Source organism: Rhizobium sp. S152 (assembly GCF_030380735.1).
GTDB lineage: Bacteria > Pseudomonadota > Alphaproteobacteria > Rhizobiales > Rhizobiaceae > Rhizobium.
The window spans coordinates 57,672-169,921 of record NZ_JAUDRZ010000004.1 but is presented as its reverse complement, the minus strand read 5'-3'; the positions used below and the strand labels follow the sequence as shown (position 1 = coordinate 169,921).

General features: G+C 62.8%; 111 protein-coding genes (2 of these 111 cut by a window edge). 49 read left to right on the top strand and 62 right to left on the bottom strand.

All coding sequences use genetic code 11. The annotated features are described in order from the left end of the window. The 4 genes from QTL95_RS07530 to QTL95_RS07515 form a co-directional block, all read right to left on the bottom strand. A protein-coding gene (locus QTL95_RS07530; RefSeq protein WP_289719363.1) for a Re/Si-specific NAD(P)(+) transhydrogenase subunit alpha crosses the window boundary here: on the bottom strand, positions 1–153 show its beginning. It extends 996 nt beyond the left edge of the window; only the first 153 of its 1,149 coding nucleotides appear in the window; the start codon lies at positions 151–153; its stop codon lies beyond the left edge, outside the window. Positions 154–258: 105 nt separating this feature from the next. Beyond that, the gene (locus QTL95_RS07525; protein ID WP_289719362.1) at positions 259–483 is read right to left on the bottom strand and encodes an aa3-type cytochrome c oxidase subunit IV; all 225 of its coding nucleotides are present in this window, start codon (positions 481–483) and stop codon (positions 259–261) included. Positions 484–652: 169 nt separating this feature from the next. Further along, the gene (locus QTL95_RS07520) at positions 653–1,405 is read right to left on the bottom strand and encodes an N-acyl amino acid synthase FeeM domain-containing protein (protein ID WP_037183070.1); all 753 of its coding nucleotides are present in this window, start codon (positions 1,403–1,405) and stop codon (positions 653–655) included. Positions 1,406–1,560: 155 nt separating this feature from the next. Then, positions 1,561–3,867 carry a putative bifunctional diguanylate cyclase/phosphodiesterase gene (locus QTL95_RS07515; RefSeq protein WP_289719361.1) on the bottom strand — a complete coding sequence of 769 codons (2,307 nt, stop codon included), beginning with the start codon at positions 3,865–3,867 and terminating at the stop codon, positions 1,561–1,563. A gap of 364 nt (positions 3,868–4,231) precedes the next feature. Here QTL95_RS07515 and QTL95_RS07510 point away from each other — a divergent pair, with 364 nt between their 5' ends. Together QTL95_RS07510 and QTL95_RS07505 are read left to right on the top strand one after the other, a co-directional pair. Continuing rightward, complete coding sequence (locus QTL95_RS07510; RefSeq protein ID WP_289719360.1) at positions 4,232–4,771, top strand: TRAP transporter small permease subunit; 540 nt, start codon at positions 4,232–4,234, stop codon at positions 4,769–4,771. A 20-nt stretch (positions 4,772–4,791) separates the two neighbouring features. Further along, the gene (locus tag QTL95_RS07505) at positions 4,792–6,327 is read left to right on the top strand and encodes a TRAP transporter large permease (RefSeq protein ID WP_289719359.1); all 1,536 of its coding nucleotides are present in this window, start codon (positions 4,792–4,794) and stop codon (positions 6,325–6,327) included. 79 nt (positions 6,328–6,406) lie between these two features. Here QTL95_RS07505 and QTL95_RS07500 read toward each other — a convergent pair whose 3' ends face one another. Then, positions 6,407–7,321, bottom strand: a complete 915-nt coding sequence (locus QTL95_RS07500) for an AraC family transcriptional regulator (RefSeq protein WP_289719358.1) — start codon at positions 7,319–7,321, stop codon at positions 6,407–6,409. A 100-nt stretch (positions 7,322–7,421) separates the two neighbouring features. On the opposite strand from QTL95_RS07500, the gene QTL95_RS07495 reads away from it, so the two are divergent. Beyond that, complete coding sequence (locus tag QTL95_RS07495; RefSeq protein ID WP_289719357.1) at positions 7,422–8,180, top strand: SDR family oxidoreductase; 759 nt, start codon at positions 7,422–7,424, stop codon at positions 8,178–8,180. 209 nt (positions 8,181–8,389) lie between these two features. Here QTL95_RS07495 and QTL95_RS07490 read toward each other — a convergent pair whose 3' ends face one another. The 3 genes from QTL95_RS07490 to QTL95_RS07480 form a co-directional block, all read right to left on the bottom strand. Beyond that, complete coding sequence (locus QTL95_RS07490) at positions 8,390–8,878, bottom strand: type II toxin-antitoxin system PemK/MazF family toxin (protein WP_289719356.1); 489 nt, start codon at positions 8,876–8,878, stop codon at positions 8,390–8,392. Beyond that, positions 8,835–10,457, bottom strand: coding sequence for an ABC-F family ATP-binding cassette domain-containing protein (locus QTL95_RS07485; protein WP_289719355.1), 1,623 nt, complete (start codon positions 10,455–10,457; stop codon positions 8,835–8,837). The genes QTL95_RS07490 and QTL95_RS07485 overlap by 44 nt, the downstream gene beginning before the upstream one ends. 89 nt (positions 10,458–10,546) lie before the next feature. Further along, positions 10,547–11,329 carry a gamma-glutamyl-gamma-aminobutyrate hydrolase family protein gene (locus tag QTL95_RS07480; RefSeq protein WP_289719354.1) on the bottom strand — a complete coding sequence of 261 codons (783 nt, stop codon included), beginning with the start codon at positions 11,327–11,329 and terminating at the stop codon, positions 10,547–10,549. Positions 11,330–11,614: 285 nt separating this feature from the next. Between QTL95_RS07480 and QTL95_RS07475 the strand changes: the two genes are divergently transcribed. Beyond that, positions 11,615–12,721: a TRAP transporter substrate-binding protein gene (locus tag QTL95_RS07475; RefSeq protein WP_289719353.1), complete on the top strand. Its 1,107-nt coding sequence runs from the start codon at positions 11,615–11,617 to the stop codon at positions 12,719–12,721. A gap of 162 nt (positions 12,722–12,883) precedes the next feature. Next, a complete protein-coding gene (locus QTL95_RS07470; RefSeq protein ID WP_289719352.1) occupies positions 12,884–14,137 on the top strand; it encodes a D-arabinono-1,4-lactone oxidase in 1,254 nt (417 codons plus the stop codon). Here QTL95_RS07470 and QTL95_RS07465 read toward each other — a convergent pair. The 4 genes from QTL95_RS07465 to QTL95_RS07450 all read right to left on the bottom strand — a co-directional run bounded on the left by QTL95_RS07465 (position 14,134) and on the right by QTL95_RS07450 (position 17,797). Beyond that, on the bottom strand, positions 14,134–15,039 hold the full coding sequence (locus QTL95_RS07465; RefSeq protein WP_289719582.1) for an adenylate/guanylate cyclase domain-containing protein: 906 nt from the start codon (positions 15,037–15,039) through the stop codon (positions 14,134–14,136). The two genes, QTL95_RS07470 and QTL95_RS07465, sit on opposite strands and share 4 nt — an antisense overlap. Before the next feature lie 96 nt (positions 15,040–15,135). Next, positions 15,136–16,083, bottom strand: coding sequence for a 2-hydroxyacid dehydrogenase (locus QTL95_RS07460; protein ID WP_289719351.1), 948 nt, complete (start codon positions 16,081–16,083; stop codon positions 15,136–15,138). A gap of 55 nt (positions 16,084–16,138) precedes the next feature. Further along, positions 16,139–17,161: a LacI family DNA-binding transcriptional regulator gene (locus QTL95_RS07455; RefSeq protein WP_289719350.1), complete on the bottom strand. Its 1,023-nt coding sequence runs from the start codon at positions 17,159–17,161 to the stop codon at positions 16,139–16,141. Between the two features lie 123 nt (positions 17,162–17,284). Then, the gene (locus QTL95_RS07450) at positions 17,285–17,797 is read right to left on the bottom strand and encodes a MarR family winged helix-turn-helix transcriptional regulator (protein WP_289719349.1); all 513 of its coding nucleotides are present in this window, start codon (positions 17,795–17,797) and stop codon (positions 17,285–17,287) included. Between the two features lie 182 nt (positions 17,798–17,979). On the opposite strand from QTL95_RS07450, the gene QTL95_RS07445 reads away from it, so the two are divergent. From QTL95_RS07445 to cysE, 6 genes are all read left to right on the top strand, one after another. Next, complete coding sequence (locus tag QTL95_RS07445) at positions 17,980–18,771, top strand: creatininase family protein (RefSeq protein ID WP_289719348.1); 792 nt, start codon at positions 17,980–17,982, stop codon at positions 18,769–18,771. A 71-nt stretch (positions 18,772–18,842) separates the two neighbouring features. After that, the gene (locus QTL95_RS07440) at positions 18,843–19,169 is read left to right on the top strand and encodes a type II toxin-antitoxin system Phd/YefM family antitoxin (protein WP_289719346.1); all 327 of its coding nucleotides are present in this window, start codon (positions 18,843–18,845) and stop codon (positions 19,167–19,169) included. Then, complete coding sequence (locus QTL95_RS07435) at positions 19,166–19,564, top strand: type II toxin-antitoxin system VapC family toxin (protein WP_289719345.1); 399 nt, start codon at positions 19,166–19,168, stop codon at positions 19,562–19,564. Before QTL95_RS07440 ends, QTL95_RS07435 begins: the two co-directional genes overlap by 4 nt. Positions 19,565–19,682: 118 nt before the next feature. Continuing rightward, positions 19,683–20,816 (top strand): CobW family GTP-binding protein, encoded by a 1,134-nt coding sequence (locus QTL95_RS07430; RefSeq protein ID WP_289719344.1) that lies wholly within the window; start codon positions 19,683–19,685, stop codon positions 20,814–20,816. After that, positions 20,816–21,805: a WD40 repeat domain-containing protein gene (locus QTL95_RS07425; protein ID WP_289719343.1), complete on the top strand. Its 990-nt coding sequence runs from the start codon at positions 20,816–20,818 to the stop codon at positions 21,803–21,805. The genes QTL95_RS07430 and QTL95_RS07425 overlap by 1 nt, the downstream gene beginning before the upstream one ends. 43 nt (positions 21,806–21,848) lie before the next feature. Continuing rightward, complete coding sequence (cysE, locus tag QTL95_RS07420) at positions 21,849–22,658, top strand: serine O-acetyltransferase (RefSeq protein WP_289719342.1); 810 nt, start codon at positions 21,849–21,851, stop codon at positions 22,656–22,658. A gap of 8 nt (positions 22,659–22,666) precedes the next feature. On the opposite strand, the gene QTL95_RS07415 is transcribed toward cysE, so the two are convergent. From QTL95_RS07415 to QTL95_RS28550, 3 genes are all read right to left on the bottom strand, one after another. Continuing rightward, a complete protein-coding gene (locus QTL95_RS07415) occupies positions 22,667–23,824 on the bottom strand; it encodes a GGDEF domain-containing protein (RefSeq protein WP_289719341.1) in 1,158 nt (385 codons plus the stop codon). 101 nt (positions 23,825–23,925) lie between these two features. After that, positions 23,926–24,936 (bottom strand): serine hydrolase domain-containing protein, encoded by a 1,011-nt coding sequence (locus tag QTL95_RS07410; protein ID WP_289719340.1) that lies wholly within the window; start codon positions 24,934–24,936, stop codon positions 23,926–23,928. A gap of 93 nt (positions 24,937–25,029) precedes the next feature. Further along, complete coding sequence (locus QTL95_RS28550; RefSeq protein WP_336622277.1) at positions 25,030–25,221, bottom strand: DUF6719 family protein; 192 nt, start codon at positions 25,219–25,221, stop codon at positions 25,030–25,032. Here QTL95_RS28550 and QTL95_RS07405 point away from each other — a divergent pair. Then, positions 25,220–25,528 (top strand): hypothetical protein, encoded by a 309-nt coding sequence (locus tag QTL95_RS07405; protein ID WP_289719339.1) that lies wholly within the window; start codon positions 25,220–25,222, stop codon positions 25,526–25,528. The two genes, QTL95_RS28550 and QTL95_RS07405, sit on opposite strands and share 2 nt — an antisense overlap. A 596-nt stretch (positions 25,529–26,124) precedes the next feature. Here QTL95_RS07405 and QTL95_RS07400 read toward each other — a convergent pair. After that, positions 26,125–26,715: a GNAT family N-acetyltransferase gene (locus QTL95_RS07400; RefSeq protein WP_289719338.1), complete on the bottom strand. Its 591-nt coding sequence runs from the start codon at positions 26,713–26,715 to the stop codon at positions 26,125–26,127. 88 nt (positions 26,716–26,803) lie between these two features. Further along, positions 26,804–27,937 (bottom strand): ornithine/lysine decarboxylase, encoded by a 1,134-nt coding sequence (gene odc2, locus QTL95_RS07395; protein ID WP_289719336.1) that lies wholly within the window; start codon positions 27,935–27,937, stop codon positions 26,804–26,806. A gap of 541 nt (positions 27,938–28,478) precedes the next feature. On the opposite strand from odc2, the gene QTL95_RS07390 reads away from it, so the two are divergent. The 5 genes from QTL95_RS07390 (at position 28,479) to QTL95_RS07370 (ending at position 31,775) form a co-directional block, all read left to right on the top strand. Next, the gene (locus QTL95_RS07390; RefSeq protein ID WP_289719335.1) at positions 28,479–28,700 is read left to right on the top strand and encodes a hypothetical protein; all 222 of its coding nucleotides are present in this window, start codon (positions 28,479–28,481) and stop codon (positions 28,698–28,700) included. Next, positions 28,697–29,026 (top strand): type II toxin-antitoxin system PemK/MazF family toxin, encoded by a 330-nt coding sequence (locus QTL95_RS07385; RefSeq protein WP_289719334.1) that lies wholly within the window; start codon positions 28,697–28,699, stop codon positions 29,024–29,026. The genes QTL95_RS07390 and QTL95_RS07385 overlap by 4 nt, the downstream gene beginning before the upstream one ends. A gap of 22 nt (positions 29,027–29,048) precedes the next feature. Further along, positions 29,049–29,942, top strand: coding sequence for a LysR family transcriptional regulator (locus QTL95_RS07380; protein WP_289719333.1), 894 nt, complete (start codon positions 29,049–29,051; stop codon positions 29,940–29,942). 106 nt (positions 29,943–30,048) lie between these two features. Next, positions 30,049–30,690 carry a DUF1007 family protein gene (locus QTL95_RS07375; protein WP_289719332.1) on the top strand — a complete coding sequence of 214 codons (642 nt, stop codon included), beginning with the start codon at positions 30,049–30,051 and terminating at the stop codon, positions 30,688–30,690. Next, on the top strand, positions 30,684–31,775 hold the full coding sequence (locus QTL95_RS07370; protein WP_289719331.1) for a nickel/cobalt transporter: 1,092 nt from the start codon (positions 30,684–30,686) through the stop codon (positions 31,773–31,775). Before QTL95_RS07375 ends, QTL95_RS07370 begins: the two co-directional genes overlap by 7 nt. Before the next feature lie 5 nt (positions 31,776–31,780). Here the strand turns inward: QTL95_RS07370 and QTL95_RS07365 are convergent, their stop codons facing one another. The 3 genes from QTL95_RS07365 to QTL95_RS07355 form a co-directional block, all read right to left on the bottom strand. Next, positions 31,781–31,996 carry a hypothetical protein gene (locus QTL95_RS07365; protein WP_289719330.1) on the bottom strand — a complete coding sequence of 72 codons (216 nt, stop codon included), beginning with the start codon at positions 31,994–31,996 and terminating at the stop codon, positions 31,781–31,783. A 109-nt stretch (positions 31,997–32,105) separates the two neighbouring features. Next, entirely contained in the window at positions 32,106–32,819 is a 714-nt protein-coding gene (locus QTL95_RS07360) for a tellurite resistance TerB family protein (protein WP_289719329.1), read from the bottom strand. A gap of 231 nt (positions 32,820–33,050) precedes the next feature. Beyond that, a complete protein-coding gene (locus QTL95_RS07355; RefSeq protein WP_289719328.1) occupies positions 33,051–33,689 on the bottom strand; it encodes a 2-dehydro-3-deoxy-phosphogluconate aldolase in 639 nt (212 codons plus the stop codon). Between the two features lie 153 nt (positions 33,690–33,842). Between QTL95_RS07355 and QTL95_RS07350 the strand changes: the two genes are divergently transcribed. The 3 genes from QTL95_RS07350 to trhO all read left to right on the top strand — a co-directional run bounded on the left by QTL95_RS07350 (position 33,843) and on the right by trhO (position 36,252). After that, positions 33,843–34,331, top strand: a complete 489-nt coding sequence (locus QTL95_RS07350; RefSeq protein ID WP_289719327.1) for a CYTH domain-containing protein — start codon at positions 33,843–33,845, stop codon at positions 34,329–34,331. After that, positions 34,309–35,220 carry a CHAD domain-containing protein gene (locus QTL95_RS07345; RefSeq protein WP_289719326.1) on the top strand — a complete coding sequence of 304 codons (912 nt, stop codon included), beginning with the start codon at positions 34,309–34,311 and terminating at the stop codon, positions 35,218–35,220. Before QTL95_RS07350 ends, QTL95_RS07345 begins: the two co-directional genes overlap by 23 nt. Before the next feature lie 90 nt (positions 35,221–35,310). After that, the gene (trhO, locus tag QTL95_RS07340) at positions 35,311–36,252 is read left to right on the top strand and encodes an oxygen-dependent tRNA uridine(34) hydroxylase TrhO (protein ID WP_289719325.1); all 942 of its coding nucleotides are present in this window, start codon (positions 35,311–35,313) and stop codon (positions 36,250–36,252) included. An 18-nt stretch (positions 36,253–36,270) separates the two neighbouring features. Here trhO and QTL95_RS07335 read toward each other — a convergent pair whose 3' ends face one another. The 6 genes from QTL95_RS07335 to QTL95_RS07310 all read right to left on the bottom strand — a co-directional run bounded on the left by QTL95_RS07335 (position 36,271) and on the right by QTL95_RS07310 (position 43,562). Continuing rightward, positions 36,271–38,484 (bottom strand): bifunctional diguanylate cyclase/phosphodiesterase, encoded by a 2,214-nt coding sequence (locus QTL95_RS07335; RefSeq protein WP_289719324.1) that lies wholly within the window; start codon positions 38,482–38,484, stop codon positions 36,271–36,273. A gap of 155 nt (positions 38,485–38,639) precedes the next feature. After that, positions 38,640–39,203 (bottom strand): NADPH-dependent FMN reductase, encoded by a 564-nt coding sequence (locus tag QTL95_RS07330; RefSeq protein ID WP_289719323.1) that lies wholly within the window; start codon positions 39,201–39,203, stop codon positions 38,640–38,642. A gap of 94 nt (positions 39,204–39,297) precedes the next feature. After that, entirely contained in the window at positions 39,298–40,074 is a 777-nt protein-coding gene (locus QTL95_RS07325; protein WP_289719322.1) for a MetQ/NlpA family ABC transporter substrate-binding protein, read from the bottom strand. A gap of 43 nt (positions 40,075–40,117) precedes the next feature. Next, positions 40,118–40,786, bottom strand: coding sequence for a methionine ABC transporter permease (locus tag QTL95_RS07320; RefSeq protein WP_289719321.1), 669 nt, complete (start codon positions 40,784–40,786; stop codon positions 40,118–40,120). Next, positions 40,776–41,807, bottom strand: coding sequence for a methionine ABC transporter ATP-binding protein (locus tag QTL95_RS07315; RefSeq protein ID WP_289719581.1), 1,032 nt, complete (start codon positions 41,805–41,807; stop codon positions 40,776–40,778). The genes QTL95_RS07320 and QTL95_RS07315 overlap by 11 nt, the downstream gene beginning before the upstream one ends. 366 nt (positions 41,808–42,173) lie before the next feature. After that, a complete protein-coding gene (locus tag QTL95_RS07310) occupies positions 42,174–43,562 on the bottom strand; it encodes a GH1 family beta-glucosidase (protein ID WP_289719320.1) in 1,389 nt (462 codons plus the stop codon). Between the two features lie 370 nt (positions 43,563–43,932). Here QTL95_RS07310 and QTL95_RS07305 point away from each other — a divergent pair, with 370 nt between their 5' ends. Both QTL95_RS07305 and QTL95_RS07300 read left to right on the top strand, forming a co-directional pair. Then, a complete protein-coding gene (locus tag QTL95_RS07305; protein ID WP_289719319.1) occupies positions 43,933–44,904 on the top strand; it encodes an acetylxylan esterase in 972 nt (323 codons plus the stop codon). Positions 44,905–45,003: 99 nt separating this feature from the next. Beyond that, the gene (locus QTL95_RS07300; RefSeq protein ID WP_289719318.1) at positions 45,004–45,411 is read left to right on the top strand and encodes a DoxX family protein; all 408 of its coding nucleotides are present in this window, start codon (positions 45,004–45,006) and stop codon (positions 45,409–45,411) included. 161 nt (positions 45,412–45,572) lie between these two features. On the opposite strand, the gene QTL95_RS07295 is transcribed toward QTL95_RS07300, so the two are convergent. Further along, positions 45,573–46,760, bottom strand: coding sequence for a Gfo/Idh/MocA family protein (locus QTL95_RS07295; RefSeq protein WP_289719317.1), 1,188 nt, complete (start codon positions 46,758–46,760; stop codon positions 45,573–45,575). Between the two features lie 228 nt (positions 46,761–46,988). Beyond that, complete coding sequence (locus tag QTL95_RS07290) at positions 46,989–48,041, bottom strand: sugar phosphate isomerase/epimerase family protein (RefSeq protein ID WP_289719316.1); 1,053 nt, start codon at positions 48,039–48,041, stop codon at positions 46,989–46,991. A 265-nt stretch (positions 48,042–48,306) separates the two neighbouring features. Here QTL95_RS07290 and QTL95_RS07285 point away from each other — a divergent pair, with 265 nt between their 5' ends. Next, complete coding sequence (locus QTL95_RS07285; protein WP_289719315.1) at positions 48,307–50,097, top strand: adenylate/guanylate cyclase domain-containing protein; 1,791 nt, start codon at positions 48,307–48,309, stop codon at positions 50,095–50,097. A gap of 45 nt (positions 50,098–50,142) precedes the next feature. On the opposite strand, the gene QTL95_RS07280 is transcribed toward QTL95_RS07285, so the two are convergent. From QTL95_RS07280 to QTL95_RS07270, 3 genes are all read right to left on the bottom strand, one after another. After that, positions 50,143–51,078, bottom strand: a complete 936-nt coding sequence (locus QTL95_RS07280; protein WP_442981272.1) for a substrate-binding domain-containing protein — start codon at positions 51,076–51,078, stop codon at positions 50,143–50,145. A gap of 87 nt (positions 51,079–51,165) precedes the next feature. Continuing rightward, positions 51,166–52,167, bottom strand: coding sequence for an ABC transporter permease (locus QTL95_RS07275; protein WP_289719313.1), 1,002 nt, complete (start codon positions 52,165–52,167; stop codon positions 51,166–51,168). 91 nt (positions 52,168–52,258) lie between these two features. Further along, complete coding sequence (locus QTL95_RS07270) at positions 52,259–53,782, bottom strand: sugar ABC transporter ATP-binding protein (RefSeq protein ID WP_289719312.1); 1,524 nt, start codon at positions 53,780–53,782, stop codon at positions 52,259–52,261. Positions 53,783–53,950: 168 nt separating this feature from the next. Here QTL95_RS07270 and QTL95_RS07265 point away from each other — a divergent pair, with 168 nt between their 5' ends. After that, on the top strand, positions 53,951–54,982 hold the full coding sequence (locus tag QTL95_RS07265) for a LacI family DNA-binding transcriptional regulator (protein WP_289719311.1): 1,032 nt from the start codon (positions 53,951–53,953) through the stop codon (positions 54,980–54,982). 9 nt (positions 54,983–54,991) lie between these two features. Next, positions 54,992–55,189: an addiction module antidote protein gene (locus QTL95_RS07260; RefSeq protein WP_289719310.1), complete on the top strand. Its 198-nt coding sequence runs from the start codon at positions 54,992–54,994 to the stop codon at positions 55,187–55,189. Here QTL95_RS07260 and QTL95_RS07255 read toward each other — a convergent pair. Continuing rightward, positions 55,179–55,961, bottom strand: coding sequence for a TIM barrel protein (locus QTL95_RS07255; protein WP_289719309.1), 783 nt, complete (start codon positions 55,959–55,961; stop codon positions 55,179–55,181). The two genes, QTL95_RS07260 and QTL95_RS07255, sit on opposite strands and share 11 nt — an antisense overlap. A 169-nt stretch (positions 55,962–56,130) precedes the next feature. Between QTL95_RS07255 and QTL95_RS07250 the strand changes: the two genes are divergently transcribed. Further along, positions 56,131–57,732, top strand: coding sequence for an inorganic phosphate transporter (locus QTL95_RS07250; protein ID WP_289719308.1), 1,602 nt, complete (start codon positions 56,131–56,133; stop codon positions 57,730–57,732). 78 nt (positions 57,733–57,810) lie between these two features. Here QTL95_RS07250 and xylA read toward each other — a convergent pair whose 3' ends face one another. The 6 genes from xylA to QTL95_RS07220 all read right to left on the bottom strand — a co-directional run bounded on the left by xylA (position 57,811) and on the right by QTL95_RS07220 (position 65,823). After that, complete coding sequence (xylA, locus tag QTL95_RS07245) at positions 57,811–59,121, bottom strand: xylose isomerase (RefSeq protein WP_289719307.1); 1,311 nt, start codon at positions 59,119–59,121, stop codon at positions 57,811–57,813. A gap of 214 nt (positions 59,122–59,335) precedes the next feature. After that, positions 59,336–60,790, bottom strand: a complete 1,455-nt coding sequence (gene xylB, locus QTL95_RS07240; protein ID WP_289719306.1) for a xylulokinase — start codon at positions 60,788–60,790, stop codon at positions 59,336–59,338. An 18-nt stretch (positions 60,791–60,808) separates the two neighbouring features. Then, positions 60,809–61,834: a LacI family DNA-binding transcriptional regulator gene (locus QTL95_RS07235; RefSeq protein ID WP_289719305.1), complete on the bottom strand. Its 1,026-nt coding sequence runs from the start codon at positions 61,832–61,834 to the stop codon at positions 60,809–60,811. 88 nt (positions 61,835–61,922) lie between these two features. Then, positions 61,923–62,918: an alpha/beta fold hydrolase gene (locus QTL95_RS07230; protein WP_289719304.1), complete on the bottom strand. Its 996-nt coding sequence runs from the start codon at positions 62,916–62,918 to the stop codon at positions 61,923–61,925. Positions 62,919–63,012: 94 nt separating this feature from the next. Next, positions 63,013–64,605, bottom strand: a complete 1,593-nt coding sequence (locus tag QTL95_RS07225) for a DHA2 family efflux MFS transporter permease subunit (protein ID WP_289719303.1) — start codon at positions 64,603–64,605, stop codon at positions 63,013–63,015. Positions 64,606–64,629: 24 nt separating this feature from the next. Next, positions 64,630–65,823, bottom strand: coding sequence for an HlyD family secretion protein (locus QTL95_RS07220; RefSeq protein WP_289719302.1), 1,194 nt, complete (start codon positions 65,821–65,823; stop codon positions 64,630–64,632). A gap of 154 nt (positions 65,824–65,977) precedes the next feature. Here QTL95_RS07220 and QTL95_RS07215 point away from each other — a divergent pair, with 154 nt between their 5' ends. Continuing rightward, positions 65,978–66,646 (top strand): TetR/AcrR family transcriptional regulator, encoded by a 669-nt coding sequence (locus QTL95_RS07215; protein ID WP_289719301.1) that lies wholly within the window; start codon positions 65,978–65,980, stop codon positions 66,644–66,646. A gap of 119 nt (positions 66,647–66,765) precedes the next feature. Next, complete coding sequence (locus QTL95_RS07210) at positions 66,766–67,527, top strand: TerC family protein (protein ID WP_289719300.1); 762 nt, start codon at positions 66,766–66,768, stop codon at positions 67,525–67,527. A 56-nt stretch (positions 67,528–67,583) separates the two neighbouring features. Here the strand turns inward: QTL95_RS07210 and QTL95_RS07205 are convergent, their stop codons facing one another. Then, complete coding sequence (locus tag QTL95_RS07205; RefSeq protein WP_289719299.1) at positions 67,584–68,510, bottom strand: phytanoyl-CoA dioxygenase family protein; 927 nt, start codon at positions 68,508–68,510, stop codon at positions 67,584–67,586. Positions 68,511–68,602: 92 nt separating this feature from the next. Between QTL95_RS07205 and QTL95_RS07200 the strand changes: the two genes are divergently transcribed. Then, positions 68,603–69,433, top strand: a complete 831-nt coding sequence (locus QTL95_RS07200; RefSeq protein WP_289719298.1) for an AraC family transcriptional regulator — start codon at positions 68,603–68,605, stop codon at positions 69,431–69,433. 5 nt (positions 69,434–69,438) lie between these two features. On the opposite strand, the gene QTL95_RS07195 is transcribed toward QTL95_RS07200, so the two are convergent. Continuing rightward, positions 69,439–69,984, bottom strand: a complete 546-nt coding sequence (locus QTL95_RS07195; protein WP_289719297.1) for a glutathione peroxidase — start codon at positions 69,982–69,984, stop codon at positions 69,439–69,441. 137 nt (positions 69,985–70,121) lie between these two features. Between QTL95_RS07195 and QTL95_RS07190 the strand changes: the two genes are divergently transcribed. Beyond that, a complete protein-coding gene (locus QTL95_RS07190; protein ID WP_289719296.1) occupies positions 70,122–70,880 on the top strand; it encodes a bestrophin-like domain in 759 nt (252 codons plus the stop codon). Between the two features lie 21 nt (positions 70,881–70,901). Here QTL95_RS07190 and QTL95_RS07185 read toward each other — a convergent pair whose 3' ends face one another. Beyond that, positions 70,902–71,231, bottom strand: a complete 330-nt coding sequence (locus QTL95_RS07185) for a helix-turn-helix domain-containing protein (protein WP_289719295.1) — start codon at positions 71,229–71,231, stop codon at positions 70,902–70,904. Next, complete coding sequence (locus tag QTL95_RS07180; protein WP_289719294.1) at positions 71,221–71,580, bottom strand: type II toxin-antitoxin system RelE/ParE family toxin; 360 nt, start codon at positions 71,578–71,580, stop codon at positions 71,221–71,223. The genes QTL95_RS07185 and QTL95_RS07180 overlap by 11 nt, the downstream gene beginning before the upstream one ends. Before the next feature lie 201 nt (positions 71,581–71,781). Between QTL95_RS07180 and ppk2 the strand changes: the two genes are divergently transcribed. Next, complete coding sequence (ppk2, locus tag QTL95_RS07175; protein WP_289719293.1) at positions 71,782–72,699, top strand: polyphosphate kinase 2; 918 nt, start codon at positions 71,782–71,784, stop codon at positions 72,697–72,699. A 51-nt stretch (positions 72,700–72,750) separates the two neighbouring features. Here ppk2 and QTL95_RS07170 read toward each other — a convergent pair whose 3' ends face one another. After that, on the bottom strand, positions 72,751–72,972 hold the full coding sequence (locus QTL95_RS07170) for a hypothetical protein (protein WP_289719292.1): 222 nt from the start codon (positions 72,970–72,972) through the stop codon (positions 72,751–72,753). A gap of 203 nt (positions 72,973–73,175) precedes the next feature. Here QTL95_RS07170 and QTL95_RS07165 point away from each other — a divergent pair, with 203 nt between their 5' ends. From QTL95_RS07165 to lysS, 4 genes are all read left to right on the top strand, one after another. Continuing rightward, positions 73,176–74,945 carry an SLC13 family permease gene (locus QTL95_RS07165; protein ID WP_289719291.1) on the top strand — a complete coding sequence of 590 codons (1,770 nt, stop codon included), beginning with the start codon at positions 73,176–73,178 and terminating at the stop codon, positions 74,943–74,945. Positions 74,946–75,005: 60 nt separating this feature from the next. Next, positions 75,006–75,167, top strand: coding sequence for a hypothetical protein (locus QTL95_RS07160; protein ID WP_289719290.1), 162 nt, complete (start codon positions 75,006–75,008; stop codon positions 75,165–75,167). A gap of 12 nt (positions 75,168–75,179) precedes the next feature. Then, positions 75,180–76,634: a glutamate--tRNA ligase gene (gene gltX / locus QTL95_RS07155; RefSeq protein ID WP_289719289.1), complete on the top strand. Its 1,455-nt coding sequence runs from the start codon at positions 75,180–75,182 to the stop codon at positions 76,632–76,634. A 173-nt stretch (positions 76,635–76,807) separates the two neighbouring features. Continuing rightward, positions 76,808–78,304: a lysine--tRNA ligase gene (gene lysS / locus QTL95_RS07150; RefSeq protein ID WP_289719288.1), complete on the top strand. Its 1,497-nt coding sequence runs from the start codon at positions 76,808–76,810 to the stop codon at positions 78,302–78,304. 94 nt (positions 78,305–78,398) lie between these two features. Here the strand turns inward: lysS and QTL95_RS07145 are convergent, their stop codons facing one another. Further along, positions 78,399–79,103: a hypothetical protein gene (locus QTL95_RS07145; RefSeq protein ID WP_289719287.1), complete on the bottom strand. Its 705-nt coding sequence runs from the start codon at positions 79,101–79,103 to the stop codon at positions 78,399–78,401. 180 nt (positions 79,104–79,283) lie between these two features. Here QTL95_RS07145 and QTL95_RS07140 point away from each other — a divergent pair, with 180 nt between their 5' ends. From QTL95_RS07140 to QTL95_RS07110, 7 genes are all read left to right on the top strand, one after another. Continuing rightward, positions 79,284–80,192: a LysR family transcriptional regulator gene (locus tag QTL95_RS07140; protein ID WP_289719286.1), complete on the top strand. Its 909-nt coding sequence runs from the start codon at positions 79,284–79,286 to the stop codon at positions 80,190–80,192. A gap of 129 nt (positions 80,193–80,321) precedes the next feature. Beyond that, on the top strand, positions 80,322–81,479 hold the full coding sequence (locus tag QTL95_RS07135) for an ABC transporter substrate-binding protein (RefSeq protein ID WP_289719285.1): 1,158 nt from the start codon (positions 80,322–80,324) through the stop codon (positions 81,477–81,479). Between the two features lie 217 nt (positions 81,480–81,696). Next, positions 81,697–82,683, top strand: coding sequence for an ABC transporter ATP-binding protein (locus tag QTL95_RS07130; protein WP_289719284.1), 987 nt, complete (start codon positions 81,697–81,699; stop codon positions 82,681–82,683). Then, positions 82,680–83,648, top strand: a complete 969-nt coding sequence (locus QTL95_RS07125) for an ABC transporter permease (RefSeq protein WP_289719283.1) — start codon at positions 82,680–82,682, stop codon at positions 83,646–83,648. The genes QTL95_RS07130 and QTL95_RS07125 overlap by 4 nt, the downstream gene beginning before the upstream one ends. Continuing rightward, on the top strand, positions 83,638–84,453 hold the full coding sequence (locus QTL95_RS07120) for an ABC transporter permease (protein WP_289719282.1): 816 nt from the start codon (positions 83,638–83,640) through the stop codon (positions 84,451–84,453). The genes QTL95_RS07125 and QTL95_RS07120 overlap by 11 nt, the downstream gene beginning before the upstream one ends. A gap of 50 nt (positions 84,454–84,503) precedes the next feature. Further along, on the top strand, positions 84,504–85,931 hold the full coding sequence (locus QTL95_RS07115) for a gamma-aminobutyraldehyde dehydrogenase (protein WP_289719281.1): 1,428 nt from the start codon (positions 84,504–84,506) through the stop codon (positions 85,929–85,931). A 152-nt stretch (positions 85,932–86,083) separates the two neighbouring features. Beyond that, positions 86,084–86,257, top strand: coding sequence for a DUF1328 domain-containing protein (locus QTL95_RS07110; RefSeq protein ID WP_037179551.1), 174 nt, complete (start codon positions 86,084–86,086; stop codon positions 86,255–86,257). An 8-nt stretch (positions 86,258–86,265) separates the two neighbouring features. Here QTL95_RS07110 and QTL95_RS07105 read toward each other — a convergent pair whose 3' ends face one another. The 3 genes from QTL95_RS07105 to QTL95_RS07095 all read right to left on the bottom strand — a co-directional run bounded on the left by QTL95_RS07105 (position 86,266) and on the right by QTL95_RS07095 (position 89,027). After that, a complete protein-coding gene (locus tag QTL95_RS07105) occupies positions 86,266–87,477 on the bottom strand; it encodes an adenylate/guanylate cyclase domain-containing protein (protein ID WP_289719280.1) in 1,212 nt (403 codons plus the stop codon). Positions 87,478–87,540: 63 nt separating this feature from the next. Continuing rightward, positions 87,541–88,230 (bottom strand): DUF1345 domain-containing protein, encoded by a 690-nt coding sequence (locus QTL95_RS07100; protein WP_289719279.1) that lies wholly within the window; start codon positions 88,228–88,230, stop codon positions 87,541–87,543. 65 nt (positions 88,231–88,295) lie between these two features. Further along, a complete protein-coding gene (locus tag QTL95_RS07095) occupies positions 88,296–89,027 on the bottom strand; it encodes an SDR family oxidoreductase (RefSeq protein WP_289719278.1) in 732 nt (243 codons plus the stop codon). A gap of 195 nt (positions 89,028–89,222) precedes the next feature. Here QTL95_RS07095 and QTL95_RS07090 point away from each other — a divergent pair, with 195 nt between their 5' ends. Then, positions 89,223–90,059 carry an amidohydrolase family protein gene (locus QTL95_RS07090; RefSeq protein ID WP_289719277.1) on the top strand — a complete coding sequence of 279 codons (837 nt, stop codon included), beginning with the start codon at positions 89,223–89,225 and terminating at the stop codon, positions 90,057–90,059. A 60-nt stretch (positions 90,060–90,119) separates the two neighbouring features. On the opposite strand, the gene QTL95_RS07085 is transcribed toward QTL95_RS07090, so the two are convergent. Then, positions 90,120–90,326, bottom strand: a complete 207-nt coding sequence (locus QTL95_RS07085) for a hypothetical protein (protein ID WP_289719276.1) — start codon at positions 90,324–90,326, stop codon at positions 90,120–90,122. A gap of 171 nt (positions 90,327–90,497) precedes the next feature. Further along, on the bottom strand, positions 90,498–91,463 hold the full coding sequence (gene tal / locus QTL95_RS07080) for a transaldolase (protein WP_289719275.1): 966 nt from the start codon (positions 91,461–91,463) through the stop codon (positions 90,498–90,500). A 379-nt stretch (positions 91,464–91,842) separates the two neighbouring features. On the opposite strand from tal, the gene QTL95_RS07075 reads away from it, so the two are divergent. Next, positions 91,843–92,826, top strand: a complete 984-nt coding sequence (locus QTL95_RS07075; RefSeq protein ID WP_289719274.1) for a sugar-binding transcriptional regulator — start codon at positions 91,843–91,845, stop codon at positions 92,824–92,826. On the opposite strand, the gene QTL95_RS07070 is transcribed toward QTL95_RS07075, so the two are convergent. The 3 genes from QTL95_RS07070 to QTL95_RS07060 form a co-directional block, all read right to left on the bottom strand. Beyond that, positions 92,823–93,308 (bottom strand): hypothetical protein, encoded by a 486-nt coding sequence (locus tag QTL95_RS07070; RefSeq protein WP_289719273.1) that lies wholly within the window; start codon positions 93,306–93,308, stop codon positions 92,823–92,825. The genes QTL95_RS07075 and QTL95_RS07070 overlap by 4 nt on opposite strands. Positions 93,309–93,398: 90 nt before the next feature. Continuing rightward, complete coding sequence (locus tag QTL95_RS07065; protein WP_289719272.1) at positions 93,399–94,271, bottom strand: bifunctional helix-turn-helix domain-containing protein/methylated-DNA--[protein]-cysteine S-methyltransferase; 873 nt, start codon at positions 94,269–94,271, stop codon at positions 93,399–93,401. An 80-nt stretch (positions 94,272–94,351) separates the two neighbouring features. Next, positions 94,352–94,849 carry a DUF2244 domain-containing protein gene (locus QTL95_RS07060; protein WP_289719580.1) on the bottom strand — a complete coding sequence of 166 codons (498 nt, stop codon included), beginning with the start codon at positions 94,847–94,849 and terminating at the stop codon, positions 94,352–94,354. Here QTL95_RS07060 and nth point away from each other — a divergent pair. Further along, complete coding sequence (gene nth / locus QTL95_RS07055) at positions 94,848–95,654, top strand: endonuclease III (RefSeq protein WP_289719271.1); 807 nt, start codon at positions 94,848–94,850, stop codon at positions 95,652–95,654. The genes QTL95_RS07060 and nth overlap by 2 nt on opposite strands. A gap of 2 nt (positions 95,655–95,656) precedes the next feature. Here nth and QTL95_RS07050 read toward each other — a convergent pair whose 3' ends face one another. Continuing rightward, positions 95,657–96,370 carry a sulfate transporter family protein gene (locus tag QTL95_RS07050; RefSeq protein ID WP_289719270.1) on the bottom strand — a complete coding sequence of 238 codons (714 nt, stop codon included), beginning with the start codon at positions 96,368–96,370 and terminating at the stop codon, positions 95,657–95,659. A 232-nt stretch (positions 96,371–96,602) separates the two neighbouring features. On the opposite strand from QTL95_RS07050, the gene QTL95_RS07045 reads away from it, so the two are divergent. Next, complete coding sequence (locus tag QTL95_RS07045) at positions 96,603–97,457, top strand: MurR/RpiR family transcriptional regulator (RefSeq protein ID WP_289719269.1); 855 nt, start codon at positions 96,603–96,605, stop codon at positions 97,455–97,457. Positions 97,458–97,488: 31 nt separating this feature from the next. Here the strand turns inward: QTL95_RS07045 and QTL95_RS07040 are convergent, their stop codons facing one another. From QTL95_RS07040 to QTL95_RS07005, 8 genes are all read right to left on the bottom strand, one after another. Next, positions 97,489–99,072 carry an FGGY-family carbohydrate kinase gene (locus QTL95_RS07040; RefSeq protein ID WP_289719268.1) on the bottom strand — a complete coding sequence of 528 codons (1,584 nt, stop codon included), beginning with the start codon at positions 99,070–99,072 and terminating at the stop codon, positions 97,489–97,491. Continuing rightward, positions 99,072–99,761, bottom strand: a complete 690-nt coding sequence (locus QTL95_RS07035; RefSeq protein WP_289719267.1) for an HAD family hydrolase — start codon at positions 99,759–99,761, stop codon at positions 99,072–99,074. Before QTL95_RS07035 ends, QTL95_RS07040 begins: the two co-directional genes overlap by 1 nt. Before the next feature lie 77 nt (positions 99,762–99,838). After that, on the bottom strand, positions 99,839–101,320 hold the full coding sequence (locus tag QTL95_RS07030) for a mannitol dehydrogenase family protein (protein ID WP_289719266.1): 1,482 nt from the start codon (positions 101,318–101,320) through the stop codon (positions 99,839–99,841). Between the two features lie 102 nt (positions 101,321–101,422). Then, positions 101,423–102,403, bottom strand: a complete 981-nt coding sequence (locus QTL95_RS07025; RefSeq protein ID WP_289719265.1) for an ABC transporter ATP-binding protein — start codon at positions 102,401–102,403, stop codon at positions 101,423–101,425. 18 nt (positions 102,404–102,421) lie between these two features. Further along, positions 102,422–103,252 carry a carbohydrate ABC transporter permease gene (locus tag QTL95_RS07020; RefSeq protein WP_037179537.1) on the bottom strand — a complete coding sequence of 277 codons (831 nt, stop codon included), beginning with the start codon at positions 103,250–103,252 and terminating at the stop codon, positions 102,422–102,424. Between the two features lies 1 nt (position 103,253). Beyond that, positions 103,254–104,126 (bottom strand): carbohydrate ABC transporter permease, encoded by an 873-nt coding sequence (locus QTL95_RS07015; RefSeq protein ID WP_289719264.1) that lies wholly within the window; start codon positions 104,124–104,126, stop codon positions 103,254–103,256. Between the two features lie 128 nt (positions 104,127–104,254). Beyond that, positions 104,255–105,568, bottom strand: a complete 1,314-nt coding sequence (locus tag QTL95_RS07010; RefSeq protein WP_289719263.1) for an ABC transporter substrate-binding protein — start codon at positions 105,566–105,568, stop codon at positions 104,255–104,257. Between the two features lie 146 nt (positions 105,569–105,714). After that, complete coding sequence (locus tag QTL95_RS07005; RefSeq protein ID WP_289719262.1) at positions 105,715–106,668, bottom strand: sugar-binding transcriptional regulator; 954 nt, start codon at positions 106,666–106,668, stop codon at positions 105,715–105,717. 242 nt (positions 106,669–106,910) lie between these two features. Here QTL95_RS07005 and QTL95_RS07000 point away from each other — a divergent pair, with 242 nt between their 5' ends. From QTL95_RS07000 to QTL95_RS06990, 3 genes are all read left to right on the top strand, one after another. Then, a complete protein-coding gene (locus QTL95_RS07000; protein WP_289719261.1) occupies positions 106,911–107,564 on the top strand; it encodes a response regulator in 654 nt (217 codons plus the stop codon). Positions 107,565–107,566: 2 nt separating this feature from the next. Continuing rightward, complete coding sequence (locus QTL95_RS06995) at positions 107,567–108,901, top strand: sensor histidine kinase (RefSeq protein WP_289719260.1); 1,335 nt, start codon at positions 107,567–107,569, stop codon at positions 108,899–108,901. Between the two features lie 74 nt (positions 108,902–108,975). Beyond that, complete coding sequence (locus tag QTL95_RS06990; RefSeq protein WP_289719259.1) at positions 108,976–109,896, top strand: ROK family protein; 921 nt, start codon at positions 108,976–108,978, stop codon at positions 109,894–109,896. 288 nt (positions 109,897–110,184) lie between these two features. On the opposite strand, the gene QTL95_RS06985 is transcribed toward QTL95_RS06990, so the two are convergent. Beyond that, positions 110,185–112,250 carry the 3' portion of an efflux RND transporter permease subunit gene (locus tag QTL95_RS06985; RefSeq protein WP_289719258.1) on the bottom strand. Its footprint extends 1,078 nt past the window's final position, so only the last 2,066 of its 3,144 coding nucleotides appear in the window; its start codon lies off the right edge, out of view; it ends in the stop codon at positions 110,185–110,187.

The following is a 112,250-nucleotide window of genomic DNA, read 5'->3' as shown; positions in this document are numbered from 1 at the left end:
CTCGCCGTCGGGAATGCGCGACGACTTTCCCGCTCCCGCCTCGACCACGATGTCGAGGCCGAGCGCCTTCATCTTCTTGACGGTTTCAGGCGAGGCGGCAACGCGCGTCTCGTCCCCGGCAAGTTCCCTCGCCACGAATACAATATTGCCCAACCGCCCCCTCCTCTGGGTCAGCGAGGCCGCAGCAGGTCGCCCTGCTCAGCTCAAGCATGCCTGCACAAACTCACGATCTTTGAGAAACGCCCTGGCGCCGCCGCGTTAGCGCAGCAGCACGATACCGGCGATGAAGACGATCAGCAGTACCACGAAGCCGCCGAGCAGGCCGGCGCCGGTAAAGAAGCCGGCGGTCATGCCGAGAAGCAGTGCCACCAGGAACAGCGTGCCGTACTTCGCGGCGCCCAAGAACGCCGAGTAGGTGCGCTCGTGTTCCTTGTAGTCCATCGCGGCGCCGACTTCAGCGGGTCCGGTGTGGTGTTCGGCCATGCTTCTCTCCCTCAACGACGCGGCCGACATATGGATGCCGCCGCTCTCCTGCCTCTTTTCCTCGGTCCTACGAGGACAATCCCTATTGAGGGGATACACAAACCTGGCGCCAAGCGCAATCCGCGACAATGCCGCAGCGACAGGCTCCGGCATCGCTTTGTCCTGTCGCTTACAATGGCAGATCGGTGCCGAACTGCCCCTCGGGCACGAAGCGCGCCGTCGGAACGATCGTCAGCGGCGGCAGCGTGTCGTTCGGGTTGCGCGAGAACATCATGCGCTGCTCGCTGGCGCTGGAGATGAAGAACGGATAGCGCGTCAAAAGCTTGCGCCCGACCTCGATCACGTTGGTCGCCATCAGCGTCATGTCGATGCCGTAGTTCTTCGCGAGCCGGCCGGGCACGATGGTGTCGGCGTAGAAGACCCGCTTGTAGAAGGCGGCATGCGGCGGGCGGCAGAACTGCAGCACGCGGCTGGCCCGGAAATAGGCGGCGGCGACAATGGTCGGCCGCAGCGTCAGGTAGGGGATCCACGACAGATCGGCGGTGACCTCCGGGTCGGCGGCGAAGCGCGCCGGGTCGATCAGCGTCAGGCCGGCATCGAGCAGTTCGTCCATCGCCTCGGGAAAGGCGCCGCCCGACTGGCTCAGCCGGTGGTCGGGTGTCACATAATGAACCCTGACGGTGCTGACCATTTCCCCATAATAGTACAGTCCGAAGACATAGGCGTGGCTATCGAAATCACTATCGTCGAGAAGGCCCTTCGGCGCCAGCGCCAGCACGTCATGCGCCTTGTAAGCCTTGTAGCGCAGGCGTTCTACCTGGGCCAGATCCTCGTTGCTCTCAACGCGGCGGTACTCGACATTATCCAAAACTTCCAGAATTTTACGACTGAAATCACTTACGCTGGACTGCGAACTCGACATGGAACCCATCCGTTCGTTAACGGTACATTAATCATATCATTCCGGGCGTGATGGCAAGGATGTAAGAGATTTTTAATCGTATTTAAGTTGTTAAGGTTAACGGTCGCAATCAAGGCGAACAATGGATCGCCTGCCCTTCCGGCAGGTCGTCGACCTTACGCGACGTTGTTGCGGCGGCGCTGGACGGGGGGACGGCGGCCAATGGCCTCCTGCAGAAGAACGATGTTCTGCGAGGGCACCGGCGGTGAGAAGACGTAGCCCTGGATGAGATCGGTCGCCCGGTATTTGTTGAGAAGCTCCAGTTGCTCGGCCGTCTCGACACCTTCGGTGACGATCTTCAGTCCGAGTTCGCGGGCAAGGTTGACCGTACCGCGCAGAAGCTTCAGGCGACGGCCGTCCTCGACGATGTTGCGCAGGAACGAGCGGTCGATCTTGACGATGTCGAGCGGCAGCGTGTCGAGATAGCTGAGACTGGAGAAGCCGGTGCCGAAATCGTCGATGGCGATGGTGATGCCGCTGTTGCGCAGTTCCGCCAGGATCGCGCGCACCGCGGCCGGCTCGTCGATCAGGCAGCTTTCGGTAATCTCCAGATGCAGCCGCTCCGGCTTCAGGCCGGAGTTCTTCAGCGCGTCCGAGACGACCGACAGGATATCATTGTCGCGCAGGTCGCGCGCCGAGAGATTGACCGACACAGCGATATGCTCCGGCCAGGTCATGCAATCCATGCAGGCCTTCATCAGGATGAAGCGGGTGATCTCGGAGATGATGCCCATGTCCTCGGCAAGCCGGATGAAGACATCAGGCGGGATGGCGCCCTTTTCCGGATGCACCCAGCGGGCCAGTGCCTCCGCGCACTCGATGCGCGAGCCATCCGCCTTGAACATTGGCTGGTAGGCGATGTTGAGGCCCTGCGAGGCCACCGCCTCGCGCAGATCGGCCTTCAGCTTCTGCTTCTCGATATAGCGGCCGTCCATCTCGCGCTCGAAGCCGGAAATGCCGCCGCGCTCCTTGGACTTGCTTTCGAACAGCGCCAGATCCGCCTTGATGCTCCATTCGTCCATCGCGAAGGCATCGCTTTCAAGGATCGCGAAGCCGGCTGAGAGCGACACCAGGAAGGTGACGTCGTCGGCGTCGTAATTGCCCTGGATTTCGGCATGCACGCGGCGGATTTCGGCGTCCATCGCCTCGGCATCCTTGGCGTGCGGAAAAAACAGAATGAACTGGTCGCCCATCAGGCGTCCGATGATCGCCTTGCGCGCCTTTTCCTCGATGCGGCTGGCGATCGCGCAGAGCAGCCGGTCGCCGGTGATGTGACCGCGCATGTCGTTGACATGCTTGAACTCGTCGATGTCGAGAACCATGAAGCCGAGCGGACCGCGCTTCTTCGGATGCTTGTTCAGGTAGTCCTGCACCAGATGGCTGAAATATTCTCGGTTCGGCAAGCCGGTCAGCGCGTCGAAGCGGACCATGTGCAGGATCTTCTGCTCGGCCTTCACGCGGCTCGACACGTCCTCGAAGATCAGCACGGCGCCGCCGTCGGCGCGGCGGCTGGCGGAAAACTCGAGCGACAGCTCCTCCGGGAAATGAATGAGGGTGCGCGACAGCTTGCCGTCGGCGACATGCGTGAGCTGCCTGAGGATCAGCTCCGGTTGGGATGCATCCATGAAATTGTAGCGTGCGCCGTAGCGCAGCACCGCGCCGAGATCGCGATCCTTCAGGCGCTCCGGCGCGCCGATCTTCAGGAGCTCGCAGGCCTTGCGGTTGATGACCTGAATCCGGCTATCGGCATCGACCATGACGAGGCCGTGCGGCATGTTGTTGAGCGCGGTGTCGAAGCGATCGGCGATCGACGTGATCTCGCGCCGCGCGATGACGTTCTCGTAGAGGAACTCGCGAACGCCGTTGGCCATCGCCCGCGTCGTCAGCCAGAAGGGAATGAGGAAGATCGACAGGATGCCGCGATAGAAATCCATCGCCATCAGACTGCAGATGATCATCGGCAGGCAGCAGGTAAATGTCTGCAGGTCGACCGCCATGCGCGAGCCATAGTTGCGGCCGACGACAGATACCATGGTCGCCATCGTCACCGAGATGCAGGCGAGCTCGGAGAAGCTGTCGTGCAGGGTGAAGATCGCGTACCCGCTGCAGATGCCGAGCAGCGTCGTGGTGCAGGCGGCGCCGGCGACAAGGATCCGCTCCCAGTGCTCGATATCGGCGCGCGACATGGTTTCCTTGTCGACGCGGTCGAACTGCCGGAAGGTGACCATGCGGGCGCAGAAGACGACGAGGAAGGCCGCAGCCAGCCAGACATACATGGTGGATTGGGTCTTGAAGACGATCGCCAGGCAGGTGGCGACATGCACGATCACGCCAGCAAGCAGCGTCATCCGGTTCCCGGAGAGGGAACTCACGAACGACAGATATACATCCGTAGGGACCCTGCTCGGGCTATCTGGCTTCATCCAATATTTTTCCCTGTACCCCAGCACCCTACCGCTAACCCTTTAAAAATTGATTTCTGGCGTCGAACACATTCGTTCTCATTTATACAATCATCACGCGAATGAGCTGCAAAAACCGCTGTTTATGCAGCTTGGCAGAGAGGTTTCCAACTAAGGCATTCCACCCGGAGGTTGTCTGACGCGCTCTGCAAGCGTCGCAGGCGAGTAGCGCCCGGGACGGAAAATCGAACGCTCGTTCTGGCTGGCTCCCGCATAAGACTTTAATCCAACACGGGCCCTTCCGGCTTTCATTTTAGAACCCCCTGGTCTACCAATTTAGCTGGGAGAACGCGGCGCAAAGCCGTGAATAAGAGGGGGGAGAAGCATGCCGGTGTTTCTGGCCGTCAGCAGGCTGATCGATGCGATCAGCCAGTTCATGGGCAAGCTGTCCGAATACATGGTGCTGTTCTGCTGTCTGATCAGCGCCGCCAACGCTCTTATCCGCTACACCTTCAACTACAGCTCCAACGGCTGGCTCGAGATCCAGTGGTATCTCTTCGCCTTCGTCGTGGTGCTGGGGGCCGCCCATACGCTCCGGATGAACGAGCATGTCCGCGTCGACCTGATCTATGGCTCGGTCTCCGAGAGAGCCAAGCTCTGGATCGATGTGGTCGGGCTGATCGTCTTCCTGCTTCCCGCCTGTCTGTTTCTCACCTGGCTCTGCTGGCCCTTTTTCTGGCTGGCCTTCAAGCAGCACGAGATCTCCGCCAATGCCGGCGGCCTGATCCGCTGGCCGGTGAAGCTGATCATGCTCGCCGGCTTCGGCCTGCTGACGCTGCAGGGGATCTCCGAGCTGATCAAGCGCATCGCCGCGCTCACCGGCCACCTTAGCATCGACACCAAATACGAAAAACCGCTGCAGTAAGCGGACCGGGAGGAGCGCCTTTGTTCGATTTCGGCATCATTCCGCCGGCCATGTTCGTGGGCATGGTCCTGTTCATGCTCTACGGTTTCCCGGTGGCCTTTTCGCTGGCCGCCGTCGGCCTTTTCTTCGGCCTGATCGGCATCGCCACCGATCACTTCAGCGAAGCCTTCCTGCAGGCCCTGCCGCTGCGAATCTTCGGCATCGTCTCCAACGACCTTTTGCTCGCCATCCCCTTCTTCACCTTCATGGGTGCGATCCTCGAGCGCTGCGGCCTGGCGGAAGATCTGCTCGAGGGCATGGGCAAGCTCTTCGGACGCGTCCCCGGCGGCCTCGCCTATGCCGTCATCCTCGTCGGAGCCGTGCTCGGCGCCATCACCGGAACGGTCGCAGCCTCGGTCATCACCATGGGCGTCATCTCGCTGCCCATCATGCTGCGCTACGGCTACAGCCCGAGGCTCGCCACCGGCGTCATCGCCGCGTCGGGCACCATCACCCAGGTCATCCCGCCCTCGCTCGTGCTTGTCGTGCTGGCCGACCAGCTCGGCAAGTCGGTGGGCGACATGTATCTCGGCGCCATCGGCCCCTCGATCCTGCAGGTGGCGATCTTCATGGGCTATATCCTGGTCCTGTCGATCCTGAAGCCGGCCAGCGTGCCGCCGCTGCCCAAGGAAGTGCGCGGCGATCTCAGCTGGGCGCTGCTTCTGAAGGTGCTGGCCGGCATGGTGCCGTCGATCGTGCTGATCTTCCTCGTACTCGGCACCATCTTCATGGGGCTCGCGACACCGACGGAGGCCGGCGCGCTCGGCGTCGTCGGCGCCATGGTGCTTGCCGCCATGCACCGCCGCCTGACCTGGCCGCTGATCCGCGAGGCCATGCGCTCCACCACCATCATCACCTCGATGGTGGTGATGATCCTGATCGGCTCCACCTGCTTCAGTCTCGTCTTCCAGGGCATGGACGGCTCGCGCTGGATCGAGCACATGCTATCGGGCATCCCCGGCGGCCCGGTGGGCTTCCTGATCTTCGTCAACATCTTCATCTTCGTGCTCGCCTTCTTCCTCGATTTCTTCGAGATTGCCTTCATCGTCATCCCGATGCTGGCCCCGGTGGCCTCGGCGCTCGGCATCGACCTGATCTGGTTCGGCGTGCTGATCTGCGTCAACATGCAGACGAGCTTCATGCACCCGCCCTTCGGCTTCGCGCTCTTCTACCTGCGCTCCATCGCCGACCGCAGCGTCAAGACCTCGGATATCTACATGGGTGCGCTTCCCTGGGTGGGCATGCAGCTCATCCTCGTCGCCATCGTGATCTTCTGGCCGCAATCGGTGACCTACTGGCTGAACAAAGGCCCGCAGGTGGATCTGAACACGATCAAGATCGAGGTGCCCGGCTTCAACGGCAATGGCCTCGGCCTGCCCCCGATGGGCGCACCCGGTGGCTCGCCGCCCGGCATGCCCGGCCTCGCTTTGCCCCCGATGAACGGGTTGCCGGGCCAGCCCCCGGCGCAGCCCAAGCCCGCGCAGCCGGACCTGAGCCAGCCGCCGGAGATCAAGTAGTTAGAAGGGCACCCTGAGCTTTCAGCAAATCCCCTCGCCACAAGGGAGAGGGGTGGAGCGGTCTTCTTTGCTCGTTGCCCTATCCATCTACCTCGCCCGCCTCCGCCCGCGCATAATGCCTTGGCGCCATCCCGACGAAGCGGGTGAAGGCGGTGCTGAAGGTGCTGGCGGAGCCGTAGCCGACATGGTCGGCGACCTCGGCGATGGCAATCTCTTTCCCGCGCAGGAGATTTTTCGCCAGCGCCATCCGCCAGGAGAGCAGGTATTCCATCGGCGCGACGCCCATGGCGCGGGTGAAGCGTTCGAAGAAGGCCGAGCGGGAAAGCGATGCCTCCCTGGCCAGTTGCGCGACGGTCCAGGCCTGCCTCGGCTTTTCGTGCATCAGGCGGATGGCGGCGGCGAGCCTGTTGTCGGAGAGACCGCGCAGCAGACCGGGCGAGGCGCCGGTGTCGGCCGAGGAACGCAACGCCTCGATCATCAGCACCTCCAGCAGGCGTTCCAGCAGCACCTCGCGCGCCGGCCTGTCGCCGCGCGCCTCCTCGGTGACGAGTTGCACCAGCGTCGACAGCCGTTTCTCACCGTGGATATGGATAAGATCGGGCAGCAGCGACACCAGCAGGCTGGCGTCGGGGGAGCCGAAGACGAAGTGGCCGACAAGCATGCGGACATCGGCCGGTGCCTCGGGATCGCCGAGCCGGGCGCCGCCCTCGACCATGGCGTGCCGTTCGAGGTCGACGCCTTCAGCCGTGTCGGCGTCATGGCTCGACAGATCGAAGTCATAGGCCGCGGGAATGAGCACGAAATCGCCCGCCACCAGCGTTACCGGCGGCAGACCGTTGACGGCGAGCCGGCACGATCCCTCGAGGATGACGTTGTAGAAGGGCTTGCCGGTTTCGGAGCGCCGGACTCGCCATGCGCCGGCGGCGCCCACCGTCTTGGAAAACGGCGCCCTCGGCTGCAGCAAGGTCACCACCTCGGCCAGCGGATCGATCATGTCAGGACGCTCGCAAATGTTTTACGGATTTTCTGATGTAGTTCGTCCTGTCAGCGCTGTCTATATCTGGGAGGTCAGCAAACAACGAAAGAGCAAGCCCATGAAAACGGTTCTCATCACCGGATGCTCGTCCGGCTTCGGCCTGGAGACCGCCCGATATTTCATCGAGCGCGACTGGAACGTCATCGCCACGATGCGCGCGCCACGGCCCGACGTGCTGCCGCAATCCGACCGGCTGCGGATGATCGCGCTGGATGTCACCGATGCCGACAGCATCCGCAACGCAGTGGAACTGGCGGGGCCAATTGACGTGCTGGTCAACAATGCCGGCATCGGCTGGCTGAACGCGCTTGAGGGAACGCCGATGGAGACGGTGCGCGATATCTTCGAGACAAACACGATCGGCACGATGGCCATGACGCAGGCGGTGCTGCCGCAGTTTCGCGCGCGGCGCGAGGGTGTGATCGTCAACGTCACCTCGACGGTCACCCTGAAGCCGCTGCATCTCCTCTCGGCCTATACGGCGAGCAAGGCTGCCGTGAACGCCTTTACCGAGGTGCTGGCGCTGGAACTCGAGCCGTTCAACATCCGCGCCCGTCTCGTCCTGCCCGGCCGCGCGCCGGACACGCGGTTCGGCGAGAACGCGCAGGGACGCATGCGCGAGGCCGGCGCCGGCTTCCCGGAGCCCTATGCCGACCTGGTCCAAAGCGTCTTCGCGCATTGGGCTGAACAGCCGGCCGATCAGATAACGCGCGCGGTCGATGTCGCCGAGGCCATATGGCGCGCCGCAACCGACCCCTCCTGCCCCATGCGCCTGCCGGCCGGGACTGACGCGGTGGCGCTGGCGGCGCAGGTGTAGGGCGCTTGTTGTGTACGGAGAAGCAGGGCTAACGCGACCGTGGCCCCAAAACGACCAAAGCCACCCGAAGGGTGGCTTTGGCACATGAGTCTCCTTGCGGAGAGACGGCGACCTTACGGCCCCGCAGATATGTTGCTTATACCGGCACACTCCTAATCAGTCAACGTCTGCGGCCTGCGCTCGATGCGTCCCGGCATACTTCACGTTGGTCACGTGGAACGCTTGTGCTCTATCTCGATCGTCAACGTGTCCTCCACTTCCGTGAGGGTTAAGGATCGAGTTTCTACAACAAAAGTCGTTTCGGCGTCCTTCATGGCAGGGAGCCAGCCTGCGATGAAGGAGTGTGCCTTTTGGAGGATGGCTGTTAGTTCATCGCCCCTCACTCTCGGTGGACTTCTGGCCATGTTGTCCAGACGTGATGTTGCCACCGTTGTCAGGTGATCGCAGATCACCCATGTGCGCTTATGATCGATCTTTGCCTGTATTTCAGCACTTAGCTCTACAGCCGCAGGATTTCTGGCGTTATCCTCATCCGTTGTGCAGGGAAGAACGGTGACCTTGCCGCGTAGCGGCGCGTTGCGGCTAACCACTATGACCGGCCGCTTTTTCCAGGGAGCGCCGGGCGGCGCAAGATAGTGCCGCCCGGTTCTCTCATCAACTGCGCAGGCCGGGCGCTTCCTGGCCGGTGCGCTCGACATATTCGGTATAGCCGCCGCCGTACTGGTGGATGCCGTCGGGGGTCAGTTCCAGCACACGGTTGGAAAGCGCCGCCAGGAAGTGGCGGTCGTGGCTGACGAAGAGCATGGTGCCTTCATACTGCGACAGCGCCTTGATTAGCATTTCCTTGGTGTCGAGATCGAGGTGGTTGGTCGGCTCGTCGAGGACGAGCAGGTTGGGCGGGTCGAAGAGCATGTGGGCCATGACCAGGCGGGCCTTTTCGCCGCCCGAGAGCACCCGGCACCTCTTCTCGACATCGTCGCCGGAAAAGCCGAAGCAGCCGGCAAGCGCACGTAGCGGCGCCTGACCGGCGCGCGGGAAGGAGCTTTCCAGCCATTCCAGCACGGTCGCCTCGCCATCCAGCAGGTCCATGGCGTGCTGGGCGAAATAGCCGAGCTTGACGCTGGCGCCGAGCGCGACGCTGCCCTCGTCCGGGTCGGTCGACCCTGTGACCAGCTTCAGGAGCGTCGACTTGCCGGCGCCGTTGATGCCCATGATGCACCAGCGTTCCTTGCGGCGAACCATGAAGTCGAGGCCCTCATAGATCGTCCGGCTGCCGTACTTCTTGTGCACGTTCTTGATGTTGATGACATCTTCCCCCGAGCGCGGCGCCGGCTGGAATTCGAAGGCGACGGTCTGGCGGCGCTTGGGCGGCTCGACGCGGTCGATCTTCTCCAGCTTCTTGACGCGGCTCTGCACCTGCGAGGCATGGCTGGCGCGCGCCTTGAAGCGCTCGATGAACTTGATTTCCTTGGCGAGCATCGCCTGCTGGCGCTCGAACTGCGCCTGCTGCTGCTTTTCGTTCTGGGCGCGCTGCTGTTCGTAGAAGCCGTAATCGCCGGAATAGCTGTTGAGCGAGCCGCCATCGATCTCGATGATCTTGGTGACGATGCGGTTCATGAACTCACGGTCGTGCGAGGTCATCAGCAGGGCGCCGTCATAGCCCTTCAGGAACTCCTCGAGCCAGATCAGGCTTTCCAGATCCAGGTGGTTGCTCGGCTCGTCGAGCAGCATGACGTCGGGGCGCATCAGAAGGATGCGGGCGAGCGCCACGCGCATCTTCCACCCGCCCGAGAGGCCGCCGACATCGCCGTCCATCATTTCCTGGCTGAAGCTCAGGCCGGCAAGCACTTCGCGGGCGCGGCCCTCCAGTGCGTAGCCGTCGAGTTCCTCGTAGCGGGCCTGCACCTCGCCGTAGCGCTCGATGATGCGGTCCATCTCGTCGAGCTTGTCGGGATCGACCATCTCGGCCTCGAGCTCGCGCAACTCGGCCGCGACGATGCTGACGGGGCCAGCGCCTTCCATGACTTCGGCCACTGCGCTGCGGCCGGACATTTCGCCGACATCCTGGTTGAAGTAGCCGATGGTAATGCCTTTGTCGGGGGAGACCTGGCCTTCATCCGGCTCTTCTTGGCCTGTTATCATGCGGAAAAGGGTGGTCTTGCCGGCGCCGTTAGGCCCGACCAAGCCGACCTTCTCGCCCCGATTCAGCGCAGCCGATGCCTCGATGAAGAGGAGACGGTGGCTGTTCTGCTTGCTGATGTTTTCGATGCGTATCATGTCACGTCTGGTCCAAACTGTTGCGGGCGCCCTTGTGCCTTGGGATCACGGGGCGCGGTCTAGATTGTCTTGTCTGATTGGCCTTGGTGTCAGGCGGGCACTTTCGCCTGGGAGGCCGCGGGCTGGCGCGTCGCGGCGTACTGCCGAACGGCGTCGCCGAAGGCCGTGAAGATCTGGTTCGAGGGCTTGTCGGTCTCGGCCCAGTATTCGGGATGCCACTGGACGCCGACGGCAAAGGCCTTGGCGTCGATCACGGAGACGGCCTCGACGGTGCCGTCCTCGGCCACCGCCTCGACAGCCAGACGCGGTGCGGTCTTCGCGATCGCCTGGCGGTGCAGCGAGTTCACCTTGACCTCGCCCGATCCGACGATGCCGGCGATGCAGGAGCCCTCGCGGATGATGACGCTCTGACGGATCTCGTACATGCCGTTGCGGTCTTTTTCCGGCGGCGTGCGGTGATCCCAGATGCCGGGCTGGTCCTGGATTTCGCTTGCCAGCGTGCCGCCAAGCGCGACGTTCAGCTCCTGGATGCCGCGGCAGATGGCGAGCAGCGGAATGGCCCGGTCGAGGGCGCGGCGGATCAGCGGCAGGGTAGTGGCGTCGCGGGCGGGGTCGAAGGGGCCGTCGGCCTCGGTGGCTTCCATGCCGTAGAGCGAGGGATGGACATTGGTGGCCGAGCCGGAGACCAGCACGCCATCGACACGGTCAAGGATGGCATCGGTGTCGTAACCCTCCTCGAAGGCGGGGATGATGAAGCTCATCACGCCGGCAGCGTTCAGCGCTGCACGCACGTATTGATGCTGTACGGCATGCCAGTCGGTGCCATTGAAGGCGCGGATATCGGCGGGTATGGCGACGATGGGCTTGGTCATGGATTTTCCGGAGTGTGCGGGTCAACCATCTGAGAAACCAGAATGGCCTTGATGTCAACGTTTCCGCGCAATCCCGGGCGGAATTGCGGCGGATCGTGCCCGTTCCGTCGCCTTGCCGCCCAGCCACTGATTCGGGCCGAAGTGCCGGGCCTGCCATATTGCGGTCGTGATCCCAAAGACTAATGGCGCGACGCTTGAATCACCTGCGTCCGCATGCTTAGCTTCCTGTCGTTCTGCGGGTGGGGAGAATTTGGCCTCGCAGATTGAACCCATGGGAGGTTTTTGATGGATCGTCGTTCATTCTTCAAGAAGGCAGGAACAGCGGGCGCCGGTGCCGTCGCCGCAACGGCTTTGGCGGCACCCGCCATCGCGCAGGAAAATCCCAAGATTGCCTGGCGCATGACATCCTCGTTTCCGAAGAGCCTGGACACGATCTACGGCGCGGCCGACGATATCGCCAAGCATCTGGCCGCCTCCACCGACGGCAACTTCACGATCCAGCCCTTTGCCGCGGGCGAGATCATTCCCGGCCTGCAGGCGGCCGATGCCGTCAGCGCCGGCACGGTGGAAGCCGCGCATACCTGCTCCTACTATTTCGTCGGCAAGGACCCGACCTACGCAATCGGCACGGCCATTCCCTTCGGTCTCAACGGCCGCCTCACCAATGCCTGGTTCTACGAGGGCAACGGCAACAAGCTGATGAACGAATTCTACGCCACGCAGGGCATCTACGGCCTGCCGGCGGGCAATACCGGCGCTCAGATGGGTGGCTGGTTCCGCAAGGAAATCAATACGCTGGATGATCTGAAGGGCGTCAAGATGCGCATCGCCGGCCTTGCCGGCCAGGTGATCAGCAAGGTCGGCGTCATCCCGCAGCAGATCGCCGGCGGCGATATCTATCCGGCGCTGGAAAAGGGCACGATCGACGCGTCGGAGTTCGTCGGCCCCTATGACGACCTGAAGCTCGGGCTGCACAAGGTCGCCAAGTACTACTATTATCCCGGCTGGTGGGAGGGCGGCCCGACGGTGCATGCCTTCTTCAACCTGGAAAAGTGGAACAGCCTGCCGAAGCACTACCAGGCGGCGCTCACCGATGCCTGCGCCTTCGCCAACACCAACATGATGGCGAAGTACGACATGAAGAACCCGCCGGCGCTGAAGCAGCTTGTGGCCGAGGGCGCGACGCTTAGACCCTTCAGCCAGGAAATCATGGAAGCCTGCTTCCAGGCCTCGCTCAACATCTACGCGGAAATCTCGGGCTCGAACCCCTACTTCAAGAAGATCTACGAGGACCAGACCGCGTTCAAGCGCGACGCCTATCTGTGGATGCAGCTGTCGGAATATACCTTCGATACGTTCATGATGATCCAGCAGCGGGCCGGGAAGATTTAGGGCAAGTTTTAAGACCCCACCCAAACCCCTGCCCACAAGTGGAGGGGCTCGGGAGGGGCTTTCGCCTGATCCCGATCGCTCGTTCCGCATCGCCTCGCCGTCTTCCACCCTACCCCACCGCGTTCTATAAAAGCGGCAATCAGATTCGGGAGGAGCCGCTTCATGGGACATGTGCCGGCCGCCAATTGGGCGGAGAGTTTTCACTACAGCTTTCGCGACTGCCTGCGCCCCGCCTCCGCCGACGAGGTCTCCACGATCGTGGCGCGTTCAACCGCCATCAAGACGCTGGGCTCACGCCACTCCTTCAACGCCATCGTCGATGGCGAAGTCGCACTGTCGCTCGCCGGCCTTCCGATCGATGCGGCGATCTCGGATGATCGCAGGCAGGTGTCCGTCGGTGCGCATTGCACTTACGGCGACCTCGCTCTTTTCCTGCATGAGCACAAGCTCGCCATCCACAATCTCGCTTCGCTGCCGCATATCTCGATCGCCGGGGCCATCGCCACCGCCACCCATGGTTCGGGCGACCGCAACGGCAATCTCGCGACCGCCGTCGCCGGGATGGAGATCGTCACCGGCGACGGCAGCGTCGTCACGGTGCGGCGCGGCGATCCCGATTTTGCCGGCATGGTCGTGCATCTCGGCGCGCTCGGCGTCGTCACCCGCGTCACGCTCGATGTCGTGCCGGAGTTCGAGGTGGCGCAGTCGGTCTATGACGGACTGAGCTGGGACGCGCTGCTCGCCAACCTCGACGAGATCACCGCCTCCGCCTACAGCGTCAGCGTCTTCACGCAATGGCGCGATATAGCCGGCTCGCTCTGGCTGAAGAGCACGGACACATCAAGCGAGCCTGCGGTCATCATCCGCGGCGCGCGCCGCGCAGACGTCAAGCGTCATCCGATCAGCGGACTGGACGCCAAGAACGCCACCGACCAGCTCGGCGTCTTCGGCCGCTGGTCCGATCGGCTGCCGCACTTCAAGATGGGATTCACGCCGAGCAACGGCGAGGAGATCCAGTCCGAGTTCCATATCCCAAGGCGCCATGCGGTCGCCGCCATCGAGGCGCTGCTGTCGGTCCGAGACCGCTTCGCGCATCTCGCCCAGGCCGGCGAATTCCGCACTGTTGCCGCCGACGATCTCTGGATGAGCCCGCAATATGGCAACGACACGCTGTCTGTGCATTTCACCTGGGTGCGCGACCAGAAGGCCGTCGATACCGCCGTCGGCCATATCGAGGAAGCATTGTCTCCTTTCGAGGTCCTGCCGCACTGGGGCAAGGTCTTCAGCCGCCGCCATGTCGGCGTGCATTACGAGCGTCTGGGGGATTTCGCGCGGCTGCGCGAAAACATGGACCCCGAACGCAAGTTCTCCAATCCCTGGCTGGAAGAGGTCGTCTTCGGCGTTCGAACGGCCTAGCCGCGGGTCGCCCAGCGGATGCCTGCGGCAAAGGCAAGCCCGAGCAGCGGCCACACCGCCCAGAAGACGCCGTGCCACGACAGCAGGTTGATACCGATCAGCCCCAGCCCGATGATCCCGAACGCCGCCATCCGCTTGTCGATAAGCGCCTGGCTTCTGGCCCATTGCATGGCCGCAAGAAGCGCCAGCGCCAGGAGCGGCCAGGCGGCCCAGAACACACCGCTCCAGGTCAAAGCGTTGATGACGATAAGCGCCGCCGCGATCACCGCGAACAACGCCAGCGCCCGGCGCGCGTAAAGGACCTGCCGCTCGGGTGAGACAGTCAAAGAGGCCGCCGGTCTCGAGGTGCCGGCCGGGTGCCTGGCACCACCCTGCTCGCCCTCGCCGATCCTGACGGCATAGCTCGGCACCGCCTCCGCGACGTTCTTGACCTCAAGCGGCCCGAGAAAATCGAACCCGACGGCCACCTTGTTGCGCACCTGGTCGTAGACGGTATTCGATATCACCACGCCGCCTGCCGGTGCCTGCGCCTGCAGCCGCGCCGCAATGTTGACGCCGTCGCCGTAGATGTCATCGCCCTCGACGATCACGTCGCCGAGGTTGATACCGATCCTGAACTGCATACGCCCGTCGGCCGGCCGCGCGGCGTTGAGGCCGGCAAGCTCGTTCTGCACGTCCACCGCCGCGCGCACCGCCTCGACGACGCTCGGGAATTCCGCGATCAGCCCGTCGCCCCAGGTGTTGATCACCCGACCGCCATGCGCGCCGATCAGCCCCGACATCCGGTCGCGATAACGCTTCAGGGTCGCGAGCGTCCCCTCCTCGTCGGCACCCATCAGCCGCGTATAGTCCTGCACGTCGGCGGAAAAGATCGTCGTCAACTTGCGCTGCGTTTCGCTCACCATGCCTGACTCTCCATGGTCTCAAGACGTCGAACGAACATCGAATCCTACACATGGCGGCGGCGCCAGCACAAACCGCAGCCTTGCTGCGACCGATCACCCCTTCAGCGGCGTTTCCGGCACCGGCGCAAGTGGCTCACCCTTCTCGAACCATCCAGCCAGATTGTCGACGACCATGTCGGCCATGGCATTGCGTGTCGGTACCGAGCCGGAGGCAAGATGCGGGAGCAGCACGGCGTTCGGCAGGTCGAGCAGCGCCGCCGGCACATGCGGTTCGTCGTAGAAGACATCGAGACCGGCGGCACCGATGGCGCCGGATTTCAGCGCCGCGGCCAGCGCCTCCTCGTCCACCGTCCAGCCGCGACCGACATTGACGAACACGCCTTCGGGACCGAGCGCCGACAGGATTTCGGCATTGATCGTCTTGTGCGTCTGCGGCGTTTTCGGAACGATCGCGATCATCGTATCGACGGCTTCGGCGAGGTCCTTCAGCGTCGGATAGTAGTCATAGGGCACATCGGCATTGCGGGTGCGGGTGTGGTAGCTGATCTTGACCTTGAACGGTTCCAGCCGCTTGGCGATCTCCTGGCCGATGCGGCCGAGGCCGTAAATCCCGACATGCCGGCCCTTCAGCGAAAAGCGCGACAGCGGGTAGCTTTTCCCCGGCGTCCAGTTGCCGGCGCGCAGCCAGTTCTCGGCGCGCGGAAATTCGCGGACGGTGTTGAGGAGCAGCCCAATCGCCGTATCCGCGACCTCGTCGTTGAGCACGTCAGGCGTGTTCGTCACGACCACACCCTTCGTCGCCGCATGCTTGGCATCGACATTGTCATAGCCGACGCCGAAGCTGGAGATCACTTCGAGATTGGGAAGCGCGTCGATAGAAGCCGCTTTGAACGTGCCCGAGACCGCCACACCGCGAATGCGCTTGGCCATCTCCGCGTCGAGCGACGCCGCATCGGCCTCGATGACATCGTAACGCTCCTTCAGACGCGCAAGAGCACGCTCGTGCATTTTCCCGGGGACGAGAACGGCGATGCGGGACATGATATTTCCTCTTCGGTTGTCGCCTGCCCAAACGGGCGAGGATGAATGGACCGGATCAGGACCGCGGTCGGTAGGGGCTGGTCGACTGGCGGATGCGCATCTCGGGCTTGATGAGATGGATGCCGTCGGGTTCGTGGCTGCCGGATAGACGGTCGAGCAGGGCACGCGCGGCGAGCCGACCGACTTCGGCCTGGCCGTTCCAGACGGTGGTCAGCGCCGGCATCGAGATCGACGCCTCCTCGAGATCGTCATAGCCGGTGACCGAGATATCCTTGCCGGGCACGAGGCCGGCGCGGGCAATACCGTTCATCAGGCCGATGGCGACGAGATCGTTCCAGCAGACGGCGGCGGTCGGCTTCTGCGGCAGCGACAGGAAATGCACCGCCGCCTCGAAACCGCCCTGCATCGAGCGCGGGCCGGGAATGCGCAGGCCCGGATCGACTTCGATCTCGGCCTTGCGCAACGCGTTGACGTAACCCTGGTAGCGGTCGCGGCCGGTGGATGTCTGGTCTGTGCCGCCGATCATCGCGATCGAGCGGTGGCCGAGGCCGATCAGGTGATTGGTGGCAAGCGAGATGCCGTAGCTGTCGTCGCCGCGATAAGTCGGCAGGTCCGACCCGTCCATCGAGCGGGCGACGAGAATGGCGGGCATGCCGTTATCCTCGGCGAGCTGCATGTCCTCGGGCGGCGTGCCGATCGCCGGTGACATGATGACGCCGTCACCCCCGAGCTGCAGCAGCGTCTCGATGAAGGTGCGCTGCTTCTCGACCGAATCGTAATGATTGGAGAGAATGAAGGTTTGCCGGCTACGGTCGAGCTCGCTCTCGATCGCCTTGAGAATCTCGCCATAGAACGGGTTCATGATGTCGTGCACGACGACGCCGATGATGCCGGAGCGCGAGGTGCGCAGGCTGGCTGCGCGGCGGTTGTAGATATAGCCCAGCGCCCGCGCCTGCTCCTTGATCTTGTCGCGCGTGGCGCCGGCGACGAGCGGGCTGTCGCGTAAGGCAAGGGATACGGTCGCGGTGGAAATGCCGAGTGTTTCGGCGATGGTGGAAAGCTTGATCTTCTGAGCCACGTGTCCTCCCCAGGCAACGCGCGGGTTTCGTCATGCACGCCGCTCGATATCGATGCCGAGCGCTCTTAAAATATTTAATTAAAAGATTAAACCCGAGGAGGCAATTCTAAATTCACAATTCCGTCAAATTTCCTCCGGCTCGTCGAAGGCGACGGCCTCGGTCTGCAGGTTCACCTCCATGGCCTTGAGCAGGCGAACGAGGTTGCGGATTTCCTTTTCGGAGAACTCCTGGGTTGCAAGAAGATCGCAGGCCGAGGCAGCCTTTTCGATCGCCTGCACGCTACCGCGCCCGAGCTCGGTCAGATAGACCTTGGTCAGGCGCGCGTCGTCGGCATCGGCCTTGCGCTCGAGAAAGCCCTGCGCCTCCATGCGGCCGATCGTGCGGGTCATGGTCGGCGCCTTGACGCCGAGTTTCTGCGCCAGCCCGCCCGCCGTCATGCCGTCGCTTTCGGCCAGCGACAGGATCACCCCGTCCTGGCCGGCATAAAGTCCGCTCGCAAGCAGGTTGCGCGACAACACGGTGCGCATCGACCGTGCGGCCTGCGTCAAAGCCGGCGAAAGATCGACCACCGTATATTCGGTCTGGTCCTTCTTCTTCGACTTCTGTTTCTTGCCGTCCTTGTGCTTCTTGCCCATCGCCATCCCTCTGATCGTGCCCCGCCGCGTTTCTGGACCGGGCCACCGCGCGACGACAGTTTAATTGGCGCCCAAGCCTCCCGCCAAATCGGTTTTGATTTAAAGGCTTATGCGTTAAGCGTTGAGAACGTTGCGTTATGACATTGCGCATGATCTCGTCATAAACAAGAGGCCTTAGCCGGATGATAGCGCCCAAAGCCGAATTCGAGGACAACGATCCGCAGCTTTCGCCCGCCGAGCGCGACCGCTGGATCGCCATCCTGCCGCTTGGCGCCCACGAGCAGCATGGCCCGCACCTCCCCTTCGAGACCGACACGCTGATCGCCGACGGCATCGTTAGCAGGCTCAAAATAGCCCTACCCTCGACCCTTCCCGCAACCTTCCTGCCGACGGAATCAGTCGGCTACTCAATCGAGCATATGGATGTGACAGGAACGCAAACGCTGGCTTACGGCGAAGCGATCGAACGCTGGCTCGGTATCGCGGGCAAACTGTCGCGGCTGGGCATCCGCAAATTCGTCATGCTCAACGCCCATGGCGGCAATTCTCCGCTGATGACGATCGTCGCCACCGAGGCCCGCGTGCGCTTCGACATGCTCGCCGTCGCCACCAGCTGGACCCGCTTCGGTCTGCCTGATGGCGTGATCTCTCCGGAAGAAAAGGCGATCGACATCCACGGCGGCGATATCGAGACCTCGGTGATGCTGGCGCTACACCCCGACAAGGTGGACATGGCCAAGGCCGAGAACTTCCCCTCCCGCCAATCCGACTTCGCCGCCCGCTACAAGCACCTGCGCGCCTACGGTCCGCACGCCTTCGGCTGGAAAATGTCCGACCTCAACCAGCAAGGTGTCGCCGGGAATGCCGCCAAGGCAACAGCCGAAAAGGGAGAGGCGCTGATCACCCATGCGGTGAAGGGGCTGGTGGAATTGCTGAAGGATGTGAACGCCTTCGACGTGGACGCGCTGACATAGCGGGCGCTTGTATCGGCCCGGTCTTTTCATCATATTGATTGTAATCGCAGTGGCTCACTGAGGAGGCCCGCATGCGCATTTCCGTGAAGGAGGCTGAAGGCCAGCTGACAGAACTGATCCGCCTTGCCAATCAGGGCGAGGAGATTGTGTTGACGCAGGATGGTCAGCCGGCCGCTCGCCTTGAGGCGGCAACCACATTCATCGATGATCCGGTCAAGCGGGAACATTTCATTCAGCGCCTGCGGAATGACGCCACAAGGCCACCACTCAGCCGTGAGGAAAAGTCCCGGTTGATCGACAAACTGCAGGAAGAGGTACGGCAGTTGAACCTGCCACCCGGCCCGGACGCCGCTCATAGCCAGGATTTCCTCTACGATGAAGACGGCCTGCCGAAGTGATCGCCGTCGACACGTCGGCATTGATCGCGATCCTGGCGAACGAACCGCAGGCACCTTCCTGCCGCAAGATATTTGAAGGCGAGGACCTCATCTTGGTGTCGGCTGGGACGGTGCTTGAGGCGCTAATCGTCGCAGCGAAGAGAGGGATGTCCGGCCAGATGCGCGCGATTCTTTCGGCCGTCACCGTGAAGATTGTCGATGTCACCCCAGCCCGCGCCGAACTCGCCGCCACCGCCTACACCAACTGGGGCAAGAACTTCCATCCCGCCTCGCTGAATTTCGGCGATTGCTTCTCCTACGCCACGGCCAAGGAATTCAATTGCCCCTTGCTTTTCATTGGCAACGACTTCGCCCAGACCGATATTCCATCGGCTATCGCAACCTCCACATCCTAATGTGATCTTATAACATACGAATCCCTTTGAACTGCCGCGCCGCACCCCTTATATGAGACGACGAATTTGAAAGGCCCGGGACAAACACCCGAGCAAGCCCCCATCGATCGAGGTTCTCATGACCGACGCTATTCCCACGCAGCCGAAGCCCATTCCCGTCACCGTTCTTACCGGCTACCTCGGCGCCGGCAAGACGACGCTTCTGAACCGCATCCTGACGGAAGCGCATGGCAAGAAGTATGCCGTCATCGTCAACGAGTTCGGCGAGATCGGCATCGACAACGATTTGATCGTCGAATCCGACGAAGAGATCTACGAGATGAACAATGGCTGCGTCTGCTGCACGGTACGCGGCGACCTCATCCGCGTCGTCGAAGGCCTGATGCGCCGCCCCGGCCGCTTCGACGGCATTATCGTCGAGACGACGGGCCTTGCCGATCCGGTGCCTGTTGCACAGACCTTCTTCATGGATGACGACGTCCGCGCCAAGACCGAGCTCGATGCCGTTGTCGCCCTCGTCGACGCCAAGCATCTGCCGCTGCGCCTGAAGGACAGCCGCGAGGCCGAAGACCAGATCGCCTTTGCCGACGTTGTCCTGATCAACAAGACCGACCTCGTCACCCCGGAAGAACTGACCGTCATCGAGGATGTCGTCCGCGCCATCAACCCCTCGGCCCGCGTCTACAAGACCAGCCGCTCCGGCGTCGATCTCGCCCGCGTGCTCGACCAGGGCGCCTTCAACCTCGAGCGTGCGCTGGAAAACGACCCGCACTTCCTCGACCACGATCATGACGACCACGTCTGCGGTCCCGATTGCGACCACGATCACGGCCATCATCACCATGCGCATGATCACGATCATCACCACCATGATCATGACCACGGACATGACCACCACCACGATCATGACCACGATCACCACCATCATGGCGCCGTCTCCCCGATCCACGACGTGACGGTGCAGTCGGTTTCGCTGCGCGGCGGCGAGATGATCGCCGAACGCTTCTTTCCCTGGATCCAGAAGATCACCCAGACGCAGGGCCCGAATATCCTGCGCCTCAAGGGCATCATCGCCTTCAAGGACGACCCCGAGCGTTATGTCGTGCAAGGCGTTCACATGATCATCGAGGGCGACCACCAGCGCCCCTGGAAGGACGGCGAGAAGCACGAGACCCGTCTCGTCTTCATCGGCCGCGAACTCGACCGCGAAAAGCTCGAAGCCTCCTTCAAGGCGTGCGAGGCTGCTGCCTGATGCCGACTGTTGCCCCGTTCGACCTCGACGGCCATATCCTGGCCGTCGAATTTTTAGGTGATACCCCCTTCTTCGCCAGCGCCGCCGGCACGTTTCACCGGCTGGACGGCTCGGACAAGGTCACCGAAGCCCATCAGGGCATGCTGACCTGCATCCGCGATCCGTATAGTGAAAGCCTGATCTCGGGCGGCGAGGACGGCAAGGTGCTGCGTATCGCCGCCGATGGCAGCGTCACCGAGCTGGCGCATGCGCCGCGCAAGTGGATCTCGCAGCTTGCCGCCGGCCCGCAGGGTGCCATCGCCTATGCTTACGGGAAGAGCGCCATCGTCCGCCTCGCCGACGGCACGACTCGCGAATTCACCGAGGAACGCACCGTCGAAGGTCTCGCCTTCGCGCCGAAGGGCATGCGCGTCGCCGCCGCCCGCTATAATGGCGTGTCGCTGCACTGGGTCGCCGGCGACGCCAAGCCGATCGATCTCGAATGGAAGGGCGCACACACCGGCGTCACCTTCTCGCCCGACGGCAATTTCCTCGTCACCACAATGCAGGAAAACGCCCTGCATGGCTGGAAGCTCGACATCAAGCCGGGCTCCGAAGCCCGCCACATGCGCATGACCGGCTATCCCGCCAAGGTGAAGTCGCTCTCCTGGTCGGCCAAAGGCAAGTGGCTGGCCTCCTCGGGCGCGCCGGCCGCCATCGTCTGGCCCTTCCAGGGCAAGGACGGCCCCATGGGCAAGGCGCCGCTCGAACTCGGCACCCGCGCCAACATCATGGCGACCTCGGTCAAGTTCCACCCGGCCGAGGATATCCTCGCCATCGGCTTCATCGACGGCATGATCCTCGCCGTCCGCCTCGCCGACAGCAAGGAAGCGCTGATCCGCCGCCCCGGCAAGGGCGCGATATCAGCCATGAGCTGGAGCAAGAACGGCAAGCTGCTGGCCTTCGCTTCGGAAGCCGGCGATTGCGGCGTGGTCGATATCGCCGCTTAAGGCATGTGATAAAGACATTCGCGAAACAGAGAGCCTAAACCAGATGCCGCAGACCGGAAACGCCATCGCCGAAACCGCAGCCGCCAACGATGCCTCGGCATGGGTGTCGATCCGCGCCGAAGCTTTGGCGCTGTGCGAGTGCGAACCGGTGCTGCGGCCTATTTTGACATCGCAGGTAATCGACGCCGCGGATAATGCCGCCATCGTCGCCCGCGTGCTCGCCGCCCGCCTCTCGCGCGCCGATGTCGATACGGCGGCGCTGACGACGCTTCTCCAGGAGACGCTGACGACCGATATCCTCGCCGATATCGAGGCAGACCTGATGGCGGTGCGCCAGCGTGATCCGGCCTGCACGACCTATCTGCATGCGCTGCTCAACCTGAAGGGCTTCCACGCCCTGCAGATCCACCGCGCGGCTCATGCCTTGTGGAACGAGGGCCGCGTCGAGATCGCCAGCTGGCTTGCCAATCTCGCCTCGCTTGTCTTCGGCCCGGATATCCATCCTGCGGCCAGGATCGGTTCCGGCATCATGCTCGACCATGGTTCCGGCATCGTCATTGGCGAAACCGCCGTCATCGAGGACGAGGTTTCGATCCTGCAGGACGTGACGCTCGGCGGCACCGGCAAGGAAACCGGAGACCGCCACCCGAAGATCCGCCGCGGCGTGATGATTGGCGCCGGCGCCAAGATCCTCGGCAATATCGAGATCGGCGCCTACAGCAAGGTGGCGGCCGGCAGCGTGGTGGTGAAGCCGGTTCCGGCCCATTGCACGGTGGCAGGCGTCCCGGCATCGGTGGTGCGCATCCATCCGGCCAGCGAAATCCCCGCCGAGAACATGGATCAGAATATCTGAGCCGTGAGCTAAGCCGCCTGCTCTTGCGCCGGTGATGCCTCTACCCGGTCGCGGCCCTGCCGCTTGGAGGCATAGAGCGCAGTATCGGCCCGTTCCAGAAGCTTCTTGAAATCAATATCGGAACCGCTGCAGGCTGCGACGCCGATGCTCAGTGTCGGAAGCGATGCGAACACCGCCATCGCCGCAACCTGCTCCGAAAACGCCAGCCTCATCCGCTCGGCGACCGCAATCGCTCCGTCCTCGGCGGTATTCTTCAGCACCACGAGAAACTCGTCGCCACCATGGCGCGACAGGAGGTCATCGGGCCGCAGCACGCTGCGCGCGGCGCTGGAAAACAGCCGGAGCACATCGTCTCCGACGAGATGACCGTGCTGGTCGTTCAGCTGCTTGAAATGATCGATATCGACCACCAGCAATGCCAAGGCATGGGCATCGCGCACCGGCAGCCTCTGCGCCAGACCGCCGCGGTTGAGCGCCCCCGTCAACGGATCATGATGCGCCAACGCGATCAGTTCGCCCCTGTTGCGCTCCGCCGCCATCAGCACGATCAGCATGCTGCGCAGCGCCAGGAAGATGACCGCCGTAGACGCCATCCAGCTATGGGCGGCGGTCGTGCCGTAAGGATCAGGACCCGCAATCTCGCCCGTTGCCGCCATGCCGGCACGAACAAGGAAAATCGCTGCCGTCGGCAGATATAGCCATGCCAGCAGACCCGCCGAGAAAAGCTTCTCGCGCCTATAGATACCGATACCTTCGCGCAGCACCGTCAGATCGCACAGGCAGCAGACCGCCGAGACATAGAACAACCGCATGGACACAGCCATGTCGCCGCTGGGCAGAGCCGCGACCGGAAGGCTGATGAAGACGAGCGCCAACGCGCAAACCCGCATCGACACCGGCCGGCCCGCGAGCACGCGGATGGCGAAGAAGGTCAGCAGGTAACCGGCAATGGTCAGCACATTGCCCAGCTGGATCGACAGCACATAGGGGATGAAATCGCGCAGGCAGACGAGCAGTGTCCCGACGCCAAGCACCAGGTAGCTTGAGCCCCACCAGGCCGGCCAGCGGCCGAATCGCCCGGTCCAATAGCTCGCCATATGCGCGCTTCCGAGAACCAGGAGCGTCATCGCGGACACGACATAGATCGTCCGCAGGTCCAAAATCATCTACGCGCCTCCAATAAACGGCGCGGACACCTTACGAGATCGCTATTGCGTTTTGATTGGAACGCTTGATCGCATTTTAATCAATGGGCCGAAAACCCCGCTCAGACAGGGCGCGCCGCGGCGATGATCTCGGAGAGAAGTCCGTGCAGCGCATCACGGTAGCCTGTTCTTGCCGAAGGGCCGCTTTCATCCGATGTCATCACGACGGTCAACTTGAGCGACGGCACGATGTAGAGCATCTGGCCGCCATAACCCCAGCCGAAATGCACCTCTTCGCCGCCGATCTGCCGCGAGAACCAGCCGTAACCGTAGTCGTCGCCCGAGAAGCGCGAATTGGTGCGGTGCTGCCAGGACTGGGCAACCCAGTCGGCAGGAACGACCTGCGTACCGTCCGCAGCCTTGCCTCCGTTGCGATAGAGTTCTCCGAAGGCAAGCAGCGAGCGCGCAGTCATCGCCATCTGGTTGCCGCCGAGATAGATCCCCTGCGGATCCCGTTCCCAAGCGCCGATGCGAAAGCCGTCGACGGGCGCCAGCCATTCGCGCGCTAAGGCGAGCGTCGATTTTCCGCCAACCTTCGTCAGGATCGCCGAGAGCAGATGGGTCGATGCGGTGGAATAAAGCATCTGCCCGCCTGGCTCGTCATCGAACGGCTGCGCGAGCGCGAAACGCACCCAGTTGCGCGACGACACCCAGCGCCCGTAGTTCGGGCCGGAGAGACGACCGAGCCCCGCCTGCATGGAGAGCAGGTTGCCGATCGTGATCTCGCCGAGCCTCGGATCGGCATTGTCGGGCAGGTCGGCCTTCAGGATCGGCGCGATCTTCTGGTCCGGCCCATCGAGCAGGCCCTTGCCGATGGCGATGCCGACGAGGCTCGAGATGATCGACTTGGAAGCCGATTTGATATTGACCGACTCCCCAGCCGAATGGCCGCGATAGCCGTGCTCCGCGATGATTTCGCCATCTCTCGCGACGACGACGGTCTTCAACGGCCGCAGTTCCTCGCGTGTCGAACCACTGCCATCCAGCAACGCGGCGACCGGGTTTAGCTGCTGTGCGCTGGCGGCGAATGGCGAGAGCGACAGAATGGCGATGAAGAGCAGGTGTTTGATCATGCCTGGATATCTAAGTCGGCGCACAACGAAATCACCCGCCGCGCGGCATCTCTCACGCGGATTTGACACCTTATGATCGTGCCTGTCGCAAGATCAGCGATGCACGCACCGGCGTGTTATCGAACTCCGCTTCTGTGCCCTCGTGTATTTGCCGATCTGTCCGGCAGGGCACTTCTTGTCGTCGAACAAAACGGATTGCCCCGGCGTCAGCGTCTTCAACGTCGGAGGTGTGGTGACGACAGGCGTCTGAGCGGATGCGCCTGATATGTCCACGAGAGACAGCATGCAGGCAGCAGAAATGCAGGCGATGATCGACCGTGTCATATTCCATCCCCCTCAATATATGACATCTCTAATATATTGTGCTGCAATTGAGATCGACACAAGCGCCGCCAAAGGGAGTAGGCAGCACCATACGCCGCGCGGAAAGATTTTCCGCGACGATCTGCCAAAATGGGGAATGGGCAGGCGGCAAGCAGATGAATGGTATGTCAGGCTGTTCCGCCTGCCCGATCGTTTCAGGATTTCCAGCTTTTCCAGACCGGCAGGAGCGTCTCCCGACCTGGCTTCCCCGGAGAATCATCCGCCCTGACGGCATCCGATCCACCTTCGACGACCATCATCGCACTCCGGAATATGAACAGAAGATCGACCGGTTCATGAACCCGGCTCCCTGTGCAATGACAAGGCTAGTCTAGGCATGCTAAGGGCTTACGGGGATAATCGATGCCGACGCTTTAATTTATAACACTGTTTTTATTGCATAATTTTAGAAGGAACCATGAATTTCATCCCCAAAAAGGAGAAGCTGCGGTGTTGCTAAAATATCGTTAAAATTCACCGTCACAGTTTTTTGTTCATCTACCGTTCAGAAAACTCTTGGGAATGCCGCTTTTTGCGCTCACACTCGAAGCCTGAGAATAGGAGTGCATGAATGATTCTAAAGGCCACAGCCGCAGCGACCATATTCGCCGTCTATGCTTTCACGATGTTTTTCATCGCAGCCATACCTGAGAATATCGTCCAAACCGCCGGAACACAGCTGGTTGATGCCAGCGTCGTAAAATAACCGGCAGGCGACAAGACACTGAGGGGACATGGCCGCCGGATTTCCGGCGCGCCGAAATCGAAAGCCTCGCGTTCAGCCAATAAGAAAGCCCCTCCCCATAGGGGAGAGGCTCCTGCCGATCAGGCCGCCCTGCGGATCGGCGCGCTGGTCAGCATCCGTCCCGTCGGGACAATCATGCCGGCCGCGCCGTCAAGCCAGCCCTCGATGAGCTCCAACGCCAGGAAGCGCGAGCGTTCGAAGGGACCCGGCATGACGAGATGTTGAGCCTTCTCGGCGAAGAAGCCGAAACGCTCGTAATAAGGGGCATCGCCAACAAGCAGCACAGCACCGTGACCACGGTTCTTCGCCTCCAGCACGGCGGCACGCATCAGCGCGGAACCGACGCCCTTGCCTTCGAAGCTGGAATCCACCGCAAGCGGGCCGAGCAGCAGCGCATCGACAGGCATGCCTTCGGCGCTGACACCGGCCTCGACGTTCCACAGGCGCACGGTACCGATCACGTGACCGTTGCGGTCACGCGCCACCAGCGCCAGGCCTTCCGCCGACACGCGGCCGCGGCGTATCTTTTCCGACGACTTCTTGCGGCGGTTCGGGCCCATGGCGCGATCGAGCAGGTTTTCGCGCGCCACGACATCGCCGGGGTTTTCGGCGTCGATGGTGAAGACAGAAGGCGCAAAATATGCGCGGACAGAATCAAGAACAGCGGCCATCGTGGCCTCCCGAACTCAAAACCGTTTCAAACGGTATCGTCAGATCATTGTGAAGGTGCCGCCCCGGCTGGCTACGGGGCGAGCTGCATTAGATGATATAGGCCTTCAGCGGCTCGAAGCCGTTGAACGCGACCGCCGAATAGGTGGTCGTGTAGGCGCCGGTGCCTTCGATCAGGATCTCGTCGCCGATCGAAAGGGTGATCGGCAGCGGGTAGAGATTCTTTTCGTACAGCACGTCGGCCGAATCGCAGGTCGGGCCGGCGATGACGCAGGGCTCCATCTCGTCGCCGTCGCGCTCGGTGCGGATCGGGTAACGAATGGCTTCGTCCATCGTTTCGGCCAGACCGCCGAACTTGCCGATGTCGAGGAACACCCAGCGAGCGGCGTCGTTGTCCGACTTCTTCGAGATCAGCACGACTTCCGTCTTGATGACGCCGGCGTTGCCGACCATGCCGCGGCCCGGCTCGATGATCGTCTTCGGCAGGTTGTTGCCGAAGTGATCACGAAGGCTCTGGTAGATCGCACGACCGTAAGCTTCAGCCGACGGAACGTCGCGCAGGTACTTGGTCGGGAAGCCGCCGCCCATGTTGACCATCTGCAGGTGGATGCCCTGCTTGGCCAGCTGAACGAAGACGCGCTTGGCATCGGCAAGCGCCGAATCCCAGGCATCGACCTTGGTCATCTGCGAGCCGACGTGGAACGACACACCGTAGGATTCGAGGCCCAACTGGTGAGCGTAGACGAGAACGTCGACGGCCATCTGCGGCACGCAGCCGAACTTGCGGCTGAGCGGCCATTCGGCGCCTTCGCCATCGGTCAGAACGCGGCAGAACACGCGGGCGCCGGGAGCGGCACGCGAGATCTTCTCGACTTCCTCGTGGCTGTCGACCGCAAAGAGGCTGACGCCGAGCGCATGCGCGCGGGCAACGTCACGTTCCTTCTTGATCGTGTTGCCGTAGGAGATACGGGCAGCGGTCGCACCGGCGTTGAGCGCCATTTCGATTTCGGCGACGGACGCGCAATCGAAGTTGGAGCCCATGTCGGCGAGCAGCTTCAGGACCTCTGGAGCCGGGTTAGCCTTGACGGCGTAGTAGATGGCGCTGTCAGGCATGGCGTGACGGAAGGCGGAGAAATTGTCGCGCACGACGTCGAGGTCGACCACGAGGCAGGGACCGTCGGGACGTCGGGTTGCGAGAAAGTCGCGGATGCGCTGAGTGGTCATGTCAATCCCTTTTCCAGTTCCAGAGCTCCGGAAAAACCGGAGGACAAAGGGCAATCGATCACTCGCATAGGAACCAGCCGGTGGAGACCCCGGAACCTTAGCAAGCGCTCGAATGCGCGAATAGTGAATCAACGCCGCATAAGCGACATGGATCCGGCTTTGTCTGCCATGGATTGGAGGGGGTTCCCTACCGCACTTCCGGCAATGAAGGTGTGCCTCTTCAGTAACCCCCGCTGATGGAAAGCAGGGAGAGAACAAAAAGGCCCGCACCGTCGTTGCTTCAGGCGTCCTCGCATTTTCCGGTTGGCCGGAATAGCGACTGGAGGGGTTAATTCCAGGTACCTTACCGATTTCCTCACCAATTCGAGGGTTCGGCGGACACCCATGGGCACGTGCGACTTTGGGCTGAGGTCGAGATAAGAATATTCGCCGTCATAATCAAGAGTTTTTTTGGCGTGGGGCAAAAAAACGAAAAATGGGGCCAGCGTTGCAGCAAGAAGCGCAAACAGCTATATTTAGGCTTGGAAACGAGGGATACGCGATGCCCACCCCATCAAGGCAAACGCAAGATTCTCAGCAGCATAAGATGGATGAGCTCGTGCGCAAGGCGCGGAGCGCAGGCTTCGATACACGCGATCCCGAATTCCGCAAGCGAATTGCCGAGCAAGTCGCGGCACTCGACCCCGAAGACGAAGCGGATGCGATGCGCTGGATCGAGGCTGTTTCGATCTTCAACGACGAGGAATGGACCGAACAAGAATGAAGCGCGGCGATATTTTCGCGGTCGTCCTGTCTGGCGACTATGGGAAACCTCGTCCAGCAATTATCATACAGACCGATAGGCTAGGCGACGATTTCGAATCAATCATCGTCTGCCCGCTGACGTCATTCGATGGCCCCACACCGCATTTTCGTTTCACGCTTGAGCCGAATATGACCAATGGACTGCGCTCCCGCTCGCAGGCGATGGTCGAAAAGCCGATTACTATTTCGCGTCGCCGAGTTGGCCAGAGGATCGGCAGAATGGACGACGAGCATGTCGAAAAACTTGACAGAATCCTCTCATTCGTCATGGGTCTAACCGACTGACGAATAGGACCGTATCGCACTCATGGACACCCTCACCCGCATCCGCGCCTTCATCGACGTCGTCGAAGCCGAGGGGTTTTCCGCCGCCGCCCGCAAGACCGGTCGTTCAAAGGCGTTGCTGTCGAAATATGTCCGCGAGCTCGAGGATGAGCTTGGCGCGCTGCTCTTGAACCGCACCACCCGCCAGTTCTCGATGACCGAGGCCGGCCACACCTATTATCGTACCGCCTCCGACATCCTGAAGGAAATCGACAACCTCGCCGATCTCGTGCGCGAGAACAACGCGCAGCTGAAGGGGCGCCTGAAGGTCTCGGTGCCGCGTACCTTCGTCGATGCCGAGGTCGGCCAGTCGCTGATCGACTTCGCCAAGGAGAACCCGGATCTGGCGCTGGAAATCTCGGCGGACGATCGCTTCGTCGATCTGATCGAGGAAGGCTTCGACGTGGCTATCCGCGTCACCAAGCTCGAGGATTCCGGCATGATCGCGCGCAAGATTTCGGATTTCCGCATGCATCTCTGCGCGACGCCGGAGTTTCTGGAGCGTTACCCTAACATCAACCAGCCCGCCGATCTCGCAAACATTCCGTTCATCATCGACACCAACGCTCGCAACCAGGGCAGCATCCGCTTCTACAATCCCGACAGCACCTCTTTCGCCGTCGCCGTTTCCGGCCCGATCGAGGTCAACAGCCCGCATGCGACGCTGCGCGCGGCGCGGGCCGGCATCGGCGTGGCGATGATTCCCGATTTCATCGCTCGCAAGCCGATAGAGAGCGGGGAACTGGTGACGCTGTTCAACGACTATATCCCGACGGATCGCGGCATCTATGCCGTCTATCCGCACCGGCGCTATCTGCCCGCCAAGGTGCGCACCTTCGTCGACTATCTTCACAATTGGTTCAAGAGACACCCTTAGGCCCGATCGGACGCATGTCCGGTCCCAATTCGGTCCTATTTTCTGGCAAGATCGCCACAACTGATTTGGGCAGCCTGCTCACTCGAACACGAAGCAAGCGGATCGCATGAAGATTTCGACTTTCCTGACGGCCGGTTTCCTGGCGCTCGCGCCGGCCACCGCCTTCGCGCATCCGCATATCTTCGTCGAGGCGCGCCTGGAAGTGGTCGCCGGCGACGACGGCAATGTCGCCGAGTTCCGCAATGTCTGGCGTTTCGACGAGGTCTTCACCTCCTCGGTCGTCATGGATTTCGACAAGAACACCGACCTGAAGCTCGAGCCGAACGAGCTCGCCGAGGTCGGCAAGACAGTCAAGGAATCCCTCGTCGACTACGACTACTACATGAACCTGACGATGAACGGAAAGAACGTCACCGTTCAGAAGCCCGACATCATCCATGTCGACTACCGCGACGGCCAGCTGCTGATGTTCTTCGCCGTCAAGCCGGCCGAACCGATGCCGCTCAAGGGCACCCTCACCTTCGGCGTCTACGACCCGACGCTCTACACCTCGATCGACTTTCCGAGCGACAAGGAGATGCTACTCGTGGGCGACGGCTTCAGCGCCTGCAAACATCAGGTCGTCAGGCCCGATGCGGATCAGGTCATCTCGCAGAACAAGCAGTCGCTCACCGATGCCTTTTTTAACGACCCCACCGGCACCAACATGTCGAAGCTCTTCGCCACCAAGCTGGAAGTGACATGCTGAGGCGCCGCCTCGCGCTCGTCCTCTGGAGCGCCGGCCTGCTGCTCATGGGCCTTGCCGCGGCACACGCGCAATCGCCGCTCGGCATCGGCACGGCGGAACCGAGCTTCCAGCCGACGGGCGGCCCGCTCGCGCCGCTGCTTGCCTATATCAACTACGAGCAGCAGTCGTTCTACCGGGCGCTGACGGGCGCGCTGAAGGACATGCGCCAGGATCCCTGGCAGCTATGGACGCTGATCGGCCTCTCGTTTGCCTATGGCGTCTTCCACGCCGCCGGCCCCGGCCACGGCAAGGCTGTCATCTCGTCCTACATGATCGCCAACGAGATAGAGCTCAGGCGCGGGGTGGTGATCTCCTTCCTCTCCGCGTTCGTCCAGGGCGTCGTCGCCATCGCGCTCGTCTGCGGCGCCTGGCTGGTGCTTCGCGGCACCGGCATCACGCTGACCAAGGCCACGCAGGCGATGGAGATCGCAAGCTTCGTCATGGTCATCCTCTTCGGCGGCTGGCTGCTGTTTCGCAAGCTGCGCTCCATGGCCGCTTCGATGCCCTCGAGACAGGTGGAGGCCGCGACATCGGGGCCTGTGAGCATGATGCTCGACTGGCAGGACAGTTCGGTCCGCACCGACGCCAGCGCTTTCGTCTTCGGCGAGGCGCAGGCCGAAAAGGCCGGCCACAAGTTCATATCGGGCATGGCCTGCGAGACCTGCGGCCAGTCGCATATGCCGGATCCCTCCATGCTGGGATCTGAGAACTTCAGCTTCCGCGAGGCCTGGTCGGCGATCATCGCGGTCGGCCTGCGACCCTGCTCCGGCGCACTGCTGGTCATGACGTTTTCGCTGCTGAACGGGCTCTATCTCGGCGGCATCCTCTCGGTCGTCGCCATGTCGCTCGGTACCGCCATCACCGTCGCCATCCTCGCGACCTTCGCCGTCACCGCCAAGGGCACGGCCATGCGCCTCGCCGGCCAAGGCTCGCGGGCATCGGCATGGGTTGGGAATGGGATCGAGATATTGGGTGCGCTGCTTGTGATGGTTATGGGCGCGCTGTTGCTCGGCGCGTCGCTCCAGGGAATGGGATTGGGCGGTTAAGCGGCCTACAGCCCCCGCCGGCGCTGATACCGTGCTCTCAGCCAGAACACCGCGAAGAACGCCATCAGCAGGCAGACGCCGACGACGATCGCCAGCATCGGAGAATAGTTGCCGATCCACAGCACGATCGACGGCAGAAAATAGATCACGAGGCCGGCACAGACGAGGATGATCGCGGCGGCAATCGCCGGCGAGCGGCGTTCGGATTTCGGATCGGCCATGCGCGTGTCTCCTGCGGCTGAGAGATGAGGCCTTAGGCCAGCCGCCCGCGAAAGGCAACCGGCCGACACCTCAACCACAAGGCACGCGATGTCGCACCCGCTGCGATCGTCAGAGGCTGACCTTGTGTGAGGTCACCGTCGCATCGATGTGATCGAGCAGCGCATCCGGCAGGCCGAGGCGGCCGGCGAGCAGGTCGAGATAGCCGCGCTCGGCGCGTGTATCCGGATTGATCGTCAGGCGAGTGGCGGTATAGAGCTCGACCTTCTGCTCCTCGGTGCGCGCGGCGGCCACAAGCTCGTCGATATCGACCGGATTGGCGAGCTCTTGACGCAGGAAGGCTTCAGCCTCCGAGCCGAGATCGACCGCCTGCACCTTCTCCATGATATTGGCCCGCTCGGCGTCGTCGATATGACCGTCGGCCTTTGCTGCGGCGATCATGGCGCGGATCAGCGTCAGGGCGAAATCGTTGCTGAGCTGCGGCGATTCCAGGCTGAAGGCCGAATCCGGCGGCGGCAGCGCGACCGGCTGGCTGGCATTGGGAGCCGGCTGCGGCGCGGCCTGCGGAGACTGGCCCGATTGATAGTTCTTGTAGGCGAGGTAGCCGAGACCCGCGACAGCGGCGATGCCGCCGATGGTCGCGACGTTTCCGGCGATGTTGCGGCCCGTCTTCGTGCCGAGAACGGCGGTCGCCAGCGCTCCCGCCTTCCACGGATTGTCCTTGGCCATCTGGATCGCATCGCCCGCCCGCTCGCGCACGCTGCCGCCGACGCCTGGTATCTGCGAACCCAGAAATTGCTCCAGAAGCTTCTTCGCGTCGAACATGCCTATCATCTCCCTGTTTCGGTCAATGGGGAGATAGGAGCGGGGATGGGGGAATGCAAATAACGGCTGCGTTAGGGGAGGATGCAAAGACCCCTTCCGGCCTGCCGGCCACCTTCCCCACAAGGGGGAAGGAGACTCGCGGCAGCGCCGCGATTAAGCCCCTCCCCCTTGTGGGGAGGGGTTGGGGAGGGGTCTTTTGGGAAGAAGCAGGTTCTTAGATCGAGGCGCTAGTTAGCCCTTCAGCGCAGCCGCCTCAGCCGCAAGCTTGGTGATACCCGCCCAGTCGCCGGCGGCGATCAGTTCCTTCGGCGCAACCCACGAGCCGCCGACGCAGACGACGTTCGGCAGCGACAGGTAGTCTTTCGCATTCTTCAGCGAAACACCGCCGGTCGGGCAAAACAACGAGCCTGCGAGCGGCGAGGACAGCGCCTTGAGATAGGCGGCGCCACCGGCCTGCTCGGCGGGGAAGAACTTCATGACCTGGTAGCCCTCTTCGCGCAGCGCCATGACTTCGCTGACGGTCGCCGCACCCGGAAGCAGCGGAACGCTGGACTTCGAGGCGGCATCGAGTAGTTCCTGCGTCGCGCCGGGGCTGACGATGAATTTCGAGCCGGCGGCGACCGCCGCGTCCCAGTGGCCGGCGTTGAGAATGGTGCCGGCACCGACCTCCGCGCCTTCGACTTCTTCGGCAACCGCGCGCACCGCGTCCAGCGCCACCGGCGTGCGCATGGTGATCTCGATCGCCTTCAGCCCGCCTGCGACCAATGCACGCGCCAGCAGCACCGCCGACTTCACGTCGTCGACGATGAGAACCGGTACGACAGGCTGCAATTTGAGGATGGAAAGGAGCTTTTCTGTCTTTTCGCCCATGGCCGTCGGTTCCTTTGAAACGATTGAATTCGATGTCGAGATAACGCCAAGGGTAGACTTTGTCGAGACGAAAGCAATGTTTGGAATGGAATGGGTATGAAGAGCCGGGAATTTAGGCTAGCGTAATGAAATCGTCACAAAAGGTTCACTCGTATGGCGAAAGAGATCGAGCGGAAGTTTCTTGTCCGTAACGACGGGTGGCGCGCCGGCGCCGCCACGAAATCCGTTATGAAACAGGGTTATATCGCCTCGATGGACGACCGGTCCGTCCGCGTCCGCGTGCTTGATGACGAGAAGGCGCGCCTGACCATTAAGATCGGCCGTAGCGCCATGACCCGCGAGGAATTCGAATACGACATCCCCGTCGATGAGGCGAAGGAACTGCTCGGCGACGCGATCGGCGTGGTGATCGAGAAAACTCGCTATCGCGTGCCGCATGAGGGCTTCGTCTGGGAGGTGGATGTCTTCGCCGGCCGGCATCGTGGCCTTGTCATTGCCGAAGTCGAGATGCGCGCCGAGAGCGACAAGCCCAGCCTGCCTTCCTGGCTCGGCCGCGAGGTAACGGGCGACGCTCGCTATTCGAACCAGGCGCTGGCGACGGAATTCGAGCACGACCGGCATGCCCTTTCGCATACGGCCTGACCGCGACTTCACCAAACAGTTTCACAAGGCCGCCTCCGGCCAGTTGCGCCATGCCATGAAGACGCTGGAGGAGCGTCCGGATGGCACGCACGAAGCGATCCACGCCTTCCGCAAGAACTTGAAGCGCGTGCGTTCGCTGCTGCGCCTCGTCGCCCGTGCGATCCCCGACACAAGGCAAAAGGAAAACGCGAGGCTTCGCGACATTGCCGCCTCGCTCTCCGCCATCCGCGACGCGACCGCGCTTGCCGAAACCGTCGGCTATTTGAAGGATAATGCCCGCGACCCGAAAGAAGCCGCGGCCCTCGATCGGGTGACGGACAGACTGCGATGCCGACGCGACGCCATGGCCGATGCGACAAGTGGCCTCGACTCCATGCTGGAAAAGGCGATCGGCGAACTGGCCAAATCTGCCGAGGCTCTCGACGGCATCTGCTTCCCTCACGATCACAAGAAGAATGCCCGCATGCTCGCCAAGGGCTGGAGGGATACCGCCCGCAAGGCGCGCGAGGCGATTGACGAGTGCCGCGCGGGCGCCTCGGCGGAAGCCTTTCATACGCTCAGGAAGAGAACGCAGGATTACCGAGCCTATCACGACCTGCTGCGCGCGGTCTGGCCGGCGGCGATGCGCGCCGGATATGACGCTGCAAGCGAGCTGATCGACCTGCTCGGCCACATCCACGATCTCGACGTGCTCTGCGCACTGGTGGAGGCGGAGCCGCACCATTTCAGCAATGCCGACGACCTCGCCCATCTGCTGGATGCGATCATCTTCCGCCAGCAGGAGGACCGTCAGGTCGCGATCGACTTGGCGGAGAAGATCTTTTCGGACAGTCCGAAGAATGAAGCGCGCCGCATCGAAGCGCTCTGGATCGCGGCCGCCTACGGCTGAATAGGTGCCACGACACCGCGCCAGTTGCGGCCAAATGCCCGACGGCCCGCTCTATTGCAACCGGACGCGAGAGCCTGTATTTCCAGCGCCATGACAGACATGTTGACCCAGGCGGCGTCAGCGTCGAGCCCGTTCCTCGTCGCGGCCCTTTATCATTTCGTATCCGTGCGGCACTTCGAGAGCCTGCGCGAGCCGTTGCAGGCTCTGTGCGAGGAAAACGGCGTGAAGGGTACACTGCTTCTGGCGCATGAGGGCATCAACGGCACCATCGCCGGCCCGGATGCAGGCATCCAGAAGGTGCTGGCCTATCTGCGCGCCATGCCGGAATTTTCTAGCCTCGAGCACAAGGAAAGCCGCGCATCGAAGATGCCCTTCCTGCGCATGAAGGTGAAGCTGAAGAAAGAGATCGTGACCATGGGCGTCGAGAACATCGACCCCAACAAGATCGTCGGCACCTATGTGGCGCCGCGGGACTGGAACGCGCTGATCTCCGATCCCGACACCATCGTCATCGACACCCGCAACGACTACGAGACGGCGATCGGCATCTTCAAGGGCGCTGTCGACCCGAATACCAAGACCTTCCGCGAGTTTCCGGACTGGGTGAAGAACAACACCGGCCTGCACAACAAGCCGAAGATCGCCATGTACTGCACCGGCGGCATCCGCTGCGAAAAGGCCACCGCCTTCATGAAGGAGCAGGGCTTCGACGAGGTCTACCACCTTAAGGGCGGCATCCTCAAATATCTCGAGGAAGTGCCCGCCGAGGAAAGCCTGTGGGAAGGCGCCTGCTTCGTCTTCGACGAGCGCGTTTCCGTCGAGCATGGGCTGAAGGAAGGCAACCACAAGCTCTGCCACGCCTGCCGCAACCCGATCACCGCGGAAGAGATCACCTCGAACAAGTACGAGGAAGGCGTGTCCTGCAGCCATTGCTACGACACCCGCACCGAGGAAGACCGCCTGCGCTACCGCCAGCGCCAGCACCAGATCGCGCTCGCCAAGAAGCGCGGCATCAAGCACATCGGCACCTGAGGCAGGTCGCGTTCCTGACTACGCGGCGCTGTTGCGGCGCTCGCTCATCCGGCGCGAGCGCGCATCCATCAGCCTTTCGGTGATCTGCTCGGCCGGCATCGGCCGGGCGAAGAAGTAGCCCTGTAGCGTGTCGCAGCCGAACATGCGCACGGCGGCGGCCTGCTGCTCGGTCTCGATGCCCTCGGCCGTCACGGGAATATCAAGCGAACGTGCCAGCGCCACGGTCGCCTGCAGCATCTCGCGCTGGCTTTCGCCTTCCATCACATCCTTGACCAGCGACCGATCGATCTTGATGCGGTCGAAGCCGAACTGGCGCAGATAGCCGATCGACGAGAAGCCCGACCCGAAGTCGTCGAGCGCCACCTTGACGCCAAGCGATTTCAGCCGCTCGATTGCCTGCCGGGTGCGCTGCGGGTTCTGGATCATGTAGCCCTCGGTGACCTCGAGCGTCACGCGCTTGGCCTCGATATCGGCCTGCTTCAGCACATAGCGAACATAATCGGCGAATGCCGGATTGCGGAACTGGCCCGGCGAGACATTGACCGAGATACGCAGCTCCGGCCATTGCTTGGCCGTCTCGCACGCCTTGCGCAGCACGAAGAGGCCGAGCGCCTCGATGAGGCCGCTGGTCTCGGCGACGGGAATGAAGATCTCCGGTGAGATCGGCCCGTGACAGGGGCGATCCCAGCGCACCAGTGCCTCGACGCCGGTCATCTCGTGGCTGTCGGCATCGATCAGCGGCTGGTAGACGAGCGTCAGGTCGCCGCCTTCGATCGCCATGCGCAAGTCCAGCTCCAGCGCGTTGCGTTCTTCGCGGTCGGCATCCATGGCCGGATCGTAGAGGGTCATGCGGGCGCGGCCGGCTTCCTTGGCCTTGTACATGGCAAGATCCGCCCGGCGCACCAGTTCCTCGCGGTCCACGGCGCCGGCAGGCGACATGCCGATGCCGATGCTCGCGCCGACCACGACGATGCGGCGGCCGATCTCCAGCGGCTCTGCCAGAAAATCGAGAATCTGCTCGGAAAGCTGCAGCGCCGCCGCATGCTCGCCATCGGAAACGAAGGCGATCGCGAACTCGTCGCCGCCGATGCGCGCCAGCGCCGCCCCCTCGGGGATCAGCACGGTCAATCCGGCCGCCACCGCCCGGATCAGCTGATCGCCGGTACCATGACCATAGGCATCGTTCACCTCCTTGAAGCCGTCAAGGTCGAGATAGAGGATCAGCACGTTGCGCTTCGTCTGCGCCGCCGAGGCGACGAAACCGTCGATCGCGATGCCGAGACCGTCACGGTTGAGAAGACCGCTCAGGCGGTCGCGATGCCCTTCCTCGCGCGCCAGCGTCTCATCCGCCCGCAAACGCCTCGCCGCCATCCAGCCGATGATCAGCAGCACCAGAAAGAACAGCCCGACAAGGGCGATCGCCTGCACGATCTTGGGTCGTACTTCGGAATAGCCGATATCGCCGGGCGCCCGCGAGGTCCAGATCAGCCGGGCGAGCACCACGCCGTCGGCATCCTTGATCGGCACCGAATAGGTCGCCTGGAAATCGGGCGACACCAGCTGCAGACCGGCGATCACGTAGGTGCTGCTGAGCTTGTCGATGGTCGCGGTATTGAGATGGCGCGCAAAAATGAGGTAGCGGCGCTTGTCGGCAGGCAGATCGAGTGCGCCGGATTTTTCGCGAACCAGCGCCACGCCGACGACCGCGATACCCGACTTGGTGCTGACGATACCGACCGCTTCCGGATTGCCGTTCGGCCCTGCCGATGCCTTTGCCTTTTCGAACAGCGTCCACAACGGTGGCGCGAAGAAATCGTCGAGAGATCCCTGCATGGGTTGGCCGTCGCGATAGACCATAACCGGCTTCCTGTCGGCATCGACCACGATCGCCATGTCGAACAGCGTGCTGTTGACCGACATGTCGCCGTAGTTGCTGATCGTCCAGGGCATGCCGTCGGCGGCGTACACGTTGGTGGCGGCATCGTCCCAGGCCGCGTAGTCGTTGAGAGTGGCGCCGAGCTGCGCCTTGAAGGTCTTCAGCGCGCCAGACATGGTTTCGCGCGAACGCTCCTCGTCGAGCACGTTCGAACGTTCGGTCACGCTTTCGAGCGCGCCCAGCACCATGACGGTAACGACGGTGACGATAACGGCAAAGGAAAAGAGTACACCGATGACGGTGGCGCGAAGGCCGCGACCCGAGACTTGCCTGTTACCCCTGAATACTGCCGACATTCCCTGCTCCCCGATCAGCGGACTTTGCCAAGCAAGGGTTCAAAACCCGTTAAAACAACGGATTTAACGATTAATCAGCAGCATCTTTTTTAGCTGTCGGCACGGGACGGCAAAGCCTCCTCAAAATCTAAATAATAGCTTTTATTTTCAATAGGTTACCGTGGCGGCGCATCGCTTCCCGCGATGATCGCCTCGCAAAACGCCGAAAGCGCCCGGTGAACCGCGCCATTTCGCAGGCTCTCGCCGATCGAATCCGCCCTCGCCGCCTTGATTTTCCCAAGCAACGACACGCGCAGAAAAGCCTCGTCGACCAGCCGGAAGGACATAGTCTTCAGCACCTCCGTCAGTTGCTCCAACGCGAAGTCGCCGCGATGCGAGGCATGCGCGATCATAACCGGCTTGAGCGGCACCTCATCGCGCGACACCAGCCAGTCGAGCGCATTCTTGAGGCCACCCGGCAGTCCATGCGCATATTCGGGGCAAGCGACGATAACGCCATCGGCGGCGCGCATCTTCGCCCCCAACCGCGCGACGATATCGGGCGTATTCTCGCCCTCGTGGTCGGGATTGAAGATCGGCAGATCGCCGATGAGATCGCAGATCTCGATCGTCACGCCCTCCGGCGCATGATCGCGCAAAGTCTCTAGCAGCAGCCGGTTGGTCGATGCCGCCCGCTGGCTGCCGCAGAGCGCGTAGAGAAAGAGCGGTTTGCGTTCCATGCAACCGGCTTACGCCATCCGACGATTCGCCCCAACGAAAAAGCGGCCCGGCAGGGCCGGACCGCTTCATCTCGAATAAGGATAAGACCAGGTCTTACCAGGACGGGATCAGGGCGCCCTTGAACTGTTCGTTGATGAACTTGCGGATGCTTTCGTCGTGGTAGGATTCGACCAGCGTCTTTGCCCACGGCGCGTCCTTGTCGGCGGTGCGCACGACGATCACGTTGGCGTAGGGCGACTTTTCACCTTCGATGGCGATGGCGTCGGTCTTCGGATGCAGGCCGGCCTCCATGGCATAGTTGGTGTTGATGACGGCGGCGTCGACGTCATCGAGCGAGCGCGGCAGCTGCGCGGCGTCGATTTCGGCGAAGTCGATCTTCTTCGGATTGTCGATGATGTCGGCGACGGTGACCTTGACGCCCGGATTGTCCTTGAACTTGATCAGGCCCTTGGAGGCGAGAACGAGCAGTGCGCGACCGCCATTTGTCGGGTCGTTCGGGATGGCGACGGTGGCGCCTTCCTTCAGCTCGTCGAGGCTCTTCACCTTCTTGGAATAGACGCCCATCGGGGTGGTGATGGTCGTGCCAATGCTGACGAGATCGAACTTGCGGTCGGCGATCTGGTTGTCGAGATAGGGCTGGTGCTGGAACGAGTTGGCTTGGATGTCGCCATCGTTGAGCGCCTGGTTCGGCACGACATAGTCGGAGAACTCGACGATCTCGATGTTGAGACCCTTGGTCTTGGCGATCTCGGCAACCTTTTCCATGATCTGCGCGTGCTCGCCCGGCGTGACGCCGACCTTGATGTCTTCAGCGAAGGCCGAGCCGGCTGCGAAGGCAGCGAGCGCGGCGGCAATGATGAACTTCTTCATGAGTGTCTCCTTGGGTGGTTTTTATTGGGTATGCGGTAAGGGATCAGTTTTTCCGGTTGCGCTTGTCGAAGCGTCGGGCAAGCCCGTCGCCCGCGCTCTGCACCACCTGAACCAGCACGATCAGCACGGCGACGACGATCACCATCATCTCCGGGTTGAAGCGCTGGTAGCCGAAGCGAATGCCGAGGTCGCCAAGTCCGCCGCCGCCGACGGCGCCGACCATGGCCGAGTAGCCGATCAGGCTGACGATGGTCATCGTCAGCGCCATCAGGATGCTCGGCCGCGCTTCCGGCAGCAGCACCTTGAGCACGATCTGGAACGGCGTGGCGCCCATGGCGCGCGCCGCCTCGATCAGCCCCTTGTCGATCTCGCGGATGGCGGATTCGACCAGGCGGGCAAAGAACGGGATGGTGGCGATGGTGAGCGGCACGATCGCCGCCCAGGTGCCGATCGACGTCCCCGTCAGCAGGCGCGTCAGGGGCACGATGGCGACGACGAGGATGATGAACGGCGTCGAGCGCGCGGCGTTGACGATCAGCCCAAGCACGCGGTTGGTCTTCGGCGCCGGAAACAGCTCACCCTTGCCTGAAGTGGCCAGGAACACGCCGATCGGCAGGCCAATCAGAGAGCCGATGATGCCGGCGACGAACACCATCTGCAGCGTCTGCATCAGCGCCTTGGAGAGGAGGTTGTAGATCATATCAATTGACATAGCCGAGCACCTCCGTCTTGAGGCCGGTTTCCGAATAGAACCGGTCGGCGCGCGCGATCACCTCTGGATCGGCGGAATAGGAAACGACGAGCGAACCGAAGGGCTCTCCCCCGATCTCCTCGATGGCGCCGGCGAGGATATTGACGTCGGAGCCGAGTTCCGCGACCAGCCGGCCGGTCAGTGGCTTGAAGGCGGTCTCGCCGAAGAACACCAGCCGCACCAGCACCCGGTCGCCGGCAGACGGCTGCGGCTTGACGCTGGAGCTCAGCCAGTGGGGCAGCTTCAGCGCCGAGGCAAGCAGCGTGCGTGTCGTCTGGTGCTGCGGATTTGTGTAGACGTCGAAGGTCCGGCCTGCCTCGACGATATGGCCGGCGTCGATCACCGCCACGTGGCTGGCAATGGTCTTCACCACCTCCATCTCGTGGGTGATGAGGAGAACGGTAAGCCCGAGCTCGGCATTGATCCGCTTCAGGAGTTCGAGGATCGACTGCGTCGTCTCCGGATCGAGCGCCGAGGTCGCCTCGTCGGAGAGGAGCAGCTTCGGATCGGTCGCCAGAGCGCGGGCAATGCCGACGCGTTGCTTCTGGCCGCCAGATAGCTCCGAGGGATAGTTGCCCGCCTTGTCGCCGAGACCGACGAGATCGAGCAGCGGCCCCACCTTGGCGCGCATCGTCTGCTTGTCGACACCCGCGATCTCCAGTGGCAACGCCACATTGTCGAAGGCGGTGCGCGAGGACAAGAGGTTGAAGTGCTGGAAAATCATGCCGATCTGCCGGCGCAGGCCGCGAAGCCCCTCTTCGCTGAGCGCGCCGACATCGACGCCATCGACGAGCACCTTGCCTGAGGTCGCCGTCTCCAGTCCGTTGACCATGCGGATCAGCGTCGACTTGCCGGCGCCCGAACGGCCGATGATGCCGGTGATGGCGCCGCGCGCCACGGTGAGATCGACCTTTTCGACCGCGGTGAAACCGCCATCGCCTGATGGTCCGTAGCGCTTGCCGGCGCCCTGAAAGGCGACCATCGGGATCGCCCCCGCCGCGCCCTCTGGCTCTCGCCCGGAATGGCCGCCGGACGCGCCATGGGCAGCGTCTTGTTGGGCCTGGTGTTGGAGTGTCATTTCATGCTCGCCAAGTGTTGGTCTTCAAAAACTGGCGGTTCTATAACCGCTATCGCGCCGATTAGCCAATCGGGCGGCACATTCGAAGACAATCACGGGTGCGAGACATGGATGCGGCTTTCGTTGCGGGCGGGAAGGAAAGACGTTTCGCCTTTCCTGTTACTGCAACTTATGCCGCCGGTGGTTGAAACCGGACAGGGATGTTTTTTTATTTGTGCGATGCGGCAGGAAAAAATCTACCTGCCGCATAGACAATTCGGGCTAAGGCGATCAGGCACTCTTGTGATTGCCCTTGGGAAACTGCGCGGCGAGCTCCGAATACCATTTGCCGCTCTGCTTCACCGTGCGCACCTGCGTGTCGTAATCGACATGCACGAGGCCGAAGCGCATGCGATAGCCTTCCGCCCACTCGAAATTGTCCATCAGGCTCCAGGCGAAATAGCCGCGCATCGGATAGCCGTCCTTGATGAGATCGGCGACGACATCGAGATGCTGGATATAATAATCGAGCCGCATCGTGTCATCGACCACGCCCCCTTCGATGCCGGTATTGTCGCAGGCGCCGTTCTCGGTGATGTAGCATTCCGGCAGCTCGTAGCGGCGGTAGAGATCCTCCACCACATGCTTCAGCGCCGGCGCATAGACCTCCCAGCCGATATCGGTCTTTACGTCGCTGACAACAGGCGCGTCCACCGTCCAGGGGAAATCGCCGGTCTTCCTGGGATCGTCGGCGACACGCAGCGGCGTGTAATAGTTGAGCCCCCACCAGTCGAGCTTCTGGCTGATAACAGCAAGATCCCCCTCCTCGACCACGGGCATGCGGTCTCCAAGCGCTTCCAGGAACTCCTTCGGATACTCGCCCTTGAAGACGGGATCGAAGAAGGCGCCGTTGTGGAACTGGTGCGCCCGCTCGCCGGCGGCCTGATCGGCGGCACTGTCGGAACCCGGGATGACCGACATGGCGTTGAGCACGAGGCCGACAGGCACGTTCGGCGCTTCCGAACGGATCGCCTCGACGCCGAGGCCATGGGCGAGGTTCATGTGATGCATGGCGTGCAGCGCTGCCTGCATGTTGCGCTCGCCCGGCGCGTGGATGCCGTAGAGATGGCTGAGCCAGACGATGCACCATGGCTCGTTGAAGGTTGCGACGCTGTCGAGACGGTCGCCGAGACGCGCCATCACCGTCTTGGCGTAGCGCTGGTAGGCATAGGCCGTCGACCGCGCCGTCCAGCCGCCATCGCCGGCCAAGAGCAGCGGCAGATCCCAGTGATAGAGCGTCGCGAAGGTCTTGATACCCCGTGCCTTGCAGCCGTCGACGAGGCGATCATAGAAATCGAGCCCCTTCTCGTTCACCGGCCCGGTACCATCTGGAATGATGCGCGGCCAGGCGATCGAGAAGCGATAGGCCTCGACGCCGAGCGACTGGATGAGATCGAGATCCTCGTCGAGGCGGTTATAGTGATCGCAGGCGACGTCGCCATTGTCGCGATTGAAGACCCGGCCCGGCATGTTGCAGAAGGCATCCCAGATCGACGGCTTGCGGCCATCGGCCTTCGACGCGCCTTCGATCTGAAAGGCTGCCGTCGCCACGCCGAAGGTGAAATCGCCGGGAAAGCGGGTGGCTAGGGCCTTGGCGTCAAGCGTCTTCGCATCGATCATCTGGAAATCCCGTTCTTCGTGTTTTTCCACGGCGGTTTAGCCAAGCGGACCGATGTTGTACAGAGCCGATATGACAGAACTGCAACGTTTCAGGGAGTGGGTTGGGCCGGCGGTGAAAGCCGTCTCTGAGACAAAAAGCAAGTCCCCTCCCCAACCCCTGCCCACAAGGGGGAGGGCTAACCCGTGGCGTCCTCTGTGCCACCCTCTTCTCGTTGGCGATCGTTGAGAGGCTTCAATTTGGCGGAGAGAGTGCGCCCAGCGAGCCCCTCCCCCTTGTGGGGAGGGGTCGGGGAGGGGTCTTTTTCCGCCAACACGAACTCACCTTCCCTCTCGCCTTGCAATCCCCCGATTTCCGCGAAACAACTTCCCCATGAGCATCCCCAAGACGCACCCCTTCCCCTTCGACCCCACCTACGGCATGACGCTCGACACGTTGCGCGCCATCACCCCGCCGCCCGCTCCACCAAGTTTCGATGCTTTCTGGAAAAAGCGCTACGAGCGGGCGATCACCACCGATCCGCAGCCAAAGGTAAGCAAAAGCGAACTCACCCACCCCGCCTGGCACGTCCTCGACGTCACCTACAGTTCCACCGGCGGCGTCGCGATCGGCGGCTGGCTGTTGCTGCCGCGCAAGGGAACGATCAGGCGCGGCGTCATCGTCGGTCACGGCTATGGCGGTCGTGATGCGCCGGATTTCGACCAGCCGGTGGAGGAGACCGCGCTGCTCTTCCCCTGCTTTCGCGGCATGTCGAAAAGCCGGCATCCGCCGATCCCGCCCGACGCACCCGGCCATGTGCTGCATGATATCGACGAACCCGACAACTATGTCATCGGCGGCTGCGTCGAGGATCTCTGGCTTGGCGTCTCGACACTGCTTGCCCTCTATCCCTGGCTGGAGGGCCATATCGGCTATGTCGGCGCCAGTTTCGGCGGCGGCATCGGCGCGCTCGGCATTCCTTTCGATCCCCGCATATCGAGGGGCCATCTCGTCGTCCCTACCTTCGGCGACCGTGCCCGATGGCTGACGCTGCCGACGGTCGGCAGCGCCGATTCCGCCCAGACCTACGCGAAAACGCATGAAGGCGTGCTCGAACACCTCCGCCTCTTCGACGCAGCGACCGCAGCCGCCCGCATCACCGTCCCCATGCTCGTCGCCCCCGCCCTCTTCGACCCGGCCGTGGCGCCGCCCTGCCAATTCGCCGTCGCCAACGCGCTCCCGGCATCAAGGGAAAACGAGATTTTCGTGCTCGACGCCGGTCATTTCGATTATCCCGGCATGATGGAGCAGAACTATGCGTTACGTGAGAAGCTGCGGCGGTTCCTGCGGGCGCTGTGTGGGTGAGGAGCGTGCTCCAATAACGCCGATGTCAGAACTCGTGAATTGTCATTGCCGAAGCCGTGGCTAAAGGCTTCGGGCAGTTTTCCTCACGAAAGGTCTTTCATGTTCGCTTCGATCCACGCCCTGCAGCCGGCGCTGCTCAGCCTGCTGCGCATCGTTTCCGCGCTCGTGCTCTTCAGCTTCGGCACGCAGAAGATCCTGCATTTTCCGGCCGCCGAACGCGTGCCCGAGATCGGCTCGCTCCCCTGGATCGCCGGCCTGCTTGAGCTGACGCTCGGCTTCCTTGTCCTGATCGGCTTCAAGACCCGCGCCGCAGCCTTCGTGCTATCCGGTCTGATGGCTTTCGCCTATTTCATCGGTCACGCGTCGAAAAGCTTCTTCCCGGCGCAGAACGGCGGCAGCGCCGCCATCGTCTTCTGCTTCGTCTTCCTCTACATCGTCGCCGCCGGCGCCGGCCCGTTCAGCGTCGATGCGATGCTGAAGCGCAAGCAGGGTGTTGTTGCGGCTTGATTGGTTGATGAAAAGCGGGCGGCGGAGCAAACAGCCCCCTCACCCTACCCTCTCCCCGAGGGGAGAGGGGGAGCGAGCCGCCTGCCACGCGTTTCTTCTCCCCGCTGGGGAGAAGGTGGCGGCAGCCGAATGAGGGCGCCGCAGGTTCTGGCCGCGCTATTTTACACCTTAACCCAGGCCCCATTCTTCTTCGACGACGCCACGCAGGCATCCACGAAGGCGACGCCCTTCACGCCGTCATCCACCGTCGGATACACCACGGCCTTGTCAACCGCCTTGCCGGCCTTGTGAGCGTTGATGGCATGCGCGGCTTCCGTGTAGATCGTCGCAAAGGCTTCGAGATAGCCTTCGGGATGACCGGACGGAATGCGCGAGACGCGAGCGGCGGCAGCACCAGAGCCGGCGCCGTTGCGGGTGATCAGCCGCTTCGGCTCACCGAACGGCGTGAACCAGAGATAGTTCGGATCGGCCTGCACCCATTCGATGCCGCCCTTGGTGCCGTAGACGCGGACCTTCAGCCCGTTCTCGTGACCGGGCGCCACCTGGCTGCACCAGAGCATGCCCTTGGCCGGCTTTTCAGACCCCTTGGCCTTGAAGCGCAACATCACATGCGCGTTGTCGTCGAGGCGGCGGCCTTCGACGAAGCTGTCGAGATCGGCGGCAAGGCTGTCCAGTTCGAGACCGGAAACGAAGGTGGCGAGGTTATAGGCATGCGTGCCGATATCGCCGGTGGAACCGCCTGCACCCGACTGTGCCGGGTCCGTGCGCCACACGGCCTGCTTGGCGCCCTGCTGCTCGACGGCCTCCGTCAGCCAGTCCTGCGGATATTCGGCCTGCACCAGGCGGATATCACCGAGTTCGCCATTGGCAATCATCTCACGCGCCTGGCGCACCATCGGATAGCCGGTGTAGTTGTGCGTCAGGATGAATAGCGCGCCGCTCTCGTCGGCTACCTTCTTCAGCTTCTTGGCGTCGGAAAGGTTCGAAGTCAGCGGCTTGTCGCAGATGACGTGGATGCCGCGGCGCAGGAACTCCTTGGCGGCATCGTAGTGCACGTGGTTGGGCGTGACGATCGACACCGCCTCGATGCCGTTCTTCAGCTTCGCTTCGCGGATCGCCATCTCGCGATAGCTGGAATAGGTACGACCAGGATCGAGCCCGAGATCGGCGCCCGAGGCCATCGCCTTTTCCGGCGTCGACGACAGCGCGCCCGCGATCAGCTCATACTGATCGTCGATACGGGCGGCGATGCGGTGCACCGCGCCGATGAAAGCGCCGGCGCCACCGCCGACCATGCCGAGGCGGATGCGCGGCTCGCGCGTGTGTTCCGTTGATGCTTCGATTGCCATTGGTTTCTCCTGAAATCTCTGTGCGTTTCTGCACGCTTGATTTGATGCTGTGCCCGTGGCCCCCTCATCCGACCCTTCGGGCCACCTTCTCCCCGCTGGGGAGAAGGGGAGGTCGGCGCGAGCGGCTTGCCACGAGTCTCTTCTCCCCAACGGGGAGAAGGTGCCGGCAGGCGTATGAGGGGGGCCGCAGGCACAACGCCCGCCTACCCCACATCCTAAAAGCCCTCGTTAAAGCCCCAGCATCCGCCGGTTGGCCGCGTCATCCGTACCACCCGACGCGAAGTCGTCGAAGGCATGCTCCGTCACGCGGATGATGTGCGACTTGACGAACTCCGCGCCCTCGCGGGCGCCGTCCTCGGGATGCTTCAGGGCGCATTCCCATTCGACAACAGCCCAGCCATCAAAGTTATTGGCGGTCATCTTCGAGAACACAGCCCCGAAATCGACCTGTCCATCGCCCAGCGAGCGGAAGCGGCCGGCGCGTTCGACCCAGCCCTGGTAACCGCCATAGACACCCTGGCGGCCGGTCGGGTTGAACTCGGCATCCTTGACGTGGAACATCTTGATCCGGTCCTTGTAGATGTCGATGTTGTCGAGATAGTCGAGGCACTGCAGCACGTAGTGCGAGGGGTCGTAGAGCATGTTGGCGCGCTTGTGGTTTTTCACGCGCTCCAGGAACATCTCGAAGGTGATGCCGTCATGCAGGTCTTCGCCGGGATGGATCTCGTAGCAGATATCGACGCCGTTTTCGTCGGCATGGTCGAGGATCGGCGTCCAGCGCTTGGCCAGCTCGTCGAAGGCGGTCTCGACGAGGCCCGCCGGGCGCTGCGGCCACGGATAGATATAGGGCCAGGCGAGCGCGCCGGAGAAGGTCGCATGCGCCTTGATGCCGAGGTGCCTGGACGCCGTCAGCGCCATCTTCACCTGCTCCACGGCCCATTCCTGCCGAGCTTTCGGGTTCCCGCGCACTTCGGGTGCGGCGAAGCCGTCGAAGGCTTCGTCATAGGCCGGATGCACGGCGACCAGCTGGCCCTGCAGGTGGGTGGAAAGCTCGGTGATCTCGACGCCGTTCTGGCGTGCCACGCCGGCGAATTCGTCGCAATAATCCTTGGACGATGCAGCCTTCTTGAGATCAATCAGCTGGCCCGCCCAGGTCGGAACCTGCACGCCCTTGTAGCCGATGTCGGCCGCCCATTTGGTGATCGAATCCCACGAGTTGAACGGTGCGGCGTCGCCCGCGAACTGCCCGAGGAACAAGCCGGGGCCCTTGATCGTTTTCATGTCAATTCCTCCCTGAATGATGACCGTAAACGTTTCTGGTAGAGTTTTAGCACGCGATTCGCACTCTGCAAGCCGATTTCGGCGAAAACGCGAATTTGCCCAGGCGGGCTCGAATGCACGCGAGGGACTTAACCACGGCATCTCCGCGCCCGCAAGACGTACGTACCGCATTTCTCGTCCTTGCTATATGGCGGCCATGCCCCGGCGCATCTTTATGGACTTCCCGCCGTCGCGTGTTACTCTTGGCCGACCAGGAGGTTGGCGCATGACGCGGCGGCTGGCAGCAATCTTGGATGCCGATGTTGTCGGCTTCTCCCGGCTGATGGGCCTTGACGAAGCAGGAACGCTCGCTGCGCTGAAACGCCACAACACCGAGACCATCGTTCCCACTATCACCCGACATCACGGACATGTCGTGAAGTTCGTCGGTGACGGCACGCTGGCCGAATTTTCCAGCGTGGTGGATGCGCTGCGTTGCGCGATGGAAATCCAGCACGCCATCCTCGCCGATAATCGCGACGTCACGCCCGATCGCCGGATGATCTGGCGCATTGGCATACATGTCGACGACATCCTGGCCGAGGATGATGACATCTATGGCGATGGCGTCAACATCGCGGCAAGGCTGCAGGCGCTGGCGCCCGCCGGCGGCATCTGCGTCTCGCAGCAGGTGCGCGACCAGATCGGCACGGCGCTCGATTTTCCGGCGACCGACTTCGGCAACCGCAAACTGAAGAACATCGAACACCCCGTACGGGTCTGGCGCTGGTTTCCGCCGGGAGAGGAAGCCGGCGAACAGGAAGACTTGGCGCCCGCACCTGCCCGCCAGTCTCCCCCACCCAACCGCAAGCGGCCTTCGATCGCCGTGCTTCCCTTCGCCAACATGTCGAGCATCGAGGGACAGGAGCATTTTTCCGATGGTTTCACGGATGAACTGATCGCCACATTGGCGCGCTGCCGCTGGCTGCTTGTCGCCGCCCGCAATTCCTCCTTCAGCTTCAAGGGCCGGGCGATCGACGCTCGCCGGATCGCCGAGGATCTCGGCGTCAAATATGTGCTCGAAGGCAGCGTCCGGCGCTCCGACACGCGCATACGCATCACCGCGCAGCTGTTGAACGGGACCGACGGCACGCTGCTCTGGGCCGAGCGCTACGACCGCATGCTGGCCGACATCTTCGACCTGCAGGACGAGATCGCCTCGGAAATAACAGGCACCATCGAACCCGAACTTGGCGCCATCGAATTTGCAGCACTTCGCGGCCGCGCAGTCGTCGACATGACGGCGTGGGAGATTTACCTGAAAGGCCTCTGGCATCTCTACCGTTTCACGCTCGATGAGCTGAACACGGCCAAGGATCTGTTCGAGCAGGCGATCGGCATCGACCCGGGCTTCGCGCAGGCGCAGGCGCGGCTCGCCTATGTCCACATCCAGCTTGGCTGGTACGGCTCGCTCGAAGATCGCTGCGGGCGCATCTGCGAGGCGATCGAGTTGGCCGAGAGGGCGATCGCACTCGACGAGAGGGAACCGGCCGCGCATTTGGCGCTCGGCCGCGCGCTGGCGCTCGATGGCGCGACGCAAGCCGGAATCGACCATCTGCGCCATGCCGTGAAACTGGATCACAGTTTCGCCCAGGCGCATTTCGCGCTTGGGCAGGCGCTCTGCTATGCCGGTCGGCCCGACCAGGGAGTGGCCGAGATCAAGGAAGCCTTTCGTCTCAGTCCGCGCGATCCGCATCTATGGACCTTCCACAATATGCTGGCGATCGCCCATTACCAGATGGACAATCAGGATGAGGCGGCGGAAGCCGCGCGCGCATCGCTGCGCTCTCCCAACGTCACCTTCTGGCCGGCGTTGGTGCTGGTCGCCATTCTTGGCCGGCAAGGAAACTCGGACGAGGCAGTTGACGCGATCGCCGCCCTTCACCGCTTCCGGCCCGACATGACGCTCGAAGCCGCTCGCAAGGAGTTCTACTTCGGCACCAAGGCCGCGATGAGCGAGGCTTTCATCGACCGTTTCATCGAGGATCTCGGAAGCGCCGGTCTGCCGCCACAATGAAAGACGCCCGCTCTCTCGAACGGGCGCCTCGTGTTCAGATCAGGATCAGAATGGTGAATCCGGGAAGTAGAAGTCCTTGGCGTTGTCCTTCGTCACCAGCGTGGCGTCGAGGATGTAGGTGCCGCGGACCGGGACCTGGTCGTAGAGCGAGGCAGCGGTGAGCTCCATCGCGGTGCCGACCATCGCCGGCGGATAGAGAACGTCGACGGGGATCAGCTTGTCGCCGTCCATGACCTTCTTGACCATGTCCTTGGAGCCGGCGCCGGCCACGACATACTGGATGTCGGTGCGCTTGGCCTGCTCGATCGCCTGCAGTACGCCGACGGCCATGTCGTCATCCTGGCACCAGACCACATCGATCTTCGGGTACTTGGTCAGATAGTCCTGCATCACCTTGAAGGCGTCGTCGCGGTTCCAGTTGCCGAACTGACGGTCAAGAACCTTGACGTTGGAGCCTGCGATGCCCTTGTCGAAGCCGTCCTGGCGCTGCTGGTCGATCGGGATCGGCAGGCCGCGGATGACGACGACCTGCGCGTCGGGCGTCGTGTCCTTGATGTACTTGCCGGCGACTTCGCCCAACGCCGGGTTGTTGCCGGCGATATAGATGTCACGCACGCTGTCGTCGTTGGTGCTCGGTGCACGGTCGACCAGCGCCACGAAGGTGCCCTTGTCCTTGACTTCCTTGATGGCGTTGACGAGCGGATCCGGATCCGACGGCAGGATGACCAGCGCGTCCATGCCCTGGGTCGCCAGATCCTGAACCGCGTTCGCCTGGCTCGCCGCATCCGGCGAAGTCTTGACGATGACGGTGAGGTCAGGGTGTTCGGCCATCAGGAGCTTGGCGACACGTTCGGCATGGAACACCACGCCGGAGGTCCAGCCGTGGTCGGCCGCAGGAATGGAAACGCCGATGGTCTTCTTGTCCGCTGCCTGGGCGACGCCAGCGAGCAGGGCCGCCGTCAGGATCGCCAAACTGAACATAGTCTTACGCATGTTTATTCTCCTCCCATTGAATGTCAGGGCTTTCATACCAGGCTGGGGCGCCCCATCGGCCCAGCCGATCCCTTGCTACCTGCGCGCCAGCGACCGCTGCACGAGCATGGCGATGATGATGATCGAGCCCTGGATGGCGCCGATCAGATATTCCGAGATGAAATTCGAGAGCAGCATGATGTTGCCGACGAGCTCCAGAATGAAGGCGCCGCAGATCGTGCCCCAGACGCGCCCTGCCCCGCCTTTAAGGGCAGTGCCACCGACGACGACGGCGGTGATCGCCTGCAGCTCCCACAGGATGCCTGTCGTCGCCGAGGTCGAGCCGAGGCGCGGCACGTAGAGCAGCACGGCGATCGCGACGCAGAGCCCCTGGATGACGAAGGCGATGGTCCGCACCTTGTTGACGGCGATGCCGGAATAGCGCGCCACGTCGCGGTTCGAGCCTACGGCCGTGACATGCCGGCCGTAGCGGGTGCGATAAAGGATGAAGGCGGCGATCGCGGTGACCACGAGGATGACGACGATCGGCACCGGCACGCCGGCGATCGAGCCGAAATAGACGGGACGATAGAGCGACTGCTGCTCGGCCGAGCGCAGCGTGATCGCGCCGCCCTGGCTGAGCCATGTCGTCAGGCCGCGATAGATGCCCATGGTACCGAGCGTGGCGATGAACGGCTCGATCTTGCCGACCGTGGTGATCAGCCCGTTCGCCAGCCCGCAAAGCGCACCGGCGACGACGGTGAAGACGACGGCGACGGCAAGCATCAGCGCCGGATCGGCGATGAGGCCGGAATTCATCAAGAGAATCATCAGGCTGGCGACGAAAGCCACCATCGACCCCACGGACAGATCGAGATCCCCGGAAGAGATGACGAAGGTGGCGCCGACCGCGATGATGGCGATGAAGGCGCTGCGAGTGGCGACATTGGCAAGGTTGGTGATGCCGATGAAGTTCGGATTGACCAGCGCGCCCACCACAAGCAGCAGCGCCAGCGCCGCGAACGGCGCCACCGCCCTCAGATCGATATCCCGCCAGGAACGCCGCCTGATCTCCCTGGTCTCCTCGTTCATGCTCATGTCCAAAGCCATCCTCCCGTCATGCCTCGGCCTCACCCGCCGGCATCGCATAATTCGTTCCGCCCCAGGGCGTGTGTTCCCGTAGACCGCCTCAGGCGGCCCTCTTCTTCAGGCCTGCCGCATAGCGCATGATCTCCTGCTCGGAGATCTCGTCGCCCTCCAGCACGCCGACGATCCGCCCCTCGCGCATCACGGCCACCCGCGTGCAGAGCCCGATCACCTCGGGCATTTCGGAGGAGACGACGATGATCGAGCGGCCGTCGCGTGCCAGCGCCGAGATGAAATGATAGATCTGCTGCTTGGTGCCGACATCGATGCCGCGCGTCGGCTCGTCGATGATGATGATCTCGGGGTCCGTCTCCATGACCTTGGCGAGCAGCAGCTTCTGCTGGTTGCCGCCGGACATGCGCCCGGCCACGATATTGGCATCGCGCACGCGGATATCGAAGCGCCGCCGTGCCTTCGCCAGCGCCTTGGCCTCGCTGCCGGGGCTGAGATAGCCGTGCCGCGAATGCTGACCCAGAGATTGGAGCGTAAGATTGGCCAACATGTTGGAGCCGAGCAGCAGGCCCTTATGCTTGCGATCCTTGGTCATGTAGGCGAGGCCGGCGCGATTGGCCGCGTGCACGTCGCCTGAGGGAACGCTCTCGCCGCGGATGACAACCTCGCCCGAAGCGCGCCCGCGCAGGCCGGCGATAGCCTCCATCAGCTCGGTGCGACCGGAGCCGATCATGCCGGAAAAGCCGATGATCTCGCCCTTGCGCACCTCGAAGCTTGCATCCTGCACATAGCCGGTGGAAACACCTTCGACCTTCAGCACGATCTCCTCGTCGATATCGGGCTCGTTCTTGGTCGGATAGAGGCTCGAAAGCTCGCGCCCAACCATCAGCTGCGCGATCGATTCACCGTCGAGCATGGCGGTCGGAGCAGTTTTCACCCACTGGCCGTCACGAAGCACCGTGACCCGGTCGGTCAGTTCCATGACCTCGTCGAGCTTGTGCGAGACGAAGACGAAGCTGGTGCCCTTGTCGCGCAGCTTGCGCACCTGCTTGAACAGGAAATTGGTTTCCTCGCGCGACAGCACCGCCGTCGGCTCGTCCATGAACACGACGCGGGCATCGCGGCTGATCGCCTTGGCGATCTCCACCATCTGCTTGTCGGCGATCGAAAGCGTGCTGATCAGCGCGTTCTCGTCGACATGCGAGCCGAGCAGGTCAAGCGCCTTGCGGGTTTCCGCGCGCATGAACTTGCGGTCGAGAACGCCGAAACGCGTCACCTCGCGGCCGAGAAACAGGCTTTCGGCAACCGTCAGATGGTCGGCAAGATTGAATTCCTGGTGGATGATGACAATACCCAGCGCCTCGGCCGCACCGTTCGGCGGCAGTACGATAGGCTGGCCGTCGAGAATGATTTCCCCCGAGGTCGGCTGTTCGAAGCCCGACATCACCTTGACCAGCGTCGATTTGCCGGCGCCGTTCTCACCCATCAGCGCGTGGATTTCACCTGCGCGGAGCTCGAAATTGACGCTGAAGAGGACCTGCACGCCACTGAAGGACTTGCATATGCGTCGAGCCGACAACACCACCGGCGCAGCCTCGACATTATCAGAACTCATTGATGCCTCCCCCTGCGGACTCCCACCCGCTTGACCCCTGTGTAAACCTTTACATGTGCGATGTAAAGGTTTACATCAGTGCATTAGGCGGATGTTGTTGCTTCGCCCTTTGACGTATGCCGCAGTCTGTGTAGTGTCGCCGCGAATTGAGCCTCAAGGCAGGACGCATTGTCGAATTCCACGCCCGCCACCATCGAAGACGTAGCAAGGATCGCGGAAGTATCGATCGCAACCGTATCGCGGGCGATCCATACGCCGGAGAAGGTCGCCAACTCGACGCGGCTGAAGGTGAATCAGGCGATCGCCATCACCGGATACACCACGAACGCCATGGCCCGCAGCCTGCGTCTCGGCCGGTCCAACATGATCCTGGTCGTGGCTCCCGACATCGGCGACCCCAATTTTTCCAACATCCTGATCGGCCTGGAGAACGAGGCTCGCTCCCATGGCTACGGCATTCTCATCGGCCATACGCAGAACGACGCCCAGCGCGGCCTCGAATATCTCAAATTTCTAAATTCAAACCAAGCGGCGGGATTGATTCTCTTTACCGGCATCCTCCCCTTCGGCCATCAGACGATGACGGCACGGCTCCCTCCCAGCGTCGGCGTCTTCGAACCGGTCTTCAACGGCGGCATTCCCTATGTCGGCGTCGACGATATCGAGGGCGCGCGCAAGGCCGTCGACCTGCTGCTTGCCGAGGGTCACCGTAGAATAGCCTTCATCGGCGACAGCAAGACCCGGCTTGCCTACTCGAGACGCCGCCAAGGCTATGACGAGGGCCTCGACGCCGCCGGCGTCTCGAAGGGCCAGCGTCTGGTCATCGAAGGCGACGGCACGCTGGAAAGCGGCCGCCATGCCGTCGAGCAGTTGTTCATGCGCGACACGCTGCCGACCGCCTTCATGTGCGTCAACGACCAGACGGCGATCGGCGTGATGATCGGCCTCAACGCCCGCGGCTACGACATCCCCCGCGACTTCTCCGTCACCGGCTTCGACGACGTCCCCCAGGCCGTCTTCATGTCGCCGCCGCTGACCACGGTGCGCCAGCCGCGCACCGCGATCGGCAAGCAGGCCATGGCGCTGCTGCTCGAGTTTCTCGGCGACGGCCAGCCCGCCGAGACCGAGATCCTCCTGCAGCCGGATCTGGTGGTGCGGAACTCGGTGTCGGCACCGTCGAAGGGGTGGGAGAAGCGGTAGGAGGAAATGATGTCTGAGGAAATGACGCGATATGATCCGGCCGAGGATCTAAAATCCGAAGAAGCAATTGCCGTCTTCATGGCCGAAGCGTTCAAGACCGAGGATGCCGGATATGTCGCGCACGCGCTGGAGGTCGTCGCGCGCGCCCGCGGGTTAGCCGGCATCGCCAACCGGACTGACTTAGACCGACACCAGCCTAAACCGTAAACGCCTCACGAAAGGCCGCAAGCGCCAGCTCCGGATCGCCCGACGCGAAGGCCTCCATGCCCACGGGACCGGCATAGCCCATCGCCTTCAGCGCCCGGGCGATGCCCTTCCAGTTGACCTCACCCGTTCCCGGCTCCATGCGGCCGGGGACGTCGGCGACCTGGATCTCGCCGATCCATGGCAGGCTCTTGCGGCAGAGCTCGATCAGGTTCCCCTCGCCGATCTGCGCGTGATAAAGGTCGAGATTGAGCCGCAGGCGCGGATGGTCGATGCTCGAGACCAGCGCCAAAGTGTCCTCGGCGCGGCCGAAGGGCACGCCTGGATGATCGACGGCCAGGTTGAGGTTTTCCAGAGTGAAGACCACATCCTCTTCCTCGGCCAAATCGACGATGCGAGCAAGCGTGTCGCGCGCCTTCAGCCACATGTGACCAGTCACGACCTCGACCGGCTGCACCGGCAGCCCACCTTCGCCGAGGCCGGTTCCGTGCAGGTTCAGACGCTGCACGCCGAGCCGCGTGCCGACCCTTGCCGTCTCGCGCGCTGTCTTCAAAAGCTCCGCCGCCCCCTCGTCATCCGTCAGCCGTCCCGTGAGATAGCCGTTCATGATGGTGAACGTCGCGCCCGTCGCCTCGAGCTTGCCGAGATCATGCTCCGGCCAGTTCCAGAGACCGACGCCGAACCCCATCTCCTTCAACCTGGAGGCTCGCCACTCGATCGGTCGGTCGCGCCAGATCATCTCGGCGCAGGCGGCAAGTTGGAAAGGCGAGCTCATGTGATCCTCCCGATCATGCATGCTGATTTCTCTCGGCAATAGAGCGGATATCGAGGGTTGCGGCAATGCGACATCGCGCACCACGATGGCACAGCGAATTGACGATTGTCATGAGAGGTTCACGCAGCAGGCATAACTCGAAAGGACGGCTTCTGAGAGAGGAACTGAGATGGCTGACATCACCAACGAAAGCATTCACAGCGATCGCGAGAACCATCCGCTGCACGGCAAAGCCTCCGGCAAGTGGTTTCTTCCCGTCATCATCCTCTTGCTGGTGGGTGGGCTCGGCTATGTCGCCTACGCGCTCGGACGCGACCTCACCAGCGCCGTCGCCGTTCCGTGGATCATGCTCGGTCTCGCTCTTCTGATCGCGCTCGGCTTCGAGTTCGTCAACGGCTTCCACGATACCGCCAATGCCGTCGCCACCGTCATCTACACCCGCTCCATGCCGGCCGAACTCGCCGTCATCTGGTCGGGCTTCTTCAATTTCCTCGGCGTCATGATGTCGAGCGGCGCGGTCGCCTTCGGCATCCTGGCGCTGCTCCCGGTCGAGCTCATCCTGCAGGTCGGCTCCGGCTCGGGCCTCGCCATGGTCTTCGCGCTCTTGATCGCCGCCATCCTCTGGAACCTCGGCACCTGGTATCTCGGCCTGCCGTCCTCGAGTTCGCACACGCTGGTCGGCTCGATCATCGGCGTCGGCCTTGCCAACCAGTTCCTGGCGCCGGCGGGAAGCGCCACCAGCGGTGTCGACTGGTCGCAGGCCACCAACATCGGCCTGTCGCTGCTGATCTCGCCGCTGATCGGCTTCGGCCTCTCCGCCGTCCTGCTGCTGGTCATGAAGGTGCTGGTGCGCAACAAGGCGCTCTACGAGGAGCCGAAGGGCAACAACCCGCCGCCGCTCTGGATTCGTGGCCTTTTGATCTTCACCTGCACCGGCGTCAGCTTCGCCCACGGATCGAACGACGGGCAGAAGGGCATGGGCCTGATCATGCTGATCCTGATCGGCCTCGTCCCCACCGCCTTCGCGCTGAACCGCACCCCTGACGTCAACTATCTCGAAGCCTACAAGAGCGCGTCGGCCCAGGTGGAAACCGCGCTCGGCAAATATGTGAAGCCGGGTGCGGCCGCTGGCGATTTCCGCGTCGAGGTCAGCAACGCCGTGAAGAACAAGGTCTGGACGGACGCAACGACGCCGGCACTTCAGCAGTTCATCCACGCCACAAGCGCCGAAGTTGCTGCCTTCCCGACCCTTGAGGCGGTGCCCACGCATCTGGTCAGCAACGTCCGTAACGACATCTACCTGATCGGCGAAGCCCTGAAGCTGATCGACAAGCAGAAGCTGCTCGCCATGGAGCCGGCCGATCTGCAGGCAGTGAGCGCCTATCACAAGGCGGTCGATAACGCGACCAAGTTCATCCCGCTCTGGGTCAAGATCGCCGTCGCCATCGCGCTCGGCCTCGGCACCATGGTCGGCTGGAAGCGGATCGTCATCACCGTCGGCGAAAAGATCGGCAAGACCCACCTGACCTATGGCCAGGGCGCCGCCGCCGAAGTCGTCGCCATGGTCACGATCGGCGCCGCCGACCATCTCGGCCTGCCTGTTTCGACCACACACGTGCTGTCGTCGGGTGTCGCCGGCACGATGGCCGCGAACGGGTCCGGCCTGCAATGGTCGACGGTGCGCAACATGTTGATGGCCTGGATCCTGACGCTGCCGGCCTCGATCGCCATCGCCTTCGTGCTCTTCATCATCCTGCGCCAGGTGTTCTGATCAATGAGCCGATAGCGCAATTGAAAAAGCCGGGAAGCGAGTGCTCCCCGGCTTTTCGTGTCTGCAATCCGCCGCCGATCAGACGTAGCGGTTGACGACGTTTTCCAGCAGTTCCTGCTGGCCGGACTTCGGCTGCGGGTTGATATCCTCACGCTCGACGCGGGCCGCGATCTCAGCGAGCGAGTATTCGCCGCGCAGCATCTTCTGGCTTTCGGCCGAATCCCAGCCGGCATAGCGGTTGGCGAGCGGCTGCGACAGCGCCTTGTCCTCGATCATCTTGGCTGCAGCCTTGAGACCGCGTGCGCAGCAATCCATGCCGCCGATGTGGCCGATCAGGAGGTCGGCCGGATCGAGCGACTGGCGGCGCAGCTTGGCGTCGAAGTTGGTGCCGCCGGTGGTGAAGCCGCCGCCTGCCAGAACCTGATAGTAGGCCAGCGCCATCTCCGGCACGTTGTTCGGGAACTGGTCGGTATCCCAGCCGGACTGGTAGTCGTTGCGGTTCATGTCGATCGAGCCGAAAATGCCCAGCGCATTTGCGAGCGCCAGCTCGTGCTCGAAGGAATGGCCGGCGAGGATCGCGTGGCCCTGCTCGATGTTGAGCTTCACTTCGTTTTCGAGGCCGTTCTTCTTCAGGAAGCCGTAGACGGTCGCGACGTCGTAGTCGTACTGGTGCTTGGTCGGCTCCTGCGGCTTCGGCTCGATCAGGATCTGGCCCTTGAAGCCGATCTTGTGCTTGTACTCGACCACCAGATTGAGGAAGCGGCCCATCTGGTCGAGCTCGCGCTTGAGGTCGGTGTTGAGCAGCGTCTCATAGCCTTCGCGGCCGCCCCACAGAACGTAGTTCTCGCCCCCGAGCTTCATCGTCGCGTCCATGCAGGTCTTCACGGTTGCGGCGGAATAGGCGAAGACATCGGGATCCGGATTGGTCGCGGCACCCGACATGAAGCGGCGATTGGAGAAGAGGTTTGCCGTACCCCAGAGCAGTTTGGTACCGGTGGCAGCCTGCTTCTCGGCGAAGTAATCGACGATCTCGTTGAGATTCTTGGTGTTCTCGGCGAAGTTCTTGCCCTCGGGCCGCACGTCGGCGTCGTGGAAGCAATAGTAGGGCGCATCGAGCAGCGAGAAGAATTCGAAGGCGACGTCGGCCTTCAGCTTCGCAGCTTTCATCGTGTCTTCGAACCACGGCCGCAGGAAGGTCTGTCCGCCGAAGGGGTCACCGCCCGGCCATGCGAAGGTGTGCCAGTAGGCGACGGCGAAGCGCAGGTGATCTTCCATCCGCTTGCCGAGGACGACTTCGTCCTTGTTGTAGTGGCGGTAGGCCAGCGGATTGGTGCTGTCTGGGCCTTCATACTTGATCTTCTGGATATCGCCGAAAAATCCGGTGCTCATGTTTTTCCTCCTTGGGTGTTTTAATAGTGATGGTGTTCTGTAGAGCCTGCGGCTCAAGACCCCCTCTGCCTGCCGGCATCTCCCCCACAAGGGGGGAGAAAGCTGGTGGCACCGCCCCTCACCTCGGAAGGCGGGCGCGCGGGGCAAGAAGCCCCTCCCCCTTGTGGGGAGGGATTGGGGAGGGGTCTTGCGACCCCTCCCAGTGAATTTTCTCTCAATGCGCCAATGCCTTGATCGCCGGATAAAGCGCACGATACCGGCCATAAGCCTCCTCATACGCCCCGCTCAGCGCAGCATCAGGCTCGATCGTCCCATCCGTCTCAGGCGGCGTGCACACCGCGACCGGATCAGCTCCCGTCGCGGCAATCAGCCCAAGCCGCGCGGCACCGAAAGCGGCGCCGAAGTCGCCGTCGGCGGGCAGGTCGACTGGAACGCCGAGGGCGGCGGCGATCGAGGCCAGCCAGTAGCGCGAGCGCGAGCCGCCGCCGATGGCGGTGACGCGGGAAATATCGGTGCCCGCCGAGCGCAGCGCTTCGAGATTGTCGCGGATCGCGAAGGACACGCCTTCCAGCACCGCCTGGGTCAGCACCACGCGGCTCGACTCATGCTCGAGCCCGATGAAGGCGCCGCGGATGACGGCATCGTTGTGCGGCGTGCGTTCGCCTGAGAGATAGGGCAGGAAGGTGACGCCCGATGGCGCCTTCAGCGTTCCGCCGAGTTCCGCGGTCAGCTCCGCGGCCGACTTGCCCGTCACATGCGAATGCCAGTTCAGCGCATCGGTGGCCGACAGGATGACGCCCATCTGGTGCCAGGTGTCGGGCAGTGCGTGGCAGAAGGCGTGAACGGCGCTCTCCGGCTTCGGCAGATAGGAACCGTTGGCGGCAAACAACACGCCCGAGGTGCCGAGCGAAACGAAGGCCGCGCCATGGCTGACCGTGCCCATGCCGCACGCCGACGCCGCATTGTCGCCCGCCCCACCGGCAACCACGACTGGGCCGGTGATGCCCCACTGCGAGGCCAGTTCGCCGCGCAACTTGCCGCCCTCTTCGGTGCCTTCGACAAGCGTTGGCATGTGCTTTTCATCCAGACCGGTCGCGGCGAGCAGTTCGGACGACCACTTGCGCTTGCCGGTATCGAGCCAGGAGGTGCCGGCCGAATCCGACATTTCGGAAATGTGCTCGCCGGTCAGCCACAGGCGCAGATAATCCTTGGGCAGCAGCACCTTGGCGACCTTGGCGAAAATCTCCGGCTCATGTTTGGCGACCCAGGCGAGCTTCGGCGCGGTGAACCCGGGAAAGACGATGTTGCCGGTGATCTTGCGGAACTTCGGATCGGCATCGAGTGCGGCTGCTTCGAGATAGCTGCGCGTGTCGTTCCAGAGAATGCAGGGACGCAGCACCTTGTCGTCGGCGTCGAGCAATGTCGCGCCGTGCATCTGGCCGGAGAGGCCGATGCCCTTGACCGCTGCAAGTTCCCCGGGGTGCTTCGCCTTCAGCCCGGCGACCGCTTCCTCGGTGGCGCGGATCCAGTGCGACGGCTCCTGCTCCGACCATCCGTGATGCGGACGCGACACGTCGAGCGAACCATTGGCCGAGCCGATGATCTTCTGATCGCCGTCGATCAGCATGGCTTTGACGCCGGAGGTTCCGAGATCGAGACCCAGATACATGTGTTTCTCCCTTTGCCGTTACGGCAGATTGTCTTTCAGAAAGATATCGAGACGGATGCGCTCCTGCGCGTCGATCACCGAGAGCCCGTCGGCCTTGGCCTTCAGCACGCGGATGGCGCTGCGCACCTCGTGACCCGCATCCTGATTGAGAATTGCGTCGATCGTACCGTCGAGAAGCGCCGCGCGCGTATGCGCCGTCAGTTCGTGCGCCACCACAGTCAGCGCACGGTCGGCCGCCTTTTCCTTGAGCGCCCGGATCAGGCCGCGATTGCCGGCGCCGAGGCTGTAGATCCCGATGATCCCGTCCTTCTTCGACAGGGCATCGCTCACCAGCATATGGGCGAGCTCGGGATCGTCGCGACCTTCGATGACAGGCAGGATCGCGAGCGAGGGGAACTCGGCTGATATCAGCGCCGCGAAGCCTTCCAATCTTTCGCGATGATCGCGCACCAGCATGGAGCCGGCAAGCACCGCGATCTCACCCTTCGCACCGCCGAGAAAACGGCCCAGCAGCCGCGCCGCCGTGCGCCCGGCAGCGATGTTGTCGACACCGGCATAGTGATGTCGCAGCGAGCCGGTGAGATCGGAAACAACGGTGACGACAGGAATGCCGTCCTGCACCAGCCTGTCGACGGCCTCGCGAACATCGGGCGCATCGGTCGCGACCAGCGCCACGCCGGCCGGTCGCTCCCCACGCAGCCGCTCGAGCTCGCTGACCAAGGCCGCCGGATCGAAGGCCGGAACCTCGATCGTGCGGATATCGGTGCGCTCCACCGGCGAACGGGCAACAGCCGCCCGCACCTCGGCGTTCAGCCCGTGCATGAAGGAATTGTCGCTGGCAGGGACGAGGAATACAAAAGGATAAGTCCGCCCCTTCGCGAGATTGGCGGCGGCGACATCGCGCACATAACCGATCTCGCGAATGGCGGATTCGACCTTTTCCCGGGTCACCTTGCGCACACCCGGGCGCTGGTTCAGCACCCTGTCGACGGTCGCCAGGCTGACGCCTGCGGCTGCGGCAATATCGTGAACCGTAGGTCTCATCGCTCCTCCTGACGAGACCTTTAGCGCTATTTTTGATGTACGTAAATCAGAAATTCAGAAGACCAGCTATTTTACCCTCGCAGGCCGTTTACCTCTCGTGGTCGTCGGCGATGCTGGCTTCCAGTGAGGCTGCCATTTTCCTGAGGTTTCGCTGCCTGCCGGCCACTGCCTCGATCGCCGCGACTGCGAGATCGCGTGCAACGTAGTCGGACTTGTGGCCCATGTTGTGGACCACCAGCAAGCGGGCGCCCTTGATAGTGCGGGCGAGATGGCGGGAGTGGATATCGGGCGAAACGATGCTATCCGTGTCGCCCGTGATGATCACCGTTGGGGCACCGATACGGCCATAGAGCGGTGAATTCGCCTTCGTCCATTCCAACAGATTGGCGATATCGATGGCATTGTCGCGGAACGCCTTTGGCCCCAGTGCCTGCAGCGCCCGCGTTTGCCTGATATAATCTGGCGGACGTGGATTGGGCGCAAACACGGACCGCGTTGCCTTGTTGATCATCGCCAGCCCGATGGGCGGCACGACCAGCGCGCTGAACAGGGGCCCCGTAACAGGCGCCTTGGCCGCATCGTAATACCAAGCGATCCCGCCCGGCCAAGGATAGACGGCCGGGGACAGGAAGACGAGGCCGCGCACCATCTCGGGATGACGAAGCGCGAAGCTTGCGGCGACGGCACCGCCGAAGGAGTGGCTGACGATGATCGCCCTGCCGATGCCGCGTTTCTTCATCAGCGCTGCAATCGCATCTGCCTGACCGTCCGGGAAGGCGTTCCCCGGCCCGCCGCGATCCGACCGCCCGTGACCGGGGCGATCGACGAACAGGAGATCGGCGCGACCCTCCAGCTTCTCGCGGAACGAAAATACAGGATCGTAGAGATTGGTACTTGCGCCGTGAATGAAGACGATCGGCGGCAGATCCGGCCGATGCGCCTTAAGAAAAAGGCTGTTCATCCTGTAGCCGCCGACATCGATCTGTTCCTCATCGATCGGCGAAGCGGCGGCGGGACCCTGACTGACGGCGATGGAGAAGAGGACGGAGAAAAGCGTGAGCAGTCTGGCGGATGCTTTGAACATGAAGCGCGGTCGACCCCGATGATATCGGTGCCTATACGCGAAAACGCCGGCTTTGGTTTCCCGAGCCGGCGTCAATATTATCGAGAGGTTGTCGTCAGTGGCCGCCGCCACCCCCGCCGCCGCCCTGCGGCGCCGGCTTGTCGATCAGCACGATGCCGACGATCATGGCCACGAACAGGCCGGTCAAAAGCAGGAAGATGTCGGAGAAGGACATCACCATGGCCTGCTTGGTGACCATTCCCACCATCTGCTTGATCGCAACGGCCGCGCCATCCATGCCGTAGGTGTCGTAATTCGACGCCATGTTGTTGATCTGGTCGCTCGCGACAGGATTGCCCCAGTCGAGATGCTCGCGGATGCGCTGGTAGTGCACGTCCTGGCGGTTGGTCAGCACCGTGTTGATCACGGCAAGGCCGACGGCGCCGCCGAGGTTACGCGTCAGGTTGAACAGGCCTGATGCGCCGCGCATGCGCGCCGGCGGCATCGTGCCGAGCGCGATGTTATTGATCGGCACCATGCACATCATCAGGCCGAAGCCGCGCAGGATCTGCGGGATGAACAGCTCGTAGAAATCCCAGTCCGTGGTCACGCCGGTCATGATCCAGGTGCCGGCGGCGAAGCTCGCGAAGCCCAGCACCATCATCAGGCGCAGGTCCATCTTCGCCGAAAGCTTGCCGGCGATCGGCGCGGTGAAGAACATGGCCAGACCCGAGACGAACATGGTCTCACCGATCATCAGCGAATCATAGCCGCGGATGCGCCCGAGATAGAGCGGATAGATGTAGGTCAGTCCATAGAGGCCGATACCCATGACGAAGGAGAACAGCGAACCGACAGCGAAATTGCGATTGCTGAAGGCCCTGAGATCGACGACGGGGAAATCCACCTTGAAGGCGCGGTAGAAGAAAACCACGCAGCCGATCGCCGAGGCGACTGCGCCGATGGTGATGTGGCTGTCGTTGAACCAGTCGTTGGAATTGCCTTCTTCCAGCACGTATTCCAGCGCGCCGAGGAACACGCCCATGGAGACGAGGCCCCACCAGTCGAACTTCTTGATCAGCGAGAATTCCGGCTTGTCGAAATCGATGAAGTTCCAGGTGACGATCGTGACGATGATCCCGGGAATGATATTGACCAGGAACAGCCAGTGCCAGGAGAAGGCATGGCTGAGGTAACCACCGACGGTCGGGCCGATCGTTGGTGCCAGCGTCGCGATCAGACCGATGATCGGCGATACAATGCTACGCTTGGAAGGCGGGAAGATCGTGAAGGCGGCAGCAAACACCGACGGGATCATGCCGCCGCCGATGAAGCCCTGGATGGCGCGGTAGACGATCATCTGGTCGATGTTCGTGGCCGTGGCGCAGAGCGCGCTCGCAGCCGTGAAGCCGGCTGCCGAGAAGGCGAACAGGTAGCGCGTCGATATGATGCGCGCCAGCGTGCCCGACAGCGGAATCATGATGACTTCGGCGATCAGGTAGGAGGTCTGCACCCAGCCGATCTCGTCCGTGCCGGCGCTGAGGCCGGCCTGGATTTCGGCGAGCGACGCCGAGACGATCTGGATGTCGAGAATGGACATGAACATCCCCACGACCATCGCGAAGAACGCGATGAGCTTGCGGGGATCCATGTGATCCGTGGCGGCCGGCATGGCCGGCACGGATCCTGCGGTTGTGCTAGCGGCCATGGAGGCTACCTCGTGAGACGCTTATTACTTGGCGGCGTCGGGCGCCGTGCGCGTGTCGACATCGACGACGACACTGAGGCCGGCACGCAGGCGGCCGCTGTCGAGCGCATCCTGCGGCAGGGCGATACGCACCGGCACGCGCTGAATGATCTTCGTGAAGTTGCCGGTCGCGTTTTCCGGCGGCAGCAGCGAGAACACCGAGCCGGAAGCCGGCGAGATCGACTCGACGGTGCCGACGATCGCATGATCGCTATAGGCATCGACGTGTACGTTGACCTTCGAACCGGGAACCAGATGCTGGATCTGCGTCTCCTTGAAGTTCGCGTCGATATAGAGCTCACGCACCGGCACCAGCGCCATCAGCCGCTGGCCGGGCGAAACGAGATCGCCTTCCTGGACGGAGCGGTTGCCGACGACGCCGTCATAGGGCGCCTTGAGCACGGTGAAGGATAGATCGCGGGCGGCCTTGTCGCGGGCAAGCTCGAGCTGACGGATCGTGCCTTCGGCCTCGCGACGCTGGGCGTGCAAGAGCGTAACATTGGCTTCGGCCGAAGCGATGGCGGCATCGCCGCCGACGAGATTGGCCTTTGCCTGGTCGAGCGCGATGTTGGCGCTGTCGAGCGATGCGGTGGTGCCGACCGACTTCGACTGCAGCTCCGCGGCACGGGTCTGGGTGATCTGGGCGCCGCGAACGGTCGCTTCCAAAGCCGTCTTCTGCGCCTTGGCCTGGTCGAGGCTCGCCTCGCCGCCGGAGATCTGCGCGTCGATGCGCTGCAGCGACAGCTTTTCGGTCGCGAGAGAGGCTTCGGCCTGGTCGAGCGCGATCTTGTAGTCGCCGTCGTCGAGGGTTGCGAGCACGTCTCCGGCCTTGACCTGCTGGTTGGCGACCGCGTTCACCTTGGCGACGTAGCCGGTGACCTTGGGAGAGATCGTCGCGATATCACCTTCGATATAGGCGTCGTCGGTCGAAACCATGAAGCGGCCGGTGGTGAACCAGTCATAGCCGTACCATGCGGCGCCGGCGAGCAGCGCAAGCCCGAGGATCGGCAGAATGGGGCTGCGCTTCTTCTTCTTTTCCGTCGGGGCAGTTTGTGCGTCGACAGGCGGCTGCGGAGCGCGCGGCGCCTCGGCGGTGGTGACTGCTTCCTTTGCCTCGGCTTCGGAATCAGCAGGCTTGCTGACAATGCGAGCGACATTGGCGTTTTGACTGGACGACATGGAGGACTACCGGTAAATCGAGTAAAACAGATCGAACTGAACGGTTCGGTTTAGTTGACATAGAACCTTTTTACATTCATATCAAGATGTACCGAACCACTCGGTTCGATTTTGTTAACGAAACATTCGCACATGCGAACATGGTTAAGGAGCTATGACAGACTTTTCCGATACGTCCGTGGGGGAATCGACAACCGGGGGCCGGTGGGCAGCCGGTGAAGATCCGGCCAAGCGCAAGCAGATTCTTGACGGTGCCCGGCGCGCGTTCATGAAGTTCGGCTTTGATGCGGCCAGCATGAACGACGTCACACGCGAGGCCGGCGTTTCCAAGGGTACGCTCTACGTCTACTTCGCCAACAAGGAAGAGCTGTTCGCCGCCATGATCGAAAGCGAGCGCGCCGCCTTCGTGGCTGCGATGCGCACAACGCTTGCCGAACGTGAAGATATCGAGACCGGCCTTCATGATTTCGGCATGGATTTCATCGCACACATGACCGACGAGAAGGTCATCAGCGCCATGCGTACCGTGCTCGGCGTCCGCGATCGCATGCCCGCGCTCTGTCAGCGCTTTTTCAACGGTCCGGAGAACCTGCGCACCATCCTGCGCGACTATCTCGTACGCTATGTCGAGGCGGGACAGCTTCATATCGACGATATAGAACTCGCCGCCGCCCAGTTCCTCGATCTCTCCAGCGGCAGCTTCTTCAAGTTCCGCCTGTTCGGCAGCATGGAAAAGCCGCCGTCGAAGGAAGAGGCCGAGCGCGTCATCAACGGCGCCGTTCGCCTGTTCATGGCATCCTATGGCGCACCGCACGGCCGCTAGATTGGTGGCTGGGGAATAAAAGCCGGTTAGCTTTCGTATACTCCCTTGCGCGCTTGCCAAGCCAAAGCGCGCGATTACATTCGAGCGACCGCTAATGTGGCGCAAAGGGATATACATAGATGCAAGACATCATGATGCTCGTGCAGGACCCGGCCGCCTGGGTGGCCCTCGTCACCCTGGTGGTGATGGAAGTGGTCCTCGGGATCGACAATCTCATCTTCATTTCCATCCTCACCAACAAGCTCCCACCTGAAACCCGCGAAAAGGCCCGCAAGCTCGGTATCGGCCTGGCTCTGATCATGCGCCTGGCATTGCTCGGCACCGTCGCCTGGATCGTCAAGCTCACGACGCCGGTGTTTGAAGTCTTCGGTCACGGCTTCTCGTGGAAGGACATGATCCTGATCGCCGGCGGTCTCTTCCTTCTTTGGAAGGCGACCAAGGAAATCCACCACACCGTGGACCCTGTTGATCACGAGAACGACGCGGCGGCTGCTGCCGTCGTCGCCAGCTTCACCGCCGTCATCGGCCAGATCCTGGTGCTCGACCTGGTATTCTCCGTCGACAGCATCATCACCGCCGTCGGCATGACGCCGCACCTGCCGATCATGGTGGTCGCCGTCATCGCCGCCGTCACCGTCATGCTTGTCGCCGCGACCCCGCTCGCCAACTTCATCGAGAAGAACCCGACCATCGTCATGCTGGCGTTGGGCTTCCTGATGATGATCGGCATGACGCTGATCGCCGAAGGCATGGGCTTCCACGTACCCAAGGGCTACGTCTACGCCGCCATGGCCTTCTCGGCGCTCGTCGAAGTGCTGAACATGCTGGCTCGCAACGCCAAGAAGAAAAAGCGCGGCACCGGCAAGGAAACCTTGCACTAAAAAACGAAACGGGCGCGGCCACCAGATCGCGCCCGTTTTCGCATCAGGGCCGTCTTTCACAGCATGTCGCCGAGCGTCCAATGGTTCGCCCAGCGCGCGTCGATCTCGTCCTCGACGTTCTGGTAGCGGATATCGGTCGAAAGCCGGATCAAGCTCTCGGCGCTACGGTTGGTGGTCGCCGCGTGGATCATATAGGGGCTGTGCAGAACCACATCGCCCGCTTCGTAATCGGCAATCAGCCAGCGCGTATCGAAGCGGTCCGCCATCCCGGGCAGGTCCTTCGACACCCAGCCACCCTCGCTCATGTTCCTGTTATAGGCGCTGATCCGCTCTTCCGGCGAGAGCGCAACGCTCTTCTCCGCAAACTCCGCCTCCATCCGCTTGCCGATCGCATGCGACCCCTCGAGATAGACCAGCCCGCCCATATCGACAGGCGTATCGCCGAGCGGGATCCAGGCCGTGACGATCCGGCTCGTTCCGCCGCGCAGATAGACGAGATCGTAATGCGCCGGCGTCGCCGCCGGCGTGCCGGGGCGGGTGAAGCGCATGATCTTGCGTTTGTGGAGATAGGAGATACCGGAAAGGAACTGGTCCATGAACCGCGTCAGCCGAGGCTGCGCGCAAAACCCCTCATAGGCCGCCGAGCGCACCAGCGCCATCAGGATGCGATCGGCCAGTTGCTTCTCGGGGTCGGCACTCGATGCCATGCCGAGCGCCGGGTCGGACCCCGCCTCGATCAGCCCGGACCGCGCCAGATGCGAGAACACCCAGCCGCGAAACGCCAGCACCTCGTCCCTCTTCAGGAACCCTTTCAGCCAGACATAGCCGTCCTTCTCGTAGCGCTCGCGGATCGCTTCGAGCCCGATATCGGAATCCGTCGCCTCCAGCCTCCCCATGCGGTTCGGCGTGATCGACAGGCGTTTGCCGTCGGCGAACAGCTCTATCGCGGACGCATTGCAGGACTGAACCGCAAGACTTGACATTTCGATCACCTCCCAAGTGAATACTCTGACGCTTTATCGCCTGCACCGAGGAGGAAGACCATGGACGGAAGAAAAGGCTGGACTTTTCGCTCATGATCCACACTGCCATCGCGCTCTATCGCTCCCCTCCATCAGGCGCCACAAGCTTGGCCGTGACAGGCTTCGGCCGACAGCGCGTCACCAGCCGGCTCAAAAACCGCCGACTGCCGACCCATGCGGTCGTGATGGTGGAGCGCGGGCACGGCTGGCTGCAAAGCGAGAAAGTGGGAACGATCGAGATATCAGGCCCGGCACTGTTCTGGCTTCCAGCCGGGATCGCGCACGGCTACGGTCCCGATGCGGGCGAAAGCTGGGACGAGCGCTGGGCGCTGTTTTCAGGCGCCCTCGCCGACGAATGGCTCCGCCAGCGCCTGATCGACGAGGCAGCACCGATGGTGCCGCTCGAGAACGCACGTGAGATGCGGCATCTCTTCACCACGCTGCAAGACGAGTTCGCCGAAGACAATCCGCTCGATCTCGCCGCATCGGCCTCGACGCTGCATAGGATCGTCATCCAAGCCGCCCGACAGGCATCGCGCGCGGCCGCCGGCAAGGCGGCGGATGCGACGATCGAAAAGATCATGGAAGCGCTGGAAGAGCGGGCGTTCATGCCGGTCGACATGGCGGCTCTCGCGTCTGAATTCGGCCTGTCGCCGGCGACCCTGCGCCGGCGCTTCGCAGCCGCGACCGGGCTCTCGCCCAAGGCCTTCCAGCTGCGCCTGCGCATCGATCATGCCAAGCAACTGCTGACGACATCGGACCTTGCGATCGAGGCGATCTCGCGCGCGATCGGCATCGACGACGCCTTCTATTTCTCGCGGTTGTTCCAGGATCGCGAACGGTGCTCGCCGAGCGAATTTCGCCGCCGGCTGCGCCGCGCCTGACCGGATCAGCCGGCCGCCAGTTCCTTGTCGATCGCCTGCACCAGCCGTTGGTCGTCGGCGGTCACGTCAGGCGCGAAGCGGGCGACGACCTTGCCGTCGCGGCCGATCAGGAATTTCTCGAAATTCCAAAGAACGCCCTTGTCGCCGGCTTCGGCGAGACCGCGATCCACCAGCTTCTCGCGCATCGGCCCCTCGCCCGTGCTCGGCAGGTTCATGCCGGTCAGCATCTTGTAAAGCGGATGCTGGTCGTCGCCCTTCACCGAAATCTTCGAGAAGATCGGGAACTTCACGTCATAGGTCAGCGTGCAGAACTCGACGATCTCCTGGTCTGTGCCCGGCTCCTGGCCCTTGAAATTGTTGGCCGGGAAAGCGGCGATGACGAGGCCGCGCTCGCGCTTGTCCTCATAGAGCTTTTCCAGTCCCTCATACTGCACGGTAAGTCCGCATTTCGAGGCGACGTTGACGACGAGGACGACGCGGCCCTTGTATTCGTTGAGCGTTGTCTCACGTCCGTCGGCCAGCTTGACGGGTACGTTCAGGATATCGGCCATTATAGTCTCCAGTGGAAATTGCGCTCGGAAGCTATACCCGTGGCCTCGTTTGTCCAGCGCCGAGATCGGCCTCGCTGGCAAAATCTTTCAAACCCGCTAGTCTGCCGCTACTGGGCGGCGGTGTCGAAGGGGGAGAGATGACGCGGGAAGTGCTCTTGGCAGGTCTGGTCTGTGTCTGCCTGCTGGTCGCCTCGATCGGCACCATGCTTACTTATTCAAAACTTCCCGTCCACCACCGCCAGGACGACACCAACACGGTCGTCCGCCTCGTCGCCAATATCTTCGTGGTGATGACCTCGCTGGTCTTCGGCCTGATGATCAACTCGTCGAAGAACACCTTCCAGGGCATCGACGATCACGTCCACGCCTTCTCCACCCAGATCATCATCCTCGACCGCACGCTGCGCACCTACGGGCTGGAAGCCAACGAGACCAAGGCGCGGCTGGAAGCCTATGTCGAACGGGCGCTGCAGCAGCCGATCCGCATCGACGATCCGCTGGTGCGCGGCGACCGCGCCTCCGAGCAGGCGCTGAACGAGATCGGCAACAGTCTGGCGCTGCTGAACCCCACCGATCCCGGCCATCTCGCGCTATGGACGGAAGCGCGCCAGCAATATCAGCAACTCGTCGAGCAGCGCTGGATCCTGGTCGAACAATCCGAAGGCGTCATCCCCCGCCCGCTGATCACCATGCTTGCGGCCTGGCTCGTCCTGATCTTCGCAAGCTTCGGCTACCGCGCGCCGCGCAACATCATCGTCGTCTCGATGTTCGTCATCTCGGCGCTCTTGATCTCCGCCTCGCTCTATCTCGTCCTCGACATGGACATCCCCTTCACCGGCCTCATCCAGATCTCCGACGCGCCGTTGCAAAGGGCCCTGGCGGAAATCCAGCGGTGAGGGACGACGCGGGTCCGTCGGCTAGAGGATCTGCTTCACATAGATGTCGGGATCGAAATCGACGCGCCTCGCCTTCCCGTCGGGCGTTTTCAGCAGGAGCTCCACCCCGCCGCCGATCGAATGCATGTAGCGCACGACCGAGGAGATCAGGACATCGTCGGAACGTTCGATTTTCGAAACCGTGTTCTGCGTCATGGCGGCGCCCGCCGCAACATCCTGCTGCGTCGCGTTCATGGCCTTGCGCACTTCCGCCAATGCCTTGCCAAGACGACGTTCTTGGCGCTTCTGGTCGAGCCGGGCACGCACATCCTCGGGTAGTTCAGCTCGAAACGTCTTCCACTCAGTGCTCATTTTTCATGTCCTTCAACCACGCACCGAACCGCTCATCCGCTTTCCTGATCAGTTGCTTGTAGAATAGCGACTGGTTCATGCCCTGCTTGTCTCCTCCGCAAAGGACGATGGCCCTTTGGGCCGGATCGAAAGCGAAGGCAAAACGCCACACCTGCCGTCCGAAACCAACCCTGATTTCCTTCATGTTCGCGTAGCTGGAACCTGAGAGCGTATCGACCTCTGGACGCCCGAGGAAAGGGCCGTCCTCTTCTAGGTGGTCCAGAACTTCGCCGACCAATTCCTTCAAGCCCATCTCCAGGCTTTTCCATTCCGTGATGAAAGCAGGATGGAAGTGCACGACATATGTCATCGGCAGCCTCAAAATATATATTTAAAGATATAAAATCAAGACGAATGCAATGCCGCCCGATCGCTTGGGCATCAAGCAAACTATCGATACAATCCGAGGCGGCGCAAGTCGGCGCAGTTGCGATGTAATTGACCGAACCTGTCACGCGGTTGTCATGCACCTCACTTAGCCCTGTTTCACCACTCCAATCAGGATCTCGAGATGACCAAGATGAACGGCACGCCCTCCCACGACTGGCTCGAGGCAGAACTGGCCGATACGCTCGACGAGGACTATGAACTCGAGCTGTCCGAACCGGCGCTGTCCGAGGAAATCCGCAAGATCTACCGCAAGGCTCATCCGCCCTCGATGCCGCGCATCGACTATTTCCGCGCACTTATCTCCCTCCAATCGGAACTGATCCGCCTGCAGGACTGGGTTACCTATCACAAGGAAAAGGTGGTGGTGATCTTCGAGGGCCGCGATTCCGCCGGCAAGGGCGGCGTCATCAAGCGCATTACCCAGCGGCTCAATCCGCGCGTCGCCCGCGTCGTGGCGCTCCCTGCTCCGTCCGACCGTGAAAAGTCGCAGTGGTATTTCCAGCGCTACGTCCCGCATCTGCCAGCCGGCGGCGAGATCGTTCTGTTCGACCGCTCCTGGTACAACCGCTCGGGCGTGGAGCGGGTCATGGGTTTCGCTGACGAGGATCAGGTCGAGCAGTTTTTCAACGACGTGCCGGAATTCGAGCGCATGCTGGTCCGCTCCGGCATCCGCCTGGTGAAATACTGGTTCTCGATCACCGACGAGGAGCAGCAACTGCGCTTCCTCGTGCGTATCCACGATCCGCTGAAGCAGTGGAAGCTCTCGCCCATGGACCTGCAGTCGCGCATCCGTTGGGAAGCCTATACCAAGGCCAAGGAAGAGACCTTTGCGCGCACCAACATCCCGGAAGCGCCATGGCACATCGTCGAGGGCAACGACAAGAAGCGGGCACGCCTGAACTGCATCGATCACCTGCTGCAGCAGTTTCCCTATGAGGACGTGCCGCACGAAGAGATTGCCCTGCCGGAGCGCGTCTTCAACCCGGACTACGAGCGCAAGGTCCTGCCGCCCGAGCTCTACGTTCCGTCGAAATACTAGGCCGATCGTCGCCTGTTCTCTCCGAGGCCGCGCCTGCCAAATCCGGCGCGGTCATTCCTTGATGCGCTTGAAGGTCCATTTCACCACATAGTCGCCGTTGCGCTTCGTCTTGGTCTTGATCTTCACCTTGACCGGGCCATCAAGCGCCGTCTCCGCCTGCTCGAACGCCTGGCGAGCCTCGGCCATCGCCTGGTGATAGACGCTGTTATCGCGCTTCGGACTGTCGGCGACCGCCCTGATGAGCGCGATCGTTTCAGGCTTCTGCTCGCTCATAATTCTCCCTTCGCTCCACCTTTTGGATCGCGGCCACGCGGCGATCGCCGGCTGATACACCAATCACGGCCACCCTCTCAATCGCGCAGAACCATTCCGCGTTCCGTCTTTTTCATTGCCGGCATTGAACTGATCGCCGTGCGGCACAGTTATCCGCGAACGTCGGGAAGTCTCCCGCCGCCTGACTCTGTTCCCGGAATGGCATGACAACACAGCAGTTACTCGCCTTCGGCGTCATTGGCCTGATGATGGCGGTCTTCATATGGGACCGTTTTCGCTACGATCTCGTCGCCTGCTGCGCGCTGGTTCTGGCGATCGCCGTGGGCCTCGTCCCCTTCGAAAAAGCCTTCTCCGGCTTCAGCGACGATATCGTCATCATCGTCGGCAGCGCGCTCGTCGTCAGCGCCGGCGTCGCCCGCTCCGGCATCGTCGATACCGCGATCAAGCGCTTCTTTCCCAATCTCGACACGCTGCACACGCAACTCGCGCTGCTCTTGATCGTCGTCGCCGTGTTGTCCGCCTTCATCAAGAACATCGGCGCTCTGGCGATCATGATCCCCGTCGCCTTCCAGTTCGCCCGCAAGAGCGGCAAGTCGCCCTCGCTCTATCTGATGCCGATGAGCTTCGCCGCCCTTCTCGGCGGTCTGATGACGCAGATCGGCACCTCGCCCAACATCGTCGTCTCGCGTCTGCGCGGCGAGATAACGGGCACGCCCTTCACCATGTTCGACTTCACCCCGGTCGGTGCGACGCTGGCGCTGGTCGGCGTCGTCTTTTTGATCTTCTTCCACTGGCTGGTCCCTGAAAGAAAGAACGAAAACCCGTCGCTCGAAGAAGCGCTCGACGCCAAGGCCTATTTTTCGGAAGCCACCGTGGCACAGGAATCGACCGTCGAGGGCAAGCCGCTCAGCGATCTCCTGAAGCTCGGCGACGGCGATGCGCTGGCAACTGCCATCCTGCGCGGCCACACCCGCCTTTCACCCTTTCCCGACGTGACGCTGAAAACCGGCGACACGGTGCTGCTCGAGGGAAGCCCCGATGCGCTCGACCGCATGGTGTCGAACGCAAAGCTCAAGCTCTCGGGCAAGCCGATCGCCGATCCCGCCGAGCGCAACGACCTGACCTCGATCGAGGCGATCGTCACCTCGGATTCGCCGCTGGTCGGCTGGTCGGCGCGGCAGCTGTCGCTCTCCAACCGCCGCAGCGTCAATCTGCTCGCCGTCTCCCGCAAGGGCCACCGCCTGAACGAGCGCCTGAGCGAGGTCAGGTTGCGCGCCGGCGATATGCTGGTGTTGCAGGGAAGCCGGCGCACCCTGCCGGCCTTCCTGCAGGACTTCGCCTGCCTGCCGCTGGCGCAGCGCGACATCATGCTCGGCACCTCGCGCCGCGCCTATGTGCCGCTGCTGATCCTGCTTGCCGCGATGGCGGCCACCGCCACCGGCGTCGTGCCCGTCGCCACCTCCTTCTTCTGCGCGGCGCTCGCCATGGTCGTCTTCCGCGTCATCCCGCTGGTCGATGTCTACAAGGCGCTCGACGCCCCGATCCTGATCATGCTCGCCGCGCTGATCCCGGTCTCCGACACCTTGAGGACGACAGGCGGCAGCGAGCTGATCGCCGGCTGGCTCGGCCATCTCGCCGCCCAGATGCCGCATTACGGCGCGCTGGCGCTGATCCTGGTCACCGCCATGGCCGTGACCCCGTTCCTAAACAACGCCGCCACCGTGCTCGTCATGGCTCCCATTGCAGCCAGCTTCGCCGAGACGCTGGGTTACAAGCCCGATGCCTTCCTGATGGCGGTGGCGATCGGCGCCGGCTGCGATTTCCTGACCCCGATCGGCCACCAGTGCAACACGTTGGTCTTCGGCCCCGGCGGCTATCGCTTCAGCGACTACCCCCGCCTCGGCCTGCCGCTGTCGCTGCTCATCATTTTGGTCAGCGTGCCGCTGCTGCTGTGGGTCTGGCCGGTCACCTGAGAAGCGTGATGCCAAGGCTGTGCCGAACTGGCGCAAGCGACGGCGCGGGCGGCATTTTCCTTGACGTCTGCAACCGAATATGGCCTTAAAGCCAGCCAAACGGACAATTGGCCGGGCAAGCGGGCGAAATGCCCTTTTCCGGCCGGTTTCCTGATCCAGTTATCTGAATTCTTTCCGGCCGAGCGTCGCTTTCCCTCTGAAAGCCGTCCGGCATTTATTTGACGGGCACATAAAATGACAGCTTCCGGCGTCCGCGTCCGCATTGCTCCCTCGCCAACTGGCGAGCCGCATGTCGGCACCGCATACATCGCACTCTTCAACTACCTGTTCGCCAAGAAGCACGGCGGCGAGTTCATCCTGCGTATCGAAGACACCGATGCCACGCGCTCGACGCCGGAATTCGAGACCAAGGTGCTCGACGCGCTGAAGTGGTGCGGCCTGGAATGGTCGGAAGGTCCCGATATCGGCGGCCCCTACGGCCCCTATCGCCAGTCCGACCGCAAGGACATGTACCAGCCCTACGCCCAGGAACTGCTGGACAAGGGCCACGCCTTCCGTTGTTTCTGCACGCCCGAGCGCCTGACCGAAATGCGCGAGGCGCAGCGCGCCTCCGGCAAGCCGCCGAAGTATGACGGTCTCTGCCTGAAATATTCCGCCGAAGAAGTCTCGGCCAAGATGGCGGCCGGCGAAGGCTCCGTCATCCGCATGAAGATCCCGACCGAGGGCTCCTGCGACTTCACCGACGGCGTCTATGGCGACGTCTCGATCCCGTGGGACAGTGTCGACATGCAGGTGCTCATCAAGGGCGACGGCATGCCGACCTATCACATGGCCAACGTCATCGACGACCATCTGATGAAGATCACCCACGTCGCGCGCGGCGAGGAGTGGCTGGCCTCGGTGCCGAAGCACATCCTGCTCTACCGCTATTTCGAGTGGGACCAGCCGGTGTTCATGCATCTCTCGCTGATGAGAAATGCCGACAAGTCGAAGCTGTCGAAGCGCAAGAACCCGACCTCGATCTCCTATTACTCCGCGCTCGGCTATATCCCCGAAGCGCTGATGAACTTCCTCGGCCTGTTCTTCGTGCAGATCGCCGAAGGCGAGGAATTGCTCGACATCGAGGAACTGGCCGGCAAGTTCGACCCGGAAAACCTCTCCAAGGCCGGCGCCATCTTCGACATCCAGAAGCTCGACTGGCTGAACGGCCGCTGGATCCGCGAGAAGATGTCGGAAGAAGAGTTCCAGAGCCGGGTTCTGACCTGGGCGATGGAAAACGATCGCCTCAAGGCCGGCATGGCGCTGTCGCAGTCGCGCATCTCGAAGCTCGGCGAACTGCCGGAGCTGATGGGCTTCCTCCTGAAATCGGACCTCAACCTCGATCCTTCCGCCTTCGCCAAGATCAAGTCGCCGCCGGAAGAGATCCTCGAGATCCTGAACACGGTGCAGCCGGATCTCGAAAAGATCCTCGAATGGAACGTCGAATCGATCGAAGCCGAACTGCGCGCCATCGGCGACCGCATGGGCAAGAAGCTCAAGGTCATCGTCGCACCGCTCTTCGTCGCCGTCTCCGGCTCGTCGCGCTCGCTGCCGCTGTTCGACAGTATGGCCATCCTCGGCCGCTCGGTCGTGCGCCAGCGGCTGAAACTGGCGGCCCAGGCCGTGGCCTCGCTGGTGGGACCGAAGTAATTTGCGGAGAAGCCCCTCCCCCTTGTGGGGAGGGGTTGGGGAGGGGTCTTCGCCAAGAAAACCCCTCCCCTCCGCTTCGCTCCGACCCTCCCCACAAGGGGGAGGGTTAAGCCGAGCCCGGCGCAAGCCACCTGAACCGACAAGATTCCATGCCCATCGATGAGGCAAATGACATGACCGACAAGACCGAAACCGCCACCCTCTCCTCCGACGCGACCGAGGTCCGCGCCCAGAAGCTGAAGCTCTTGCGCGAGAAGATCGGCGACGTCTATCCGGCGCATTTCCACCGCACCATCACCAATGCCGAGCTGGCCGAGAAGTACAAGGATCTGGAATCCGACATTGAGACGACTGACGTCGTCACCGTCGCCGGCCGCGTCTATTCCTCGCGCAACTCCGGCATGTTCATGGACATCCATGACGCCGGCGGCAAGATCCAGATCTTCAGCCACAAGGACGTGACGCCCGAGGCCGCCCGCGAGATGCTGGCGATGATCGACATCGGCGACATCATCGGCGTGACGGGCACCGTGCGCCGCACCAAGCGCGGCGAACTGTCGATCAACGCGCAAGAGATCACCATGCTGACCAAGTCGCTTCTCCCCATGCCGGAGAAGTGGAACGGCATCGCCGACGTCGAGATCCGCTACCGCAAGCGCCACCTCGATATCCTCAGCAACGAGGAATCGAAGCTGCGCTTCCAGCAGCGCTCGAAGATCCTCTCGGGCATTCGCCGCTTCATGGAAGACGACGGCTTCATGGAAGTCGAGACGCCGATGCTGCACTCGGTCTATGGCGGCGCCACCGCCGAGCCCTTCAAGACGCATCACAACACGCTGAAGCTCGACATGTACCTGCGCATCGCGCCGGAACTGTTCCTGAAGCGTACGCTGGTCTCCGGTCTCACCGACAAGGTGTTCGAGATCAACCGCAACTTCCGCAACGAAGGTGTCTCCACCAGGCACAATCCCGAGTTCACCATGATGGAGTGCTACTGGGCCTATGCCGACTACGAGGACATCATGGATCTCGTCGAGCGCCTGTTCGAGAAGCTGGCGCTGCAGGTGCACGGCACCACGGAATTCCCCTTCGGCGACAAGCAGCTTTCCTTCAAGGGCCCGTTCAAGCGCGTGCCCATGCCTGACGCCGTCAAGGAAGTGACCGGCATCGACTTCCTCGCCATCAAGACCGACGAGGAAGCCCGCGCTGCCGCCAAGGCCGCCGGGTTCGAAGTCGAGAAAGACTGGACCTGGGGCGAATGCCTCGCCTTCATCTTCGAGGAGAAGGTCGAGGGCACGTTGATCCAGCCGAGCCACGTCACCCACTTCCCGAAGGACATCTCGCCCTTCGCCAAGGAAGTGCCGGGCGAGCCGCGCCTCGTCGAGCGTTTCGAGACCTATTGCAACGCCTGGGAACTCGGCAACGCCTTCTCGGAACTCAACGATCCGGAAGAGCAGCGCCGCCGCATGGTCGAGCAGCTCGAGCAGGCGCATGCCCGCGGCGAGAAGGACAAGCAGCTGGACGACGAATTCCTCGACGCCATCGACCAGGGCATGCCGCCCGCCGGCGGCCTCGGCATCGGCGTCGACCGCCTGACGATGCTCTTGACCAACGCCCCGTCGATCCGCGACGTCATCCTCTTCCCGGCCCGCAAGGCCAAGGCGGACTAGGCAGCCTTACCGACATGCGAAAAGGCGGCCGTCCGAAAGGATGCGCCGCCTTTTTCATGTCTGTAGTGAAATGGAAGGTGCAGGCTTCGCCTGATCAGTGCCCGCCGGATGCGGCGTGCGCCGCCTCGCCCTCGGCCTTCTCTCCGCCTTCGCCTTCGGCGGACTTCTCTTCCTTGCCCTTGCCCTTCGCCTTGGCTCCGCCCTCGCCGCCTTCCGTCGATGCGACGGCGATCGGGTCGACGCAATCGGACACATCCTTGAACGACGCATTCAGCGTCGTAATCTCGTCGTCTGGCAGATCGACCCGCTCTCCGAAGAAAAGGCCATTTGCGGCCGCTGCCCCGTCGTAATAACGAGCCGTGTAGGTCTTGCCGTCGAGGCTTTCGACGACAGGATCCGGATTGGGAATATAGACGACATCGGCGCCGATCGCCCGGCCGCGAATGTCGGAGCGCAGCGTCGGGCCGTTGGCGTCGAGCACCACGACCTGCACGAGATCCGGCTTTTGCGCCTCGTAGACGGCCTTGGCGACCCTGAGCGCGGTCTTCACGCGCGTCATGCCGTCCGTAGGCTCGGTCTTGATGTATTTGCGGATCCAGACGTGATCCTGCTTCTTGATCGTCACCAGGCTGACGTCGGTGCAGGCCATGCCGTTGGTCATGGTCGCGGAGGGACCGAGAATTCTGTCCTTGCCGATATACAGGGCAGCGCCACCGGAAACGCCCCCGAGCAGGACGACGCCAGCAACAATCAGAACCAGTTTCCGGGAAGGCCGGAAGATACGCAGGAGGGCCTTCAAGCCCGCTGCTCCGCCATTAACAAACTCCAACGCAACGCAAGTGGCTTGGACGCTAGAGAAATGACGTTTCGGAATGCTTAAGTACGACCTCCAACTTTGCATCACTACGGGATTAGTACCAAAAAAGGTCCGGGATGGCGGGCACTTGTCACTCCGCCTCGGCGCGTGCTCTAACGGTGCATGGCCTTCACTCTTCGTCAGCTTCAGTATTTCGTCGCCGTGGCGGAACAGGGCTCGGTAACGCGTGCCGCGCAAAATCTCTCGATCTCGCAATCCTCGGTTACGGAAGCGCTGAAAGAGCTGGAAACCGATCTCGCCGTGCAGCTCTTCGAGCGGCATCCGCGTGGCCTGACGATCACCCACAACGGCCACCAGTTCCTGCGCCATGCGACCAAGATCCTCGCCACTGTCTCGGATGCCCGCACCAGCTTTTCCGGCCAGCAGAGCGCTCCCTCGGGCACGCTCAACATCGGCGTCACCTCGCTGGTCGCGGGCTACGTGCTCTCCGACCTGCTCGCCCGCTATCGCCGCGCCTGCCCCGGCGTAGAGGTTTCGGCCATCGAGGACAATGGCGGCTATCTCGAGCATCTGCTTGTCGGCGGCGAGCTCGATGTCGCGGTCATGGTCATCTCCAATCTGCGCGACCGCATGGCGCTGCAGGCCGAGATCCTCGAGACGTCGCCCTACCGCCTCTGGCTTCCCATGGGTCACCCGCTGGTCTCCGCCGACATTATCTCGATCGCCGATATCGCCCGCGAACCGCTGATCATGCTGACCGTCGACGAAATCGAGGAGAACACCGGCAAGCTGCTCTCGGCACTCGGCGCCCGCCCGCACGTCGCCTTCCGCACCCGATCCGTCGAGGCTGTACGCAGCCTGGTCGCGACCGGCGCCGGCGTGGCGCTGCTGCCCGATCTCGTCTATCGGCCCTGGTCGCTGGAAGGCGACCGCATCGAAAGCCGCGACGTCTCCGGCGCGCTGCCGGTCGTGCAGGTCGGCATGGTCTGGCGCAAGGGCTCAAGCCTGCCGCAGGCGGCCCGCGATTTCGTCGGCATCGCCGAGGCCATGCGCTCGGGGCGAGTACGCTAGCAAAGTCATCTATCGGAAATTCCGATATCGCCTTTCTGATAAATGAATTTGCGAAAGCGGCTTTTTCGCGTCACCTTTTCTGCCGGGAACAAAACGCCACGAAGTGGCACCAAAACCGGGAGACATCAGATGAAATATCTTCTGAAATCGTGCACGGTCGCGCTCGCGAGCCTGAGCTTCGTGACGCAGGTCGTGGCGGCCGAGCCGCTGAAGGAATTGGGCAAGGGCGAAGGCGCCGTCAGCATCGTGGCATGGGCCGGCTATATCGAGCGCGGCGAAAGCGACAAGAATTACGACTGGGTTACCAGTTTCGAGAAGGAGACCGGTTGCAAGGTCTCGGTGAAGACCGCCGCCACCTCCGATGAAATGGTGTCGCTGATGAATGAAGGCGGCTTCGACCTCGTCACCGCCTCGGGCGACGCCTCGCTGCGCCTGGTGGCCGGAAAGAAAGTCCAGCCGATCAACACCGATCTCATCCCGAGCTTCAAGAACGTCGACAAGCGCCTGCAGGACGCGCCCTGGTATACGGTATCAGGTGTGCACTACGGCGTCCCCTACCTCTGGGGGCCGAACGTCCTGATGTACAACACCGACGCCTTCAAGGGCGAGGCGCCGAAGAGCTGGAAGGTGGTGTTCGAGGAAGAGACGCTGCCCGACGGCAAGTCCAACAAAGGCCGGGTGCAGGCCTATGACGGTGCGATCTACATCGCCGATGCCGCTCTTTACCTGATGGCGCACAAGCCGGAACTCAACATTAAGAACCCTTACGAGCTCAACGAGGACCAGTACAAGGCCGCCCTCGACCTGCTGCGTGGCCAGCGCAAGCTCGTCTCGCGCTACTGGCACGACGCGATGATCCAGATCGACGACTTCAAGAACGAAGGCGTCGTCGCCTCCGGTTCCTGGCCCTTCCAGGTCAACCTGATGCAGGCGGACAAGCAGAAGATCGCCTCCACCTTCCCCGAGGAAGGCGTCACCGGCTGGGCCGATACCACCATGCTGCATGCCGACAGCGAGCACCCGAACTGCGCCTATATGTGGATGGAGCATTCGCTGTCCGCCAAGGTCCAGGGCGACGCCGCCGCCTGGTTTGGCGCCGTTCCCTCGGTTCCCGCCGCCTGCAAGGGCAACGAACTGATGACCGACGAGGGTTGCGCCAACAACGGCTACGATCACTTCGACAAGATCAAGTTCTGGAGAACGCCGACCGCCAAGTGCGAACAGGGCGAGTGCGTGCCGTATCACCGCTGGGTGTCGGATTATATTGGGGTGATCGGGGGGAGATAACGTCTGGCCGCAGCCCTCTGGGCTTGTGGCAACTCCCCTCCCCAACCCCTCCCCACAAGGGGGAGGGGCTAGAGCGGCAACGCCTCGCTCATCCCTGTAGACTTCGAATGGCCGCAGAGGGTGCAGCAGGTTAAGCCCCTCCCCCTGTGGGGAGGGGTTTGGGGCGGGGTCTTCATTCCCCGCACCACCCAGAGCATATCAGATCGGAGCCCCCCAAATGACCCCCGCCGTCCGTTTCCAGAAGGTCTCCCGCCATTTCGGCGCCGTTCGTGCCGTCGATGGCGTCGATCTCGAGATCGCGCCGGGCGAGTTCTTCGCCATGCTGGGGCCGTCGGGTTCGGGCAAGACCACATGCCTGCGCCTGATCGCCGGCTTCGAGCAGCCGACGGCGGGGCATATCGAGATTTTCGGCGAGACCGCCGAGGGCGTGCCGCCCTACAGGCGCAACGTCAACACCGTGTTCCAGGACTACGCGCTCTTCCCGCACCTCAACATCCTCGACAACGTCGCCTACGGGCTGATGGTCAAGGGCGTCGGCAAGGCGGAACGCGCCAAGGCCGCCGAACAGGCGCTGGAGCTGGTAAAACTCCCCGGCTACGGCGCCCGCAAACCCGGCCAACTGTCAGGCGGCCAGAGGCAGCGCGTGGCGCTGGCCCGCGCGCTGGTCAACAAGCCCCGCGTGCTGCTGCTCGACGAACCTCTTGGCGCGCTGGACCTGAAGCTGCGCGAGCAGATGCAGGAAGAGCTGAAGGGCCTGCAGCGCGCGCTGGGGATCACCTTCGTCTTCGTCACCCACGATCAGGGCGAAGCGCTCTCCATGGCCGACCGGGTCGCCGTCTTCAACGATGGCGGTATCGTCCAGGAGGGCACGCCGCAGGATATCTACAACCGACCGAAGACCCGCTTCGTCGCCGATTTCGTCGGCTCCTCCAATGTGATTGCCCCCGACCTGATGACCGCGATCGGCGGCGAGAAGCGCTGGGCGAGCCTGCGCCCCGAGGCTATCCGCATCACCGGCGACGGCGTCGAATCCCGTGTCGAGAACGCCAGCTTCCTCGGCGCCGCCACGCGCCTCACCGTCGCCGCCAGAGGCACGCGCCTGCATGTCATGCTTCCCGCCGGCGCCACCGTGCCCGAAGTCGGCGCCGATGTCCGCCTGTCGTGGCAGCCCGTCGACGTGCATTACATGGACGACGCCGCATGACCGCGATCGGGCTCACCCACGAGGAGACGGCGACCTCGATCCTGCCCGGTCGCGGTGGTTTCTTCGGCCGGCTCTCCGACATGTTCTGGCGCCGCCCCAAGCTGCTGCTCTTCCTGATGCTGACGCCGCCGCTGCTCTGGCTCGGCATCATCTATATCGGCTCGCTCCTGGCGCTTCTGCTGCAGAGCTTCTTTTCGATCGACGATTTCTCCGGCCTGGTGAACTACGAATTCACGCTGGCAACCTATGCCCAGCTGCTGTCGCCGACCAATTTCGACATCATCGTCAGAACCGTGCTGATGGCGGCGCTGGTGACGCTGGCCTCCGCCGTCGTCGCCTTCCCGATCGCCTATTACGCCGCCCGTTACGCCAAGGGGAAATGGAAGGCGCTCTTCTATCTCGGCGTGATGCTGCCGCTCTGGTCGAGCTATCTCGTCAAGATCTACGCCTGGAAGCTGATCCTCGCCAAGGAGGGTATTCTCACCTGGTTCTTCGCCAAACTGCATCTGGCTTGGCTGCTCGACGGCGTGCTGGCTCTGCCAGTCATCGGCGGCAACTCGCTATCGGTCAGCTATATCGGCACCTTCCTCGTCTTCGTCTATGTCTGGCTGCCCTACATGATCCTGCCGACGCAGGCAGCGCTCGAACGCGTGCAGGGCAATCTGATCGAGGCCTCGTCGGATCTCGGCGCCACGCCGGGCCAGACCTTCCGCACCGTGCTCTTTCCGCTGGCTCTACCCGGCATCGTCGCCGGCTCGATCTTCACCTTCTCGCTGACGCTGGGCGATTACATCATCCCGCAGATCATCGGCTCCTCGCGGCTCTTCATCGGCCAGGCGGTCTATGCGCAGCAGGGAACGGCCGGCAACGTGCCGCTCGCCGCCGCCTTCTCCGTCGTCCCCATCGTCATCATGGCCGTCTACCTGTGGCTGGCCAAGAAACAGGGAGCCTTCGATGCGCTCTGACCGTGGCCAACGCGCGCCGAGCGCGCTCAAGATCGCCGCCGCCGGCGGGCTGCTCTTCCTGCACCTGCCGATCCTGTTGATCTTCGTCTACGCCTTCACGACGGAAGAAAAGAGCTATCAGTGGCCGCCGCCGGGGCTGACGCTGCAATGGTTCGGCATCGCCTGGAACCGGCCGGATGTCTGGGCCGCCCTTGGGCTTTCCGTGCAGGTCGCCTGCATCGCGACCGCGATCGCGCTGGTGCTCGGCACGCTTTGCGCCGCCGCCGTCAGCCAGACGAAGTTCTTCGGCCGAGAGGCGATCTCGCTGCTCGTCATCCTGCCGATCGCGCTGCCTGGTATCATCACCGGCATCGCGCTGCGCTCGGCCTTCAGCCTGTTCGATATCCCCTTCTCTGTCTGGACGATCGTGCTCGGCCACGCCACCTTCTGCGTCGTGGTGGTCTATAACAACGCCGTCGCCCGCTTCCGCCGCACCCAGGGCTCGCTGATCGAGGCTTCGATGGATCTCGGCGCCGATGGCTTCCAGACCTTCCGCCACGTCATCCTGCCGAATATCGGTACGGCGCTTCTGGCCGGCGGCATGCTTGCCTTCGCGCTCTCCTTCGACGAGGTCATCGTCACCACCTTCACCGGCGGTCAGCAATCGACACTGCCGATCTGGATGCTGGAGGAACTGATCCGCCCACGCCAGCGCCCCGTTACCAACGTGGTCGCCATGGTCGTGGTGCTCGTCACCTTCCTGCCGATCCTGGCTGCCTATTACCTCACACGCGACGGCGACCAGGTCGCCGGCGGCGGAAAATAACCGGCGCGGGATAACCCCCATCCCGCCCAGCAACAACAAGGGAGAACATCATGGACACCGCGATGCTGATTGGATCCCGCTTCGAAGCGGGCACCGAGATCGAAGAAAACATCCTCAACCCGAAGACCGGCGAGACGGTGCTGAGCCTTGCCGAAGCATCGCTCGGCCAGATCGACGCCGCCGTCGATGCCGCCGAAAAGGCCTTCAAGGCATGGTCGCAGACGACACCGGGCGAGCGCGCCGGCTATCTCCTGAAGATTGCAGACGCGATCGAGAAGGACGCCCAAAGCTTCGCGACGCTGGAAGCGCTGAACTGCGGCAAGCCGATCAACGCCGTTCTGAACGACGAGATCCCCGCCATCGTCGATTGCTACCGCTTCTTCGCCGGCGCGGTGCGCAACCTGCATGGCCCTGTGGCCGGTGAATATCTGCCCGGCCACACCTCGATGATCCGCCGCGACGCCGTCGGCATCGTCGGGTCGATCGCGCCCTGGAACTATCCGCTGATGATGATGGCCTGGAAGCTGGCGCCTGCCATCGCCGGCGGCAACACCGTCGTCTTCAAGCCTTCCGAGCAGACGCCGCTTACGGCGCTGAAGATGGCCAAGCTCCTCTCCGACATCCTGCCAGAGGGCGTCGTCAACGTCATCCTCGGCCGCGGCGAAAGCGTCGGCAACGCGCTGATCAACCACCCGAAGATCTCGATGCTGTCGATCACGGGCGATGTTGCGACCGGCAAGAAGGTGCTGCAGGCGGCCGCCAAGACCGTCAAGCGCACCCATCTGGAACTCGGCGGCAAGGCCCCTGTGATCGTCTTCGACGACGCCGATATCGACGCGGTCGTATCGGGCATCCGCACCTTCGGCTATTACAATGCCGGCCAGGACTGCACCGCAGCCTGCCGCATCTATGCCGACGCCAAGGTCTACGACAAGTTCGTCGCCGACCTCTCCTCGGCGGTCTCCTCGATCAAGTTCAACCTTGCCGACGACGCCGAAAACGAGATCGGCCCGCTGATCTCCAAGCGCCAGCGCGACCGCGTCGAAAGCTTCGTCGCCCGCGCCGGCGAGCACAAGCACATGGAGATCACCACAGGCGGCAATACATCGGGCGACAAGGGCTTCTTCTACACGCCGACGGTGATTGCCGGCGCCACGCAGGAAGACGAGATCGTCCGCCGCGAGGTCTTCGGCCCGGTCGTTTCCGTCACCCGCTTCACCGATGTCGAGGATGCCGTCACCTGGGCCAACGACAGCGACTATGGCCTGGCGTCCTCGGTCTGGACCAAGGACATCAGCCGCGGCATGAAGACCGCCGCCCGCCTGCAATATGGCTGCACCTGGATCAACACCCACTTCATGCTCACCAACGAGATGCCGCATGGCGGCCTGAAGCAATCGGGCTACGGCAAGGACATGTCCGTCTACGCACTGGAAGACTACACGGCCGTCCGCCACGTGATGATCAACCACGGATAAGCGCGACGCGACTTGAAATCACAACGCCGGCGTGGGCCACCGCGCCGGCGCATCTTGTACGAAGCGGACAAATCGAACCGCTATCTCATTGGATATGGAACCTTTTTCGAGCTGGCGCGTCTTCTACGGGACCAACAAGAAGGAAATGTTCCATGCTGAAATGGGCTCTCATCTTTTTCGTGATATCGCTGATCGCAGGCTTCTTCGGCTTCTCCGGGATTTCGGCCGCGACGGCCACGATTGCCCGCGTTCTCTTCGGCATCGCGCTGGTGATCTTCGTGATCTTCCTGATCCTGGCGCTGATGGCCGGTCAGGCGATACTATGACGTCGCTGCTATAGTTTCCGGTCTACGGAAAACAGCGGCACTGGATCGCTAAAGCCCTTCAGCGGCTTCGGGTCCAGCGCCGAGAAATCCAGATCCTGTCTCTCGTCTGCGGTGGCGCCATGGGTGCTGCCGCAGACGAGTATTTGCGAGGGTTCGGCCGCCGCCACGATGCGCGCCGCCAGATTGACCGTTCGCCCGAAGATATCCCCATCGCGCGGCACCACCTGCCCCGTTGCCACGCCACATCGGACTTCAGGCAACTCATGCGCCGAGCACTGCTCGACCAGCGACAGCGACGTCTCCACGGCGGCACCGGCATCCGGAAACAGCATCATCACCCCATCGCCGAGCGGCTTTATGATCCGCCCGCCGCAGCTCAGCGACAGCTGCTGTGCTAGCGCCTCGAAGCGTGCCGCTTTCTCCGCCGCCCGGGCATCGCCGATATCGTGGGTGAGCGCGGTAAAACCGGCGAGATCGGCGAAGGCTACCGCCGGCATCTCCTCATCGCCGCGGCCGCTGTCGAGCCCCTGTTCGTGCAACGCGTCCTGCAGCCGTCCGACGACATTGTCGAACACCGCTTCCTCCAGAATCCGCCGCTGCAGCAGAAACAGCACGCGCACGCCGATGCGCTGCAGCGCCAGCCGCTTCGCGGCACCCGCCGCAAGCACCTCGCGATAGCTCAGTCCGGCATTCAGCATCGGGTCCTCGACCTCGCCTCGAAAGAGGTCGCGCATGGCGTCGATGCACCGCCGCATCGATTGGCCGGAAACGCGCAACACGCGCTGCATCCCGTCGGCCGACGCGCCGAGAGCGGCGCATTGCGCGATCAGTTGCATGAATTCGGCATCGTCTTCCCTGAGCGGTTGCTCCGGACCCAGCAACGGCAAGCCCGCGCTCGAACGCAGCGCGTTGATATCAGCAAGATCGATCGCGGAATCCACCATAGCCTCGCCAATGGATGTCTCCGATATCGTCACAGGATCGAAGATCAGCTGGCTGGCGAACTCCAGCGAGAACACCTGGCGCTGAAGCCCCTCGGCCAATTGGTCCAGGCCGATGCCTGCCTCTTCAAGCGCCATCACCAGCCGCAGCCGGCTGACGTCGCTGACGGCATAACCATTTGTGCCGGGCTCGATGATACCGAGCCGCTCGATCTCAAGCAGCCGGGCGTCGTCGCAGCCCGCCAGCATCGCCAGTTTCTCGCGAGACACCATGTCCATGACAGCAACCCCGGGTAATGGAGTTGATTGAATACACGACTTCGAAGGGCATCGCCATTCAGCCTAAAGGAGGCTTGCCCCGACATTGATGGCAAGCGCCAGGATGGTGGTGTTGAAGAGAAAGGACAGCACCGAGTGCAGCAGCGTCAGCTTGCGCATAACGGTCGTGCTGGTCGCCACATCGGCCGTCTGGGAGGCTACGCCGATGGTGAAGGAGTAATAGAGAAAGTCCCAATAGACCGGCTCCTCTACGCCTTCGGGGAATTTCAGCCCATCCCCCTTCAGGCCATCGCCGTCGTCATCGGCGCCGTAGAAGCGATGCGCATAGTGCACGGTAAACAGCGTGTGCAGGAACACCCAGGAGATCAGGATGGTGACGACGGCGACCAACGCCCGCGTCAGTGCCACGCCGGGCTCGGCTTCCTTCACCTGATGCAGTTCCAGGCCGATTCCGGCGATGCTCGCCAGCGCCGCGGCGATCGACAGGAACATCAGAAGCGAATCGGAAAAGTCGAGATCGGCCGCCCGCTTGCGGATCGTCGCGACGCTCGCCCGCAGCATGCGCCGCCACGTGGCGGCGATGAAGATGACCGCCGAGACATTCCACCCCGCCAGCACATTGCGGGCGTTGACCTCGCGCGTCGTCAGAAGCAGGAACACCAGGAAGCCGATGAGCACGGCGATCAGAAAGATCGCGTGCTTGCGCAGAAGCTGCATGACGCGACCTGTCTCGCCGCCAGTATGATCCGCCATGTCCCGCTCCGCCGATGCCAGATTGCCTTTGATATCAGCTTGATACCGGCAAGAGCAATATGGCTTCAGCCGGTCCAGCCGCCGTCGACGACATGGATCTGGCCTGTCGTGAACCCGGCCTCGTCGCCCGCGAGATAGGTGACGAGTGCTGCGATCTCCTCAGGCGTCGCGATGCGCCCCATCGGCTGGCGGGCGATGAAGTCCGAGAGCGCCTTTTCGTAATCGCCGGTGGCCCGCAGGCGGTCGTGCAGCGACGGGCTGTCGACAGTACCGGGGCAGATGGCGTTGGCGCGAATACCCCTGGCGACGAAATCCGACGCGATCGACTTGGTGAGCCCGATCACGGCGGCCTTCGACGCGCTGTAGGCGAAGCGGTTCGGCACGCCCTTCACGCTGGAGGCGACCGACGCCATGTTGACGATCGAGCCCTTGCCCTTGTCGAGCATCCAGGGAAGGAAGGTGCGGCAGGTCGTGTACATCGCCTTGGCGTTGAGATTGAACGAGAAGTCCCAGTCCTTCTCCTCGCACTCGAGGATGGACCCGGCATGCACGAAGCCGGCGCAATTGAAGAGCACGTCGATCGCGCCGATCTCGGCTGCAAAGGCGCGAACGGCATCGCCATCAAGCACGTTGAGCACGTGTTTCTCGGCGCCTTCGAGCGTGGAAAGCGTCGCCTCGTTGATGTCGGTGGCATAGACATGCGCGCCGAGCGAAATGAAGCGTTCGGCGCTGGCGCGACCGATCCCCTGCCCGGCCGCCGTGATGACGACCTTCCTGCCTTCCAGACCGTGACTCATGACCTCTCCCATGCTGCGTGGCGCTTGCGGCGCACTCATTCATATGCAAACAATATATTCACCACCCCGTCAATCACATTGTCCACCGGGAGAACGAGACAGTGCGAGGCAAGGCCGATAAGGCTCCGCCGGCGTCTGTGATCGCGGACAGGAAGCGGGGTCGGGACGACAAACGGCATGAATGGGAGGAGCCGCATGCTTTTCGATACTCACCTGCACATCGTTGACAGGAAGCGGCTGGATTATCCCTGGCTGGCGGCTTCAGGTGCGCTCAACCGCGACAATCTCTACGAGGATTATGCTCGCGACGCCTTGCGCTGCGACATCTCCAACGTACTGCACATGGAAGTCGACGTCGCGCCCGAACGCATGGCCGACGAGACGGATTACATCAGGGAAATCGGCAAGCGGCCCGGAAGCCTCGTGCACGGCGCCATCGCCGCCTGTCGCCCGGAGGACACAGGCTTCGCCGCCTATCTGGAACGATGCCTCGCCGACCCCTTCGTCAAGGGCTTTCGCCGCGTGCTGCACGTGGCGCCGGACGAGACCTCGCAAGCGCCACTCTTCCGCGAAAACATCCGCCGTCTCGCCAGCACCCGCCTCACCTTCGACCTTTGCGTCTTCCCGCATCAGTTCGACCGCATTATCGAGCTGGTCGATCTCAATCCCGATGTTCCCTTCATCCTCGACCATTGCGCCAACCCGCCGATCAAGTCAGGGATGAGCGCCGTCTGGCTAAACGGCATCACCGAATTCTCCCGCCGCCCCAATGTCACAGCCAAAATCTCCGGCGTCATCGCCTATGGCGACCTTGAAAACTGGTCGGTCGAAAGCCTGCGACCTTATGTGGAGCATACCATCGAAAGCTTCGGCTGGGATCGTGTTGTCTGGGGCAGCGACTGGCCGGTCTGCACGCTCGGCGGCGGCCTCACGCCATGGGTGGCCGCCACGCATGCGCTGACATCAGGCTGCAGCGCCGAGGAGCGCGACAAGCTCTACCAGGGCAACGCCAAGCGCATCTGGGCGGTATAAGACTTTCGGCTTGACGTCACAGACGTTTATCTTCGTCGCGCCGCCGATGGATCGCAGACGTCACGTTGGCCGGCGGTTGTAGGGGCTTTGATTTGTTGGCTTCAAAGAAACCCCCTCACTGCTTGCCTTCGATTGAACCGATTCAGGCGTTCGTCCCAGCTTCAGGCCCATAACACGGGTTGGCGTGTTTTCCTTGGCAAGCTGCTTCAATTCCTTGACCTGTTCCGGGGACCACGGCTTGCCATGGTTCTTAGGCTCTTTCGTCATATCGACTCTCCGACTCAACCATAGAGAGTCCAATAGCAAAAATTCGCCTCAACGTCTTCTCTCCTCATCATCGTTCTGGAGAGAAACTAGGTCGATGTGGCGATGCCCCCGCATCGCAAAAAGGGCGGCGCCACCGGCACCGCCCCTTCCAATCAACTACCCGCAAAAGCCTCAGGCGGCTGCGAGCTGCAGTTCCTTGGTGACCATGGCGCGGAGCGTGCCGAGATCCTTGGCGAACGCGCGGATGCCTTCGGCGAGCTTTTCGGTCGCCATGGCGTCTTCGTTCATCATCCAGCGGAAGGTCTTCTCGTCGACGGCGATCTTGGAGATCGGCTTGGCACCCTCGGGCGACAACTTGCGCTCCAGCTTGCCCTGGTCGTTCGACAGTTCGTCGAGCAGGTTCGGCGCGATCGTCAGGCGGTCGCAACCGGCCAGTGCTTCGATTTCGCCAGCCGAACGGAACGAGGCGCCCATGACGATCGTCTTGATGTCGTTGGCCTTGTAGTAGTTGTAGATCTCGCGAACGGAGAGTACGCCCGGATCTTCCTCAGGCGTGAATTCCTTGCCCGTCGACTTCTTGTACCAGTCGAGGATACGGCCGACGAAGGGCGAGATGAGGAACGCCTTGGCGTCGGCGCAGGCGATCGCCTGGGCCTTCGAGAAGAGAAGCGTCAGGTTGCAGTCGATGCCTTCCTTCTGCAGGATTTCGGCGGCGCGAATGCCTTCCCAAGTGGAGGCGAGCTTGATCAGGATGCGATCCTTCTCGATGCCGCGTTCCTTGTAGCCGGCGATGATGCTGTGCGCCTTTTCAACCGATGCCTTGGTGTCGAAGGAGAGGTCGGCGTCGACTTCGGTCGAAACGCGGCCGGGAACCAGCTTGGAGAGCGCGGCGCCGACGGAAACGGCGAGACGGTCGGCAACGGCGGAAGCAACGGCTTCGGAATTGCCGCCCTGCTTCTTGCCCCAGGAAACGGCTTCCGTGATTGCGTCGGCGAACATCGGCGTGCCGAGCGCCTTCAGAACGATGCTCGGGTTGGTCGTGCAATCGACCGGCTTCAGGCGGGCTACGGCTTCGATATCACCGGTGTCGGCGACGACGGTGGTAATTTCGCGGAGTTGGTCAAGTTTGGATGCCATGATCAATAGTCCTTTTGACTTGAGCTGCGGACCGGAACGCGTCGCGCCCGGCAAAGAGGTGATCTACGGACAGGTCCGTATGCTGCATGTGAAATGGTCATCGTCTGTCACAGCAGGGAGACGAACATCGGCAAGAGCGCGACGCGGCTTCGGTTGCCAATGACATGACGGCCGGTCGTGATTTCCCGTATGCGCCCACATTGCCTCCTCGGACGGACAGAGCGACGTCTTGAGAACGACTATCGCTATTCCGATCACTATATGTCAAGGACATTTGTGCATTTCAATTGACATAAGTGTCACACCCGTCATTATCGCCGGACAGTCACATGCCTTGGATATAAGAGTGATCTAGGGCGCAATTCGTCGAGGAGGAGATGTGGTCAAGCTCAAACGCGGCACGCACACCGCCTATTCGGAAGCTTCCTCCCTCAGACTGCGCGCAGCCTGGCTCTACTATAATCAGGGATTGACGCAGAAAGATGTCGCCGAGCAGCTCGGCATCAGCCGCACCACCGTTATCCGCCTGCTCGACGAGGCGATGAAGCGTAGCGAGGTGCAGATCTGGATCAACGATTCCATCGGCGACTGCGTGGAGCTCTCGGTCAAGCTGGAGCGTGTCTATGGCCTGGATGAGGCGATCGTCGTGCCGGCACCCGTCAACAGCGACGCCAACACGCTGGCGAAAAGCGTCGGTCTGGCGCTCGGGCAGTTTCTCTCCGAAGCCATTCCTGACAACTACACGATCGGCGTCGGCTGGGGCCGCACGATGACGGCGTCGCTTTCGAGTTTCCGCCCGCCACGACGCGACAATTGCAAGGTCGTCTCGCTTCTCGGGGGCGTCGTTGCCGTCCACCAGACCAACCCGATCGACTACACCTGGCGGCTGGCGAGCCACCTTGGCGCCGAGTGCTACATGTTCCTCGCCCCGCTGCTCGTCGATTCCACCGAGACCAAGCGCAACCTCATCGAGAAATGCGGCCTCGACGCCATCTACCGGCTCGCGGAAACACTCGATCTCGCCATCGTCAGCTGCGGCGACATCGGCCCGCACTCGACCTCGCTGTCGGAAGGCTGGATTTCAAAGGGCGAACTGCAGGAGCTGATCGACGCCGGCTGCGTCTGCGACACCATGTTCAACTTTTTGGACAAGGACGGCAACACGATCGACCACTCGATCAACAGCCGCGTCATGTCCGTCGATCTCGACACGCTGAAGAAGGCCAAGCACATCGTGCTCTCCTCCGGTGGCGCCCACCGCGCCGTCGCCATCAACGCCACCATCAAGCGCATCGGCTGCAACACGCTGATAACAGACGAGAGCGCCGCGAAGGCGCTGCTGGAACTGGCCGAAGCGGCCTAAAAGCCCTTCAGGCTACACAGGCGCGACAGCTGCGATTGCGCCCACTGCCGCCCATATTCCTGGGTATCGGGAAGCTGCGACAGCAAGCCGCCGAGGTCCCCGTCGATTTCGAGATGCGTATCAGTGATCCGGCAGGCATTGACGTCGAGCGAGACGGTGGCGAGCACCCTGCCATCCACGGGCGGCATCTCGAACAGCGCGTCGTCGCCGGTCTCGCAGGTCAGTTGCGCGGTGGCTCTAAGCGACGCGATGCCGTCTCCGTTCGAGCAGACATCGGCGGAAACGATCCGCAGGCTGGCCGTCCGGTTCGGCCCCATCGGCAGCTGTTCGCAAAGTTTCGCCGTCGAGATCGCCCGCGCGACCTCGGGCCATGCCGGGCTCTCGGTCGCCGACCGGCACTCCGCCAGAGCCGACGACACCGACAGCGCCAGTAGCGCCGCCGATACGCAGAAGACTTCACACCCGATCCGTCCAGACTTCATTTCCGCCTCCCTCGGTCCCAACCCCGAATCAGCCATGAAATGAGGCCTGTGATTCCCGGGTTTTTGATGGCGGACCGGAGATTGCGGCTGTCAGGCCTGCGCGGACTCCCAGCCGAGCATCGCCCGCTTGCGCGTCAGGCCCCAATGATAGCCGGTCAAGGCTCCGCTTTTGCCGAGCGCGCGGTGGCACGGCACAACGAAGGAAATCGGGTTGGCGCCGACCGCCGCCCCCACTGCCCGCATCGCCGTCGGACGACCGATGTCGCTGGCGATGTCGCTATAGGTCACGGCTTTGCCGAAGGGAATTTTCAGCAGGCTTTCCCAGACCTGCACCTGGAAATCCGTGCCGATCAGCACCACCCGCAATGGCTGGTCAGAGGTCCAGCGGCCGGGCTGGAAGATGCGCTCGGCATAGGGGCTTGTTGCGTCGCGATCCTCGACATACTGCGCATTCGGCCAGCGGCAGGTCATGTCCTCGAGGCAGGCCACCTCGTCGCCGATATCGCTGAAGGCGAGGCCCGCGAGACCGCGATCGGTAATCATCACAAGCGCGATGCCAAAGGGCGAAGGATGGAAGCCGTAGCGGATCGTCAGGCCGCCGCCCCGCGCCTTCCATTCACCAGGAGACATCGCCTCGTGGGTGACGAAGAGGTCGTGCAGCCGGCTTGGGCCGGACAGCCCGACTTCGATCGAGGTCTCCAGCAGCGGCAACTCCTCCTTGCGCAGCAGCCGCTTGGCATGGTCGAGCGTCACCGCCTGCAGGAAGGCCTTGGGCGAAAGCCCGGCCCAGCGGGTGAAGGTCTTCTGCAGCTGCGTCGGTGACTGACCGAGCCGCGCGGCGATCGTCTCCAGCGACGGCTGGTCGCGGTAATCCTCGGTGATGAGCTCGATCACCTGGCGGACGATCTCGTAATCCGGACCGTCGGGCGTCACGTCTTGGTTCAGCTTGGCTACCATGTTCATGATCTTTCTCCTTGTAACCAGGAGATAGTCAAGTCGCGCCGCGCAAGCCACCCGATTCTTGCGCCTGTACCGGTATCGGCTCAGATACGCTGCGTGACGGTCGCCAGCGCCCGCTTGAACGCCTTGGCGAAGCTCTCGCGATCATCGGGATTGAGGAAGGAACCGATATCCGTCCCCCGCCCCTCGCCCGAAATGCGCATCGACAGGATGCCGATCTCGTCGTGCCGCTGCACCAGGAAGCGCGTCCAGAACGGGTTGAAATGATGCTCGCTCATCCGCCCCGAGGGCGCGAACTTGCGCACCGAAATATCGGTCCGCGACACCGTGACGATCTCGCGGGCGCGTCCAGAACGGTAATTCAGCCTGAAGGCGCCGTAGAGCAGAAGGAAATCCAGCCCGAAGAAGAAGCCGATCGGCCAGGCGCCGCTGGAGATGAAATAGATCCCATAGGCCAGGCAGAAGCCGCCGGTCAGCAGCAGGAGCACCCTGAATCCCTTGCGTCCGAGCGACCGGTAGGGAAAGAGTTCGGCTGCGAAAACAGGCTGTTCGTCGGCGCTGTCGGCGTTGCTTTCCATCATGGCTGCCGAGTATAGATTTTCCATGGCCAGTCCGAAACTCAAATCATCCGCCACATCGTCGCAGCCCGCGAAAATCACGGTCCGTCGCAAGAAGGCGACGACGGTCCGCTCCGTCTATAGCGAGGCCGAACGCGAGGAGATGTTCCGCCGCTTCTCCGTCCAGCGGCCGGAGCCGAAAGGCGAGCTCGAGCATTCCAACCCCTTCACCCTCGTCGTCGCCGTCGCGCTCTCGGCGCAGGCAACCGATGCCGGCGTCAACAAGGCGACGCGCGCCCTCTTCAAGATCGCCGACACGCCTGAAAAGATGCTTGATCTCGGCGAGGAGAAGGTGCGCGATTATATCAAGACCATCGGCCTCTATCGCAACAAGGCGAAGAACGTGATTGCCCTGTCGCGCATGCTGGTCGATGTCTTCGGTGGCGTGGTGCCTGAGACGCGCGACGAGCTGGTGATGCTGCCGGGCGTCGGCCGCAAGACCGCCAACGTCGTGCTCTCCATGGCCTTCGGCCAGGCCACCATGGCCGTCGACACCCACATCTTCCGCATCGCCAACCGCATCAGGCTGGCGCCGGGCAAGACGCCCGACGAGGTCGAGGCGCGACTGATGAAGGTGATCCCGAAGCATTACCTTTATCATGCTCACCACTGGCTGATCCTGCACGGCCGCTACACCTGCAAGGCCCGCCGTCCGGAATGCGAGCGCTGTGTCATCGCCGATCTCTGTCGGTCGCCCGAGAAGACCTGCGACGTGCCCGCCCCGCTGGTGGAGCTGCCGCCGCAGGTGATCGGAGAGGCCGTCGAATAATCTCAGACTCGGACGCCGAGCTCCCGGCGCGACAGCAGCTTGTGCAGGTGCACCATCATGCCCGCGGCAAACAGCGGCGTCAGCAGGTTGACCAAGGGGATCGCCAGGAACGCCGCGATGACAAGGCCGCCGAGAAAGACCGTCGGCGCATGCTTTTGGCGAAACAGCCGCGCCTCTTCCGGCGGCCGGAAGCGCATGGCGGCGAACTCGAAGAATTCCCGTCCCAAAAGGTAGCCGTTGACGAGGAAGAAGGCGATCAGGTTGACGCCTGGAATGAACAGCAGGAAGAGCGCCACGATATTGCCGAGGATCACGACGCCGAGAAACTTCAGCGAGCTCGCCATCGCCGGCCCGAGCGGCATCGCCGTGCCCGGCACGTCGTCGGGATAATCGCGCTTCTCCACGACCTCGGCGACATCGTCGAGAAACAGGCCGGCGATCAGCGCCGTGACGGGCGAAAGCAAAAGCGCCAGTCCGAGCGCAAGCCCGATACCGGCCACGATCAGGAACACGAAGCTCAGCCACCCCGCCCACTCCGGCATGGCCGGAAAGAAATCGGCGATCCAGGGAAACAGGAAGGAGACAAAGGCGCTGCGCAGCGCCAGCCAGAGGCCGATCAGCACGAGGATCGTCAGCCCGAGAACCTTCCAGAACACCGATCGTGTCTCCGCCGCAAACAGGTTGATGGCGGAAAGGCGGGCGGCTTCGAGGATCATTCTGACGTCTCCGGTTGCATCCCGCATGTAGGAATCCGAACTTTAAACGGCAAGGCTGAGAGAAAGCCGTATCAATGCGCGCGAATCTTGTTTAAAAGTATATCTTAGTATATATTCACATACATCATGCAATTGCTTGTGCGCTGAACCGCAGCTTCCGGAAACAGTTGCAAACGGCAAGGTTGCCCTCGCGCATCCGACATAGGATTCCGCACAAATCGGGACTGCTGCCGTGGAAGATTTTGTTCACAAGCTCCGCCAGTACGCCAAGTCAGGCACGCCCGCCGAGCGTCGCATCGCCAAGTATTTCGCTGAACATCTGAATGATCTGCCGTTCGAGACGGCTGCCTCGGTGGCCGACCGGCTGGACCTCAGCCCGATGACCGTTGGCCGCTTCCTGCGCGCGCTCGGATACCAGGGGCTCGACAGCATCAAGATCGAAATCCGGGAAACGCCGGCGATCTCGCCGAGCGAAATGCAGACCTCGATGAGCGAGCTGCAGGCCGACGTGTCCAGCGGCAAGCCGCTGGCGCTGTTGGTCTCCGAACAGATTCGCGCCCTCCACCACATCTACCACCTCACCGGCCAGCCTCAGTGGGCCGAAGCCGTGTCGATGATCTCGGGTGCGCGCGAGGTCTTCGTCGCCACCCATGCCCGCCTCTTCGGTTTCGCCGCGCATTTCGCTCAGCGCCTGACCCGCGCGCGCGACGGGGTACAAGCGCTCGATGGCACTGGGAGCCGCTTCGCGGAGCTCTTCGCCCGTCTCAATGGCAACGACGCCGTGCTCGTCGTCATAGACGGTCGCCGCTTCGGCAAGGCCCGCCTGCTCGCGCGCACGGCGCGGCGCTACGGCTACAAGGTCGTGCTGATAACGACCCAAGGTTCCAACTGGCTGCCCGATCAGGCCAACGTTGTGCTCACCCTGCCGCATGCGCGCAGCGAGGACGACGAAAACCTGCCGCCGCTGATGGCGCTGCTCGACTGTCTTTCGGCCGCCGTCATCGATGCCGCCGGCGAGGAAGCCGGCGCCCGTGCCCGCCGCATGGATGAATTCGGCGGATTGCTGGGCGAGAGCGCAGGTCAATAGTCCGGCGCGAAGGTTTTTCGGCGAGCAAGGTTCAGTCCATCGCTTCCAGCTCGGCGCGGTGCCGGTACATGGCGAGCAGCTTGCGGTAATCCCGATCGTAGACGGCCCGCTTGGCGGGATTGGGCGCCCGCGCCTCGCCGCCCGGATACATGGCCTTGCCGGCACCGGCAAGATCCTCATGCAGACCGCAGGCGACGGCCGCGGCCATCGCCGTGCCGAGCAACACCGCCTCGTTCATCCTGGGCACCACCACCGTGCAGCCGGTGGCATCGGCATAGAGCTCCATCAGCACCGGGTTCTTCACATGCCCGCCGGCCACATGCAGCGTGTCCGGCACATAGCCGTGGCCCTTCATGTGATCGAGGATATGGCGAATGCCGAGCGCGATGCCGACGGCGGTGCGCCAGTAGAGCGTGCACAGTCCATCGAAGGAGGTATCGAGCGACAAGCCGCTGACGACGCCGACCGCATGCGGGTCGGCGAGCGGCGAACGGTTGCCGTGAAAATCCGGCAGCACGGAGATACGCTGGCCGAAGAGATCTCCCTCCTCCGCGCGCAGCTGCGCGATCCGTGAGGCGATCCTCTGGTGCAGCGCCGCCGTCGGCTCGCCGCCGGCCGCATGCATCCTGACGACATGATCGAGCAGCGCGCCGGTGGCCGACTGGCCGGCCTCGACCAGCCACGTTTCCGGCAGTACCGCCTCGTAATATGGACCCCACATGCCGTGACTCGGCCGCCGCGTCTGCGAGAAGGAGACGATGCAACTCGACGTGCCGGCGATCAGCGCCAGCTGATGATCCAGCTTTTCGGCATCATGCGCGTCGCCGCCGAGCGTGCCGAGCGCCCCCGCATAGGCGTCGATCATCCCCGCCGATACATGGCAAGCGGTGGTGAGGCCGAGCGCCGACGCCGCTTCCTGCGTCAGCGTCCCGACGCTATTGCCGACCGCCACGGTATCCTTCGGCAGATGCCCCCGCTCGAGGAGATCGCCGAGGCCGATCTCCTCCAGGAAATCCGTCTGCCAGCCGTTTGCCGCATGCGCGAGGTAGTTCCACTTGGCCGTCAGCGTGCAACGCGAGCGCGACAGCGATCCGGTCGCCTTCCAGGTCATGAAATCGGCGAGGTCGAAGAGATAGCCGGTGTTCATCCAGGTGCCGGGGAGCTTCGTCTTCAGCCACATCAGCTTCGGCATTTCCATCTCGGGCGACATGAAGTGCCCGGAATACTCCAGCACCGCATGCTTGGTCGCGGTGCAGAAATCCGCTTCCCTCAGCGCACGGTGATCGAGCCAGACGATGGTATCGAAGCGCCGCTCGCCGCCCGTCGAGACGCTGATCTGCGCCCCGTCGATATCGCGCACCACCAGTGAACAGGTGGCATCGAAGCCGATGGCGCCGACCGATTCCGGCGGCGCGCCGGATTGCTCCATTGCCTTGCGCACGGCAATGCTGACGGCCGACCAGATGTCCTCGGAATCATGCTCCGCGTGATTTTCGCGCGGCCGGTTCATGATGATCGGATGTTCGGCCTTGCCGAGCAGGCTGCCGCAAGCGTCGAAGACGCCGGCTCGCGCGCTGCCCGTGCCGATATCGACCGCGACCACATGCTGAGGCATTAAGAGTGAATCCCGTCCTGCTTGAATGTTCGGACAAGGTGTATCAAATCCGGCATCACGTCAAACGTGGCGTCGGGAGAAAGTCGCTCAAGTTCAGCACGATAGCCGGCGAAATTGGCGTGCGAACCGCCGGTAAAGGCAAACACCGTCATGCCCGCCGCCTTCGCCGCCTCTATCCCGGCCGGGCTGTCCTCGATGACAACGCAGTTGGCGGGATCGACCTGCATTTCCTTCGCCGCATGCAGGAAAAGATCCGGCGCCGGCTTGCCGTTCTTGACCATCGAGGCGCTGTAGATATGCGGCAACCGGTCGATCAGCCCGGTCACTGTCAGCGACAGCCGGATGCGTTCCACCTGGCTGGAGGAAGCCACGCAGCAGGGAAGATCGAGCGCATCGATGGTGGCGCCGATCCCGTCTATCGGCTTCAGCTCCTTGCGGAAGCGCGCGTAGAGATCGGTGCGGATCTGCTCCAGGAAAGCCTCGCCCGGATGGACGTTATATTCCGTCTTCATTGTCTCGATCACGGTCGCGAGGCTGCGCCCGAGGAAACGGCCGTAGACTTCGTCCTCGGTGATCGGCACGTCGAGATCGTTCATCGCCTTGACGAGAACGCTGACCGAGATCGGCTCGCTGTCGACGAGCACGCCGTCGCAATCGAAGATCACAAGCCGTGTTTCAGCATCTGTCATGACACGTCCAACCAGGGTTCGGGACATCCAAACGGAATGAGCGGATGACGCGGCGGGGAGCGCCCGCCGCGCGGTGCTTATCCCGCGAGCTTGTCGTCGAGATAGAGCTGCAGGGTCTCGCGCGTGCCCTTTTCCCACAGCGTCTTCAGCGCATGCGCGAAGCGCTTGCGGAAGAGCTCGGACTTCGCCACTTCTCCGAAGATGTCGTCGAAGGCGAGAAACGCCATCGGATCGTCCTTGGCCTTGATTGCCGCATCGTGCAGCCGGTCGGCGCTGGCATCGTTGAAGACGATGTCTTGGCCGGTATCGGTCTTGCCGGCGAAATAGCGGCACCACAGCGCCGAAACCAACGACAGGCCGATGACGTCGCGTCCCTGGTTCAGGTTGTCGAGCGTCGAGGGCAGGATGAACTTCGGCTGCCGGTTCGAGCCGTCCTGCGCCAGGCGCGGAATGGTGTCGGCGATCTTCGGGTTGAGCAGGCGATGCTCGATCAGCGCGAAGTAATCGGTCAGCGAGGTGTCCGGCACCGGCGGCACGATCGGGATGATCTCTTCCTTCTCGAGCTTGGCGAGGAAGGCGCGGATCAGCGGATCCTCCATCGAGTCGTGCACGAAATGGATGTCCATCAGCGCCGCCGGATAGGCGATCGCCGCATGACCGCCGTTGAGGATGCGGATCTTCATGTGCTCGTAGGGCGTGACATCGGGCACGAAGGTGACGCCGACATTTTCCAGCGCCGGGCGACCGGCGGTGAACTTGTCTTCCAGCACCCATTGCTTGAACTCTTCGCAATAGACCGGCCAGTTGTCCTCGATGTCGAAGACGTCCTTCAAGAGGTCGATCTCGCGCTGCCCGGTGGCCGGCGTGATGCGGTCGACCATGGCGTTCGGGAAGGCGACATTGTTTTTGATCCAGTCGGCAAAGGCGGGATCGGACAGCGCCGCGGTGCCGACGACCGCGTTGCGGGTGACGACGCCGTTGTGCGGAATGTTGTCGCACGACATGACGGTGAACGGCACCAGACCCTTGTCCTTGCGCGCCTTGAGACCCGCAACGATCAGGCCGAACACGGTTTTCGGGTCGGCGGGGTTCTTGCCATCCGCCGCGATCGCCGGATGATCAGGATTGAACTTGCCGGAGGCGTCGATGAAGTAGCCGCCCTCGGTGATCGTCATCGAGACGATCCGGATCTCCGGGTCGGCGAGCTTGGCGATGATGGTCTTCGCGTCGCCGACGGGCAGGATGTCGATCATCGGCGCGGTGACACGCGCCGATGTCTTGTTGTTGTCCTGCTCGACGACGGTTGTCAGGAAGTCCTGGGCGGCGAGCTTGTCTCGCATCGCCGCGTCGGACGGCAGGATGCCGGCGCCGACGATCGCCCAGTCATGTGCCTCACCCTTGTTGAACAGGTCGTCGAGATAGATTGCCTGGTGGGCGCGGTGGAAGTTGCCGACGCCGAAGTGCACGATGCCCGCCTTCAGCGACGCCCGCTCATAGGCAGGGACTGCGGCTGTCTTTGCCGCGTCGGAAAGCGTTGCCAGCGATAGTTTGCACGTCATGTCTCAGTCCTCTTGAAGGTCTTCAGGGTCTAGAGACCCCGGTACTGGCGCGCCGGGCACCTCGTCCGGCACGCGCTGTCATCCCCACCCCTTAAGCCTCGTTCAGATGGCGAGGCCCTGCTCGTTGAACCTGTGAATGCGGGCCTTGTCGGCGGTCAGGTAGACGGTGTCGCCGGCTTTGGCCGGGAAGTTGCCGTCGCCGCGTGCCGTCATCTGGCCGATGCCCTCGACATCGACATGCAGGAAGGTGTCGGAACCGAGATGTTCGGCGACCACGACCTTGCCCTTCCACTCGCCGCTTTCCATCGAAAGCTGGATGTGTTCGGGGCGCACGCCGAGCGTCTGCGAGCCCTGCGGCACGAAATTCATCTTCGGCGAACCGATGAAGCCGGCGACGAAGAGGTTGCGCGGCTTGGAGTAGAGCTCCATCGGCGAGCCGACCTGCTCGATATTGCCGCGGTTCAGCACCACGATCTTGTCGGCCATGGTCATGGCTTCCACCTGGTCGTGGGTGACGTAGATCATCGTCGTCTTCAGCTGCTGGTGCAACTCGCTGATCTCGAGGCGCATGTTGACGCGCAGCGCCGCATCGAGGTTCGACAGCGGTTCGTCGAACAGGAAGGCCGAGGGCTGGCGCACGATGGCGCGGCCGATCGCGACACGCTGGCGCTGGCCGCCCGAGAGCGCGCGCGGCTTGCGGTCGAGATAGTCGGTGAGGTTGAGGACGCGGGCTGCGTCCGCCACCTTCTTGTCGATCTCGGGCTTCGCCATGCCCGCCATCTTCAGCGGGAAGGCGATGTTGCTGCGCACGCTCATATGCGGATAGAGCGCGTAGGACTGGAAGACCATGGCGAGCCGGCGTTCCGAAGGCGCGGTCTCGGTCGCGTCCTTGCCGTCGATGACGATCTTGCCGCCGCTGACATCCTCGAGGCCTGCGATCAGCCGCAGCAGCGTGGACTTGCCGCAGCCCGACGGGCCGACGAAGACGACGAACTCGCCGTCCTTGATCTCGAGGTCGATCGAAGGGATGACCTTGGCTTCGCCGAAGACCTTCGAAACTTTCTGAAGGGTAATGCTGCCCATGTTTCTCTCCCTTGTTTCTTATTTCACCGCGCCGAACGTCAGGCCGCGGACGAGTTGTTTCTGGCTGAACCAGCCGAGGATCAGGATCGGGGCGATTGCCATGGTCGATGCTGCCGAAAGCTTGGCGTAGAAAAGTCCTTCCGGGCTGGAATAGGAAGCGATGAACGTCGTCAGCGGCGCAGCCTTCGAGGCCGTGAGGTTGAGCGTCCAGAAGGCTTCGTTCCAGGACAGGATGATGTTGAGGAGCAACGTCGAGGCGATGCCCGGCACCGCCATCGGCGTCAGCACGTAGATGATTTCCTTGCTGAGCGAGGCGCCGTCCATGCGCGCCGCCTCAAGGATCTCGCCGGGAATTTCCTTGAAGTAGGTGTAAAGCATCCAGATGATGATCGGCAGGTTGATCAGCATCAGCACGACGACGAGGCCGAGGCGGCTGTCGAGCAGGCCGGTATTGCGGAAGAGCAGGTAGATCGGGATGAGCGCGCCGACCGGCGGCATCATCTTCGTCGACAGCATCCACATCAAGACGTCCTTGGTGCGCTTGGTCGGCGAGAACGCCATCGCCCAGGCGGACGGAACCGCGATCAGAAGCCCCAGCAGCGTCGAGCCGAAAGAGATGATCACCGAGTTCAGGAAGTGGCTGAAGTAGTTCGATCGGCTCTGCACCTCCGCGTAGTTCTCGGTCGTCCAGTGGAAGAACAGGAACTGCGGCGGCGATGCGATGGCGTCGGCTTCCGACTTGAAGCTGGTCAGGAAGGTCCACAGGATCGGGAAGAAGAGCACGATGCCGATGGTCCAGGCGATCGCCGTGACGATCACCTTGCGCTGGGTTGTGATCCGTCTGGCCATCTCAGGTCTCCAGGTTCTTGCCGACGATGCGGACGAGGAAGATAGCAACGATGTTGGCGAGGATGACCGCGATGATGCCGCCGGCCGAAGCGCCGCCGATATCGAACTGCAGCAAGGCCCTGTTGTAGACGAGATAGGTAAGGTTCGTACTGCTCGTCCCGGGGCCGCCGTTGGTGGTAACGAGGATTTCGGCGAAGACCGAGAGCAGGAAGATCGTCTCGATCAGGATGACGACGGTGATCGCCCGCGCCATGTGCGGCAGGATGATGTAGACGAACTGCGAGAAGAAGCCCGCACCATCCATCTCGGCCGCTTCCTTCTGCTCTTCCGACAGCGACTGCAGCGCGGTCAGGAGGATCAGCGTGGCGAACGGCAGCCACTGCCAGGCGACGATCAGGATGATCGAAAACAGCGGCGCGTTCGACAGCCAGTCGAGCGGCTGCAGGCCGAACAGCTTGGCGATATAGGCGAACAACCCGTTGACCGGGTTCATGAACATGTTCTTCCACACCAGCGCGGCGACCGTCGGCATGATGAAGAACGGCGCGATCACGAGGATGCGCACGATCCCCTGGCCGAACATGGGCTGGTCGAGCAGCAGCGCCAGCGCGATGCCGCCGACGATGGTGATCACAAGCACGCTCAAGACCAGAACGAGCGTATTGATCAACGCGTCGAAGAAGGCCGGGTCGGTGAGGAAGAAATGGTAATTGAGGAAGCCGACGAAGCGGTTGTCGCCCGGCATCAGCAGATTGTAGTCGATGAACGAGAAGTAGATCGTCATCACGAGCGGGACGATCATCCACGCGAAGAGCAGCAACACCGAGGGTGTCATCATCATGCGCGCCGCGGAGCGGGTGTGTAACGTTGCCATGGTTCACCGTCTTTTCTGAAAGCGGATGGCTGCAAGGCCCAGGGACAAAAAGGGCCGCCGATGCAATTCGGGCAACTCGGCGGCCTTAGGGGTGCGGAGTGCCGGGCACTCCGCCGTTCTCAGGAGGTTTACTTGATGTAACCAGCCTTGGTCATTTCGCGGGTCGTCAGCTGCTGTGCGCTCTGCAGGGCCTGATCGACGGAGATCTGGCCGGCAACGGCTGCCGAGAACTGCTGGCCGACGGCCGTACCGATGCCCTGGAATTCAGGGATCGCCACGAACTGACCACCGGTATAAGGCACCGCCTTGACGGTCGGCTTCTGCGTGTCGGCGGCCTTCATCGCGTCGAGCGTCTTGGCGGCGAACGGAGCGGCCTTCTGGTAATCCGCGTTTTCGTAGAGCGAGGTGCGCGTGCCCGGAGGAACGTTTGCCCAGCCTTCCTTGCTCGCGACCAGTTCGCCGTAAGCCTTGTCGGTCGCCCAGGCGACGAACTTCTGCGCGGCTTCAGCCTTGGTGGAGGTTGCCGGGATGGCAAGGTTCCACGACCACAGCCAGTTGCCGTGGTTCTTCATCTCGCCCTTGGTCGGGAACAGCGCGTAACCGACCTTGTCGGCGACAGTCGAGTCCTTCGGGTTGGAGACGAACGAAGCGGCGACCGTCGCGTCGATCCACATGCCGCACTTGCCGGTCTGGAAGAGCGCCAGGTTTTCGTTGAAGCCGTTCGAGGAGGCACCGGGAGGGCCGGCTTCCTTCATCAGGTTGACGTAGAAGCCGAGCGCTTCCTTCCATTCCGGGCTGTCGAACTGGGGCTTCCAGTTTTCGTCGAACCAGCGACCGCCGAAGGAGTTGTCGAGCGCGGTGAGGAACGCCATGTTCTCACCCCAGCCGGCCTTGCCGCGAAGGCACATGCCGTAGACTTCCTTGTCCTTGTCGGTGATCTTCTTCGCCGCGTCGGCGATGAAGTCCCAGGTCGGAGCGTCGGGCATCTTCAAACCGGCCTTTTCGAAGAGGTCGGTGCGATACATGATCATCGCGCTTTCGCCGTAGAACGGCACGGCGTAGAGCTTGCTGTCGACGGTCAGCGCTGCGCTGATCGCGGGCAGCAGGTCCTTGGCGTCATACTTGTCGCCGAGGTTTTCGAGCGGCAGAAGCCAGCCCTGCTTGGCCCAGATCGGCACTTCGTAGTTGCCGATCGTCAGAACGTCGTACTGGCCGCCCTTGGTCGCGATATCGGTCGTGACCTTCTGGCGCAGCACGTTTTCTTCGAGCGTTACCCACTCAAGATCGATGCCGGGGTTCTTTGCCTTGAAATCGTCCGTCAGCTTCTGCATGCGGACCATGTCACCGTTGTTGACGGTTGCGATCGTCAGCGTTTCGGCCGAAGCCGCGCCAGCAAAAGCCAATGCCGAGCAGGCGCCCAGCAGAAAAGTTTTAAATGTCATATCTTCCTCCCAGAAGATGTTAGCGAGCATTCGCTTTGCTCATGGGCAATTACTCATCCTGACGCAACAAATGTCAATCTCCATTCGTTGCTGCATGCGCGAAACATAGAGTTAAATATCTGATTTCAATAGGAATAAATTTTTGCTCAGGCTTTGAGCAAAAACTCGGCGGTCTCCTCGTCGGTGATCAGACCGTTGATCTGATGCCCCAGCGCCGCCGCCTTGATGGCCTTGAACTTGCGCTTGCCCTTGCCGATGCCGATGACCACGGACGAATCGCGCGAGGGGATCGGCGCCGATGCCACCCGCTCGTTGATCGGGTTGTCCAGAAGCCGGCCTTCACCATCGAAAATCCAGCCGCAGATCTCGCCGACGGCGCCATTGCGCATCAGCTCCATCATCTCGTCCTTTTCCAGGAAGCCATCGACACAGAGCGGTCCGTCGATCCCCAGTTCGCCGATGCCGACGAAGGTGACGTCCGCCTGCGCGCTCATGTCGAGCGTCGAGCGCACCAGCTGCTGCGCGTGCAGCGTCTCGCGCTCTTCTGCCGAGGTGACGAGGACCGGCAGCGGCATCGGAAAATGCCGTGCCTTCACGGCGTCGGCCATGCTGAAGATGACGTTGTAATAGGCCGCCGATCCATCAGGCGCGATGTTGCCGGTCAGCGACACGATCCGATGGTTGGGGCATTCGATCGCCGGCAGTTGATCGACCGCCGCCTTCAGCGTTCGGCCGGTGCCGACGGCCAGCACGATCGGATCGGTCCTCTTCAGCCAGCGCTCGATCTCGGCCGCCGCCGCCTCGGCAATACCGACGATCGCTGAGCTGGAACCCGGATCGCTCGGCACCACCTCGACATGCTTGAGGTCGAACTTCTTGCGCACGGCGTTGGCCAGTTCCAGGCAGGCGGCGATCGGGTGGTCGAGCCGGACCTTGATCAGCCGCTCGGCGACCGCCAGCGACACCAGCCGCTGCGCCGATTGCCGCGAAATCCCCATCGATGTCGCGATCTCGTCCTGCGTACGCCCGGCGACATAGTAGAGCCAGCCGGCGCGCGCCGCATCGTCCAGCCGTCCCTGTGTTTCAGGTCTTTTCACCATGTCAATCGTCACCGCGCAGGCTGGTCCGGGCAGGCCCGGAGGGATGTGGCTTTGAATCGTCTTTGCGCCAGATGAAAACAAAATTCCGGCAAATGTCGAGCGCCTTGCTCGAAAGCGACGACTATTTTCAACCATGGCGTCACCGGCGATTGCCACCGCGCCTTTTCGCCGCCATGTTTCGCAGCCAAGCCTCTTGCGGCCTGAACCGCTGCTGATGGCCTACGGCAATCGAGGGAAAAACCGTGCGTATTCTGCTGGTTGAAGATGACAAGATGATCGGCGGGGCCGTCCGCGACCATGTGATCGCCGCCAATCACGCGGTCGACTGGGTCCAGAACCTGGCCGATGCCGAAGCCGCCGCCCACCCGGTCGATTACGGTCTGATCCTGCTCGACCTGCAGCTGCCCGATGGCAGCGGCGTCGATTTCCTGCGCCAATTGCGCAAGAGCGACATGAAGGTGCCGGTCATCATCCTCACCGCCCGCGACCAGATTTCCGACCGCATCGAAGGGCTCAACGCCGGCGCCGACGACTATCTCGTCAAGCCGTTCAACCTTGGCGAGCTCGAGGCCCGCATCATGGCGGTGGCCCGCCGTTACGACGCCAATCCGCATCCGGTTCTGCGCATTTCCGATATCGAGATCGACCGCCCGCAACACAAGCTCTCGGTCGGCGGCGAGCCGATCATCCTCACCAGCCGCGAATGGGCGGTACTCGATCTCCTGACCGCCCGGCCCGGCGCCATCGTTCCCAAGGACCGCATCGAGGAAGCGCTCTACGCCTTCGGTTCGGAAATCGAGAGCAACACCGTCGAAGTCTATGTCAGCCGGCTGCGCAAGAAGATCGGCCGCGACCGCATCCGCACCGCCCGCGGCATCGGCTATACACTCGGATGACCATGAAACGCGAACGCAGCCTCACCCGTCCCCTCATCCTCGCGCTGACCACCGTGATGGTGGTGTTCTGGCTGGCCGCCATCGGCCTCAGCATACGCGTCATGCAGCACGAGTTCGACGAGATCTTCGACAGCGCCCAGCAGGAGACGACCGAGCGCCTGCTGGCGCTGATCCTCGACGACATGAACCAGCGGTCGAACACCGATCCCCGAAGCGTCGCCATGCTCGCCACCGCCGCCAGCCGCGAGTATCTGACCTACCAGGTGCGCGACAGCAGCGGCAAGATCGTGCTGCGCTCCAACGATGCGCCGGCCGAACCCTTCGACGCGCCGATCCGCACCGGCTTCCACGACACCGACGCCGCCCGCATCTATACCGAGGCGACCGCCGACGGCTCCCTCTTCCTGCAGGTCGCCGACCGTTTCAAAAACCGCCGCGAGGCCGTGCGCGAAAGTGCCGTCACGCTGCTCATTCCGCTGGTCATCCTGATACCGTTCAGCATCTTCGCGATCTGGTTCATCGTCGGGCGCGCGTTGCGGCCGATCGATGCGTTGCGCCGCGACATCGCCACCAAGGACAGCGGCAACATGGCCGAGGTCGAGAGCGGCGACATCCCGCGCGAGCTGAAACCCATCGCCCGCTCCGTCAACCTTCTGCTCGGCCGGCTGCGTTCGGCGCTTGAGGCCGAGCGCGAATTCACCGCCAACAGCGCCCACGAACTGCGCACCCCGATCGCCGGCGCGCTCGCCCAGACGCAGCGCCTTGCCGACGAGCTCCCCCCGGGACCGACGCAGACCCGCGCACGGCAGGTCGAAACATCGCTGGTCAACCTCGGGCGTCTCGCCGAGAAGCTCTTGCAGCTCGCACGCGCCGAAGCCGGCATCGGCGGCAGCGACACTTCCTCCGACCTGCGTCCGGTGCTCGACATGATCGTCGCCGATTTCGAGCGCGACAGCCGCTCGCAGGGGCGTGTGCACTATGACGCCGCCGAGGACACGACGCTGATCCGCAATGCCGACATGGACGCCTTCGGCATCGTCACCCGCAACCTCATCGAGAACGCCCTCGTCCACGGCGACAAGGACGGCCCGGTCAGCGTCAGCCTCGCCGACAACGGCGTGCTGCGCGTCATCAACGAGGGACCGGTGCTGCGTGAAATGGACATCGCGACGCTTAAGAAGCGTTTCCGCCGTGGCAAGACGTCGGCCTCGGGCTCCGGTCTCGGCCTTGCCATCGCCGACCGTATCGTCTCGCAGATGGGCGGCACGCTGGAGCTTCTGTCACCCGCCAGCGGCAGCGACAGCGGCTTCGAGGCGCGCATCACCCTGCCCGCCTGAAATGACGAACGGGGTTGCAAATCGCGATAGAGGGTGCGAGCAGACGCGCAAGACCAGGGAACAGACAGACCGAAATGATCATTTCATTCGACATCGGCGGCTCCGCCATCAAGGGCGGGATCGCCCATTCCGAAACCGACATCACGCCGCTCGGCCGTCGTCCGACGCCGAAGGACGACTTCAACGCCTTCGTTCAGACGCTGTGCGACATCATTACCGAAACAGGCGAGACGCCGAGCAGGCTTTCCTTCTCCATCGCCGGCGTCGTCGACCCCGACACCCAGGCGCTCACCTGCGCCAACATCCCCTGCATCCACGGCCGCAACCTCGCAGCCGATCTCGAGCGCGAGCTCGGCCTGCCGATCCTGATCGCCAATGATGCCGATTGCTTCGCCATCGCCGAAGCCGGCCTCGGCGCCGGTCGCGGCCACCGCATCGTGCTCGGCGCCATTCTCGGCACCGGCGTCGGCGGCGGCATCGTCGCGGATGGCCGCCTGATCAACGAGGCCGGCGGCTTTGCCGGCGAATGGGGCCACGGCCCGATCATGGCCACCCACGCCGGTCACCCGCCGGTGGAAATCCCGGCCTATCCCTGCGGCTGCGGCCAGAAGGGCTGCATCGACACCGTCGGCGGCGCCCGCGGCATGGAACGCCTGCACAAGACGCTGCACGACCTCGACCGGTCAAGCGAGGAGATCGTCACCGACTGGCTGAACGGCGAGCCGAATGCCACGCGCACCATCGACGTCTTCGTCGACCTCGTCGCCTCGCCGCTGGCGCTGACCATCAACATCACCGGCGCCACCATCGTCCCCGTCGGCGGCGGCCTCTCGTCCGTCGAGCCGCTGCTCGCCGAACTCGACAAGGCCGTGCGCCAGCGCATCCTCCGCAAATTCAACCGCCCGCTCGTGGTCCGCAGCCAGTGTCGGGTCGAGCCGGGGCTGATCGGCGCGGCGCTGCTGGGGCTGAAGGCGGAAGCGGAGAGCGTGGGTTAGCGGGGAGCAGCCGTTCCCTCGAAGCAACAAAACCCCTCCCCACAAGGGGGAGGGGCTAGCTAACCCGTGGCATCGTCCGCACCTGCTCTCGTAACGAGCGGCCGTGAGACGTTTCGGTTCGGCAAAAAGGGTGCGCCCAGCAAGCCCCTCCCCCTTGTGGGGAGGGGTTGGGGAGGGGACTTTTCACAAACTCTGAAGGAGCTGCATCAGGGACTGACCACAAACTCTGAAGAAACGTCAGCCCCCCAAAACAAGAACGGCGCGGTTCTCACCGCGCCGTCTGCGTTCTCATTCCGCCGCCATCGCCGGCGGAAGCCGATCATCCGCCTCGTTGCTGTTGGAATGCCCCTCCCCGCTCGCCTTCGTCTTCGGCTCCTTGCCGAAGAACAGCGCATAGGCCGCCGGCAGCACCAGGATCGTCAGCACCGTGGCAACCAAAATCCCGCCCATCATGGCGTAGGCGAGCGGGCCCCAGAAGACGCCGCGCGAGATCGGGATCAGCGCCAAAACGGCCGTCAGCGCCGTCAGCATGATCGGGCGGAAACGGCGCACGGCAGCGCCGACGATCGCTTCCTGCCGGTGCATGCCCGCCTTGATGTCCTGGTCGATCTGGTCGATCAGGATGATCGAGTTGCGGATGATGATGCCGAGCAGCGCGATGACGCCGAGGATCGCCACGAAGCCGAACGGTGCGCCCGAAATCAAGAGCGCGGCGGCCGCGCCGATGATCCCCAGTGGACCGGTCGCCAGCACCAGCATCGCCTTGCCGAAGTGCTGCAGCTGCGCCATCAAGAGAAGCACGATCACGACGAGCATGATCGGCGCCTTGGCGGCGATCGAGGCCTGGCTTTCGGCCGAATCCTCGGCACCACCCTGGATCTCCACCTTGTAGCCGGCCGGCAGGCTGTCGCGCAGGCCCTGCATCTCGGCATACATCTTCATCACGACGTCGTTGGACTGCACGCCATCAGGCAGCGTGGCGCGCACGCTGATCGTCGGCAGGCGGTCGCGGCGCCATTCGATCCCCTGCTCGAGAACCGGCACGACCTTGGCAATCTGCGAGACCGGCACGAAGCCGCCGAAGTCGGTCGGCACATAGACCGAGTTGACCGCCGACAGCAGCGAGCGGTTCTGGTCTGGCTCGCGGGCGACGATCGACACCGTCTCCTCGCCATCGCGGAAATCATCGAGCGGCGCGCCGGACATGGCGGTCTGCAGCATCTGGCGGACGCGTTGCGAGGTGACGCCGAGCGCACGAGCGCGATCCTGGTCGATGACCAGCTTCATTTCAGGCACCTGCTCCAGCCAGTCGTCATGGATGGCGCCGAGCAGCGGATTGGCCTGGAATTTCGCCTTCACCTCGTCGGCGATCCTGCGAACTTCCTGACGATCCGGACCCATGACGCGCATCTGCACCGGCCAGCCGGTCGGCGGACCAAGGAACAGGCGATCGACCTTGCCCCTGATGTCGGGGAAGTCTTCAGCAAGGATGCCGCGCAGCTTTACGATCAGCCGTTCGCGGGCCGGCTCGTCGTTCGCCATGATCAGAAGCTGTGCGAAGTTCGGGTTCGGAAGCTGCTGGTCGAGCGGCAGGAAGAAGCGCGGCGCGCCCTCGCCGATATAGGTGGCGACGAACTTCTTATCCTTGTCGTCCATGATCTTGGCTTCGAGCGCCTTCGATTGCGTCTCGACGTCCTTGATGCTGGTACCTTCAGGGAGCCAGAGATCGACGAGGATCTCCGGACGCGAGGACTGCGGGAAGAAGTTCTGCGGAATGAACTGGAAGGCCCAGAGGCTGGTGACGAAGGTCACGAGCGTCATCGCGACCACGATGATGCGGTGGCGAACGGCCCAGCCCACCGTTGCCCTGAGGCGATGGTAGAAGCGCGTGTCGAAGGCGTCGTGATGATCGCCGCCGGCGTGATGGCGCTGCTTCAGGATCATGTAGCCGAGCCACGGCGTGAAATAGACCGCGACGAACCACGAGACGACGAGCGCGATGCCGACGACGTAGAACAGCGTGCGGACATATTCGCCGGCGGTCGATTCCGCAAAGCCGACAGGGATGAAGCCGGCGGTGGTGATGAGCGTACCCGTCAGCATCGGGAAAGCGGTCGAGGAATAGGCGAAACTCGCCGCCTCGATCTTCACCAGCCCTTCCTCGAGCTTCCGCTCCATCAGTTCGACGACGATCATCGCATCGTCGACGAGGAGCCCGAGCGCGATGATCAGGGCACCCAGCGAAATACGCTGCAGGTCTATGCCGAGCTCGTACATGATGGCGAAGGTGGCGGCCAGCACCAGCGGAATGGCGATGGCGATGACGAGGCCCGAACGCCAGCCGATCGACAGGA

Bases quoted from the DNA above. Each gene is read 5' to 3' on its own strand.
- QTL95_RS07525 (WP_289719362.1), bottom strand. From the start codon at position 483: ATGGCCGAACACCACACCGGACCCGCTGAAGTCGGCGCCGCGATGGAC.
- QTL95_RS07520 (WP_037183070.1), bottom strand. From the start codon at position 1,405: ATGTCGAGTTCGCAGTCCAGCGTAAGTGATTTCAGTCGTAAAATTCTG.
- QTL95_RS07515 (WP_289719361.1), bottom strand. From the start codon at position 3,867: ATGAAGCCAGATAGCCCGAGCAGGGTCCCTACGGATGTATATCTGTCG.
- QTL95_RS07510 (WP_289719360.1), top strand. From the start codon at position 4,232: ATGCCGGTGTTTCTGGCCGTCAGCAGGCTGATCGATGCGATCAGCCAG.
- QTL95_RS07500 (WP_289719358.1), bottom strand. From the start codon at position 7,321: ATGATCGATCCGCTGGCCGAGGTGGTGACCTTGCTGCAGCCGAGGGCG.
- QTL95_RS07495 (WP_289719357.1), top strand. From the start codon at position 7,422: ATGAAAACGGTTCTCATCACCGGATGCTCGTCCGGCTTCGGCCTGGAG.
- QTL95_RS07490 (WP_289719356.1), bottom strand. From the start codon at position 8,878: ATGTCGAGCGCACCGGCCAGGAAGCGCCCGGCCTGCGCAGTTGATGAG.
- QTL95_RS07485 (WP_289719355.1), bottom strand. From the start codon at position 10,457: ATGATACGCATCGAAAACATCAGCAAGCAGAACAGCCACCGTCTCCTC.
- QTL95_RS07480 (WP_289719354.1), bottom strand. From the start codon at position 11,329: ATGACCAAGCCCATCGTCGCCATACCCGCCGATATCCGCGCCTTCAAT.
- QTL95_RS07475 (WP_289719353.1), top strand. From the start codon at position 11,615: ATGGATCGTCGTTCATTCTTCAAGAAGGCAGGAACAGCGGGCGCCGGT.
- QTL95_RS07470 (WP_289719352.1), top strand. From the start codon at position 12,884: ATGGGACATGTGCCGGCCGCCAATTGGGCGGAGAGTTTTCACTACAGC.
- QTL95_RS07460 (WP_289719351.1), bottom strand. From the start codon at position 16,083: ATGTCCCGCATCGCCGTTCTCGTCCCCGGGAAAATGCACGAGCGTGCT.
- QTL95_RS07450 (WP_289719349.1), bottom strand. From the start codon at position 17,797: ATGGGCAAGAAGCACAAGGACGGCAAGAAACAGAAGTCGAAGAAGAAG.
- QTL95_RS07445 (WP_289719348.1), top strand. From the start codon at position 17,980: ATGATAGCGCCCAAAGCCGAATTCGAGGACAACGATCCGCAGCTTTCG.
- QTL95_RS07440 (WP_289719346.1), top strand. From the start codon at position 18,843: ATGCGCATTTCCGTGAAGGAGGCTGAAGGCCAGCTGACAGAACTGATC.
- QTL95_RS07430 (WP_289719344.1), top strand. From the start codon at position 19,683: ATGACCGACGCTATTCCCACGCAGCCGAAGCCCATTCCCGTCACCGTT.
- QTL95_RS07425 (WP_289719343.1), top strand. From the start codon at position 20,816: ATGCCGACTGTTGCCCCGTTCGACCTCGACGGCCATATCCTGGCCGTC.
- cysE (WP_289719342.1), top strand. From the start codon at position 21,849: ATGCCGCAGACCGGAAACGCCATCGCCGAAACCGCAGCCGCCAACGAT.
- QTL95_RS07415 (WP_289719341.1), bottom strand. From the start codon at position 23,824: ATGATTTTGGACCTGCGGACGATCTATGTCGTGTCCGCGATGACGCTC.
- QTL95_RS07410 (WP_289719340.1), bottom strand. From the start codon at position 24,936: ATGATCAAACACCTGCTCTTCATCGCCATTCTGTCGCTCTCGCCATTC.
- QTL95_RS07405 (WP_289719339.1), top strand. From the start codon at position 25,220: ATGCAGGCAGCAGAAATGCAGGCGATGATCGACCGTGTCATATTCCAT.
- QTL95_RS28550 (WP_336622277.1), bottom strand. From the start codon at position 25,221: ATGCTGTCTCTCGTGGACATATCAGGCGCATCCGCTCAGACGCCTGTC.
- QTL95_RS07400 (WP_289719338.1), bottom strand. From the start codon at position 26,715: ATGGCCGCTGTTCTTGATTCTGTCCGCGCATATTTTGCGCCTTCTGTC.
- odc2 (WP_289719336.1), bottom strand. From the start codon at position 27,937: ATGACCACTCAGCGCATCCGCGACTTTCTCGCAACCCGACGTCCCGAC.
- QTL95_RS07390 (WP_289719335.1), top strand. From the start codon at position 28,479: ATGCCCACCCCATCAAGGCAAACGCAAGATTCTCAGCAGCATAAGATG.
- QTL95_RS07385 (WP_289719334.1), top strand. From the start codon at position 28,697: ATGAAGCGCGGCGATATTTTCGCGGTCGTCCTGTCTGGCGACTATGGG.
- QTL95_RS07380 (WP_289719333.1), top strand. From the start codon at position 29,049: ATGGACACCCTCACCCGCATCCGCGCCTTCATCGACGTCGTCGAAGCC.
- QTL95_RS07375 (WP_289719332.1), top strand. From the start codon at position 30,049: ATGAAGATTTCGACTTTCCTGACGGCCGGTTTCCTGGCGCTCGCGCCG.
- QTL95_RS07370 (WP_289719331.1), top strand. From the start codon at position 30,684: ATGCTGAGGCGCCGCCTCGCGCTCGTCCTCTGGAGCGCCGGCCTGCTG.
- QTL95_RS07365 (WP_289719330.1), bottom strand. From the start codon at position 31,996: ATGGCCGATCCGAAATCCGAACGCCGCTCGCCGGCGATTGCCGCCGCG.
- QTL95_RS07360 (WP_289719329.1), bottom strand. From the start codon at position 32,819: ATGTTCGACGCGAAGAAGCTTCTGGAGCAATTTCTGGGTTCGCAGATA.
- QTL95_RS07355 (WP_289719328.1), bottom strand. From the start codon at position 33,689: ATGGGCGAAAAGACAGAAAAGCTCCTTTCCATCCTCAAATTGCAGCCT.
- QTL95_RS07350 (WP_289719327.1), top strand. From the start codon at position 33,843: ATGGCGAAAGAGATCGAGCGGAAGTTTCTTGTCCGTAACGACGGGTGG.
- QTL95_RS07345 (WP_289719326.1), top strand. From the start codon at position 34,309: ATGCCCTTTCGCATACGGCCTGACCGCGACTTCACCAAACAGTTTCAC.
- trhO (WP_289719325.1), top strand. From the start codon at position 35,311: ATGACAGACATGTTGACCCAGGCGGCGTCAGCGTCGAGCCCGTTCCTC.
- QTL95_RS07335 (WP_289719324.1), bottom strand. From the start codon at position 38,484: ATGTCGGCAGTATTCAGGGGTAACAGGCAAGTCTCGGGTCGCGGCCTT.
- QTL95_RS07330 (WP_289719323.1), bottom strand. From the start codon at position 39,203: ATGGAACGCAAACCGCTCTTTCTCTACGCGCTCTGCGGCAGCCAGCGG.
- QTL95_RS07325 (WP_289719322.1), bottom strand. From the start codon at position 40,074: ATGAAGAAGTTCATCATTGCCGCCGCGCTCGCTGCCTTCGCAGCCGGC.
- QTL95_RS07320 (WP_289719321.1), bottom strand. From the start codon at position 40,786: ATGTCAATTGATATGATCTACAACCTCCTCTCCAAGGCGCTGATGCAG.
- QTL95_RS07315 (WP_289719581.1), bottom strand. From the start codon at position 41,807: ATGGTCGCCTTTCAGGGCGCCGGCAAGCGCTACGGACCATCAGGCGAT.
- QTL95_RS07310 (WP_289719320.1), bottom strand. From the start codon at position 43,562: ATGATCGATGCGAAGACGCTTGACGCCAAGGCCCTAGCCACCCGCTTT.
- QTL95_RS07305 (WP_289719319.1), top strand. From the start codon at position 43,933: ATGAGCATCCCCAAGACGCACCCCTTCCCCTTCGACCCCACCTACGGC.
- QTL95_RS07300 (WP_289719318.1), top strand. From the start codon at position 45,004: ATGTTCGCTTCGATCCACGCCCTGCAGCCGGCGCTGCTCAGCCTGCTG.
- QTL95_RS07295 (WP_289719317.1), bottom strand. From the start codon at position 46,760: ATGGCAATCGAAGCATCAACGGAACACACGCGCGAGCCGCGCATCCGC.
- QTL95_RS07290 (WP_289719316.1), bottom strand. From the start codon at position 48,041: ATGAAAACGATCAAGGGCCCCGGCTTGTTCCTCGGGCAGTTCGCGGGC.
- QTL95_RS07285 (WP_289719315.1), top strand. From the start codon at position 48,307: ATGACGCGGCGGCTGGCAGCAATCTTGGATGCCGATGTTGTCGGCTTC.
- QTL95_RS07280 (WP_442981272.1), bottom strand. From the start codon at position 51,078: ATGTTCAGTTTGGCGATCCTGACGGCGGCCCTGCTCGCTGGCGTCGCC.
- QTL95_RS07275 (WP_289719313.1), bottom strand. From the start codon at position 52,167: ATGAGCATGAACGAGGAGACCAGGGAGATCAGGCGGCGTTCCTGGCGG.
- QTL95_RS07270 (WP_289719312.1), bottom strand. From the start codon at position 53,782: ATGAGTTCTGATAATGTCGAGGCTGCGCCGGTGGTGTTGTCGGCTCGA.
- QTL95_RS07260 (WP_289719310.1), top strand. From the start codon at position 54,992: ATGTCTGAGGAAATGACGCGATATGATCCGGCCGAGGATCTAAAATCC.
- QTL95_RS07255 (WP_289719309.1), bottom strand. From the start codon at position 55,961: ATGAGCTCGCCTTTCCAACTTGCCGCCTGCGCCGAGATGATCTGGCGC.
- QTL95_RS07250 (WP_289719308.1), top strand. From the start codon at position 56,131: ATGGCTGACATCACCAACGAAAGCATTCACAGCGATCGCGAGAACCAT.
- xylA (WP_289719307.1), bottom strand. From the start codon at position 59,121: ATGAGCACCGGATTTTTCGGCGATATCCAGAAGATCAAGTATGAAGGC.
- xylB (WP_289719306.1), bottom strand. From the start codon at position 60,790: ATGTATCTGGGTCTCGATCTCGGAACCTCCGGCGTCAAAGCCATGCTG.
- QTL95_RS07235 (WP_289719305.1), bottom strand. From the start codon at position 61,834: ATGAGACCTACGGTTCACGATATTGCCGCAGCCGCAGGCGTCAGCCTG.
- QTL95_RS07230 (WP_289719304.1), bottom strand. From the start codon at position 62,918: ATGTTCAAAGCATCCGCCAGACTGCTCACGCTTTTCTCCGTCCTCTTC.
- QTL95_RS07225 (WP_289719303.1), bottom strand. From the start codon at position 64,605: ATGGCCGCTAGCACAACCGCAGGATCCGTGCCGGCCATGCCGGCCGCC.
- QTL95_RS07220 (WP_289719302.1), bottom strand. From the start codon at position 65,823: ATGTCGTCCAGTCAAAACGCCAATGTCGCTCGCATTGTCAGCAAGCCT.
- QTL95_RS07215 (WP_289719301.1), top strand. From the start codon at position 65,978: ATGACAGACTTTTCCGATACGTCCGTGGGGGAATCGACAACCGGGGGC.
- QTL95_RS07210 (WP_289719300.1), top strand. From the start codon at position 66,766: ATGCAAGACATCATGATGCTCGTGCAGGACCCGGCCGCCTGGGTGGCC.
- QTL95_RS07205 (WP_289719299.1), bottom strand. From the start codon at position 68,510: ATGTCAAGTCTTGCGGTTCAGTCCTGCAATGCGTCCGCGATAGAGCTG.
- QTL95_RS07200 (WP_289719298.1), top strand. From the start codon at position 68,603: ATGATCCACACTGCCATCGCGCTCTATCGCTCCCCTCCATCAGGCGCC.
- QTL95_RS07195 (WP_289719297.1), bottom strand. From the start codon at position 69,984: ATGGCCGATATCCTGAACGTACCCGTCAAGCTGGCCGACGGACGTGAG.
- QTL95_RS07190 (WP_289719296.1), top strand. From the start codon at position 70,122: ATGACGCGGGAAGTGCTCTTGGCAGGTCTGGTCTGTGTCTGCCTGCTG.
- QTL95_RS07185 (WP_289719295.1), bottom strand. From the start codon at position 71,231: ATGAGCACTGAGTGGAAGACGTTTCGAGCTGAACTACCCGAGGATGTG.
- QTL95_RS07180 (WP_289719294.1), bottom strand. From the start codon at position 71,580: ATGACATATGTCGTGCACTTCCATCCTGCTTTCATCACGGAATGGAAA.
- ppk2 (WP_289719293.1), top strand. From the start codon at position 71,782: ATGACCAAGATGAACGGCACGCCCTCCCACGACTGGCTCGAGGCAGAA.
- QTL95_RS07170 (WP_289719292.1), bottom strand. From the start codon at position 72,972: ATGAGCGAGCAGAAGCCTGAAACGATCGCGCTCATCAGGGCGGTCGCC.
- QTL95_RS07165 (WP_289719291.1), top strand. From the start codon at position 73,176: ATGACAACACAGCAGTTACTCGCCTTCGGCGTCATTGGCCTGATGATG.
- gltX (WP_289719289.1), top strand. From the start codon at position 75,180: ATGACAGCTTCCGGCGTCCGCGTCCGCATTGCTCCCTCGCCAACTGGC.
- lysS (WP_289719288.1), top strand. From the start codon at position 76,808: ATGACCGACAAGACCGAAACCGCCACCCTCTCCTCCGACGCGACCGAG.
- QTL95_RS07140 (WP_289719286.1), top strand. From the start codon at position 79,284: ATGGCCTTCACTCTTCGTCAGCTTCAGTATTTCGTCGCCGTGGCGGAA.
- QTL95_RS07135 (WP_289719285.1), top strand. From the start codon at position 80,322: ATGAAATATCTTCTGAAATCGTGCACGGTCGCGCTCGCGAGCCTGAGC.
- QTL95_RS07130 (WP_289719284.1), top strand. From the start codon at position 81,697: ATGACCCCCGCCGTCCGTTTCCAGAAGGTCTCCCGCCATTTCGGCGCC.
- QTL95_RS07125 (WP_289719283.1), top strand. From the start codon at position 82,680: ATGACCGCGATCGGGCTCACCCACGAGGAGACGGCGACCTCGATCCTG.
- QTL95_RS07120 (WP_289719282.1), top strand. From the start codon at position 83,638: ATGCGCTCTGACCGTGGCCAACGCGCGCCGAGCGCGCTCAAGATCGCC.
- QTL95_RS07115 (WP_289719281.1), top strand. From the start codon at position 84,504: ATGGACACCGCGATGCTGATTGGATCCCGCTTCGAAGCGGGCACCGAG.
- QTL95_RS07110 (WP_037179551.1), top strand. From the start codon at position 86,084: ATGCTGAAATGGGCTCTCATCTTTTTCGTGATATCGCTGATCGCAGGC.
- QTL95_RS07105 (WP_289719280.1), bottom strand. From the start codon at position 87,477: ATGGACATGGTGTCTCGCGAGAAACTGGCGATGCTGGCGGGCTGCGAC.
- QTL95_RS07100 (WP_289719279.1), bottom strand. From the start codon at position 88,230: ATGGCGGATCATACTGGCGGCGAGACAGGTCGCGTCATGCAGCTTCTG.
- QTL95_RS07095 (WP_289719278.1), bottom strand. From the start codon at position 89,027: ATGAGTCACGGTCTGGAAGGCAGGAAGGTCGTCATCACGGCGGCCGGG.
- QTL95_RS07090 (WP_289719277.1), top strand. From the start codon at position 89,223: ATGCTTTTCGATACTCACCTGCACATCGTTGACAGGAAGCGGCTGGAT.
- QTL95_RS07085 (WP_289719276.1), bottom strand. From the start codon at position 90,326: ATGACGAAAGAGCCTAAGAACCATGGCAAGCCGTGGTCCCCGGAACAG.
- tal (WP_289719275.1), bottom strand. From the start codon at position 91,463: ATGGCATCCAAACTTGACCAACTCCGCGAAATTACCACCGTCGTCGCC.
- QTL95_RS07070 (WP_289719273.1), bottom strand. From the start codon at position 93,308: ATGAAGTCTGGACGGATCGGGTGTGAAGTCTTCTGCGTATCGGCGGCG.
- QTL95_RS07065 (WP_289719272.1), bottom strand. From the start codon at position 94,271: ATGAACATGGTAGCCAAGCTGAACCAAGACGTGACGCCCGACGGTCCG.
- nth (WP_289719271.1), top strand. From the start codon at position 94,848: ATGGCTGCCGAGTATAGATTTTCCATGGCCAGTCCGAAACTCAAATCA.
- QTL95_RS07060 (WP_289719580.1), bottom strand. From the start codon at position 94,849: ATGATGGAAAGCAACGCCGACAGCGCCGACGAACAGCCTGTTTTCGCA.
- QTL95_RS07050 (WP_289719270.1), bottom strand. From the start codon at position 96,370: ATGATCCTCGAAGCCGCCCGCCTTTCCGCCATCAACCTGTTTGCGGCG.
- QTL95_RS07040 (WP_289719268.1), bottom strand. From the start codon at position 99,072: ATGCCTCAGCATGTGGTCGCGGTCGATATCGGCACGGGCAGCGCGCGA.
- QTL95_RS07035 (WP_289719267.1), bottom strand. From the start codon at position 99,761: ATGACAGATGCTGAAACACGGCTTGTGATCTTCGATTGCGACGGCGTG.
- QTL95_RS07030 (WP_289719266.1), bottom strand. From the start codon at position 101,320: ATGACGTGCAAACTATCGCTGGCAACGCTTTCCGACGCGGCAAAGACA.
- QTL95_RS07025 (WP_289719265.1), bottom strand. From the start codon at position 102,403: ATGGGCAGCATTACCCTTCAGAAAGTTTCGAAGGTCTTCGGCGAAGCC.
- QTL95_RS07020 (WP_037179537.1), bottom strand. From the start codon at position 103,252: ATGGCCAGACGGATCACAACCCAGCGCAAGGTGATCGTCACGGCGATC.
- QTL95_RS07015 (WP_289719264.1), bottom strand. From the start codon at position 104,126: ATGGCAACGTTACACACCCGCTCCGCGGCGCGCATGATGATGACACCC.
- QTL95_RS07010 (WP_289719263.1), bottom strand. From the start codon at position 105,568: ATGACATTTAAAACTTTTCTGCTGGGCGCCTGCTCGGCATTGGCTTTT.
- QTL95_RS07005 (WP_289719262.1), bottom strand. From the start codon at position 106,668: ATGGTGAAAAGACCTGAAACACAGGGACGGCTGGACGATGCGGCGCGC.
- QTL95_RS06995 (WP_289719260.1), top strand. From the start codon at position 107,567: ATGAAACGCGAACGCAGCCTCACCCGTCCCCTCATCCTCGCGCTGACC.
- QTL95_RS06990 (WP_289719259.1), top strand. From the start codon at position 108,976: ATGATCATTTCATTCGACATCGGCGGCTCCGCCATCAAGGGCGGGATC.